Source organism: Polynucleobacter sp. AM-25C3, assembly GCF_018882335.1.
Lineage (GTDB): Bacteria > Pseudomonadota > Gammaproteobacteria > Burkholderiales > Burkholderiaceae > Polynucleobacter.
This window is the reverse complement of record NZ_JACVOS010000002.1, coordinates 1-115,343: the sequence shown is the minus strand read 5'-3', so window position 1 is coordinate 115,343 and position 115,343 is coordinate 1. Positions and strand designations below refer to the sequence as shown.

The 115,343-nt window shown below is 46.8% G+C and carries 112 protein-coding genes, 4 tRNA genes and 1 pseudogene (1 of these 117 running past the window's edge); 31 read left to right on the top strand and 86 right to left on the bottom strand.

The genetic code is table 11. The annotated features are described in order from the left end of the window. From ppc to ICN12_RS01740, 3 genes are all read right to left on the bottom strand, one after another. Window positions 1–2,334: the 5' portion of a phosphoenolpyruvate carboxylase gene (gene ppc / locus ICN12_RS01750; protein ID WP_255537637.1), read on the bottom strand. The gene continues 453 nt to the left of window position 1, outside the view; only the first 2,334 of its 2,787 coding nucleotides appear in the window; the start codon lies at window positions 2,332–2,334; the stop codon falls past the left edge of the window. Between the two features lie 137 nt (window positions 2,335–2,471). Beyond that, window positions 2,472–2,548: transfer RNA gene (locus ICN12_RS01745), tRNA-Arg, on the bottom strand. Window positions 2,549–2,587: 39 nt separating this feature from the next. Beyond that, window positions 2,588–2,664: transfer RNA gene (locus ICN12_RS01740), tRNA-Pro, on the bottom strand. Between the two features lie 60 nt (window positions 2,665–2,724). Between ICN12_RS01740 and ICN12_RS01735 the strand changes: the two genes are divergently transcribed. Further along, complete coding sequence (locus ICN12_RS01735; RefSeq protein ID WP_216270359.1) at window positions 2,725–3,090, top strand: hypothetical protein; 366 nt, start codon at window positions 2,725–2,727, stop codon at window positions 3,088–3,090. A gap of 89 nt (window positions 3,091–3,179) precedes the next feature. Continuing rightward, window positions 3,180–5,261 (top strand): TonB-dependent receptor, encoded by a 2,082-nt coding sequence (locus tag ICN12_RS01730; RefSeq protein ID WP_216270358.1) that lies wholly within the window; start codon window positions 3,180–3,182, stop codon window positions 5,259–5,261. An 8-nt stretch (window positions 5,262–5,269) separates the two neighbouring features. On the opposite strand, the gene ICN12_RS01725 is transcribed toward ICN12_RS01730, so the two are convergent. The 5 genes from ICN12_RS01725 to ICN12_RS01705 all read right to left on the bottom strand — a co-directional run bounded on the left by ICN12_RS01725 (window position 5,270) and on the right by ICN12_RS01705 (window position 8,986). Further along, window positions 5,270–5,797, bottom strand: a complete 528-nt coding sequence (locus tag ICN12_RS01725) for a chromate transporter (protein WP_216270357.1) — start codon at window positions 5,795–5,797, stop codon at window positions 5,270–5,272. Further along, window positions 5,794–6,366 (bottom strand): chromate transporter, encoded by a 573-nt coding sequence (locus ICN12_RS01720; RefSeq protein WP_216270356.1) that lies wholly within the window; start codon window positions 6,364–6,366, stop codon window positions 5,794–5,796. Before ICN12_RS01720 ends, ICN12_RS01725 begins: the two co-directional genes overlap by 4 nt. Beyond that, a complete protein-coding gene (locus ICN12_RS01715) occupies window positions 6,363–7,190 on the bottom strand; it encodes a CYTH domain-containing protein (RefSeq protein ID WP_216270355.1) in 828 nt (275 codons plus the stop codon). The genes ICN12_RS01720 and ICN12_RS01715 overlap by 4 nt, the downstream gene beginning before the upstream one ends. Before the next feature lie 48 nt (window positions 7,191–7,238). Then, window positions 7,239–8,144 carry a polyphosphate kinase 2 gene (ppk2, locus tag ICN12_RS01710; RefSeq protein WP_216270354.1) on the bottom strand — a complete coding sequence of 302 codons (906 nt, stop codon included), beginning with the start codon at window positions 8,142–8,144 and terminating at the stop codon, window positions 7,239–7,241. Window positions 8,145–8,209: 65 nt separating this feature from the next. Beyond that, window positions 8,210–8,986 carry a lysophospholipid acyltransferase family protein gene (locus tag ICN12_RS01705; protein WP_216270353.1) on the bottom strand — a complete coding sequence of 259 codons (777 nt, stop codon included), beginning with the start codon at window positions 8,984–8,986 and terminating at the stop codon, window positions 8,210–8,212. An 85-nt stretch (window positions 8,987–9,071) separates the two neighbouring features. Between ICN12_RS01705 and ICN12_RS01700 the strand changes: the two genes are divergently transcribed. Genes ICN12_RS01700 through ICN12_RS01685 form a run of 4 tightly spaced genes read left to right on the top strand, consistent with a single transcriptional unit; the run spans window position 9,072 to window position 12,300 of the window. Continuing rightward, window positions 9,072–9,881 carry a UDP-2,3-diacylglucosamine diphosphatase gene (locus ICN12_RS01700; RefSeq protein ID WP_518518914.1) on the top strand — a complete coding sequence of 270 codons (810 nt, stop codon included), beginning with the start codon at window positions 9,072–9,074 and terminating at the stop codon, window positions 9,879–9,881. After that, a complete protein-coding gene (locus tag ICN12_RS01695; protein WP_216270352.1) occupies window positions 9,878–10,906 on the top strand; it encodes a glycosyltransferase family 4 protein in 1,029 nt (342 codons plus the stop codon). Before ICN12_RS01700 ends, ICN12_RS01695 begins: the two co-directional genes overlap by 4 nt. A 9-nt stretch (window positions 10,907–10,915) precedes the next feature. Next, window positions 10,916–11,320 carry a diacylglycerol kinase gene (locus ICN12_RS01690; protein ID WP_216270351.1) on the top strand — a complete coding sequence of 135 codons (405 nt, stop codon included), beginning with the start codon at window positions 10,916–10,918 and terminating at the stop codon, window positions 11,318–11,320. A gap of 41 nt (window positions 11,321–11,361) precedes the next feature. Beyond that, entirely contained in the window at window positions 11,362–12,300 is a 939-nt protein-coding gene (locus tag ICN12_RS01685; protein WP_216862113.1) for a GNAT family N-acetyltransferase, read from the top strand. Between the two features lie 3 nt (window positions 12,301–12,303). Here ICN12_RS01685 and ppx read toward each other — a convergent pair whose 3' ends face one another. The 3 genes from ppx to ICN12_RS01675 all read right to left on the bottom strand — a co-directional run bounded on the left by ppx (window position 12,304) and on the right by ICN12_RS01675 (window position 14,966). Beyond that, window positions 12,304–13,866, bottom strand: a complete 1,563-nt coding sequence (gene ppx / locus ICN12_RS01680) for an exopolyphosphatase (RefSeq protein ID WP_255537636.1) — start codon at window positions 13,864–13,866, stop codon at window positions 12,304–12,306. A 110-nt stretch (window positions 13,867–13,976) separates the two neighbouring features. Beyond that, on the bottom strand, window positions 13,977–14,189 hold the full coding sequence (locus ICN12_RS10950; RefSeq protein ID WP_370624922.1) for a GDCCVxC domain-containing (seleno)protein: 213 nt from the start codon (window positions 14,187–14,189) through the stop codon (window positions 13,977–13,979). 60 nt (window positions 14,190–14,249) lie between these two features. Continuing rightward, window positions 14,250–14,966 (bottom strand): MgtC/SapB family protein, encoded by a 717-nt coding sequence (locus ICN12_RS01675; protein WP_216270350.1) that lies wholly within the window; start codon window positions 14,964–14,966, stop codon window positions 14,250–14,252. Window positions 14,967–15,133: 167 nt separating this feature from the next. Between ICN12_RS01675 and ICN12_RS01670 the strand changes: the two genes are divergently transcribed. Then, window positions 15,134–17,080, top strand: coding sequence for a PhoX family protein (locus ICN12_RS01670; protein WP_216270349.1), 1,947 nt, complete (start codon window positions 15,134–15,136; stop codon window positions 17,078–17,080). A 26-nt stretch (window positions 17,081–17,106) separates the two neighbouring features. On the opposite strand, the gene ICN12_RS01665 is transcribed toward ICN12_RS01670, so the two are convergent. The 3 genes from ICN12_RS01665 to ICN12_RS01655 form a co-directional block, all read right to left on the bottom strand. Further along, window positions 17,107–18,588 carry a DUF2252 domain-containing protein gene (locus ICN12_RS01665; RefSeq protein ID WP_216270348.1) on the bottom strand — a complete coding sequence of 494 codons (1,482 nt, stop codon included), beginning with the start codon at window positions 18,586–18,588 and terminating at the stop codon, window positions 17,107–17,109. A 72-nt stretch (window positions 18,589–18,660) separates the two neighbouring features. Next, window positions 18,661–19,155, bottom strand: coding sequence for an arsenate reductase ArsC (locus tag ICN12_RS01660; protein ID WP_216270347.1), 495 nt, complete (start codon window positions 19,153–19,155; stop codon window positions 18,661–18,663). Between the two features lie 12 nt (window positions 19,156–19,167). Next, window positions 19,168–19,353, bottom strand: a complete 186-nt coding sequence (locus tag ICN12_RS01655) for a hypothetical protein (protein WP_216270346.1) — start codon at window positions 19,351–19,353, stop codon at window positions 19,168–19,170. 169 nt (window positions 19,354–19,522) lie between these two features. On the opposite strand from ICN12_RS01655, the gene ICN12_RS01650 reads away from it, so the two are divergent. From ICN12_RS01650 to ICN12_RS01625, 6 genes are all read left to right on the top strand, one after another. After that, entirely contained in the window at window positions 19,523–20,362 is an 840-nt protein-coding gene (locus ICN12_RS01650) for a hypothetical protein (RefSeq protein ID WP_216270345.1), read from the top strand. Between the two features lie 251 nt (window positions 20,363–20,613). Continuing rightward, window positions 20,614–21,138 (top strand): hypothetical protein, encoded by a 525-nt coding sequence (locus ICN12_RS01645; protein WP_216270344.1) that lies wholly within the window; start codon window positions 20,614–20,616, stop codon window positions 21,136–21,138. Between the two features lie 20 nt (window positions 21,139–21,158). Further along, entirely contained in the window at window positions 21,159–21,341 is a 183-nt protein-coding gene (locus ICN12_RS01640) for a hypothetical protein (protein WP_216270343.1), read from the top strand. A 203-nt stretch (window positions 21,342–21,544) separates the two neighbouring features. Then, window positions 21,545–22,555, top strand: a complete 1,011-nt coding sequence (locus ICN12_RS01635; protein ID WP_370624916.1) for a CorA family divalent cation transporter — start codon at window positions 21,545–21,547, stop codon at window positions 22,553–22,555. A gap of 55 nt (window positions 22,556–22,610) precedes the next feature. Next, a complete protein-coding gene (locus tag ICN12_RS01630) occupies window positions 22,611–23,087 on the top strand; it encodes an MgtC/SapB family protein (RefSeq protein ID WP_216270342.1) in 477 nt (158 codons plus the stop codon). Window positions 23,088–23,175: 88 nt separating this feature from the next. Next, window positions 23,176–23,418 (top strand): hypothetical protein, encoded by a 243-nt coding sequence (locus ICN12_RS01625; RefSeq protein WP_216270341.1) that lies wholly within the window; start codon window positions 23,176–23,178, stop codon window positions 23,416–23,418. 15 nt (window positions 23,419–23,433) lie between these two features. On the opposite strand, the gene phoR is transcribed toward ICN12_RS01625, so the two are convergent. From phoR to ICN12_RS01570, 11 genes are all read right to left on the bottom strand, one after another. Then, window positions 23,434–24,732, bottom strand: coding sequence for a phosphate regulon sensor histidine kinase PhoR (phoR, locus tag ICN12_RS01620; protein WP_216270340.1), 1,299 nt, complete (start codon window positions 24,730–24,732; stop codon window positions 23,434–23,436). Between the two features lie 61 nt (window positions 24,733–24,793). Then, complete coding sequence (phoB, locus tag ICN12_RS01615; protein ID WP_216270449.1) at window positions 24,794–25,507, bottom strand: phosphate regulon transcriptional regulator PhoB; 714 nt, start codon at window positions 25,505–25,507, stop codon at window positions 24,794–24,796. A gap of 23 nt (window positions 25,508–25,530) precedes the next feature. Next, a complete protein-coding gene (gene phoU / locus ICN12_RS01610) occupies window positions 25,531–26,238 on the bottom strand; it encodes a phosphate signaling complex protein PhoU (protein ID WP_216270339.1) in 708 nt (235 codons plus the stop codon). A gap of 12 nt (window positions 26,239–26,250) precedes the next feature. Then, window positions 26,251–27,036, bottom strand: a complete 786-nt coding sequence (pstB, locus tag ICN12_RS01605; RefSeq protein ID WP_216270448.1) for a phosphate ABC transporter ATP-binding protein PstB — start codon at window positions 27,034–27,036, stop codon at window positions 26,251–26,253. A 62-nt stretch (window positions 27,037–27,098) separates the two neighbouring features. Then, window positions 27,099–27,965, bottom strand: coding sequence for a phosphate ABC transporter permease PstA (gene pstA / locus ICN12_RS01600; protein ID WP_216270338.1), 867 nt, complete (start codon window positions 27,963–27,965; stop codon window positions 27,099–27,101). After that, the gene (pstC, locus tag ICN12_RS01595; RefSeq protein WP_370624921.1) at window positions 27,962–28,948 is read right to left on the bottom strand and encodes a phosphate ABC transporter permease subunit PstC; all 987 of its coding nucleotides are present in this window, start codon (window positions 28,946–28,948) and stop codon (window positions 27,962–27,964) included. Before pstC ends, pstA begins: the two co-directional genes overlap by 4 nt. Before the next feature lie 88 nt (window positions 28,949–29,036). After that, complete coding sequence (gene pstS / locus ICN12_RS01590; RefSeq protein ID WP_216270336.1) at window positions 29,037–30,059, bottom strand: phosphate ABC transporter substrate-binding protein PstS; 1,023 nt, start codon at window positions 30,057–30,059, stop codon at window positions 29,037–29,039. 115 nt (window positions 30,060–30,174) lie between these two features. Then, window positions 30,175–31,518: a phosphoglucosamine mutase gene (gene glmM, locus ICN12_RS01585; RefSeq protein WP_216270335.1), complete on the bottom strand. Its 1,344-nt coding sequence runs from the start codon at window positions 31,516–31,518 to the stop codon at window positions 30,175–30,177. A gap of 40 nt (window positions 31,519–31,558) precedes the next feature. Further along, entirely contained in the window at window positions 31,559–32,425 is an 867-nt protein-coding gene (folP, locus tag ICN12_RS01580; protein ID WP_216270334.1) for a dihydropteroate synthase, read from the bottom strand. Between the two features lie 24 nt (window positions 32,426–32,449). Next, the gene (ftsH, locus tag ICN12_RS01575; RefSeq protein ID WP_216270333.1) at window positions 32,450–34,327 is read right to left on the bottom strand and encodes an ATP-dependent zinc metalloprotease FtsH; all 1,878 of its coding nucleotides are present in this window, start codon (window positions 34,325–34,327) and stop codon (window positions 32,450–32,452) included. A gap of 127 nt (window positions 34,328–34,454) precedes the next feature. After that, window positions 34,455–35,129 carry an RlmE family RNA methyltransferase gene (locus ICN12_RS01570; protein WP_216270332.1) on the bottom strand — a complete coding sequence of 225 codons (675 nt, stop codon included), beginning with the start codon at window positions 35,127–35,129 and terminating at the stop codon, window positions 34,455–34,457. Window positions 35,130–35,267: 138 nt separating this feature from the next. Between ICN12_RS01570 and ICN12_RS01565 the strand changes: the two genes are divergently transcribed. Beyond that, window positions 35,268–35,894 carry a YhbY family RNA-binding protein gene (locus ICN12_RS01565; protein ID WP_216270331.1) on the top strand — a complete coding sequence of 209 codons (627 nt, stop codon included), beginning with the start codon at window positions 35,268–35,270 and terminating at the stop codon, window positions 35,892–35,894. A gap of 61 nt (window positions 35,895–35,955) precedes the next feature. On the opposite strand, the gene ICN12_RS01560 is transcribed toward ICN12_RS01565, so the two are convergent. The 7 genes from ICN12_RS01560 to gloB all read right to left on the bottom strand — a co-directional run bounded on the left by ICN12_RS01560 (window position 35,956) and on the right by gloB (window position 45,804). Then, entirely contained in the window at window positions 35,956–36,450 is a 495-nt protein-coding gene (locus tag ICN12_RS01560) for a DUF4149 domain-containing protein (protein WP_216270330.1), read from the bottom strand. 19 nt (window positions 36,451–36,469) lie between these two features. Then, the gene (gene greA / locus ICN12_RS01555; protein WP_216270329.1) at window positions 36,470–36,946 is read right to left on the bottom strand and encodes a transcription elongation factor GreA; all 477 of its coding nucleotides are present in this window, start codon (window positions 36,944–36,946) and stop codon (window positions 36,470–36,472) included. A 19-nt stretch (window positions 36,947–36,965) separates the two neighbouring features. Beyond that, window positions 36,966–40,229, bottom strand: a complete 3,264-nt coding sequence (gene carB / locus ICN12_RS01550) for a carbamoyl-phosphate synthase large subunit (protein ID WP_216270328.1) — start codon at window positions 40,227–40,229, stop codon at window positions 36,966–36,968. After that, a complete protein-coding gene (gene carA / locus ICN12_RS01545) occupies window positions 40,229–41,422 on the bottom strand; it encodes a glutamine-hydrolyzing carbamoyl-phosphate synthase small subunit (RefSeq protein ID WP_216270447.1) in 1,194 nt (397 codons plus the stop codon). The genes carB and carA overlap by 1 nt, the downstream gene beginning before the upstream one ends. A gap of 244 nt (window positions 41,423–41,666) precedes the next feature. Further along, a complete protein-coding gene (locus ICN12_RS01540; RefSeq protein ID WP_216270327.1) occupies window positions 41,667–43,550 on the bottom strand; it encodes a propionate--CoA ligase in 1,884 nt (627 codons plus the stop codon). Between the two features lie 35 nt (window positions 43,551–43,585). Then, window positions 43,586–44,995: a transglycosylase SLT domain-containing protein gene (locus tag ICN12_RS01535; protein ID WP_216270326.1), complete on the bottom strand. Its 1,410-nt coding sequence runs from the start codon at window positions 44,993–44,995 to the stop codon at window positions 43,586–43,588. Beyond that, complete coding sequence (gloB, locus tag ICN12_RS01530) at window positions 44,995–45,804, bottom strand: hydroxyacylglutathione hydrolase (RefSeq protein WP_216270325.1); 810 nt, start codon at window positions 45,802–45,804, stop codon at window positions 44,995–44,997. The genes ICN12_RS01535 and gloB overlap by 1 nt, the downstream gene beginning before the upstream one ends. A 36-nt stretch (window positions 45,805–45,840) precedes the next feature. Here gloB and ICN12_RS01525 point away from each other — a divergent pair, with 36 nt between their 5' ends. The 5 genes from ICN12_RS01525 (at window position 45,841) to dnaQ (ending at window position 52,318) form a co-directional block, all read left to right on the top strand. Beyond that, window positions 45,841–46,626, top strand: coding sequence for a class I SAM-dependent methyltransferase (locus tag ICN12_RS01525; RefSeq protein WP_255537635.1), 786 nt, complete (start codon window positions 45,841–45,843; stop codon window positions 46,624–46,626). Between the two features lie 4 nt (window positions 46,627–46,630). Then, window positions 46,631–47,086, top strand: coding sequence for a ribonuclease HI (gene rnhA / locus ICN12_RS01520; RefSeq protein WP_216270323.1), 456 nt, complete (start codon window positions 46,631–46,633; stop codon window positions 47,084–47,086). 116 nt (window positions 47,087–47,202) lie between these two features. Beyond that, window positions 47,203–48,513, top strand: a complete 1,311-nt coding sequence (locus ICN12_RS01515) for an efflux RND transporter periplasmic adaptor subunit (protein WP_216270322.1) — start codon at window positions 47,203–47,205, stop codon at window positions 48,511–48,513. After that, window positions 48,510–51,608 carry an efflux RND transporter permease subunit gene (locus ICN12_RS01510; RefSeq protein ID WP_216270321.1) on the top strand — a complete coding sequence of 1,033 codons (3,099 nt, stop codon included), beginning with the start codon at window positions 48,510–48,512 and terminating at the stop codon, window positions 51,606–51,608. Before ICN12_RS01515 ends, ICN12_RS01510 begins: the two co-directional genes overlap by 4 nt. Beyond that, window positions 51,608–52,318 carry a DNA polymerase III subunit epsilon gene (dnaQ, locus tag ICN12_RS01505; RefSeq protein ID WP_216270320.1) on the top strand — a complete coding sequence of 237 codons (711 nt, stop codon included), beginning with the start codon at window positions 51,608–51,610 and terminating at the stop codon, window positions 52,316–52,318. The genes ICN12_RS01510 and dnaQ overlap by 1 nt, the downstream gene beginning before the upstream one ends. A 13-nt stretch (window positions 52,319–52,331) precedes the next feature. Here the strand turns inward: dnaQ and ICN12_RS01500 are convergent, their stop codons facing one another. Together ICN12_RS01500 and ICN12_RS01495 are read right to left on the bottom strand one after the other, a co-directional pair. Further along, the gene (locus ICN12_RS01500) at window positions 52,332–52,991 is read right to left on the bottom strand and encodes a SprT family zinc-dependent metalloprotease (protein WP_215334803.1); all 660 of its coding nucleotides are present in this window, start codon (window positions 52,989–52,991) and stop codon (window positions 52,332–52,334) included. Window positions 52,992–53,044: 53 nt separating this feature from the next. Beyond that, on the bottom strand, window positions 53,045–54,166 hold the full coding sequence (locus ICN12_RS01495) for an NADH:flavin oxidoreductase/NADH oxidase (protein ID WP_216270319.1): 1,122 nt from the start codon (window positions 54,164–54,166) through the stop codon (window positions 53,045–53,047). Between the two features lie 152 nt (window positions 54,167–54,318). Between ICN12_RS01495 and ICN12_RS01490 the strand changes: the two genes are divergently transcribed. After that, complete coding sequence (locus ICN12_RS01490) at window positions 54,319–55,839, top strand: CoA-acylating methylmalonate-semialdehyde dehydrogenase (RefSeq protein WP_216270318.1); 1,521 nt, start codon at window positions 54,319–54,321, stop codon at window positions 55,837–55,839. Window positions 55,840–55,931: 92 nt separating this feature from the next. On the opposite strand, the gene ICN12_RS01485 is transcribed toward ICN12_RS01490, so the two are convergent. The 27 genes from ICN12_RS01485 to ICN12_RS01355 form a co-directional block, all read right to left on the bottom strand. Then, entirely contained in the window at window positions 55,932–56,597 is a 666-nt protein-coding gene (locus tag ICN12_RS01485) for an amino acid ABC transporter permease (protein WP_216270317.1), read from the bottom strand. Then, window positions 56,597–57,328, bottom strand: coding sequence for an amino acid ABC transporter ATP-binding protein (locus ICN12_RS01480; protein ID WP_216270316.1), 732 nt, complete (start codon window positions 57,326–57,328; stop codon window positions 56,597–56,599). Before ICN12_RS01480 ends, ICN12_RS01485 begins: the two co-directional genes overlap by 1 nt. 34 nt (window positions 57,329–57,362) lie before the next feature. Beyond that, on the bottom strand, window positions 57,363–58,016 hold the full coding sequence (locus ICN12_RS01475) for an amino acid ABC transporter permease (RefSeq protein ID WP_216270315.1): 654 nt from the start codon (window positions 58,014–58,016) through the stop codon (window positions 57,363–57,365). A 47-nt stretch (window positions 58,017–58,063) separates the two neighbouring features. Beyond that, window positions 58,064–58,816 (bottom strand): transporter substrate-binding domain-containing protein, encoded by a 753-nt coding sequence (locus ICN12_RS01470; RefSeq protein WP_216270314.1) that lies wholly within the window; start codon window positions 58,814–58,816, stop codon window positions 58,064–58,066. Window positions 58,817–58,897: 81 nt separating this feature from the next. After that, the gene (locus ICN12_RS01465) at window positions 58,898–59,425 is read right to left on the bottom strand and encodes a DUF1178 family protein (protein WP_216270313.1); all 528 of its coding nucleotides are present in this window, start codon (window positions 59,423–59,425) and stop codon (window positions 58,898–58,900) included. Between the two features lie 61 nt (window positions 59,426–59,486). Continuing rightward, complete coding sequence (locus ICN12_RS01460; RefSeq protein ID WP_216270312.1) at window positions 59,487–60,089, bottom strand: NUDIX domain-containing protein; 603 nt, start codon at window positions 60,087–60,089, stop codon at window positions 59,487–59,489. A gap of 106 nt (window positions 60,090–60,195) precedes the next feature. Further along, window positions 60,196–61,701, bottom strand: coding sequence for an NADH-quinone oxidoreductase subunit NuoN (gene nuoN, locus ICN12_RS01455; protein ID WP_216270311.1), 1,506 nt, complete (start codon window positions 61,699–61,701; stop codon window positions 60,196–60,198). Between the two features lie 10 nt (window positions 61,702–61,711). After that, window positions 61,712–63,178 (bottom strand): NADH-quinone oxidoreductase subunit M, encoded by a 1,467-nt coding sequence (locus ICN12_RS01450; RefSeq protein ID WP_216270310.1) that lies wholly within the window; start codon window positions 63,176–63,178, stop codon window positions 61,712–61,714. 24 nt (window positions 63,179–63,202) lie between these two features. Next, window positions 63,203–65,260, bottom strand: a complete 2,058-nt coding sequence (gene nuoL / locus ICN12_RS01445; protein WP_216270309.1) for an NADH-quinone oxidoreductase subunit L — start codon at window positions 65,258–65,260, stop codon at window positions 63,203–63,205. A gap of 2 nt (window positions 65,261–65,262) precedes the next feature. Further along, on the bottom strand, window positions 65,263–65,571 hold the full coding sequence (nuoK, locus tag ICN12_RS01440; protein WP_015420930.1) for an NADH-quinone oxidoreductase subunit NuoK: 309 nt from the start codon (window positions 65,569–65,571) through the stop codon (window positions 65,263–65,265). Next, on the bottom strand, window positions 65,568–66,215 hold the full coding sequence (locus ICN12_RS01435; RefSeq protein ID WP_216229362.1) for an NADH-quinone oxidoreductase subunit J: 648 nt from the start codon (window positions 66,213–66,215) through the stop codon (window positions 65,568–65,570). Before ICN12_RS01435 ends, nuoK begins: the two co-directional genes overlap by 4 nt. A gap of 21 nt (window positions 66,216–66,236) precedes the next feature. Next, window positions 66,237–66,728: an NADH-quinone oxidoreductase subunit NuoI gene (nuoI, locus tag ICN12_RS01430; protein ID WP_088527794.1), complete on the bottom strand. Its 492-nt coding sequence runs from the start codon at window positions 66,726–66,728 to the stop codon at window positions 66,237–66,239. 11 nt (window positions 66,729–66,739) lie between these two features. Beyond that, window positions 66,740–67,813 carry an NADH-quinone oxidoreductase subunit NuoH gene (nuoH, locus tag ICN12_RS01425; RefSeq protein ID WP_216270308.1) on the bottom strand — a complete coding sequence of 358 codons (1,074 nt, stop codon included), beginning with the start codon at window positions 67,811–67,813 and terminating at the stop codon, window positions 66,740–66,742. Between the two features lie 8 nt (window positions 67,814–67,821). Continuing rightward, window positions 67,822–70,137, bottom strand: a complete 2,316-nt coding sequence (gene nuoG, locus ICN12_RS01420) for an NADH-quinone oxidoreductase subunit NuoG (RefSeq protein ID WP_216270306.1) — start codon at window positions 70,135–70,137, stop codon at window positions 67,822–67,824. Between the two features lie 31 nt (window positions 70,138–70,168). Next, window positions 70,169–71,467: an NADH-quinone oxidoreductase subunit NuoF gene (nuoF, locus tag ICN12_RS01415; protein WP_216270304.1), complete on the bottom strand. Its 1,299-nt coding sequence runs from the start codon at window positions 71,465–71,467 to the stop codon at window positions 70,169–70,171. Then, window positions 71,464–71,970 (bottom strand): NADH-quinone oxidoreductase subunit NuoE, encoded by a 507-nt coding sequence (gene nuoE / locus ICN12_RS01410; RefSeq protein ID WP_216270302.1) that lies wholly within the window; start codon window positions 71,968–71,970, stop codon window positions 71,464–71,466. The genes nuoF and nuoE overlap by 4 nt, the downstream gene beginning before the upstream one ends. A 23-nt stretch (window positions 71,971–71,993) precedes the next feature. Continuing rightward, the gene (locus ICN12_RS01405; RefSeq protein ID WP_216270300.1) at window positions 71,994–73,247 is read right to left on the bottom strand and encodes an NADH-quinone oxidoreductase subunit D; all 1,254 of its coding nucleotides are present in this window, start codon (window positions 73,245–73,247) and stop codon (window positions 71,994–71,996) included. Window positions 73,248–73,250: 3 nt separating this feature from the next. Continuing rightward, complete coding sequence (locus tag ICN12_RS01400) at window positions 73,251–73,850, bottom strand: NADH-quinone oxidoreductase subunit C (RefSeq protein ID WP_216270298.1); 600 nt, start codon at window positions 73,848–73,850, stop codon at window positions 73,251–73,253. A 3-nt stretch (window positions 73,851–73,853) separates the two neighbouring features. Further along, window positions 73,854–74,336: a NuoB/complex I 20 kDa subunit family protein gene (locus ICN12_RS01395; RefSeq protein WP_011902891.1), complete on the bottom strand. Its 483-nt coding sequence runs from the start codon at window positions 74,334–74,336 to the stop codon at window positions 73,854–73,856. 5 nt (window positions 74,337–74,341) lie between these two features. Continuing rightward, window positions 74,342–74,701 (bottom strand): NADH-quinone oxidoreductase subunit A, encoded by a 360-nt coding sequence (locus tag ICN12_RS01390; protein ID WP_011902892.1) that lies wholly within the window; start codon window positions 74,699–74,701, stop codon window positions 74,342–74,344. A gap of 109 nt (window positions 74,702–74,810) precedes the next feature. Continuing rightward, window positions 74,811–74,895: transfer RNA gene (locus ICN12_RS01385), tRNA-Leu, on the bottom strand. An 85-nt stretch (window positions 74,896–74,980) separates the two neighbouring features. Continuing rightward, window positions 74,981–75,328: a preprotein translocase subunit SecG gene (gene secG / locus ICN12_RS01380; RefSeq protein WP_216270296.1), complete on the bottom strand. Its 348-nt coding sequence runs from the start codon at window positions 75,326–75,328 to the stop codon at window positions 74,981–74,983. 23 nt (window positions 75,329–75,351) lie between these two features. Next, window positions 75,352–76,110 carry a triose-phosphate isomerase gene (gene tpiA, locus ICN12_RS01375; protein WP_216270294.1) on the bottom strand — a complete coding sequence of 253 codons (759 nt, stop codon included), beginning with the start codon at window positions 76,108–76,110 and terminating at the stop codon, window positions 75,352–75,354. Between the two features lie 17 nt (window positions 76,111–76,127). Continuing rightward, window positions 76,128–77,126, bottom strand: coding sequence for an NAD(P)H-quinone oxidoreductase (locus tag ICN12_RS01370; RefSeq protein WP_216270292.1), 999 nt, complete (start codon window positions 77,124–77,126; stop codon window positions 76,128–76,130). A gap of 25 nt (window positions 77,127–77,151) precedes the next feature. Beyond that, a complete protein-coding gene (gene pnp / locus ICN12_RS01365; protein WP_216270290.1) occupies window positions 77,152–79,329 on the bottom strand; it encodes a polyribonucleotide nucleotidyltransferase in 2,178 nt (725 codons plus the stop codon). Between the two features lie 271 nt (window positions 79,330–79,600). Then, window positions 79,601–79,870 carry a 30S ribosomal protein S15 gene (rpsO, locus tag ICN12_RS01360; RefSeq protein WP_015420915.1) on the bottom strand — a complete coding sequence of 90 codons (270 nt, stop codon included), beginning with the start codon at window positions 79,868–79,870 and terminating at the stop codon, window positions 79,601–79,603. A 227-nt stretch (window positions 79,871–80,097) separates the two neighbouring features. After that, window positions 80,098–81,303 carry a patatin-like phospholipase family protein gene (locus ICN12_RS01355; RefSeq protein WP_216270289.1) on the bottom strand — a complete coding sequence of 402 codons (1,206 nt, stop codon included), beginning with the start codon at window positions 81,301–81,303 and terminating at the stop codon, window positions 80,098–80,100. Between the two features lie 85 nt (window positions 81,304–81,388). Between ICN12_RS01355 and ICN12_RS01350 the strand changes: the two genes are divergently transcribed. Next, window positions 81,389–81,982, top strand: a complete 594-nt coding sequence (locus ICN12_RS01350) for a lipid-binding SYLF domain-containing protein (RefSeq protein ID WP_216270287.1) — start codon at window positions 81,389–81,391, stop codon at window positions 81,980–81,982. Window positions 81,983–82,015: 33 nt separating this feature from the next. Here the strand turns inward: ICN12_RS01350 and ICN12_RS01345 are convergent, their stop codons facing one another. The 6 genes from ICN12_RS01345 to ICN12_RS01320 form a co-directional block, all read right to left on the bottom strand. Next, window positions 82,016–83,563, bottom strand: a complete 1,548-nt coding sequence (locus ICN12_RS01345) for a 2-isopropylmalate synthase (RefSeq protein ID WP_216270285.1) — start codon at window positions 83,561–83,563, stop codon at window positions 82,016–82,018. A 226-nt stretch (window positions 83,564–83,789) separates the two neighbouring features. Next, a complete protein-coding gene (gene pssA, locus ICN12_RS01340; protein WP_216270283.1) occupies window positions 83,790–84,653 on the bottom strand; it encodes a CDP-diacylglycerol--serine O-phosphatidyltransferase in 864 nt (287 codons plus the stop codon). 27 nt (window positions 84,654–84,680) lie between these two features. Next, on the bottom strand, window positions 84,681–85,328 hold the full coding sequence (locus ICN12_RS01335; protein WP_216270282.1) for a phosphatidylserine decarboxylase: 648 nt from the start codon (window positions 85,326–85,328) through the stop codon (window positions 84,681–84,683). Between the two features lie 54 nt (window positions 85,329–85,382). Then, entirely contained in the window at window positions 85,383–86,399 is a 1,017-nt protein-coding gene (gene ilvC / locus ICN12_RS01330; protein ID WP_216252452.1) for a ketol-acid reductoisomerase, read from the bottom strand. Window positions 86,400–86,450: 51 nt separating this feature from the next. Beyond that, complete coding sequence (ilvN, locus tag ICN12_RS01325; protein WP_015420909.1) at window positions 86,451–86,942, bottom strand: acetolactate synthase small subunit; 492 nt, start codon at window positions 86,940–86,942, stop codon at window positions 86,451–86,453. Beyond that, a complete protein-coding gene (locus ICN12_RS01320; RefSeq protein ID WP_216270280.1) occupies window positions 86,942–88,729 on the bottom strand; it encodes an acetolactate synthase 3 catalytic subunit in 1,788 nt (595 codons plus the stop codon). Before ICN12_RS01320 ends, ilvN begins: the two co-directional genes overlap by 1 nt. A gap of 193 nt (window positions 88,730–88,922) precedes the next feature. Between ICN12_RS01320 and ICN12_RS01315 the strand changes: the two genes are divergently transcribed. The 4 genes from ICN12_RS01315 to ICN12_RS01300 are packed head-to-tail and all read left to right on the top strand — an operon-like array spanning window position 88,923 to window position 91,164. Beyond that, window positions 88,923–89,492, top strand: coding sequence for an RNA polymerase sigma factor (locus tag ICN12_RS01315; protein ID WP_216270278.1), 570 nt, complete (start codon window positions 88,923–88,925; stop codon window positions 89,490–89,492). Further along, the gene (locus ICN12_RS01310) at window positions 89,489–89,953 is read left to right on the top strand and encodes a DUF3619 family protein (protein ID WP_216270277.1); all 465 of its coding nucleotides are present in this window, start codon (window positions 89,489–89,491) and stop codon (window positions 89,951–89,953) included. The genes ICN12_RS01315 and ICN12_RS01310 overlap by 4 nt, the downstream gene beginning before the upstream one ends. 25 nt (window positions 89,954–89,978) lie before the next feature. After that, complete coding sequence (locus ICN12_RS01305) at window positions 89,979–90,611, top strand: DUF3106 domain-containing protein (protein WP_216270275.1); 633 nt, start codon at window positions 89,979–89,981, stop codon at window positions 90,609–90,611. A 13-nt stretch (window positions 90,612–90,624) separates the two neighbouring features. Beyond that, window positions 90,625–91,164, top strand: coding sequence for an RDD family protein (locus tag ICN12_RS01300; RefSeq protein WP_370624915.1), 540 nt, complete (start codon window positions 90,625–90,627; stop codon window positions 91,162–91,164). Between the two features lie 30 nt (window positions 91,165–91,194). Here the strand turns inward: ICN12_RS01300 and ICN12_RS01295 are convergent, their stop codons facing one another. The 7 genes from ICN12_RS01295 to ICN12_RS01265 all read right to left on the bottom strand — a co-directional run bounded on the left by ICN12_RS01295 (window position 91,195) and on the right by ICN12_RS01265 (window position 98,200). Next, on the bottom strand, window positions 91,195–93,669 hold the full coding sequence (locus ICN12_RS01295; RefSeq protein WP_370624914.1) for an ABC transporter permease: 2,475 nt from the start codon (window positions 93,667–93,669) through the stop codon (window positions 91,195–91,197). 5 nt (window positions 93,670–93,674) lie between these two features. Further along, window positions 93,675–94,460: an SDR family oxidoreductase gene (locus tag ICN12_RS01290; protein WP_216270273.1), complete on the bottom strand. Its 786-nt coding sequence runs from the start codon at window positions 94,458–94,460 to the stop codon at window positions 93,675–93,677. A gap of 50 nt (window positions 94,461–94,510) precedes the next feature. Beyond that, entirely contained in the window at window positions 94,511–95,152 is a 642-nt protein-coding gene (locus ICN12_RS01285) for a PqiC family protein (protein ID WP_216270272.1), read from the bottom strand. Between the two features lie 11 nt (window positions 95,153–95,163). Continuing rightward, window positions 95,164–96,081, bottom strand: coding sequence for an MlaD family protein (locus tag ICN12_RS01280; RefSeq protein ID WP_216270271.1), 918 nt, complete (start codon window positions 96,079–96,081; stop codon window positions 95,164–95,166). Beyond that, window positions 96,078–96,863: an ABC transporter ATP-binding protein gene (locus tag ICN12_RS01275; protein ID WP_216270270.1), complete on the bottom strand. Its 786-nt coding sequence runs from the start codon at window positions 96,861–96,863 to the stop codon at window positions 96,078–96,080. The genes ICN12_RS01280 and ICN12_RS01275 overlap by 4 nt, the downstream gene beginning before the upstream one ends. Continuing rightward, complete coding sequence (locus ICN12_RS01270; RefSeq protein ID WP_216270268.1) at window positions 96,863–98,035, bottom strand: MlaE family ABC transporter permease; 1,173 nt, start codon at window positions 98,033–98,035, stop codon at window positions 96,863–96,865. The genes ICN12_RS01275 and ICN12_RS01270 overlap by 1 nt, the downstream gene beginning before the upstream one ends. Window positions 98,036–98,123: 88 nt before the next feature. After that, window positions 98,124–98,200, bottom strand: a tRNA-Arg gene (locus ICN12_RS01265). An 18-nt stretch (window positions 98,201–98,218) separates the two neighbouring features. Here ICN12_RS01265 and greB point away from each other — a divergent pair. Next, complete coding sequence (greB, locus tag ICN12_RS01260; protein WP_216270266.1) at window positions 98,219–98,719, top strand: transcription elongation factor GreB; 501 nt, start codon at window positions 98,219–98,221, stop codon at window positions 98,717–98,719. 16 nt (window positions 98,720–98,735) lie between these two features. Here the strand turns inward: greB and ICN12_RS01255 are convergent, their stop codons facing one another. Genes ICN12_RS01255 through ICN12_RS01240 form a run of 4 tightly spaced genes read right to left on the bottom strand, consistent with a single transcriptional unit; the run spans window position 98,736 to window position 102,958 of the window. Further along, window positions 98,736–101,081: a RelA/SpoT family protein gene (locus tag ICN12_RS01255; protein WP_370624913.1), complete on the bottom strand. Its 2,346-nt coding sequence runs from the start codon at window positions 101,079–101,081 to the stop codon at window positions 98,736–98,738. Between the two features lie 15 nt (window positions 101,082–101,096). Then, window positions 101,097–101,300 carry a DNA-directed RNA polymerase subunit omega gene (gene rpoZ / locus ICN12_RS01250; protein ID WP_011902918.1) on the bottom strand — a complete coding sequence of 68 codons (204 nt, stop codon included), beginning with the start codon at window positions 101,298–101,300 and terminating at the stop codon, window positions 101,097–101,099. Between the two features lie 45 nt (window positions 101,301–101,345). After that, window positions 101,346–101,996: a guanylate kinase gene (gene gmk, locus ICN12_RS01245; RefSeq protein WP_216270265.1), complete on the bottom strand. Its 651-nt coding sequence runs from the start codon at window positions 101,994–101,996 to the stop codon at window positions 101,346–101,348. A gap of 20 nt (window positions 101,997–102,016) precedes the next feature. Continuing rightward, a complete protein-coding gene (locus tag ICN12_RS01240) occupies window positions 102,017–102,958 on the bottom strand; it encodes a YicC/YloC family endoribonuclease (protein ID WP_216270263.1) in 942 nt (313 codons plus the stop codon). Between the two features lie 65 nt (window positions 102,959–103,023). Between ICN12_RS01240 and rph the strand changes: the two genes are divergently transcribed. From rph to hemW, 3 genes are read left to right on the top strand one after another with little or no spacing between them, the layout of a single operon-like run. Then, window positions 103,024–103,755: a ribonuclease PH gene (rph, locus tag ICN12_RS01235; RefSeq protein WP_216270261.1), complete on the top strand. Its 732-nt coding sequence runs from the start codon at window positions 103,024–103,026 to the stop codon at window positions 103,753–103,755. A gap of 18 nt (window positions 103,756–103,773) precedes the next feature. Continuing rightward, window positions 103,774–104,364, top strand: coding sequence for an RdgB/HAM1 family non-canonical purine NTP pyrophosphatase (gene rdgB / locus ICN12_RS01230; RefSeq protein WP_216270259.1), 591 nt, complete (start codon window positions 103,774–103,776; stop codon window positions 104,362–104,364). Further along, complete coding sequence (gene hemW / locus ICN12_RS01225; protein ID WP_370624920.1) at window positions 104,357–105,547, top strand: radical SAM family heme chaperone HemW; 1,191 nt, start codon at window positions 104,357–104,359, stop codon at window positions 105,545–105,547. The genes rdgB and hemW overlap by 8 nt, the downstream gene beginning before the upstream one ends. 28 nt (window positions 105,548–105,575) lie before the next feature. Here the strand turns inward: hemW and ICN12_RS01220 are convergent, their stop codons facing one another. Both ICN12_RS01220 and ICN12_RS01215 read right to left on the bottom strand, forming a co-directional pair. Then, entirely contained in the window at window positions 105,576–106,376 is an 801-nt protein-coding gene (locus tag ICN12_RS01220; protein WP_216270256.1) for an enoyl-CoA hydratase/isomerase family protein, read from the bottom strand. 73 nt (window positions 106,377–106,449) lie between these two features. Then, on the bottom strand, window positions 106,450–107,448 hold the full coding sequence (locus ICN12_RS01215; protein ID WP_216270254.1) for a Bug family tripartite tricarboxylate transporter substrate binding protein: 999 nt from the start codon (window positions 107,446–107,448) through the stop codon (window positions 106,450–106,452). Window positions 107,449–107,528: 80 nt separating this feature from the next. Here ICN12_RS01215 and ICN12_RS01210 point away from each other — a divergent pair, with 80 nt between their 5' ends. Beyond that, a complete protein-coding gene (locus tag ICN12_RS01210) occupies window positions 107,529–108,743 on the top strand; it encodes a CaiB/BaiF CoA transferase family protein (protein WP_370624919.1) in 1,215 nt (404 codons plus the stop codon). Window positions 108,744–108,822: 79 nt separating this feature from the next. On the opposite strand, the gene ICN12_RS01205 is transcribed toward ICN12_RS01210, so the two are convergent. The 5 genes from ICN12_RS01205 to ICN12_RS01185 all read right to left on the bottom strand — a co-directional run bounded on the left by ICN12_RS01205 (window position 108,823) and on the right by ICN12_RS01185 (window position 114,045). Continuing rightward, window positions 108,823–110,925 carry an alkyl/aryl-sulfatase gene (locus ICN12_RS01205; protein WP_216270251.1) on the bottom strand — a complete coding sequence of 701 codons (2,103 nt, stop codon included), beginning with the start codon at window positions 110,923–110,925 and terminating at the stop codon, window positions 108,823–108,825. Between the two features lie 98 nt (window positions 110,926–111,023). Further along, complete coding sequence (locus ICN12_RS01200; RefSeq protein WP_216270249.1) at window positions 111,024–112,463, bottom strand: sensor histidine kinase; 1,440 nt, start codon at window positions 112,461–112,463, stop codon at window positions 111,024–111,026. 48 nt (window positions 112,464–112,511) lie between these two features. Then, window positions 112,512–113,174, bottom strand: a complete 663-nt coding sequence (locus tag ICN12_RS01195) for a cytochrome b/b6 domain-containing protein (protein WP_216270247.1) — start codon at window positions 113,172–113,174, stop codon at window positions 112,512–112,514. A gap of 8 nt (window positions 113,175–113,182) precedes the next feature. Then, entirely contained in the window at window positions 113,183–113,644 is a 462-nt protein-coding gene (locus ICN12_RS01190; RefSeq protein ID WP_255537634.1) for a diheme cytochrome c, read from the bottom strand. A 17-nt stretch (window positions 113,645–113,661) separates the two neighbouring features. Further along, window positions 113,662–114,045, bottom strand: coding sequence for a DUF1924 domain-containing protein (locus ICN12_RS01185; protein ID WP_255537633.1), 384 nt, complete (start codon window positions 114,043–114,045; stop codon window positions 113,662–113,664). A gap of 241 nt (window positions 114,046–114,286) precedes the next feature. Between ICN12_RS01185 and ICN12_RS01180 the strand changes: the two genes are divergently transcribed. After that, window positions 114,287–114,868 carry a hypothetical protein gene (locus ICN12_RS01180; RefSeq protein WP_216270245.1) on the top strand — a complete coding sequence of 194 codons (582 nt, stop codon included), beginning with the start codon at window positions 114,287–114,289 and terminating at the stop codon, window positions 114,866–114,868. A gap of 68 nt (window positions 114,869–114,936) precedes the next feature. On the opposite strand, the pseudogene ICN12_RS01175 reads toward ICN12_RS01180, so the two are convergent. Beyond that, window positions 114,937–115,343: pseudogene (locus ICN12_RS01175) on the bottom strand (hypothetical protein); the annotation flags it as partial.

Here is a 115,343-nt window from a genome sequence, read left to right as displayed (position 1 = left end):
AGAACCAAAGCCAAACCAACCCGGAAGTGTTAGGCGGCACTGACCCCAGCTAAATCCCCATGGAATCGCTCTTAAGTCTTCGATTTTCTGGCTGGCTTTGCGACTTGCGGGACGAGAGCCAATATTGAGTTTTGCTATCTCCCGAATAGGTGTCGCATCAAAGAAATATTCTGCAAATCCCGGGGTCTCATATACAAGACCACGATAAGCATCCATGCTGGCTTGAGAAATTTGCGCGGCAGCATCCAAAAAAGCTTTGCTGGCTTGTTTGGTTGGCTTTAATAAAGTGGCTTCTAGTGTAGCGGCTACTAGGGTCTCTAGATTGCGTCTGCCAATCTCAGGGTTGGCGTACTTTGACCCAATCACTTCGCCCTGCTCGGTTAAACGAATTTGTCCGCGTACCGTGCCTGGAGGCTGTGCCAGGATTGCCTCATAACTTGGACCACCCCCACGACCTACTGTGCCACCCCTACCGTGAAATAACCGGAGTTTCACCCCATGCTTTTGCTCTAAAGGCTCAAACACCTGAACCAAGGCAAGCTCCGCGCAATATAACTCCCAATTGCTAGTAACAATACCGCCATCCTTATTGGAGTCGGAGTAGCCCAACATAATGTCTTGCTCAGCGCCAGATCGTTTTACTAAACCCAGAATCCCTGGCAATGCATAAAAATCTTGCATGATTGGCGCGGCATTGCGTAAATCATCAATCGTCTCGAATAATGGAACAACAATTAAGTCGGCCGAGGACTTCTTGCCTAAAGTTTCATGCATTAAGCCCACTTCTTTTTGAAGCAGTAGAACTTCTAACAAATCACTGACAGTTTCGGTGTGACTGATGATGTAATGGCGGATGACATCTTTACCAAAGAGCTCTCGCATTTTTTTAGCCATTTCAAAAATGGCGATTTCGGAAAGGGCAAAATCAGAGTATTGATGCCCCACAACCCGAAGAGGTCTTGGATCTTTTAATAGAGATAACAAGAGCGCACGCTTTTGCTCTTCAGAAAGACTCGAATAATCTTTTTGAATCGATGCTATACCTAGCAACTCAGCCAAAACAGCTTCATGCATATCAGAACTTTGGCGCAAATCCACAGTAGCTAAATGAAAGCCAAATACCTCCACCGCTCTGATCAAGCCACGTAGCCGGCGATCTGCTAGCGCCTTAGCACCTTGAGAAATGAGTGAAGCTTCAATTGTCTTGAGATCAGATAAAAATTCTTGCGCGCTGATATAGGGATTTTGTGGGGCAACCGCATGTCGCGCTGCATCTGTACCAGTAAGCGCCTTTAAAGTAGCTGCCAATCTTGAATACATGCCAGTAAGCGCCCTTCGATAGGGTTCATCCTGGCGATGTTCATTAGTATCGGGCGAGCTAGCTGCAAGCGCTTGCATCTTCTTCGGAAATGTTAGGAGCAATGCGGATACCGATAGATCTCTACCTAAGTAATGCACTTCAGTTAAGTAGTGGCGCAGCACCATTTCTGCCTGTCTTGAAACAGCATACTTAAGCGTCTTAGCGCTGACATTGGGGTTGCCGTCGCGATCACCGCCAATCCACTGACCCATCTTTAGGAAACTGGCTACAGCATTTCCAGAAAGAGAATCCTCCAATTGCGCGTAAATCTTGGGAATCTCTCTCAAAAAAGTAGTCTCGTAATACGTCAGCGCATTCTCAATCTCATCAGCAACCGTGAGCTTAGTAAAGCGTAATAAACGGGTATGCCAGAGTTGAAGTACACGTGCACGAATTTGCTCTTCATTGGCCTTTAGCTCTTTATTGAGCAAAGCATCTTTTTGCGGGTTATTTGCTTTAGAAGATTCTTTAATCTGATCGCGGGCAGTTAATAAATTAGCAATATCACGTTCGGCCTCCAAAATACTAGTTCTTTGCACTTCAGTTGGATGCGCGGTGAGCACTGGCGAGATCAAGCTTTCTTCCAATGTCTTAGAGATCATCTTGCTTGTCACGCCAGCAGCATGAAGCTTTTTCATGGCCATCGGAATGCTGCCATCTTGATAACTGCCAATGCGCTCATAAGCTACGCGGCGGCGAATGTGATGTCTATCCTCGGCTAAATTGGCCAAATGACTGAAGTAAGTAAAAGCACGAAGCACTTTTACGGCGATTTCACTACTAAGCCCCTTAAGCAGTTTGCTCAGTTCGTGATTGGCCTTCTGATTTGCATCACGATGAAAGGCCACTGATAATTTCCTGATCTGCTCTACCAATGCATAGACAGAATCGCCCTCTTGCTCGCGAACGATGTCGCCCAAAATCTTTCCTAAGAGGCGAATGTCATCAATTAACGGTAGTTCAGTATTTTTCAAAAAAGCTCCAATGATCAATATCAAGATACTAGGTAGCACTATAGCAAGCTCACTCTTACGCAAGACAAGGTCGACCATAATCGAGTCAACTGAGCGCAATAGAACAGCTAAGGTTTATATAAAGTAATATGAAATTTTGGTCTGCCCAGCACGATTCGAACGTGCGACCTACGCCTTAGAAGGGCGTTGCTCTATCCAGCTGAGCTATAGGCAGTGAGTACTGGGACTGAAATACTTAAAACAAATGAGAAAGTGGTCGGAGTACAAGGATTCGAACCTTGGACCCCCTGCTCCCAAAGCAGGTGCGCTACCAGGCTGCGCTACACTCCGACGGAATCGATATTCTACACTGAGATGGCCTACAAGGGCAAATACTGTAGTATTTGGGGCATGGAAGCCTTATTTTTAAGCAAATTTAGAAAGCAATTTACGGGTGCTATTGCCCTTGGCTTTCTGCTGGTCAGCTTATTAGGTACCCATTGGATCGGCTTTGCTCACGGCATTGCCCACTCAGGAATTCACTCTCCATCCATTGAACTTAGTTGCGCGGATCAGGCGCCTACTCTTGGGCACAGCTCCGCAGGTTGCCACTTATTAGATGCGCTTACGCTTGCTGGCTTCATTGCCTCAACTCCCAATCATTTCATTGGCATCAACTTTTTTCGTGAAGTGCAATTGGTATCAGCCGATGCTTCACTGACCCGAATTCATATTGGGCTATACCAATCAAGAGCCCCACCTAGCTTCATTCTATAAATCGCTCCACCTGTCAAACTGAACTGTTTGGCTATTTGATTTATTGCGCCACTCAAGCAGTGGCATGCATCAGGAATGAAGGAAATGCCATGTATCAAATCAATCAGCCATTGGCTAAGCAAAAGCTAATCTACGTCCTGGTTTCAGGATTAATTAGTACTACCACCTTTGCGCAATCTCAACCCTCTCTCGAAATCACTTCAACTGGATCGCAAGAGGCAACTCAAAGCATTTTGACTCCAACCAAGATTTTGCAGGGTGATGAACTCCTCAATAAGTTAGGCACAACACTCGGTGCAACACTTGCTAATGAGTTGGGCGTATCAGCCACCGGCTATGGTGCCGGCTCATCTCGGCCAGTTATTCGGGGCCTTGAGGGTTCTCGTGTACAAATTTTGCAGAATGGTTTATCTGTTGGTGACGTATCCAATATCTCGCAAGACCATGCTGTTGGCAACAATATGCAAAACACGCATCAAGTAGAAATTCTTCGTGGTGCAGCTGCCCTTCTCTATGGCTCAGGCTCAAGTGGTGGACTCGTTAACGTGGTCAACGATCGCATCTTGACGAACTTACCTGATAGACCAACAGGAGCACTCAATACCAGTTATGAGACCGTTAACAATGGCAGAGCTGGAGCAGTTGAAGTGGACGGGGCATTTGGTTCGGTAGCAGTCCACGTGGATACTGCTATCAATAACGCTAATGACTACCGAATTCCAGGCTATGCCAATCAAGGCGGGCCAAATCAAGAGTGGGCAATCAATCCAGGTGAACCATTAAGCGTTCCATATTCAGGAAAACTTCCGAATTCATTTAGCAATCAGAATAATTTAGGTGTTGGTGTTTCTTATGTTGGGCAGAACGGCTATACCGGCGTTTCTGTAGAGCGTTTAAATAATAACTACGGCATTCCAACACCTGAAGGTGGGTCAATTAATCAGTCGCAGAATCGCTATGACCTGCAGCACCAAACACGTGATCCATTTTCGGGCTTTTCATCATTCAAATTTAGCGCAGCCAATTCCAATTACAACCATACCGAATTTAATAACGCTGGTGAAGCAGCATCTTTGTGGAAGAACATTGCCAATGAAGCGCGCTTTGAACTTGCCCATAACCCCTTGGCTGGCTGGAAAGGCACCTTTGGAGCACAAGTATCAGCTGCATCACTGAACGCCACTGAAGTAGGCACCGGTAGCTACGCCATCGTTCCGCCAACCAAGACCAACTCCAATGCCTTGTTCTGGATTGAGGAAGGCAAATGGAATTCTCTGCAAGGTAATTTAGGTCTGCGTTATAACAACGTTGCGCAAAAACCAAATTTAGGAACCGAGCTGGTACCCGAACCTGTAAATACTGGTGGTGATACGCCCGCCATTACCTTACAAAACCGCAACTTTAATTTAATGTCCTATTCAGCCGGTGGTTTATGGAACTTTATGCAAGGGCATGGTGCTGGTCTTGCCTATACAGTTTCACAGCGTGCGCCTAGTGCACAAGAACTCTATTCCTATGGTGCGCATGAATCTACTGCCACATTTGATATTGGCAACCCCAATCTCGATAAAGAGACTTCTCATAACCTTGAATTTAATATACAGAAAACGAGTGGCTTGATGAGAGCTAAAGCAAGTGTGTATGCCAATCGATTCAACAACTACATCTATGGTTACTACACTGGGCAATCCGTTCCCAATGCTGGTGACTTCTCGGTAGTGGTAGCACAACAAGCAGCGGCAACGATTAAAGGCGTGGAAGGTGAATTAACTTATAACTGGCGAGAACATGGCCTTGGCGGACGTGTGTTTGGCGATGCCTCGCAAGGCACTTTTGATGCGGGCGGCAATCTCCCTTTGCAACCCGCTCCACGTTTGGGTGCAGAAATTGCGCATCAACAGAATGGCTGGCTTACCAACGCCACTTATATCTACAGCTACCAGCAAAACCGATTAGCCAATTGGGAAATTGGACCTGCACCGAGTTACAACTTATTAAATGCTGGAATCTCTTACACAGAGAAAATTAAGGATGTGAACTGGACTGTGTATATGAACCTCAAGAATTTACTCAATGAGCAAATTCGGTATGCCACTACACCAATGGCTGTAAGACTCTTTGCACCACAACCCGGTAGAAGCTTGATGGTAGGCTTAAGAGGTACGTTCTAAACCCTGGGCTATTTCAGATAAGTCATGAGCAGTGCGCCAAATCCTCCAGAGCCCAAAATAACCCATACTGGGTTAATTTTGGTTCTGAGGATGAGGTAAAGGCTTACTAAAGCAAGTGTCGCAGTAATTCCATCTACGATGGATGCCTTACCAACGGCATAAACTCCCGAAGCCATTAGGCCAATCGAAATGGGTTCTAAGGCATTTTGAATTGCACGTCGCCAAGGGCTCTCACCAAACCGATTCCATAACCTGCCGATGTAAAAGCACAGAATGCTAGATGGCAAAAAGAAAGAAAACAAAACTATCCCGGCGCCCAGAAGGCCAGCTACTTGGTAGCCAATCACCAAGACCATCAACATATTGGGTCCTGGTGCTAACTGACCAAAACTATAGATATGAACAAATTGGGTGTGATCTATCCCAAACTGATGGGATAGCAGTGACTGCATTTCTGGTAAGACTGCAGTGCCTCCCCCTACCGCCAAAAGCGATAGTAAAGAAAAACTTAGGGCTAGATTGATTAAAAGACTCATGCGCCCTTACCTGGTCGATAAAGATAGATAGCCATAGGCGCCATGATGAGGAGAACCAGCGGTAAAGATAATTTAGCAACGCTCATCAGCAAGAAGGTGGCAATAATAATGAGGAGCGATTTGAGATGACGCCAATTGGCCTCACCAATTCGATAAGTAATCGCAGCTAGCAAGCCACTTGCTGCAGCTGCAATGCCCATCAAAATCAAATTAGCTAGAGGATGGTCAGAGGCGCCAGCGTAGAGCACCCCCATACCCAGTACGAATAACCCACCCGGCAAAATTAAACCAAGTGTGGCGGTAATAGCACCTAAGACGCCACGCAAATGATCCCCAGCTAAGACAGCCATATTGACTGAATTGAGCCCTGGCATGGTTTGGCTAATGGCTAAATAAGCCATGAATTCATCCGGAGAAAGCCACTTGCGCTTTTCTACCAAAAGAATGCGCTCGTAGGCAATAATTCCACCACCAAAGCTGATGGCGCCAATCATCAGAAACTGAACGAATATATCCCCAAGCTTTGAAGCTTCAGTAGTCGATGCCGGATGATTCACATCTAGACTCACTCTGGCTTTCCATAAATCAAGGCCGTTTTAGTGCTGCCAATTTCCAGCCAGTCAGCCAACTCAATTTGAAGCTTTTTAAAGAATTTATCAGCACGCTTATGCGCTTTTGCCTGAGCGCGATTTTCATCGTTGACACGATAAGAAAATGCCAACTCTCCAACAATAGGCTCTCCTACGCTCTTCATCCAAATGGCGATGTCGCAATGCGCTTGCACTCCATCACCAAATACCAAATTACCAATTGGCAAGCAGGCCTCTAAAATTTTATTGGTACTTCCCCCAACAATCCGAAGTGGTAATTTTTTATTAATTGGCAAATGGACTAGGCCAGGAAAGAATTTAGTAGCACTACCCAATGTTCTATCAAATAAATCATCCAAAGGCACGGCATCCAAAATAGCATTGTTTGAATAGATTGATCGCTTTGTCCCTACAACATCACCTCGCAATATTTCCTCTTTTAAGCGCAGTCGTGACTTCAGTTTTTTATTGGGGCTAGGGTCGAAATTAGAGGACTCGACTAGATCATGAGCTCGGCATTTGAGAGTGACCTCACACCAATCATCTACCCAAACATTTTGACGGGATTCGCGAACTCGCAAAATAATATTATTGCGACGAAAGTCTTCACCCGGCGTGTCGTAAAAGTAAATATTGCGAAGGCCAGTAGTCGCATTATCAAGATGGAAAAAATCAACTTTGCTCTTTTTGCAGAACTGCAGAATTTGGTCGCTCAATTCCGTGATTTTGCGACGTCGGTCCAAGCCATTAGGCTTGATCAGGAGTTTGAACTCCCGGTTAGTGATCGATTCGTGTAGCTTCATGTGTTAACCCCTTAATATGATTAAGAGATTAACACTTTCTGCAAATGCCTAGTAGACCTCGGGTACGTACATTTCCCGGGGTACTGGACCACGCAAATAATCTGGATTATGGACGCGGGCCGGCAAGGTAATTTCTGGGTGGTTGATTTCTTTATACGGAATTTGATCAAGAAAGTGCGTAATGCAATTTAAGCGTGCTTTTTTCTTATCATTGGCAGCCACAACCCACCAAGGGGCCTCAGGAATGTTCGTGCGCTCCAGCATGGTCTCTTTTGCTTTGGTGTAAGCCTCCCAATGACGACGCGCATCTAAGTCCATTGGGCTCAACTTCCATTGCTTTAGTGGATCATGAATACGCATCATGAAGCGGTTGTACTGCTCATCATCGGAAATAGAGAACCAGTACTTAATCAGAATAATTCCTGAATTGATCATCATGCGCTCGAGGTCTGGCACTGTTCGCAGAAACTCTTCGTACTCCGCATCGGTACAAAAACCCATCACCCTCTCGACACCGGCGCGGTTGTACCAACTTCGATCAAACAAGACAATCTCACCTCCAGCCGGTAGCTGGGAGATATATCTTTGAAAATACCATTGGGTCTTCTCTCGCTCACTTGGGGCCGTTAAGGCAACTACCTTACATACGCGGGGATTAAGCCGTTGGGTTATACGTTTAATTGCACCACCCTTACCTGCGGAGTCTCGACCTTCAAACAGAACGGCAACCTTGAGCTTGTTCTCGACGACCCAATCTTGCAGCTTAACCAACTCTCCCTGCAAGCGGAAAAGCTCTTTGAAATAGACTTGGCGAGGGATAACGGATCCACTCCCGCCGTCCTGAGATAGACGATCATCATCGAGCTCCATTTCGAGCTCTTCGTCCATGCTATCTAAGATTTCTTCTTGAGCGCGCTTGTACCACTCAGCCATCTCTTTATGTTTTGACGTCATTTCTTCCTCTGGTGCGTTACTAACTTTGTATCCCAAGGATATGACACTTTTATTACAAATGCTGTTTAAAGGGTTTTAGCGATGGATTCCTGGCAGTAATTTGCCAACTGCTTACGATCAACAGGCGCCTGATCACGGCTGGAATATGAGGGTAAAACAGTAATTTGAGCCACTAAAGATCGATTCTTGATGATGCTGGACATCGACTCTAATAAACCCATGTCCCCAATAAAGGCCGCGGACAAACTCCTCACCCCCGTCGTTTTTGAGAGATATTGAACGGCGAGCGGAAAAACGGGAGCTTGGGCTTCGATGGCCGATTCAAAGAGATTGGGTTTAAACGGTAAAACAGCATCGCCGATAGTGGAGGTTCCCTCCGGAAATATGCAGATGGATTCTGTTTTCAATACCTCTGCCATCTGACCTACGACTTGCCTTGCATGCCGCGAGCTGTCTCTGCGGATAAATACGGTGCCCAGTTGCTTGGCCATCCAGCCAAATATGGGCCACCCCTCCACCTCAGATTTCGCAACAAAACGGACAGGCCTAAATGCATTGATCACGTGAATATCGATCCACGAGATATGGTTTGAGGCGATCAAGTGCGGCGTATTTTCAAGTAAGGCAGCACCCTGTACCACCAGCTCAATATGAAATATTTTCAGAAGGCGTTTAGACCACTCCTGTATTTTTTCGTCTTTGCTTCTGCGATTAAGGAAGGGAAAGATAAAAGAAAGTGTACAGACGCCACAAAGCACATGAACCCAGATTTGGGTCCATATCCAAAGACGCACTGGTTTTGGCGTCTCGATTGACTGAGAGTTTGGAGAAAGGTTTTTCATAAACAAGCATCAATATAAATCAAGTCATCAAATTGACTTAAAAGCGTCACATGGCTTACATATTGATTGGGCTTAATGCTTACTCATGATGCATTACAGAGCTATCTGGATTTCAGATGTACACCTAGGAACATCAGGGTGTCAGGCAAACTACCTCCTCGATTTCTTGAAACACAATGAGGCTGATCAGTTTTATTTGGTTGGCGACATTATCGATGGCTGGCGACTGAAACAATCTTTTTATTGGCCTCAAGCCCACAATGACGTAGTTCAAAAATTATTACGTAAGGCACGTAAAGGTGCCGAGGTCATTTATATTCCCGGCAATCATGACGAAGCCGCCCGACAGTATTTTGGCATGTCCTTTGGTGATATTAAGGTTCAAGAAGAGGTTATCCACACCACTCTAGATGGTCGCAAGCTTTGGGTTACCCATGGCGATCTATTTGATGGTGTGATGCAATACGCCAAATGGCTAGCGTACGTTGGTGACACTCTGTACTCCTTCATCTTATATATCAACCGCTATTTCAATATGTTGCGGGTCAGGATGGGCCTGCAGTATTGGTCTCTTTCTCAATACCTCAAACATCAAGTTAAAAATGCAGTGAGTTACATCGCTGACTTTGAACACATTATGGCCAGGGAAGCACGCTTGCGTGATTGCGATGGTGTCGTGTGTGGCCATATTCATAAAGCCGAGATCCGCGAAATCGATGGTCTGCTCTATTGCAATGATGGTGATTGGGTTGAAAGCCTATCTGCCTTAGTTGAGACAGTTGAAGGCGAACTCAAAATTATTTACTGGACCAAGATCCAAGGTGATCCAGCGCAAGCTCCTGCAATTACCCTCCAACCCGCTGTTGAAGCACTTATTAAAGAGGCTACCGTATGAAAATTATGATCATCACTGATGCATGGGATCCACAAGTGAACGGCGTTGTGAGAACGCTAAAGCAAACGCGTGCCGAACTGATTGCCATGGGCCATGAAGTGGAAATGATTACTCCCAATGGCTTTAGATCCATTCCATGCCCTACTTATCCTGATATTGCCCTCTCTTTATTTCCTGGCAAAGAAGTAGCCCGCAAAATAAAAGCATTCGCACCGGATGCGATGCATATCGCTACAGAAGGTCCATTAGGTTTATCGGCCCGTTCTTATGCAGTCAAAAACAACCTCCCCCTCTCTACGGCTTATCACACACGCTTTCCTGAGTACGTCAAAGCACGTACCGGCACTCCACTTGCCATTACTTATGCTTTTATTCGCTGGTTCCATGGGCCATCCATGGCGGTAATGGCGCCAACCATTGTGGTTAAAGATGATTTAGAAGAGTACGGTCTTAATAATGTGGTGTTGTGGTCTAGAGGTGTAGATCTTGATATCTTCAAAATGCAAGATTCAAAAACGCTCAATACTGCGCATCCGATCTTCCTCTATGTGGGTCGAGTAGCGGTTGAAAAGAACATCAACGCCTTTTTAGAAATTGATCTACCAGGATCTAAATGGGTTGTAGGCGATGGTCCCGCCATGGCAAGCATCAAAGAAAAATATCCTGACATTAATTATCTTGGCGTTCTTCAACAACAGGAGTTAGCCAAGGTGTATGCCGCAGCTGATGTGTTTGTCTTCCCAAGCAAAACAGATACCTTTGGTCTGGTTCTATTAGAAGCTATGGCATGCGGTACACCTGTTGCTGCTTATCCCGTTACAGGACCAATTGACGTCCTAGGTAATTCACCTGCAGGTGCCATGAACGAGGACTTGCGGGAAGCCTGTCTACAAGCGCTTAAGATTCCTCGAGAGGTTGCAAGAGCGCATGCTGAAAAGTTCTCCTGGAGAGCCGCCTCAGAGCAATTTGCCAATCACCTCAAGCCTGTTCCATCAACTGAAGTTCATGTTACCGCCCTCGCTTAAGGCCGCATTTTGACCACTCCGTACAACATCAATCAAAACCCCCATAAAGGCAATCGGGGACTCACCAGAGCTTGGCATGCAGCCAAGAACTCGTGGTGTGGGATTGTGTATGCATTCGAAGAAGAAAGCGCCTTTAGACAAGAGCTCACCCTGCTGACCGTACTGACGCCGGTAGCATTTTTTCTTCCCATCGCCCCCATAGAAAAATGCGCCCTAATTGCCTCCTTGATCATGGTTTTGGTTGTTGAATTGCTCAATTCAAGTGTGGAGGCGGCGATTGATCGCATCTCCTTTGATCACCATGACCTGTCAAAACGAGCAAAAGACTTTGGTTCTGCTGCTGTAATGCTATCCCTACTCATAGCAGCACTACTTTGGATCACTATATGTACACCACTTGTCATGAATTGGTAATACAGCACTTCTACCATTAGAGAATCTCATTAAGGAAAACTATGTCGGATATTCCAAACCCACTAGGTGCATTTGATATCTTCAATTCTCGCTTTGAAAGTAAGCCAAAGAAAGCCAAGAAGAGCAAAACAGAAGCCATTAAAAAATTATTCTCCAAGAAAATAGCCAAGAAGCTTTTTGGTAAGAAGTTTGCCACTCGGGCTCGTGCTGAACCGGATATTCAAGAGGCTATAGTTCTTGAAAAGAAAATTGCTAAGCCAAAACGCCCTGCCTTCCAAATTACTTGGGCCAGCAACGCCAGCGAGATTAAGGAAGCTCAGCGCCTACGCTACAAGGTATTTGCGGAAGAAATGGGCGCCAATCTGCCTAAGAATGCAGAAAACCTAGATATTGATGATTTTGATGCCTATTGCGATCATTTACTGATTCGTGACCAAGAATCCCTCAAGGTAGTTGGCACATACCGCGTGCTGCCTCCACATAAGGCTTTAGAAATTGGTCGTTTGTATTCTGATTCCGAATTTGATTTATCACGCTTGAACCATTTGCGCCCAAAAATGGTGGAGCTTGGCAGATCCTGTGTTCACGCAGACTACCGCTCTGGCGCAGTCATCATGGCCTTATGGAGTGGTCTTGCTCAATACATGCAAAAGCACAATTATGAAATCATGCTCGGTTGCGCCAGCATTCCAATGGCCGATGGCGGTCACTTCGCTGCAAGCCTCTACAACTCACTTAGCAATGATCAAATGGCGCCGGTAGAGAATCATGCCTTCCCACGTCTGCCCTTGCCTCTAGATCGCCTCAACGGCGGCTTACAAGTGGAGCCACCGCCATTGATCAAGGGCTACCTGAAGTTAGGTGCGAAGATTTGTAGCGCTCCAGCCTGGGATCCAGACTTTAATACCGCTGATGTGCTCACTATGTTGCGTTTGTCAGAAATCAATCCACGCTACGCTAAGCACTTCTTAGGCTTGTAGGATTTACTTTAAGCTAATGCTGTAAGGACGGCCGATACGCTCCCACTCGGCCGCTTCTTTTTGTAAGCTAAATTCTGTGAGGGGATGTTCTTTAGCCCACTCTCTTGAAAGACTCACTAAATAAGAGCCATCATGCTCTGAGACTTTCACCTTAGGCAGATTACCATCACTTCGGCCACGGCAAAGTACTTGGGCCAGACGTAAACAGAACAACATACGCCAATCGGCGAAGCTAGCGTTATTAGCCAGCTTACCTAATTTTCCAGCATGACCAATCAATAAAGCAGCTAATCTGGCCTGATCATTCTTAGAGAACCCTGGCATATCGGCATTACCTGCAATATAGGCTGAATGCTTGTGATATCCATTATGTGAGATTGATAAACCAATTTCATGCAAATTAGCAGACCATTGCAGCAAGGCAATATTGTCTGCCCTGCTCTCGGAATCCGGCTTAGGTAGTTGAGCCAAGAATTCAGCAGCTAAATTACCAACGCGCTTAGCCTGCTCTCGATCTACAGCATAGCGTTGCATAAATTGCTCGACCGTCACAAAACGCATATCGTCATGCTGAGAGCGCCCCAATAGATCATATAGAACGCCGATGCGTAAGGCAGCATCAGTCACCTCCATACTCTCAATACCAAGCTCATCAAACACGGCAATCATGATCGCAAGTCCACCAGGCCAGACTGAGCGTCGATCATCTTTTAGACCATTCAACTCTACCTGACTGATGTGCTCATAATTCAGCAGATGCCTCTTCATGGCTCTTAGGCCATCGCGAGTGATCAAACCGCTAGAGCCATTGACTCGCCCCATAGTGAGGCTATCCACCTGGCCATTAAAGTTGTTTTCTGCAATGAGTTCAGCCAAGGCGCGAGCAGTTCCGGAAGAACCAATCACCTGCTTCCAGCCGGACTTCAAATACGCCCCAGAAATCACTTGGATCTCACGGCGCGCAGCTAGCTCAGCTTCTTTAAAGGCATGAGAATCAATATTCCCTTTAGGGAAGAAACGCAAACTATGAGAAACGCAACCAATGTACAGACTCTCCATCAGCTTAGGCTCATAGCCCCTGCCGATAATGAGCTCAGTGGAGCCTCCGCCAATATCCACCACCAAGCGATTGCCCTGGACTGCCGGGACCTCATGGGCGGCGCCAATATAAATTAAGCGAGCCTCTTCAACGCCTGCAATGATTTCAATGGGGAAACCTAAGGCCTCCTCAGCATCACGAATAAAGTTGGAGGCATTTTTTGCGACCCGAAGGGTATTGGTAGCAACCGCACGAACTTTAGATGGGTCAAAACCTCGGATCCGCTCACCAAAGCGGCGTATCGCGGTAATGCCACGCTGATAGGCGTCATTACCTAGTAATTTGTTGTCTGTTAAGCCTGCTGCAAGCCGAACAGATTCCCTTAAGGTATCAATAGGACGGAGCTGAGTACCAGAGGGCGTATGAACAACTTGAGCTACCAACATCCGAAAACTATTCGAGCCCAAGTCGACAGCGGCGACTAAGTCAGATGCATTTTTTCCAGAGACGTCTTTATATAAAGCCAAGATGGTTCCAATAGGGCTGCGCTTAAATGAATATGTCTATTTTATGAAATTATCATGACACATTCGTGAAAAGAACAGCTAGTCTACTAGCTAACCCTATCGAGACTGGTCTAGGCGGCCAAATTTTGCTCTGAGCTGGAGCAATCAAGACTGCCAAAACTACAGAAGATGCAGCAGTCACCTGACTTTGGCTTCAAAATAGTGCTGCACGATGGGCAGCGGTATAAGTGCTGAGAAGATCCCTGGGGAATCTCTAGAATTTCATGACCCTGACAGTTGGGGCAAGTAATGACGGAATGCTGGTTTTTAGAAATGGTATTCACAGCCAAATATTGAACTGTAAATATTTCAAAATGAAGACAGTAACAATAGATTCGATAGCACTAATCCGTTGTACTGGGGCTCCAGAATGCTTGATTGACAAAGTCCATAGCCGCCAATTGGGCAATCAAAACATCCATTTCTTCCCCCTCAACAGCAGATGCCGTCAATACCGCCTGAATCTCCACATCATCCGCCCCGAACTGATGAACCTCAACATCTTGAGTTTGATATCCAGCCCGCTCTAAAGTGTCAATGAACTGCTTTAAGGCGATTTTTTGAGAATGCTTTGGAGTGATGATGTAAATAGAATTAGTCACCTCGACGGAGCCCGTATCCAAGGGTTGTTTATTAATTAAACTCACCACGGGTCGCAAGAGCGTATTGGCTGCGAGAACAAATAAGGTTGCGAGCAAGGCCTCTAAAATCAGATCTGCACCAGCGCACACCCCAACTGCAGCCGAACCCCAAAGCGTCGCTGCAGTATTGATACCGCGAATATTCCCCTCTTCGCGCATGATGACACCAGCGCCCAAAAAGCCAATACCAGAAACTACATAAGCCATCACATGGACAGCGCCTTCATGCCCAACCAATCGATTGGCTGCATCTACGAAAATGGCTGCGCCAACTGCAACCAAAATATTGGTGCGCAGTCCCGCAGTTCTTTGACGATACTGGCGCTCAAGCCCTATCAGGCCACCGAGAATAAAAGCCGTGCAAAGACTAATGGCAGTATCTGCCAAAGAGATGAAATTGATGTTGTTTAAAGACTCCATCTAGTGATCATACTCAATTCAACTTGGATCTGAATCTAGATCAAGCCCAATCGGAGCAATAATCAAACTGTCATATTCCGGCTAGACAATAAATTCTTAACCAAACATTGGCTCCACGCTTATTTGCCGCAGCCAATACAAGCCTAATAAAGAAAAACATATCCGCTATGTCAAATCCAACTGCACTCAAGCGTCGCTCATTTATCAAAATGGCTGTTGGCACCCCCATGCTCCCCATAGGATCTGCCGGTTTTGCCGCCATCTTTAATAGCTCCCCATTAATTGCTGCCGAATCTGCTTCCAATTTTAAGTTTGCAGAATTTATCGCCATGGAGGCGCCTTCACTAGCCAATCCAGAAGCAATGGCTACCACTTCAGTGGGATCGATGCTTGAAATCACCCTGCAGAATGGAAATAAAAAAACATACAAGCTTGCTTATGAGCCATTCTTTATCACTGGAGATCTGGTACCAGATGGTAAAAACGGAAAAATATTGGCTGGAGGATATGTCGATATTCACAATAGGCCGATTATGGATAACTCCGTACCAGGCAAAGAAAGACAATTCTTTTCTGATTGTCCAGATGGCATGTCTTTATTGAAGCTTGAAAAAGCAAACGTTAAAGGGGTGCGAGGCAATACGGTATTTGCAGTGGTTCAATTTGAATATACGAATACCAATCAGGGCAAGGAAAAAATGTACGGGGTACTGCCCTCTCAAATTGCCGTCTTAACACTCAACCAGGATCCGGCCAGCGGCAAACTCACCTTAGTCAAATACACCCCTGTAGATACTTCTAGCGCTCAAGGCTTATGGATCACCTGTGGTGCCAGCCTATCACCATGGAATACGCATTTATCTAGTGAGGAGTATGAGCCAGACGCACCCTTTGCGCATGAGAATAAACGCTTTAAAGCCTTTAGTAAGAATCTCTATGGCAATGAAACTAGTGCAAATCCATACAACTATGGCCACCTGCCTGAAGTAACCGTAAACCCTGATGGAACAGGCACTCTTGTAAAACACTATTGTCTTGGTCGGATTTCACATGAGCTAGTCGAAGTGATGCCCGATAGAAGAACTGTTCTGATGGGTGATGATTATACGAATAGCGGCCTATTTCTGTTCATTGCGGATAAAGAGTCTGACCTGTCTTCTGGAACGCTGTATGTAGCCAAACTCGGTCAGGGATTTTCCATTGATCCAAAAGATGAAGGTGCAAAATTATCTTGGATCAAGCTCGGTCACGCCACTAGTGATGAAATCAAAAAACTAGCGCTGACTTTAAAACCATCGGACATCATGACCGTTTTAAAGGCTGATCCTAATGACGACACATTCACCAAAATTTACTACGACGGTATAGCAAATTGGGTAAAGCTCAAACCCGGAATGGAAAAGGCAGCAGCATTTTTAGAAACCCATCGCTATGCCTATTTAATGGGTGGCAGTATGGGCTTTAGCAAGATGGAAGGAACTTGCGCCAATCTCAAAGATAAAGTGGCGTACTTTGCCCTGCAAAACATCCAAGATTCAATGATCAAAGGGGGTAAGGGCTGGAATTCGCAGAGCATGATTGAACTCGAAAAGCCTTTAATCGCAGGCGCCGTCATGATAAGTAAGCTTGAGGGCAATCAACACGATCAATCAGGAAGCCCCATCAAGAGTCATTGGGTTCCTAGTCAACTATCAGCACTGCTCATTGGTCGAGATATTGAGCAAGACGAACTCGGGAACTTGGCCGACCCCAATACCATCTCCAATCCAGATAACCTCAAGTTTTCTGAAAAACTCAGGACCCTCTTTATTGGCGAAGACAGCAGCACCCATGTGAATAATTTTATTTGGGCCTATAACGTAGACACCAAGAAACTCAGCAGAATTGCTTCTATGCCATCTGGCGCAGAAGCAACTGGCTTAAGTGTGGTTGATAATCTCAATGGCTGGACTTACATCACCGCCAACTTTCAACATCCGGGTGATTGGCTAGGAAAATTACATGCAAAAGTCATGCCGATATTGAATCCCTTAATTCAAAAGAATTACAAGGATCGATTTGGTGCTGCGGTAGGCTACATCACTGCAAAGCCTACCGGCATCAAAATTACTTAAACCCACTGACTCTATCCCGGCAGGATTTATTTGAGGGTTTTCTTCTTGGCAACCTTAATCTGCCGATTCTTCACGGCCTGACAAAATACTTCATAGTCAGCCTGATTCTGCTTTGCATAAGACTGTGCAAAACTGTACATCGCCTCATCAAACTCGCGAGTCTGACCACAATAACCTGAAATCATGGCTGCATCGCCGGAGCGGGCATGCCCGAGCGCAAGCGCCCAGCCAAACAGCTTGGCGTAGTCTGGAAAATTCTTTAAAGAAACGCCGCCAGGGCCTACATCAATACCACCCTTCATATCTCGCAACTGGCGCAGATAAAAACCCTGGATATGATTCTGCCTATGCTCAATCTCCCCACTATTTAAAAAGATATCGGGAGCCCCTTGAAGTAAGTGCTGTCCAGCAACCACGCGATGCCCCATATTAGAATATATCGATCGCCCTAGATAAGGGCTGAGGACCGATTCTTGAGCCTCTTTGTACTGAAGAAATAATGGATCATGTTGGCCATCGCCAACAAAATATAAGACCATGCAATTGGTTCCAACGCTGCCAACACCCACAACCTTTCGGGCGAAATCCTGCAATGTATAGCGGTCAAATAGCACTTGGCGGTCTGCCAATAGAGTGCTGCTGTAATTTTGCAAGGCCTTTTTAACCAAGCCAGCTAGCGGCACTCCATGAGTAGTTTTATCAAAATGCTCTATCAGCGGAGGTCTATTAATAATCTTGCGATTTTTACCAACCAATGTAGTCAATTTTTCCAGGACTTGAATATTAGTCTGGCCTTTAGTCTCTTTTAAATAGGCATCTAACTTTTTTTGATGGGCGCTATTAAAGTGCTTACGAATATCTTTCTCACCAATAAATTGCTGAGCAAGATCTAGATAAGGCATCTGCGCATACTGAGCCATACGCTTTCGATACTCAAAACTAATACGATGCACTAATTTTTTGCTAAGGGCTGGGGAACCGCCCAGCGTTTCGCAGGCAATGACGGCACTAGCAACCAAGCGCTTCATATCCCACTCCCAGCTTCCAGGCAGCGTTTCATCAAAATCATTAATACCAAAAACTAAGCGATGCTCAGCCGTTCCAAATAAACCAAAGTTAGAGACATGCATATCACCACAAAGCTGAACAATGATGTCGGTGCTTGGTTGATTGGCCAAATCCTGAGCCATGATGGCCGCACCACCTCGATAAAACGCAAATGGGGATTGCAACATACGCTCATGGCGAATGGGGATGAGATATGCAATCCGCGACTCAGCCTGCTTGTCAAGAATCTCAATGGGGCCAAGCCGATGCTTTGGTGGGGTATAGACAGCTTGATCAGCAAAGCTAACAATCTTGCGTAAAGCCCTACCATCTTTCAAGCGCCTCGCAATGCTTAAACGCTTACCATTGTGCAACTCAACGGGCGTAAGAATAGAAAATTGATCTAGGGATTTTGGCTTAGACTTTGCGCCTGTCCGACGGCTTCTTTGAGTGGCTGACATGCCTGCTCCAATGTGAAAGATGCGCACATTATTACAGGACTCGCAGAAATCACAAAATGGCTACTGACCAGACTAACTTCGATGGTGAATGCTTTGTAAGTGCTCCCCGAGCTCCAGGTGATCTAATTGAGCAATAGGAAGGTCCATTAGCAATTCAATCCGGTTGCGTAAGCCCATCTCCACCTGCTTAAATGCATGCAAGATCGCCTCCTCATCACCCTCAACAGCAGCAGGATCCGGAAAACCCCAATGGGCAGTTGAAGGGTGTCCCGGCCAATAAGGGCAATCTTCCCCGGCTGCCGAGTCACATAAAGTAATGATGAAATCCATCTTGGGCGCACCCTCACGACCAAACTGATCCCAACTTTTACTTTTAAGGAGATCCAAGGGGTAACCCATCGTTTTAATTAACTCTATCGCGATGGGGTGAACCTTGCCAGTAGGTTTTGCTCCAGCTGAATAACCAATAAATCGGCCATGACTTAGGGTGGTAGCTAGCGCCTCCGCAAGAATAGATCTCGCAGAATTTCCACTACAAATAAACAAAATATTATGGGGATTACTCATTGCCGCTCAAGGTTAAATAATTTCATCCAATTGTAAGGCGAATTTATTGTCAACAACAAAGGGGGTTGCTGCAGCTCGCAAAGAAAATGGTTTATGTGCGATTGCTTGCTCATTCCTATCAACTTGACCTAAATTGAGTCTGGGTTCAGGTTGACGGAAAATCTGAGCTAAATTGCTTTTCATTTCAAGGGTCATCATTCTTAATCCCTTTCATAACAGTATCAGTGGAGATGCCCAAATACTAGAGATCTAATATTTCAGTTTGATTAAAGTAATGTGACAAACAATCTACTAGGTATCGACTACTCTAATCTGTCATATTGATAGGGTAAGTTCTTGTCTTTACATAAGATAAGTCGCTCTAGTAATGCGCTTGATCGCCCTGCTTCTCCTTCTGATCCCCATTATTGGTCATGCGTTTGAGCCCCTCAACACGGATGATGCGGGAACCGTTCCCAAAGACAGAAATCAAATAGAGCAGTATTACTTCACAACCGCATCCCATGGCGGGGGGACAGCAGATACTGTAGACATCATCACCCCAGGTGAAGAATATTTTGGTGCCGGGAGCGCCAAAGCATTTCCATTCACCTACACCAGAGGGATTACAGAAAATCTAGAGGCTTCCTTGGGGGCCACTTATTTTGCAATCCCACGAGGCAATTACTCACCCTTATCCAATAAAGTCATCGCCTTTAAATGGCGATTTGCTGAAGATGATCAGGGAAAATGGGCGCTAGCAATCAAGCCCAGCCTGACATTGCCCGGCTCGCAGCAGCAACAAGCTCATGGGCTAGATCTTGCGCTACCAAACTATGGTTTAAATCTGATTGGCTCTCGGTACTGGGATGAAGTGGAGTTGCATCTGAATGCGTCCTATATGAAGTCCCCCTACAATACCAATTATCCGGTTGGGATGAGTTCCGTTGCGAACCGCACCAATATCCTATTCTTTTCAGCAGCACCAGTTTGGACGGTGGTTAAGGGCGTGAGACTAGCCCTAGATGCGGGCATCACGACCAATCCACCTAGTAGCGAGCAATATCTAACAAGTTATGCCTTATTGGCGGGCATCTTCTCAGTAGCGGATGATTTAGATATTGGTCTATCGTACATGCGCAGTGCGGCTAATATGGGCATTGTTATCTCCAATTCTGGCGTGAGTTCCTCACGTTCTGAAATTGGATTTACCTGGAGGTTTCAGTGATACTCAAATACAAAATACCCTACACATTTAGCTTTACTCTGATTGTCCTGACCTTCATGCTCTTTGGGAATGTACGGGCAGAGCCATTTAAGTTCATCGCATTAGGCGATATGCCCTACTCTCAACCAGCAGACTTTGTGAGATTTGAGCGGCTCATCCAGACTATTAATTCTAAAAAACCAGCATTCTCAATATTTGTAGGGGATACGAAATCGGGTAGCTCTCCATGCAGCAATGAGCATAGCCAGAAAATGACGGCCTACTTTAACTCATTTAAATCCCCTCTGATTTACAGTATTGGTGATAACGAATGGACTGACTGTCACCGCATTTTGGCAGGGGGATACAACCCGCTGGAGCGACTAGACTATATCCGTGCCACTCAATTTAATTCTGCTAATAGCTTTGGAAAGGCGAAGTTAAAACTGCAACGCCAAGCAGATGTGATGCCAAGTTTCAGTACATACGTAGAAAATTCTCTATGGACTAGAGGCAACTTCTTGTTTGTGAATGTACATATCCCAGGGTCTAACAATAATCTTGGACGAGATGAAGAATCCAATCAAGAGTACGCCTTACGCAACCAAGCCAACTTAGCATGGATCAATCACGCCTTTGATCTGGCAGCAGAAAAAAATATGCGGGAATCATTTTTGCATTCCAAGCAGATCTTTTTTACTCGGCTGAAACAGCCAATGGCACCAATAGTGGCTATCGTGAGACCGTCTCCACCTTTCGAGATCGGTCTGAAAACCTACCGATCCCTATTCTCTTAATACACGGCGATAGTCATCGATTGAAAATAGATCAGCCCCTACTCAGCAGCAAGAACAAGCCGCTAGAAAACGTATATAGACTAGAGGTGATGGGTGCTGACCAAGTACAAGCGGTCGAGGTGCAAGTGAATTCACAAGAATCTAGCCCTTTCAGCTTTCGCCCACTCTTGATACCTTTAAATGTATTAGGCATCGAAAAGTAAGCCACAAGGCTTTAATGATTGATTTTTTCATCTCAGCAGATTCTTTCATGGTTTTGGAGTGGCTTTTAAGAGGAATGCTCCCTGGTTCCAAAATCCATAATAGATAAACAATGAGTCAGTAGGATGCCAGACTCTATTTATAGGGTGACTGCCTTACAATCTTTATTACTCATGCCATATCACAATAAAACCAACCTTCCGCCGTGACTCAAAACCTAAGCCACCCCTTCCCAATTAATGGCGTTGTATTTGCTTGGGCCATGACCTCCTCCGGCAAGAGTCATGAAATCCCTTTGTTTGAAATTGCGGATTCATTAAACAATCCCGACATATCGGTCTGGCTCCATCTCAACTTATCCAACTCTCAAGTTCAACGTTGGCTTAAAAAAACCGACTTAATACCGGAGCGTGTTGTAGAGATGATTGATGAAGGCGTTACTCGCAGTCGACTAGAGCGAATTGAAAAGCTCGATGACTGCCTATTGATGGTGATGAATGACTTTCATCAAGAGTTTGGTCAGAAGGATGGCGACTCAAGTCTGGGTACCTTATGGGCAATCCTCACGCCTCGACTCATGATTTCCCTGAGAAATAACCCGCTGAGAACAACAGATAGATTGCGCTCAGATTTAAAAAATGGTCTATTGAACCCCTGTTCGGCCATTGAGCTATTTCATGAACTGATTGATTTTCGCGCCGAGTATCTGCGGACACTCCTAATGCGCCTATCCGAAACGATGGATGACCTTGAGGAAACTTTGCTGAAGGGCAAGGAATTGCCTGAACATGAATACCTGGGGCGCATACGGATGCAATGTAGCCGCCTACGCCGCCAGTTCTCGCCTGAACTGATCGCACTTAGTCGCCTACAAAAGCGTCTGCCGTATTGGTTTTCGGATGACGATAAGTATCGACTGAATGATGACTTAGACCTTCTCTCCTACTTAGTGCAGGAGATTTCTAACTCATATGATCGAGCCAAGGTATTACAAGATGAGCAATCGGCACACGTTGCTGAATTTAATGCACGTAATTTGCAAGTCTTGTCGGTGATGACGGTAATCTTCTTGCCGATGACCCTGCTAACCGGCATCATGGGTATGAATATGGAAGACCTACCAGGACTCAAGGAATCTTTCTACATTGTGATGGCCTTAATGGCCACTGCTGGTGTTGCCGTATACATTGCACTTAAAGTTAGAAAAATTATTTAACACATACGTTTAACATGGATGCTTTCACGATAACTACATTTGCATAAGAGGATTTATGGGATATTGGGATCTGTATGGAGAAATGGCCCTCCGCCTTTTTTTAGCGCTTTTAGCTGGAACCATTTTGGGCTTAAATCGCTGGATGCATCATAAATCCGCAGGACTACGCACCCACTCCCTCGTGGCTATCGGTTCAGCCACGGCAGTACTGTCCATCGGACACCTTGGATCAACCGATGTTCAAGCCCTGAGTCGCGTATTGCAGGGGCTCATCACGGGTTTAGGGTTTTTGGGTGCCGGTGTAATTATTCGGGAACGCAGCTCACAAAGGGTCCACGGCCTGACCACATCAGCGAGCATCTGGTCTTGCGCCTTAATTGCAGCCGCATTTGGGGCTGGTGAGCTCATCCTAGGCGGTCTAGCGCTGGCTGCGATCATTATTACCCTCCTTATAGGGGGGCCGCTAGAGCAGCTGATTAGAAAGCTTACTGGGATTAAGCGTGAATCAGAGATTTCCCCGGATCCAGACTAAAAACGGCATTTAAAGGCAAAAAAATCAGTTTTGTCATATTACTTTGCTAGCATCTGTTCGTTCTTATTACTTTTATCTGGAAAAAACCATGAGCGATTACAAATATGAAGATGCTGTAAAACAACTTCAAGAGTCTGGCGCTATTGGCTTACAAGACTTTAAAAATCTGTCTTACGATGATCTGAATGAACTTCTTGAGGAAATCAAGGTATGGTGCCTCTATGCCAGCGGTAAGCTAGATAAGCTCCCGAAAGAATCTAAGAAGAAGAAAGAGAGAAAAGATAAAAAAGACAAGAAGGATAAGAAGGATAAGAAAGACAAGGAGGACTAAGTCAGTTCAGCCTTCTTAAGCAACAACACGCTCTTTAGGGAAGCGCAAAGTAAATGTGCTCCCCTTGCCGGGTGTACTCTCAATAATTAACTGGGCTTGATGACGATTGGCAATATGTTTAACAATTGCCAAGCCCAGCCCCGTACCTCCAGTATCCCTAGATCGACTTCTATCTACACGATAAAAGCGCTCAGTTAATCGAGAGAGATGCTCTGAAGCAATTCCGGGGCCAGTATCAGTCACAGAAAACTCACCCTCCCCGCGCTCATTAACACGCCAATTAGTACTAATTGAAGCAATATCTGGAGAGTATCGAATTGCATTGGAAACTAGATTTCCAAATGCAGACAGAATCTCGCGCTCTTCCCCCATTAAATTACTTGGGCTGGAGACCTCAAAATTAAATGCATGATGTCCTTGTGAGAGCACTTCCGCATCATTCTTGAGAAGGGCCATTAAGGTTGGGATGCTAATAGCCTGCATCGGAGCTGGCAAGGTATTGGCTTCTAGGTTGGCGAGAGTTAACAAGTCCTCAACCAAACTCTTCATGCGTTGAGCCTGAGACATCATCATCTCAAAATATTGATTTTGCTGGGCCTTATCCAAATCCAGTGATTGCATGGTTTCTAAAAAACCCATCAACACCGTAATTGGCGTTCTCATCTCATGAGAAACATTGGCCACGAAATCTCGTCGCATAGCATCGGCTTTTTGCAAATCGGTGACATCCTGAATGAGCAAGAGGTGGCGCATATCGCCGAACGGAAAAGCTTGCAACATCAAACTGAGATTTGCAGCAGGCCCCATTCTTTCCAGCAGTAAAGACTCATCAAATTGACGTCTGTAAAGGTATTGAACGAATTCTGGGCGACGAATAAGGAAGTTGATTCTTTGCATTACATCGCGCTTGAAATTTAAACCAAAGAATTGCTCAGCAATAGCGTTACACCATTCAATGTGGTCTTGGTCATCGAGCATCACAATGCCATTAGGAGAGGCCTGAAAAGCCTCTATAAAGCGACTGTGTTGCTTTTCAATAGACCGCATTTGCTGCTTCAGATTTCGAACTAAGCGCTGCAGGCGGAAAAATATCTCTTCCCAGTAACCACTAGGCAATGGCATGGATTCAACAGAATCAGCAACCGTAAACTTACGTAAGCGGGCTAAATTAATGTACGAATAAATTAAAGGTATTGATAGCACGCAAATTCCAGCGCCAATTGCTGAAATAGGACCTAGTTGGGCTAATGCAATATAGCCTGCAAGAAACGCCAAGAAAATGAGTAAGGCAAATCGGGTGATAACAGATAACATACGACAATCTTAGAGCATCTGGATGGCGGCGGACAAAACCGCCCTGAGAAGCGCCTCTTATTTAGGTCTGAGTTGGGATCTTGGTAATTCGATAACCGCTTCCACGTACCGTCTCGATATAACGATCCGAATCTGTGGGAGCCAAAGCCGCCCTTAACCTCTTGATATGAACATCCACCGTACGTTCTTCAATATAGACCTCATTACCCCATACCTTATCCAGCAGATTTGCTCTGGAGTGGACTCTTTCAGGGTTGGCCATCAAAAACTGAAGTAATCGATATTCGGTGGGTCCCAATGACACTGTTTGCGGGTCCATATTAGGCCAAATAGCCGTCACTCGATGCGATAGAGGGTCTAGCCTTAGCGGTCCAACAGACAGTGGTCCCGTATCTTCAACTGGAGTTTGGCGGCGCAAGAGTGCCTTGACACGAGCAACCAACTCTTTCGGCGAGAAAGGCTTGGTGACATAGTCATCCGCACCCGAATCTAGGCCCAGCACCTTATCGGACTCTTCGCTTTTAGCGGTGAGCATCAGAATTGGCAAAGATCTTGTGCGCTCGTTTGCCCGCAACTCTCTAGCAAACTGAACGCCAGACTTGCCCGGCAACATCCAATCCAAAATCAACAAACTGGGCAGTTCGTCGCGCATCATATTTAATGCAATGTCAGTTTGCATTGCCTTCTTAACATCATACCCAGCATGAGTTAAGTTAATCGCAATCAGTTCGGCGATAGAAGGCTCATCTTCAACAATCAATATGCGGTGAGTCATCATGAAATCCGTATTGATATTACTTATTCTTTATTCGCCTCGCGCACCAAATCCTCGTGCGGGATATGACGCACATCAGAGCCTTTAGCGATATAGATTACGAACTCGGCAATATTCTTTGCATGATCGCCAATACGTTCGATCGCCTTAGCAATAGTCAACATGTCCAAGCCAGTAGAGATCATATGTGGATCTTCCATCATGTAAGAAATCAACTTGCGTACAAAGCCTCTAAATTCCTCATCGATCTGACGATCTTCCTGAACTACTTCCGCAGCCGCAACCGTATCCAAGCGGGCAAAGGCATCTAAGCTACGGCGCAATAATGAAATCGCCATTTGTCCAGATAAGCGAATTTCAGCAACGTTAATGTTGTAAGTCGCACCAGCCTCGATAAGACGTTTGGTTCTCTTAGCAACACGCTCGGCCTCATCGCCAGCACGCTCCAAATTGGTAATCGCTTTAGACACTGCCATCACCAAGCGCAAGTCTCGCGCTGTAGGTTGGCGACGTGCAATCAATTCAGTACAAGCTAAATCAATCTGAATTTCAAGATCGTTAACGATTTTCTCATTGGCAATAACCACATTGCAAGTTTCAACGTCCATTTGCGTAAATGCGCGCATCGCCGTTGAAATCTGTGACTCAACAAGACCGCCCATTTCTAGCAATCGACTAGAGAGGGAATTTAAATCTGCATCAAATTGTGATGAAAGGTGTTTATCTGGCATTTATATCTCCAATTAACCGAAACGGCCGGTAATGTAATCTTCTGTTTCTTTACGCTTAGGCTTGATGAAGATTTCATCAGTCTTACCGTACTCGATGAGACTTCCAAGGTACATATAAGCAGTGTAATCGGAGACGCGAGCTGCCTGCTGCATATTATGAGTCACGATGGCAATCGTGTATTCATGCTTGAGCTCATTAATCAACTCTTCAATCTTACCTGTGGAGATTGGATCTAGGGCTGAAGTTGGCTCATCTAGCAAAATAACTGATGGCTTTACCGCTACGCCTCGGGCAATACATAAACGCTGCTGCTGACCGCCAGACAGAGATAAACCACTCTGGTTAAGCTTGTCTTTCGCCTCATTCCAAAGTGCCGCTTTATTCAAAGCCCACTCAACGCGCTCATCCATTTCAGAGCGAGAAAGTCTTTCATAGAGACGTACGCCAAAGGCAATATTCTCATAAATAGACATTGGAAATGGTGTTGGCTTCTGAAAAACCATGCCGATTCTTGAACGCAGGAGATTCAAATCTTGACCTGGGGCCAAGATATTTTGACCGTAGAAGTTAATCTCACCTTCTGCACGCTGACCAGGATAGAGGTCATACATTCGATTCAAGGCTCTGAGCAAAGTGGATTTACCGCAACCAGATGGTCCGATAAATGCAGTTACTTTGCCCTCTTCGATATCTAAATTGATATCTTGGAGACCCTGAAAAGATCCGTAAAAGAAATTGAGATTGCGTACTTCAAGCGCATTCTTAGCCGGGGCTTGTGTTTGTTGGTTTGTATTCATATTTGTTCCCACTCCTTGACTATCAATCTGATTTAAGTCAAACATTGTTTTCATATCGCTCATCATCCTTGGACCTTCTCGCGGAATACCACTCGAGCCAAAATATTTAAGCCCAATACAGCAATCGTAATTAATAGCGCTCCACCCCAAGCCAAATCGACCCAGTTGTCATACGGACTCATGGCGAACTGAAAAATTACCACTGGCAAGTTGGCCATGGGTGCATTCATATTGGTGGAGAAGAACTGGTTATTGAGTGCGGTAAACAACAACGGTGCAGTTTCGCCACTAACGCGAGCTAAGGACAGCAAGATACCTGTCATCACTCCAGATTGGGCTGCTCTCAAAGTAATCATGAAGGCTACTTTCCACTTGGGCGTACCTAAAGCATAGGCTGCCTCACGCAAGCTACCAGGAACTAAGCGCAACATATTTTCGGTGGTACGCACAACCACTGGAACAGCAATCAATGCCAGTGCAATCGTACCCGCCCAACCAGAGAAATGTCGAACTTGTGCAACTACTAGAGCGTAAACGAACAAACCAATCACGATAGAAGGTGCTGAAAGCATGATATCGGTAACAAAGCGAGTGACTGAAGCTATGCGACTACGATCTCCATATTCAGAGAGGTACAAGCCTGCCAGCACTCCAACAGGAGTGCTAATTAAAGTACAGCAACCCACTAACATCAAACTACCTACGATCGCATTAGCAAGGCCGCCACCCTCAGAGCCAGGCGCTGGAGTGCTTTGAGTAAATATGGATAGATCGAGCGAAGAAAATCCTTTGAAAAACAATACAGCCAAAATCCAAAACAGAAAAATCATACCTAAAACCATGGCAGACATGGATAAGGTTAAGCCAATCTTATTTGCGCGCTTCCGCTTAGAAAACAGTGCTGGATCGATATTAGAAACGTTATTCATGTTTTTAGTCCTTGCTTCTTCTCCATGTTGTTCAGCATCCACTTAGCACATGCCAACACAATAAAGGTAATGATGAACAGGGCTAATCCTAGGGCATATAAAGAAGATAAATGGTTGCCCGCTTCAGCCTCACCAAACTCATTTGCCAAAGTAGAGGCAATTGAAGTTCCTGGGGCAAATAAAGATGGGGACAAGCGGTGAGCATTACCAATCACGAAGGTCACAGCCATCGTCTCACCAAGTGCCCTACCCAAACCAAGCATCACGCCACCAATAACACCAGCCTTCGTGTACGGAAGTACTACGTTATTAACTACTTCCCAAGTGGTGCAACCAATACCGTATGCAGACTCTTTGAGTACCGGAGGAACGATTTCAAATACGTCGCGCATGACTGAAGCAATAAACGGCAAAATCATCATCGCTAAGATGAGGCCGGCACATAAAACACCAATACCATTAAATGCTCCTGAAAACAAAATACCCAGCCCAGGAATTTGTCCAAGGGTTCCCGCAAGCGCTGGTTGAACATACTCGGCAAATAGAGGCGCAAAAATAAACAAGCCAAACATACCGTAAATAATCGATGGTACAGCGGCCAGCAACTCTACTGCAGTACCTAAAGGCCTACGTAGCGCACTTGGACATAACTCGGTCAAAAAAACAGCAATCCCGAAACTCAATGGAACCGCAATCAGCAATGCAATGATTGAAGTGACGACGGTGCCATAAATGGCAATCAGGCCACCAAACTCCCCATTCACAATATCCCACTCTTGGGTAAAAAAGAAGGCAGGGCCAAAGGTGTGCAGCGCTGGCCACGCATTGAAAAGTAAAGAGGCAATAATACCGAGCAATGCGATCAATACTGACAGCGCAAAAAATTGGGTAATACCATGAAAGAGGAAATCTTGAATACGCTGATATTTAGCGATTCGAAGAGCCTGCGGCGTCGGCATTGAAGCGGACTGGGTTATATCCATCATATATTGAGCTTATTTAAATATTGAAACAGCCCCACTTGAGTGAGGCTGTTTATTAGTTTTGATTGACTACTATCAATCTCTAAACTTATTTAGTAACTACTTTAGAAAATACATTCTTACGGATAAATTCTGTTGTTGCATCAGGCATTGGAACGTAATCTAACTCTTCAGCCATTTTCTTGCCATCCTTGAATGCAAAGTCAAAGAACTTGATCACTTCAGCAGCATTTGCTTTGTTTTCTGGGTTCTTGTAGAGAAGAATGAAAGAAGCGCCAGTGATTGGCCAAGACTTTGCACCAGCAGCATCAGTAATGAAAGCACCCATACCAGGAATCTTCGCCCAATCAGTACCCAGTGCAGCAGCTGCAAAAGTAGTATCGTCAGGAGCAACAAAATTACCAGCTTTATTTTTCAGTGAAATATAAGTTAACTTATTTTTCTTAGCGTAAGCGTACTCAACATAACCGATAGAATTCTTTACGCGAGATACGTTTGCAGCAACACCTTCGTTACCTTTACCGCCAACAGATGAGGCAGCAGGCCATTTAACGGCAGCACCGGCACCAACAGCATCTTTCCAGAGTGTGCTGGTCTTAGTTAGGTAATCAGTAAAGATCGCAGTTGTACCTGAACCATCGGCACGGTGAACAACAGTAATCGAACCAGAAGGAATCTTCACACCTGGGTTCATGATGGCGATACGCTTATCACCCCAGTCAGAAATCACGCCTTGGAAAATATCAGCCAATGTTGGGCCGTCTAATTTGATATCGCCTGGCTTAACACCATCAACGTTAATCACTGGAACAACACCGCCAATAATGGCTGGGAATTGAACCATGCCATCTTTTTCTAAGTCATCAAACTTCACTGGATTGTCGGTTGCACCGAAATCAACAGTCTTTGCTTTGATTTGCTTAATACCGCCAGAAGAACCGATGGATTGGTAATTTAAGTTAGAGCCAGTCTTTGCTTTGAAAGCTTCAGCCCATTTTGTATAAACAGGGTATGGAAATGAGGCGCCAGCGCCGGTCATATCCGCTGCGAAAGCAACTGGGGCAAATGAAATCGCGCTAATAACGAGCGCTTTTTTCAAGAATGAGTTCATGTGGATCGTTCCTCAGATAAATAACGCAATATTGCGATAGCTGAACGATACGTTTTGAGTATGACCCTTTTATGACACTAATTGAGCTTGAAAATAATCCAACAAAATCAATGATTTAGCTTATTGGCACTAGATCTGCAATAGACTTGGCTGAGCTCATGGCTACTGCGCTATCTTGAGCCTCAACCATTACCCGCAGGAGGGGTTCCGTACCTGAGGCACGAATCAGCACCCTGCCCGTTCCCTGAAGATCAGTCTCAACTTGGCTAATCTTCGATTTGAGCTTGGCATCTGACTTCCAGTCGTATCCAGCTTTGAACTTCACATTCAAAAGCACCTGAGGGAAGATTTTTACGAAATCGAGGAGCTGAGCCAAACTTTGCTTGTTTTTACTCATGGCCGCCAAAACCTGCAGCGCAGCAATGGTGCCATCACCTGTGGAATGCTGATCTAGGCAAAGCAAATGCCCAGAACCTTCGCCGCCAATGATCCACCCCCTCTCTTTCAAGAGCTCTAAGACGTAACGATCGCCCACATTGGCCCGCTCAAATCCAATACCCAAACCTTTGATGGCATTTTCTACTGCCAGATTAGTCATGAGAGTACCGACAACCCCTCCCAATGCTTGGCCGCGGTCAATGCGATCTTTAACTAGAACGTATAAGAGCTCATCTCCATTAAAGAGTCGACCAGTAGCATCTACCATTTGTAGGCGATCGGCATCACCATCTAATGCAATACCAAGATCAGCGCCAACTTCTTTTACTTTAGTAATTAATGCCTCAGGCGCTGTAGCACCGCAGCCATCGTTAATGTTGCGACCGTCGGGCTGAACTCCAATCGAAATCACTTCTGCACCTAGCTCATGAAATACATGGGGGGCAATATGGTAGGCAGCACCATTGGCGCAATCAACTACCAACTTCAAACCCTTGAGATTGAGATCACCAGGAAAAGTCGATTTGCAGAACTCAATATAACGTCCAGCAGCATCATCGATGCGAAATGCCTTCCCTATATCTTTTGAGCTAACGCAACCCATGGGTTTTGCGAGCTCGGCTTCTATCGCCAACTCAAACTCATCCGTTAACTTGCCGCCTTCTGCAGAGAAGAATTTAATCCCATTGTCTTGATACGCATTGTGCGAGGCAGAAATCACCACACCTGCTGATAAACGCAAGGCTTTGGTAAGGTAAGCAACGCCTGGGGTAGGCATAGGTCCACACAACATGACATCGACACCAGCAGCAGCAAAACCAGCCTCTAGAGCGGCTTCCAATAAATAACCAGAAACGCGCGTATCTTTACCAATCAAAATCTTGCAGCGCTCACCCGGTTCTGCATTCTGACTCAGTACTATGCCTGCCGCATAGCCAAGGCGAGTAATGAACTCCGGAACAATCGGAAATTGCCCTACTTCACCGCGGATACCATCAGTACCAAAGTATTGTTTTTTCATGGATTTCATTATAAAACTTGTGGGCATTGAGCCAGCTGAGTCACCCCTGAATCGCTTCCCAGAGCTTCAGAGAATCAACCGTCTCCTGCACATCGTGAACCCGAATAATGCGGGCACCCCGATCTGCAGCCAGAATAGCGGCAGCCACACTGGGCGCTACCCGCTCATTGGTATCTCGCCCAGTTAGCTTACCCAGCATCGATTTACGAGAAATCCCTGCCAAAACCGGATAACCCAATTGGGAGAATTGATCAAAATCAGCCAACATCTTGAGGTTGTGCTCCAGACTTTTGCCAAAGCCAAATCCTGGGTCGATAGCAATTCTATTGTTAGCAACGCCTTTATCTTCTAACAAGCTAGCTCGCTCTTGAAGAAAAGCCTTTACCTCTGCGATGACATCTTGATACTCAGGATCAAATTGCATGGTTTGCGGATCACGTTGCATATGCATTAATACAATGCCACATTGCTTATCTTTGTCTAGATCACTTTCAAGGATGGCGCCTACTGCACCCTCTTGTCGTAGTGCCCAGATATCGTTGACGCAATCAACGCCTGCTCGCAGAGCTTGACACATGGTCTCCGCTTTATAGGTATCAATCGATAGCGCAACTCCACAATCTTTCAATGCATCAATGACTGGCAAAACACGATCTAACTCTTCTTGCAAAGAAACCGGCTCAGCACCGGGTCGAGTCGACTCGCCGCCGATGTCAATGATGTCTGCGCCATTAACAATCATCCGCTTTGCTTGAGCAATCGCATCGCTAGGCGTTCTGAACTCTCCACCATCTGAGAATGAATCTGGTGTGGCATTTAGGATGCCCATCACCAGTGGGCGCTGACGTTTACTAAAATCAAAAAGAAAACGCCCGCAACGCCATGTTGCGGGCGGAGTTCGCTTCATCACCTAGCTAAGACTAGCGGCTGATTAAGCGGTTGCTGGAGCAGCGCCCGCAGCAGGACCTGGCGTACCAGCTGAGTTACCAAACTGGGTTGCTGATGGCGGCTTAGGAGCGCGTGGTGGACGACCTTCCATAATGTCGGTAATCTGCTCAGCATCAATGGTTTCCAGCTCAAGCAATGCAGCAACCATGGCTTCAACCTTGTCACGATTTTGCTCAAGAATGGATCTTGCCAAAGCATATTGACTATCCACTAATGCCCGAATTTCTGCATCGACTTTTTGCTGTGTCAGCTCAGAAACCGTCTTCGTGCTGTTACGCCCAAAGATACTTTCTGATTCAGTATCCACATAGACCATCGTACCCAAGCTATCACTCATGCCGTAACGAGTCACCATATCACGCGCCATTTTAGTAGCACGCTCAAAGTCATTGGATGCGCCAGTACTCATGGAATGCAAGAACACCTCTTCAGCAGCACGACCGCCAAACAAAATGGCCAACTCTTCCAACATGCGATCTTTATATAAGTTCACACGATCAAACTCAGGCAACTGCCAAGTCACACCCAAAGCCATGCCGCGCGGCATGATGGTGACCTTATGCACTGGATCAGCCTTAGGCAATACCTTAGCTACTACCGCATGACCTGACTCGTGATACGCCGTATTACGACGCTCTTCTTCACGCATCACAGCAGACTTGCGCTCAGGACCCATATAGATCTTGTCTTTTGCATCTTCAAAGTCTTTCATATCGACGGCGCGTTTATTGCGACGCGCTGCAAACAAGGCAGACTCATTTACTAGATTTGCTAAATCAGCGCCGGAGAAACCAGGAGTACCGCGAGCTAATACAGCCGCATCCACATCTGGATCAATCGGAACTTTACGCATGTGCACTTGCAAGATTTGCTCGCGACCACGAATGTCAGGCAAGCCTACATGCACCTGGCGATCAAAACGACCAGGACGCAATAAGGCCTTATCCAATACATCAGAGCGGTTGGTTGCAGCAACGACAATCACACCGCTATTGCTTTCAAAGCCATCCATCTCAACCAGCATTTGGTTCAGGGTTTGCTCACGCTCATCATTACCACCGCCCATACCGGCACCACGGTGACGACCGACCGCATCAATCTCATCAATGAAGATGATGCAAGGAGAGTTTTTCTTCGCGTTCTCAAACATATCGCGCACGCGAGATGCACCAACACCAACAAACATCTCGACGAAGTCTGAACCAGAGATTGAGAAAAATGGAACTTTTGCTTCGCCTGCAATCGCACGCGCCAGCAAGGTTTTACCAGTACCCGGAGGGCCAACCAGCAAAACACCGTGCGGGATACGACCACCAAGCTTTTGGAACTTTTGCGGATCTTTGAGGAACTCAACAATCTCAAAAACTTCTTCTTTGGCTTCATCGCAACCAGCAACATCAGCAAAGGTCACAGTATTGCTATTTTCATCAATCAAGCGCGCTTTAGATTTGCCGAAAGAGAATGCTCCACCCTTTCCGCCGCCTTGCATCTGGCGCATCATGAAAAACCAAAAACCAATAATCAATAAAGTAGGTCCGAGGTAATACAAAGCCGAAACCAACATGTTTGGCTCATCGTCTGCTTTACCAGTTACCTGTACTCCGAATTTCATGAGATCGCCAACCATCCAAATATCTCCTGGGGAGATGATGGAATATTTGTTGCCGTCATTCGGCGTCACCTGTAGCGTGCGACCTTGCACATCCACTCGTTTCACTTTGCCAGCTTTGGCATCGTCCATGAATTGAGAATACGTGACTTGGGTTTGATCTTTAGGCTTGTCAAACTGTTTAAAAACAGTAAAGAGCACTAGACCCACAATGAGCCACACACCAACTTTTTGCAACATATTGCTATTCAAAAGGAGACCTTTGCCGGATTAATCCGGGAGTTAAAGCGGATTGCTATACCTAAGTATTTGATTCTACTACCAGGCTTTTTCAAGGGCTGGGAGCAACTTTATTTAATAAACCCCTATTTTCAGTGGGTTATTTAGTAGGTTTGAGGTCACGACCCAGTAAAAAGATTTCCGAGGACTTGGCTCTAGAAGCCTTTGGCTTTCTGGAGGCAACTGTTTTAAAGACCTTTTTAAAGGATTCCACAATCTGGCTATAGCCACTGCCATTGAAGCACTTGATCAACAAGGCCCCCTCTGGTTTGAGGTGCTGTACCGAGAAATCCAAGGCAATTTCAGCCAAAAAGGCCATACGAGCGGCATCAGCCACGCCTACGCCAGAGAGATTAGGCGCCATATCTGACAGGACTAGATCTACTTTACCGCCTGCATCCGCCGGCAAAAGAGCTTCAAGTGCCTTCAAACCATCATCCTCACGGAAATCACCCTGAATAAAGGAAACGTCCGCAATGTCTTCCATGGGCAGGATATCAATCGCAATAATGATTCCATCCGGCTTGCCAGATTCGATATTGGGATTATTTTTGCCAAGTTCAGTCAGGCGATTACGGGCGTACTGAGACCAGCTCCCAGGAGCGCTCCCGAGATCCACAATAGTCATACCCGCTTTGATGAGTCTGTCTTGCTCGTCTATCTCGCTGAGCTTATAGACGGCTCGTGCACGATAACCCTCTTTTTGGGCCATCTTCACATACGGATCATTTAGGTGATCTTGCAACCAACTTTTATTAAATTTATTCTTTGCCACAACTTACCCACTTTCGGCGTCCATTTTCCTTGTTTACGCCCTGTAAGGCAAAGGGAATCGACTTAAAACGTCTTGATTAGAGCTTATATATGGGCGATAGCCCCGTTTTACAAGTCCTAATGCTCTATCATCGAGCCCATGACTGCACTTACTATTACCCCCGCACAACGCAAATCCCTTAAAACCGATGCCCATGACCTCAGTCCAGTCGTCATGATTGGAGGCGATGGCCTGACCCCTGCGGTCATTAAAGAGGCGAAGTTAGCTATTTCTCACCACGGCTTGATTAAAGTTCGCGTCTTTGGCGACGAGCGTGAAGCGCGCATCGCTATCTATGAAGAGCTCTGCGACAAGCTTGGCGCAGCGCCAGTTCAGCACATCGGTAAATTACTGGTGCTTTGGAAGCCAATTGACATCGTTGATGAGGCCTTATCCAATTTAGGTAGATCTAGCAAGCAAACCAAAAAATCCTTGCAAGCTCCACGCACGAAGCGTCAGCCAAATCGTGTGGTGGCAAAAACAGGTGTTCGCACTAGCACTTCCGAGAGATCTGATAGGCGCTCCGCTTCCAACAAGTCGCCATTTGAAAGAGCGGCTGCTGTGAAAAGCGCCACTCCTAAGAAACGCGTTCTGCGCGCTGATGCCGCTGAATCCAAGATTGGTTGGTCATCACCAGGCTATCGCAAAGCAGTTGCAGCTCCTGCCCCGATCAAGAAACGCAAAGCACGCATGAGCAGCACCAAGAAAAAATCATTGGGCTCTTAAGCCGTTCGGAAGTATTTAGGGTACTGCGCATTAATACTGAACGCCGCTAGTCGGCGTTTTTTTATTGCTGATGATTTTTGCTCAGTCGCCAAACTAAAAATATCCCCAAGAAACTTTGCAGCATAAACAGAATGCTAGAGACACCATGCAATCTAGAAAATAAGGTTGCAGAGGGAGAAAGCATGACCGGCATACCTTGAGCTAAAGCGTTATCTCTTAAGGAGTTCATCCATGGGATGAAGATAAATGCAGCGGCGATTGAACAAATCAGCATTGCCAATAGTAGCCAGCGTATCAACCTAAATGGGTTTAGGCCACGAGCAACTAAAAGATTGGCAAGCGCCATCAAGCCGATACAGACAATCAAGCTGAGGTAGGCTTCTATTCTAAAGATAGTACCGGCAACCATTCCAGCTGCCTGGCGATCAGTCATGGTGCTAAAGATGGCTGGAGCAACCAGATAACCTACCGTGAGTAAGCTGCCTACCCATAAGCCTGCAATCAAAATGAAAAGCCTTTGGGCACCCAGATAATTAGGAGCATCCAAAGGCTTCATCTCTGATTACTTGAGAATATTAGATGTAACGAACCGCAAGAATTTCGACTTCGCGATTACCACCAGGCGCCTGAACCGCAACTACATCACCCTCTTCTTTACCAATCAAGGCACGTGCAATTGGTGAACTAATGGAAATCTTATTGAACTCAATATCCGCTTCGTCGTCACCCACGATTTGGTAAGTGAGCTTGGTGCCATCTTCAAGATCCTCGAGATCAACAGTTGCACCAAACACGATGCGTCCGTTTACATCGAGGCTAGCTGGGTCAATGATCTGTGCAGCAGAAAGCTTGCCTTCCAACTCCTGAATACGACCTTCAATAAAGCCTTGCTTTTCTTTAGCAGCATCGTACTCAGCGTTCTCAGAAAGATCGCCTTGGGCACGTGCTTCTGAGATCGCAATAATCACGGATGGACGCTCAACATGCTTAAGACGATGCAGCTCTTCTTTGAGAAGTTCTGCGCCATGCTTAGTAATTGGAATTGTGCTCATGCTTCTAACCTAACTTAAATTAATTGAGAGTCTTATGCAGATTCTGTAAAGAATACACTTCAAGAGACTCTTTGTTGCCATTTTGCGAAGTCATCAAACCATCCATTACTGCACGCGCCGCACTAATCGTGGTGTAGTAAGTCACGTTATTAGCTTGTGCGCTAGTACGAATGGAGCGTGAATCCGCAATCGCAGTACGGGTCTCGTCAACAGTAGTAAATACGAGTGAGATCTCACCATTCTTGATCAAGTCAACAATGTGTGGGCGACCGTCCTTCACTTTGTTCACTACGCGTACTGGTAAACCAGCCGCTTCAATAGCCGCAGCAGTGCCTTTAGTGGCCACCATGGGGAAACCCAACTGATGCAAAAGCTTAGCTACTTCAACCGCTTTAGGCTTATCGCTATCTTTCACCGTCAGCACCACCGTTCCACTCTTAGGCAACTTAATACCAGCGCCTAACTGAGATTTAAATAGTGCTTCACCGAAAGTTTTGCCAACACCCATCACTTCACCCGTTGAACGCATCTCTGGTCCAAGAATCGGATCAATACCTGGGAACTTGTTAAATGGGAATACGGCTTCTTTAACCGAGAAGTAAGCAGGTTTGACTTCGTTCTTGATGCCCTGCTGCTCTAGGGTCTGGCCAACCATACAGCGAGCAGCAATCTTGGCTAATTGCAAACCAGTCGCCTTCGATACAAATGGCACAGTACGAGAAGCACGTGGGTTTACTTCGAGAACGTAGATGACGTCTTTGCCATCGACATTCTGAATCGCAAACTGCACGTTCATCAAGCCAATCACGTTCAAACCTTTAGCCATGGCTGCAGTTTGACGTTTGATTTCTGCAATCGTCTCATCAGACAAAGAATATGGTGGCAATGAACAAGCTGAATCACCCGAGTGAACTCCGGCTTGCTCAATATGCTCCATCACACCGCCGATGAATACCTGCTGACCATCACTAATACAGTCGACGTCACACTCAATCGCATCATTTAAGAAACGATCTAGTAAGACTGGTGAGTCATGAGAAACCTTAACCGCCTCGCGCATATAGCGCTCGAGATCGCGACCATCATGAACGATTTCCATTGCACGACCACCCAATACATAGGAAGGACGAACTACCAATGGATAACCAATTTCTTCTGCAAGCTTGAGCGCCTCATCTTCCGCACGTGCGGTACGGTTAGGCGGCTGACGCAAGTTCAACTCATGCAATAACTTCTGAAAGCGCTCGCGATCTTCCGCAGCATCGATCATGTCAGGCGAGGTCCCAATAATCGGCACACCATTGGCCTCGAGATCCAATGCCAACTTCAAAGGAGTCTGACCGCCGTACTGCACGATCACGCCTTTCGGCTTTTCGATCGCGACGATCTCCAGCACATCTTCTAGCGTTAATGGCTCAAAATACAAACGATCAGATGTGTCGTAATCAGTAGAAACGGTTTCTGGATTGCAATTGACCATGATGGTTTCGTAACCATCTTCGCGCATTGCTAAAGCAGCATGGACGCAGCAGTAGTCAAACTCAATACCTTGACCAATGCGGTTCGGTCCGCCACCTAAAACCATGATCTTGTCTTTAGTGCTTGGCTGAGATTCACACTCGCCATGCTCTGCTTCATAAGTGGAATACAAATAGGCCGTGTTCGTTGAGAACTCGGCTGCGCAGGTATCAACCCGCTTGTAGACAGGCACTACTTTGAGGCGGTGACGCGCTGCGCGAACTGAGGAAGCATCCACTCCCAGCAACTTAGCTAAGCGACGATCAGAGAAACCTTTTTGTTTAATGAAGCGCAACTCAGCAGCAGACAAGCTATCAATCTTGCGTTGCTTGAGTTCAGTCTCCATGGTGACGAGTTCTTCGATCTGCTCCAAGAACCAAGGATCGACTTTAGTCTCGTTGTAAATCTCATCTAAGCCCATACCCATACGGAAAGCATCAGCCAAATACCAGATACGGTCTGGGCCTGGCTCACCAATCTCTTGAATGATATCATCTAGGTCTGTAGAAACTTCATCCAGACCATCAACACCAACCTCTAAACCACGAAGTGCTTTTTGGAAAGACTCTTGGAAAGTACGTCCAATGGCCATTACCTCACCTACGGATTTCATCTGCGTTGTCAGACGAGAATCCGCTTGCGGGAATTTCTCAAACGCGAAACGAGGAATCTTCGTAACCACGTAATCGATTGAAGGCTCAAAGGATGCTGGCGTTGCGCCACCAGTGATGTCGTTCTTCAACTCATCCAAGGTGTAGCCTACCGCAAGCTTTGCTGCAATCTTCGCAATAGGGAAGCCCGTCGCTTTTGAAGCCAGGGCAGATGAACGAGAAACGCGTGGGTTCATCTCAATGACAATCATGCGACCATCAACTGGATTGATGGAGAACTGTACATTTGAACCACCAGTATCAACACCAATCTCACGCAATACCGCAATCGATGCGTTTCTTAGAATTTGATACTCTTTATCCGTCAATGTTTGTGCAGGAGCAACGGTGATCGAATCTCCAGTATGAACACCCATGGGATCTAAGTTTTCGATTGAGCAAACGATGATGCAGTTATCGGCGCGGTCACGCACCACTTCCATCTCGAACTCTTTCCAACCCAAGAGAGACTCCTCAATCAAGAGTTCACGAGTTGGCGACAAATCCAAACCGCGCTTGCAAATCTCTTCAAACTCTTCACGGTTGTAAGCAATACCACCACCGGATCCACCCATGGTGAATGAAGGACGAATCACTACCGGGAAACCTGGGCTACCAGTCTCCTGCTGAATGCGTTGCTGTACTTCATGCGCTTCGTCCATCGAGTGTGCAATCCCAGACTTCGCAGAGCCCAGACCAATTTTGGTCATCGCATCTTTAAACTTCAGACGGTCTTCTGCTTTATCAATCGCCTCTGGTGATGCGCCGATCAATTCGCAACCGTATTTTTCGAGAACACCATGACGATGCAAATCGAGTGCACAGTTCAAGGCAGTTTGACCGCCCATCGTTGGCAAAATCGCATCTGGTTTTTCTGTGGCAATAATGCGCTCCACTACCTCCCAGGTAATTGGCTCGATGTATGTCACATCCGCCATTTCTGGGTCAGTCATGATGGTCGCAGGATTGCTGTTTACCAGAATGACTTTGTAACCTTCGTCACGCAAGGCTTTACAAGCTTGTGCACCGGAATAGTCAAACTCACAGGCCTGACCAATCACAATTGGGCCAGCACCAATAATGAGGATGCTCTTAATGTCGCTACGCTTAGGCATTATTTGCCTCCCTTATTACCAACAGCGGCAGCATTCATTAGCTCCACAAAACGATCAAATAAATAGGCAATGTCATGAGGACCCGGTGAGGCCTCAGGGTGACCTTGAAAACACAAGGCCGGCTTGTCTTTCCAGGCAAGTCCTTGCAACGATCCATCAAATAAAGAAACGTGCGTCACGCGAATATTGTCGGGCAAGGTATTTGCGTCAACAGCAAAGCCATGGTTCTGCGAAGTAATAGCTACGCGCCCAGTATCCAAATCTTTTACAGGATGGTTTGCACCATGGTGACCGAACTTCATCTTCAAAGTTTTAGCGCCAGCGGCCAAGCCCATGATTTGGTGACCCAAGCAAATACCGAAAGTCGGAACACCCTTCTCAATAATTTCTTTTGCAGCGGCAATTGCGTAATCACAAGGACCGGGATCTCCAGGGCCATTCGAGAAGAACACGCCATCGGGGTTCATCGCCAATACTTCAGCTGCGCTCGTTTGTGCCGGCACAACCGTGAGTTCACAGCCACGCTCGGTGAGCATGCGCAAGATATTGCGCTTCACACCAAAGTCATAAGCAACGACTTTTTTGATTGGCTTGCTGGTATCCAAAGTTTTATATGCTGGCTTGCCATCAGGGCCATGCAAATCCCACTCGGCTTCACGCCATTGATATGAGGCTTTAGTTGTAACGACTTTGGCCAGGTCTAAACCAGCCATGCCAGGGAAGGCTTTAGCCAATTCCAGAGCTTTCTTGCCAAGGGTCTCTACGTCATCACCCATCTTGCCAGCAACAATCGCGCCAGATTGGGCACCTTTGTCACGCAGGATACGAGTGAGCTTACGGGTATCAATCCCAGAAATACCAACCACGCCGGCTTTCGTGAGATAGCTATCGAGAGTCTCTTCGGAGCGGAAATTCGATACACGCCTTGAGAGGTCTTTTACGACCAAACCAGCAGCATGAATCTGATCTGATTCGGCATCTTGACCGTTTACCCCAACGTTACCGATGTGGGGATAGGTCAAGGTCACGATTTGGCGTGAGTAACTAGGATCAGTAATGATCTCTTGATAACCAGTCAGTGCAGTATTGAAGACCACTTCGCCGGTAGTTTCGCCAGGGGCGCCAATGCTAAGACCGGGAAATAATGTGCCGTCGGCTAAAGCCAACACGGCGGGAGGAAAAGAAGGAAGCAAGGGTGACAAACCATCTCCAGTCCCTGCTCCATCCGACGCTCAACACCCCAAAAAGACCAACCCAGGACTGTTTGTGCGGGAGGTGAGTGTCTTTAAGCGCTAGGGTAATTTATTAAGTTTTGAACCTAGTAATCATACCATTTTTGCGTATAAACCCTTGGATTCCCAGCCAATTGGGCTTAGAAGGTAATAAGCCCCTCAGTCTTAATACTGAGGGGCTTATTTTTACTAATACTGAGCTAGCTTAAGACTTCGCGCTTTGCTCGATGATGGTCTTAATTTGAGCCAAAACAGTTTGATCTTCCATGGTGCTAATGTCACCAGGATCGCGCCCTTCAGCAACGGCTTGAAGTGCACGGCGAACGATCTTGCCAGAACGGGTCTTAGGCAAGGCAGTGACCACATAAACGCGACCTGGACGAGCAATCGCGCCCAATGTAGTGTCCACGGTCTTCATGCACTCTGCTTCCAAAGTAGCTGTATTCGAAGAATCCTTTGGAATCACGAAAGCAATAGCCGCTTGGCCTTTGAGCTTGTCCTCAATACCCACCACCGCTACTTCGGAGATGTTTGGATGACTAGAGATACTTTCCTCGATCTCGCGAGTGCCTAAACGGTGACCGGCAACGTTAATCACGTCATCGGTGCGACCCAAGATGAAGAAGTAACCATCTTCGTCCTTAATGCCCCAGTCAAAGGTGGAGTAAATCATCTTGCCGGGAATAGTCTCCCAATAGGTGCTGACGAAACGCTTGTCATCACCCCAAACAGTTTGCATACAACCTGGAGGCAAAGGACCTTCAATCGCAATCACACCTTTTTGATCTGGGCCCAATTCTTCCGAAGTCGCATCATCTAACAACTTCATGTTGTAGCCAAAGGAAGGAACGCCAGGTGAGCCAAACTTATGCGGCATCACTTCTACACCACGCTGAATCGCGAGCATTGGCCAGCCTGTTTCGGTTTGCCAGTAGTTATCCACGATCGGTTTCTTAATCGCATCATGAATCCATGTCGCTGTCGGCTCATCTAATGGCTCTCCCGCCAAGAACAAGGCACGCAAGCTAGAGAGATCGTATTTGGTTAAGAAGGCCGGGTCTTGTTTCTTAAGAACGCGAACTGCAGTTGGAGCAGAGAACATGACTGACACTTTGTACTTCTCTACCAACTCCCACCAAATGCCGGCATCAGGACGCAGTGGTGTACCTTCATACATGATGGTGGCCATGCCGTTAAGCAATGGTGCATAAATAATGTAGCTGTGACCTACCACCCAACCGATGTCTGAGGTACAGAACATCGTTTCACCAGGATTACCGCAGAAGATGTGCTTCATCGTTGAAGCCAGCGCAACTGCATAACCACCGGTATCACGCTGCACACCCTTCGGCTTGCCAGTAGTACCTGAGGTGTAAAGGATGTAAGAGGTATGAGTGGCATCAACCCACTCAATCGGAACTAAATCATTGAGGTGTTTTTGACGCTCAGCAGCGTAATCCAAATCACGGCCAGCAACGGTAGTGAACTCAGTCAAACCGCGATTGACGATCAATACTTTTTCAGGCTTGTAACTAGCCAGAGTAATTGCTTCATCTAGCAATGGCTTGTAAGGAACCGCTTTACCGCCACGAGCGCCCGCTTCTGCAGTCACAATCATTTTTGGTTTTGCATCATCAATACGAGATGCCAAGCTGTGTGAAGCGAAGCCACCAAACACAACTGAGTGAATGGCACCGATACGCGCACAAGCCAACATTGCAAAGCAAGCCTCAGCAATCATCGGCATGTAGATCAATACGCGATCGCCCTTTTGAACACCATTAGCCTTGTAGATTGCAGCCATACGATTGACTTCTTCGTAGAGCTCTTTGAATGTGTAGGCTTTTTCTAAATTGGTTTCCGTTGAAACAGCAACAAGGGCAATTTGATCAGGACGATCCTTGAGATGACGATCGACCGCGTTGTAACAAAGATTAGTTAGACCACCTTCAAACCATTTAGCAAACGGAGGGTTTGCATAATCTAGAACCTTATTAAAAGGCTTTTCCCAATGAATAAGTTTTGCCTGCTCTCCCCAGAAACCATCTGGATCTTTAATGGAGCGTTCGTGTTCTGATTTATAGGACATGGTCAACCTAAATAAGTAAATTAAAGTGTCTGGGCTTATTGAATCTTGCTAGCACCTTTGCTATTTGAAACCTTGGCAGTCGGGCTAGATGCTTTCGCATTAACATTTTTCGCAGATTTTGCAAGCTCTGTCGATGCGGATTTATGCTGAGATGCAGCATTATTTGCAGAAGAATTACCCTTAGTCACCCCTTTTTTTGATTTCACAACGGGGCATTTAGCCCCTTTTGCACATTTTTTAGGCGCCGGAGGTGCAGGCTTATCCAAACTGAGATTGGCATTTTCAGCCATCGCTAGCGAGATATCCCCGGGACGGCGGCTGGTTTTTGGTACTAGCACAGTAGACCCAGAACGAATGCGCATTCCTTTTGGAATACCATTGATTTCCCGCAAGGTGTCAGCATCAACGCCAAGCGTCTTGGCGCACTGATCAACAGACTCAGTTTTGGTTACTTGGACAGCCGCCCAAGAGGAAAGAGGTTTGTTGTACTTCTTGAGATTTGCCTGGAAGATTTCTGCGTGACCAAATGGCAGCAAAATCTGCTGGTTAGCGTTACTCAGGATAACTGGCTTGTTAAAGGATGGGTTCAGGCTATGAAACTCATCCTCAGGAATTTCACTCAACTGAATCACCAAGGCCACATCAATATCGGACCCTACGTCTACCGCCACAAAGTAGGGGTGATTCTCCAGCTCAGGCAACACAATGCCGTAGGCCTGGGGATCTAAAACAATCTGCCGATATGCCATGAGCTTAGGCACATAGTTTCGAGTCTCATTGGGCATTTTGAGACTTAAATAATCCGTTGGCAGTCCTGCGGCAAGATTTCGCTTCTGTGCTTTGGAGACATTACCCGCGCCCCAGTTGTATGCAGCTAAAGCAAGATCCCAGCTACCGAATTGTTTATGCAGACGCTGCAAATAATCCAGCGCTGCATCAGTGGATTGCAGTACATCCCTGCGCTCATCCCTGAAAACGTTTTGCGTTAAGCGAAAATCTTTTCCGGTCGCCGGCATAAATTGCCATAAGCCCATGGCCTTTGCACTAGATTTGGCGTGCGTCACGAATGCGCTTTCGACAAACGGAAGCAAAGCGATCTCCGTTGGCATATTGCGCGTATTCACTTCTTGTACGATATAAAACAGGTAGCGAGATGAGCGAGCCATCGAACGATTGACGTAATCTGGGCGAGCACTCAGCCAACGTACCTGCTCGATTTCGAGCGGCGTATTCATCGGCTCCATCTCAAAGCCATCCCGAATTCGGATCCACAGGTTGCTCGATGGAGTATATAAATCGCTTACAGATTGATTCTGTAAATTCACCCGCTTTGCTTTAACAGCACGCGGATCTTTACGAGTCGGAGTATCGGAAGACCAGTCCCCAGTGCTCGCGCATCCAGAGAGCGCGGCAATCAGCAATATCGCCGCATAGCGCCACAACATCAGAATCGATCCTTCCAAGCCCGAATCACTGCCAAGACATGAGCCGGCGTTGGCAGTAATTTTTCACCTGACACTTCCATTGCTGCATCCATCACAGCCTTCTGATCGCAGCGCATAAAAGGGTTGACTTGCAATTCTTGTCCAATAGTCGTTGGCAAGGTAGGTAGATGTTGATCACGCAAGGCTTTAGCAGTTTGTGCCCAAGTAATGAGATTCGCATTATTAGGCTCAACCGCCAAAGCAAACCGGATATTTGATAAGGTGTATTCATGGGTGCAATACACCAGCGTATTTTTTGGCAAGGCAATGAACTTGTCCAAGGACTGGCTCATCTGCGTTGGGGTACCTTCAAATAAGCGGCCGCAACCAGAAGCAAACAAGGTATCACCACAGAACAACATGGGCTCCACTACATTGGCTTGCATGTTCGCAAAGTAAGCGATGTGGCTTAAGGTATGTCCCGGGACTTCGTACACCTCAAGGCTAATACGGGGCGCAGACACTTCAATCTTGTCACCCTCCAGCATGGCATTAGTGCGGCCCGGGATATCGATCGTGGCAGGCCCATAAACGGGGATGCCTGAGCCATGAGCCTGCAATAAAGCAAGGATGCCGCCAGTATGGTCGGCGTGATGATGAGTAACTAAAATACCCGTCAAAGTCAGCTTTTTTTGTTCGAGATACTGCAATACGGGGGTAGCATCACCCGGATCCACGATCAAGGCAGATTGACCATCATGAATACACCAGATGTAATTGTCATCAAATGCCGGTATCGGCCAAACCTGCAATAAAGTATTCTTCACCATATACCGATGATACCAACCCCACCCTCCCCATCCCAGATGCCCGCACCACCATGGAGTTCATGGGAAAAGTGGCTCCAGTCCCCTCCAGGGCGCTATGTCCTTGCTTGGGAGCAAAAATGCTTCAATCAAATCGTGGCCGATGTCTTTGGTTTTTATGCTGTGCAAATTGGTTTGCCACAAATCAATACCTTGGCAGAAAACCGCATGCCATTGCATGCCCTATTAATTCATTCCAATGACCGTCAAAAGGATGCCCAGAGATTTAACTGGCACCAAATTGAAGGCAATTCAAATGAACTACCCTTTGCCTCGGAAACGATTGATTTATTGGTGCTGCCACATGTCTTGGAATTTGCGGCCGACCCCCATCAAATTTTGCGAGAAGCTGAGCGCGTTCTTCGTCCTGAGGGTCGCTTGATTATTTCGGGTTTTAACCCAGCTAGCCTTTGGGGTATGCGCCAATATCTCAGTAGATTGATTGGCAGTCCGTATTTGCCGAGAGATGGGCAATTTATTGGTCTTCTCAGAATTAAAGACTGGCTACAGCTTCTGAACTTTTCTCTGGATCGCGGGCACTTTGGTTGCTACAAACTCCCACTTAGCGGAGAGTCGGGCATGGCCAGAATGGATTTCATGGAGCCTGCAGGCAATCGCTGGTGGCCTATTTTTGGGGCTGTTTTCTTGGTTTCGGCCATTAAACGTCAACAAGGTATTCGCCTCATAGGGCAGGTTCAGGGCCTGCGTATCCCGGCCATTACCCAATTAAGTCCAGCGGCTGAAAGCCGACAGAATTTGGCAAACAGCCAAGACCAAGTAAATTAACGCCATGCCTCACACTAAAACACTCCCCCATATCGTCATTTATACCGATGGCGCCTGCAAAGGCAATCCCGGTCCTGGCGGCTGGGGCGCCGTCCTTCGCTCGGGCGGTCATGAAAAGCATTTGCATGGGGGTGCCAAGCACACCACCAATAACCGGATGGAGATCAGCGCGGTTATACATGCGCTGCGAGCCCTCAAACAAACCAGCTCTGTAGAGCTCTGGACTGACTCGCAGTATGTTCAAAAAGGGGTAACTGAGTGGCTGGAGGGCTGGAAAAAAAGAGGCTGGAAGACTGCCAGCAAGGATCCCGTCAAAAATGCCGATTTATGGCAAGAATTAGACGCCTTAATCCCAGACCACAAGATCTCTTGGCATTGGGTGCGCGGGCACAACGGCCATCCCGGAAATGAGCTTGCTGACCTCCTGGCAAACAAGGGTGTCGAGGAATTTCTGCCCTAAGCCTGAGGGATGCCTTCAAGCCCGTATTTAGCGGTCTTATGAGAGAATGAACGCATTCAAAGCTGGTACAGAATTCACCGCTAAACCCATATAAAACCAAGAAAAACGCCGAGACCGTGTCAAAAATTGAATCTGCACTCGATAAAGCAGTCGCCAAGTTACCCTTACTTAAAAATTCGGTAAAGACTCGCTTATGCGCTCTATGGCGAAAAGCTTCTCCATATTTAGATAGGCTCAAGAAATTAGACTACCCCACTGCTAAAGCATTCACCATCAAATACAAGTGGCGGATTTTGTTGGTGCTGGTCGTTTTGTACGCCGGATCCAAAGCAGTTGAATACTTCTTCCCTGCTAGCAGTAAAGCAGGTGGTCCACAAACCATCACCAGTGTCCTTGTGGAGAAGAAAGATATTCCTTTAATTATTGAGGCTACTGGCACGATCATCTCCAGCAGTATTGTGGATATCAGGCCAATGACTACCAATACGGTCAAAACCATCCACATCAAAGATGGGCAAGAAGTCAAAGAAGGTGAACTCCTGTTTACCCTTGATGATCGCAACGATCGCGCTAACTACGAAAAATTAAAAGCCTTGGCAGATGATGCCCAGAAACAATACTTACGCGCCAAAGAATTGGTCGCCAAGAACTTTATTTCTAAAGCAGGTCTAGAAACCTCCTTAGCCAATGCCAAATCGGCACAAGCGGCGGCTCGTTCAGCAGAGGTTCAGCTCTCCTACGACTCCATCCGCTCCCCTATTGCAGGTCGAGCTGGCATCATCAACGTCTTCCCAGGATCACTGGTGCAAGCCAGCAACGTAGTCACTACTGCCACCAGCTCTACAGCAACTTCTAGCGTTGGATCGATGGTGACTATTACCCAGTTAAATCCCATCAATGTTCAGTTTGTTGTACCTGAGAAAGACATCCCTTTATTGATGGAAGGTAAGCAGGCAGACTCACCGCTCAAGGTAAAGGTGAGCGTTGGCAATGACGCCAAAGCGGTTTATGAAGGCGAAGTGCTTGTCATTGATAACCAGGTGGATCCCAGCATTGCAGCAGTGCGTGTGCGCGCTCAAATACCAAATGAGAAGATGGCCTTGTTACCTGGTCAATTTGCCCGAGTCTCATTAAATGCAAATACCCTTAAAGATGCTATTGCAGTACCATCGGAAGCAATCGTTATCAGCCCTAAAGGGCGCCTGATCTATGTTGTAGATAAGGATGACAAGGTGCAAGCAAAACCCATCAAAGTGATCTATGAGTATCAGGGCACTTCCGTAATAAGCGACATTGAATCCGGCTCTCGCGTTGTTGTTGAGGGTAAGCAAAACTTGCGGCCTGGCGGCAAGATCCGGGAAGCAAAGCAACAAACTTCTGCGTCCGCTCCAGCTAAAGCAGCGGCTCCGGCCCCCGAGAAAAAATGACGCTTTCTGAGCTATGTATTAGACGGCCCGTCATGACGGTACTGCTGTCCATTGCAACAGTAGTTGCCGGCACTGTTGCTTATTTTAAGATTCCCGTTGCTGCACTTCCCAGCTTTAATACGCCAATTATTTCTGTCAGCGCCAGCTTGCCTGGAGCTGCCCCAGAAAACATGGCGTCTTCTGTGGCACTTCCACTAGAAAAAGAATTCTCCACGATTGATGGCATTAAGGTTATTAGCTCGACCAACACCCTAGGCTCGACTAACATCACCCTAGAGTTCACAAATGATCGGGATATTGATAAGGCAGCTGTTGATGTTCAAGCCGCCCTCTTGCGTGCCCAGAGACGACTCCCAATTGAAATGACGGTACCGCCGTCCTACCGCAAGATTAATCCTGCAGATACAGCAGTACTCGTGATTCGCATGAGTTCACCGTCCATGAGTCTGTCTGAGATTAATGCGTATGCAGAAAACTTATTGGCACCCTCACTATCGACCATCACTGGTGTATCGCAAGTCTTGGTATATGGCGCTAAACGCTATGCTGTTCGCGTCAGCGTGCGCCCAGATGCTTTGGGAAATCGCAATATCACCATGGAAGAGTTGGCGCTCGCAATTAATAAGGCCAATACGAATAGTCCGGTAGGTACCTTGGATGGGCCACGCCAACTCATCACGATTTACGCCAACCCTCAGCTAGTCAAAGCAGATGAGTTTGGCAACCTGGTCATTGCCCAACGTAATGGCCTACCCGTCTATCTCAGAGATGTAGCGGATGTGCAAGAAAGCTTTGAGGATGTAAAGACTTTTGCTACTGCAGGTGGTGAACGCTCAATCGCGATTGGCATCATGCGCCAGCCTAATGCCAATACCGTTGATGTTGTAGCAGCAGTTAAAAAATTACTCCCAACATTTAAAGAGCAAATGCCAGCATCGATTCAGCTGACATTAATCAATGACCGATCCCTATCGATCGTTGAGGCGATTCATGATGTTAATTTAACGTTAGCTCTCACCATCCTTTTGGTAGTCTTAGTTATCTTCTTGTTTCTCAAGCGCCTTTCCGCAACACTCATCCCCTCAGTGAGTTTGCCCATCTCACTGATTGGCGCCTTCTTCTTGCTCTACTTTTTAGGCTACAGCTTAGATAACATCTCCCTCTTGGGAATTACCCTTGCCGTCGGCCTGGTGGTGGACGATGCTATCGTGGTGCTTGAAAACATCATGCGCTACATCGAGCAAGGCATGGACCCCCTCAAAGCTTCCCTCAAAGGCAGCAAAGAGGTTGGCTTCACGATTATCTCCATTTCGATCTCTTTGGTTGCGGTGTTCATTCCCCTCTTCTTTATGGCGGGCCCAATTGGCCTTCTCTTTAGAGAGTTTGCAGTGGTAGTGTCACTCTCTATTTTGGTATCAGCAGTTGTCTCGCTTACCGTGGTGCCATTGCTATGTAGCCGCTTTTTGCCCAAGCCTGGCGATCATCCAAAAGAATATGCCATCACGAAAAAGTTCGATCGCGTATTTGATTACACTCTAAAAACCTATATTCATTACTTGGATCTGGCATTGGCCAATCGCAAGAAAGTGTTGTGGGGTGCCGTTGCTTCCTTCTTCGTCACGATTGCTCTTTTTGCCTACAGCCCAAAAGGCTTTTTTCCAGAAGAGGATATTGGTCAAATCACGGCAACCACCGAGGCTGCAGAAGATACTTCCTTTAAGTCTATGCTCGAACTTCAAGATCGAGCAGCGGAGATCGTCAATAACGATCCCAATGTAGCCACTTCGATCTCCATTTTGGGTGGCGGTCAAAGCGCCGGAAGAAATACGGGTCGCTTCTTCATCATTCTCAAACCTAAGGGCGACCGCGAAAAAATGGCTAAGGTCATTGAGGGCTTGCGAATTAAGTTCAAAGAGATCCCAGGGCTACAGGTATACATGCGACCCGTTCAAAATTTACAACTCGGTGGCCGCAGTAGTAAGAGTCGCTATCAATTTACTTTGCAGAGCGTTGGCTTTGAAGGTGTGAATGAGTGGGCTGAAAAGTTAACTCAAAAAATGCGTGCTGATCCGATCTTCCGCGATGTGACCAGCGACTCTCAGCTCAAGGGCCTGAATGTCAAAATCGAGATTAATCGCGAACAAGCTGCTAGTGCCGGCGTCACGATTGCTGACATACGTAACGCCCTCTACAACTCCTTTGGCGAGCGCCAGGTATCCACCATCTACACACCGGTTAATACCTATTACGTCATTCTAGAAACCGCTGAAAATGACCGTCAGTTTGAAACGGATTTAAATAAAGTCTATGTCCGAGGTCGCGCTACGGATAAATTAATACCCCTATCGAGTCTGGCAAGCTTTGTGCGCACGATTGGCCCTACTGCAGTAAACCATCAAGGGCAAATTCCGGCGGTAACGATTTCATTTAACTTGGCTCCAGATATTTTCTTGGGGAATGCCACTAAAGCCATTGATGGCTTTGTAAAAGAAGTAGGTTTGCCTCCGTCAATTATTACCAGCTATGGTGGTGATGCTGCCGTGTTTAAAGACAATCAGTCAGGGCAAATTATTTTGATCTTGGCAGCCTTAGGCGTCATTTATATTTTGCTGGGAGTGCTCTATGAGAGCTATATCCACCCCCTCACTATTTTGGCCGGCCTTCCTTCTGCTGCGATTGGCGCAATCTTATCCTTACGGATCTTCGGCTTTGAATTAACCATTGTTGCGTCAATTGGCATCCTATTACTCATTGGTATCGTCAAAAAGAATGCAATTTTGATGATCGACTTTGCTTTGGATGCGCAACGCAAACAAGGCCTGTCACCAGAGAAGGCTATCCGCGAGGCTTGTATCTTGCGCTTCCGCCCCATCATGATGACAACCATCGCAGCGCTTATGGGCGCCTTACCGATCGCCTTTGGTTTGGGCGCTGGCGCTGAGCTGCGCCAACCATTAGGCATTAGCGTAGCAGGCGGTTTAATCTTCTCGCAATTTGTGACCCTCATCATTACTCCTGTGATCTACCTGTATTTAGATAAATATGCAGGTACTGGTCCCATGGAAATCCCCCCATCCGTATTGGAAGGCACCTAATGCGTCAAGTTATTCTCGATACCGAAACCACTGGTCTTAATCCTGCTACGGGCGATCGTATTATTGAAATCGGTTGCGTTGAAATGGTGGGGCGCCGCCTCACTGATCGCACCTTTCATTACTACATTAATCCTGAGCGAGATATTGATGCGGGGGCTTTTGCAGTTCACGGCCTCTCTCGTGAATTTTTGTCAGACAAACCCGTCTTTGCCAATATCGTTGAAGAGTTGATTGAATTCGTTGACGGTGCTGAGGTGGTGATTCATAACGCAGCGTTTGACTTGGGCTTCTTGGATAACGAGTTTACTTTACTAAAGCGCCCCGCTTTTAGGGGTCTTGCTTCAAAAATTACCGACACCCTCTTAGATGCGCGTCAAATGTTCCCGGGCAAGCGCAATTCTCTTGATGCACTCTGCGAACGATTTGCAATCAGCAATCAGCATCGTACCTTGCACGGCGCTTTACTCGATGCCCAGTTATTAGCTGAAGTTTATGTAGCTATGACGCGCGGGCAAGAAGACTTATCAATAGATCTGATTGACTACACAGTTGGCACTGATGCTTCTGGGCAAATGAAAGCCTTGCCAACGAATCTCAAGCTCGTGACAGCAAGCGATGAAGACTGCCAGTTACATGAAAAGATTTTGGCTGAGATTGCTAAGGCCAGCAAAAAGGACCCCGTATGGAGTCCTTCTAGTGTTACCGGTTAAGCAGGATTAATCCTTAGCTAATGGCGCGGCGGATCTCATCTGCCTTAGGCTTGGAACCTGTAACAGATTCAGTATCGTGCTCGGTTGTATTTTCAATTGTTTCAATTACCGCTTCTTGCATCCGAATATTGTCCTTGGGACAAATGGGTGCGCCGTAAGTAGCCCACTTTTTCAGTAATGTGACCTCATATCCACACTGAGCACACTTTGCTTTATTACGACTGGCATTGCTCGGTCTTGGCGGTGGAAAAACAATCGCTTGATGGGGGTAAGGACCAAGCTCTTGGCTAATCATCATTAAACGCACCATCAACTCTTCGGTGGCATGTGCCATTCTGGCGGGTCCCTCTAAACCAACAGTCTGAGCAATCCCCTTAAAGTCTTCACCGTGACCACTAAAGCAATCATCTACTGCATGACAAAGCTCATGCACCAAGGTATCTAGCAATTGAACTGGGTCATCCAACTTGGGAGATATAAAGATCTCATTGACACCACCGCCGGAGCGCTCACGTGGCCAACATTGCCCTAGCGTCGTTCTGGGACTGCTGGAGGCTGGAAAGCCACAAGATACTCTCACTGGTGGAATGGCATAACCTGCTTTGGAAAACACGGGCTCTAAATGTCTTACGGCGTCTTCTAACCAAGATTCTCTTACGGAGTGTTGCTTCATCAATTACTCATTTATGTTTTTAGTTCGGAGGCTTAATACTGGGTAAGACTCTATTATCGCTGCCCTACTTTGACATCACCAAAAATGGTTTGGGCCTCACGTGGTAAACAGCGCCAGTAGCGCTCATTGGATGGAACGGTTCCACCTAAAGCTGCAGCCGCTTCCCAAGCCCACCGTGGCTTATATAAAAATGCACGGGCCAAGGCAATTAAATCAGCGTCACCAGCCTGCAAAATATCTTCCGCTTGCTGGGGTTCGGTAATTAAACCAACTGTCATCGTCGGAATGCCAGACCGATCTTTTACGATCTTGGCAAATGGCACCTGATAGTTTGGCCCAATTGCAATTTTTTGCAGCGGAGAAATCCCGCCAGACGAAATATGCACAAAATCACATCCGAGTGGCTTCAGACGCGATGCAAAGTCCGCCGTCTCTTCAGGAGTCCAGCCGCCCTCAATCCAATCACTCGCAGAAATGCGAATGCCCAATGCCCCTTGATACGCTTCGCGTACTGCTGCAAACAGCTCCAATGGAAAACGAATACGGTTTTCATAAGAGCCGCCATATTCATCAGTACGCTGATTGGCTATCGGCGATAAAAATTGATGCAATAGATATCCATGAGCGCCATGCAATTCGACCCCATCAATACCAATCCGATCAGCACGTTGGGCTGCGGCTACGAATGCTGCAATTAAGTCTTTTAACTCAGCCTTAGACAGCTCATGCGGCAATCGCTCACCGTCTAATTGCGGAATTGCTGAAGGAGCAATCATCTCCCAGCCACCTTGCTCAGCTGCTAGTAATTGACCGCCATTCCAAGGGGTCGCACTAGACGCTTTACGACCTGCATGGGCCAGCTGAATAAACACCGGTGTAGCCGGTGCCAGCTTGCGTGCTCTAGTGAGCTTATCCTTTAAAGCAGATTCAGTGCGGTCATCCCATAATCCAAGGCAGGCAGGCGTAATGCGCCCTTCTGGCGTTACGCCAGTAGCCTCAATAATGAAAAGTCCAGCCCCGCTATTCAGAAGATTGCCCCAGTGCATCAGATGCCAATCCTGGGCTTCGCCATTGACCGCCGAGTACTGACACATGGGCGCCACCACAATGCGATTAGAGAGGGCTAAGGGGCCCTTGGGAGAGCTTAGCGTGAAGCTGGAGAATAAAAGACTCATAGAAGACCCTTTGGGGTGCTAAAAAGCATAAAAGTAGTGAAAGCTATAAAATAGAAAGAGTAGGATAAACGAGACCATAAAGTTGCGGGGGTAATGCCCCGGACAATTTTTATTACACCTAAAACTAGTAAAAAAATATTAAGCTAAATACTATGAACGCACCACAAGCCTTTGTATCAAAAGAAGATGTTGGCCACTTTGTTGGCGGTAAAGTTGTCAATCCTAAGGATGGTCGCTTTGCCGATGTGTTTAACCCCTCTACAGGAGCGCTTGCAAGACGTGTCGCCTTAGCCAGCCGCAAAGAGGTTGATGACGCGGTAGCAGTAGCCCAAACTGCATTTCAGTCCTGGAGTCAGACTCCTCCCCTGCGCCGTGCGCGCATCATGTTTAAGTATCTTGAACTCCTGAACGCTAATCGCGATGAATTGGCCGCCATGATTACCGCTGAGCACGGCAAGGTGTTTACCGATGCCCAGGGCGAAGTCACCCGCGGTATTGATATTGTTGAATTTGCTACTGGCATTCCAGAACTTCTCAAAGGTGACTACACCGAGCAAGTGTCTACCGATATTGATAACTGGGTGATGCGCCAACCTTTAGGCGTTGTTGCTGGCGTCACACCATTTAACTTCCCAGTCATGGTGCCAATGTGGATGTTCCCAATGGCTATTGCTTGCGGCAACACCTTCATTCTCAAGCCAAGTCCAACCGATCCATCGGCATCCCTGTTTATGGCCAAGCTTTTAAAAGAAGCAGGCTTGCCTGATGGCGTATTTAACGTCGTTCAAGGCGATAAAGAAGCGGTGGATGCCTTAATTGAGAACCCAGATGTCAAAGCTGTGAGCTTTGTGGGATCTACCCCGATTGCAAACTACATTTATGAGCGTTGTGCTCACTTTGGTAAGCGCTCCCAAGCATTAGGTGGCGCTAAGAACCACATGGTCATCATGCCTGATGCTGATATCGATAAAACAATTGATGCTTTGATTGGCGCAGCTTACGGCTCAGCTGGTGAGCGTTGCATGGCAATCTCTGTTGCCGTGCTGGTTGGTGATGTTGCAGAAAAAATCATGCCAAAGCTGATTGAGCGCACTAAGACTCTCAAGGTGAAAAACGGTATGGAACTCGATGCTGAAATGGGTCCTATTGTCACTAAAGCGGCTCTAGAGCGTATTACTGGCTATATTGAGAGTGGCGTAGCCTCTGGTGCCAAGTTATTAGTAGACGGTCGCGGCTTAAAGGTAGCAGGCCATGAAGATGGCTTCTTTATTGGTGGCACCCTCTTTGACGGCGTTACCCCTGATATGAAGATCTACCTAGAGGAAATCTTTGGCCCAGTACTGTCTTGCTTACGCGTGGCAAACTTTACCGACGCCCTCAATTTGGTCAATGCTTGTGAGTTTGGTAATGGCGTTGCTTGCTTTACTAGCGACGGTAACATTGCCCGTGAATTTGCGCGCCGTGTTCAAGTTGGCATGGTCGGTATTAACGTACCTATTCCAGTACCAATGGCTTGGCATGGTTTTGGCGGTTGGAAGAAATCCCTCTTTGGCGATATGCATGCCTATGGCAAAGAAGGCGTGCGCTTCTATACCAAGCAAAAGAGTGTGATGCAGCGCTGGCCTGAAAGCATTGCTAAAGGTGCAGAGTTTGTAATGCCGACTTCGAAGTAATTAGTAGTAAGCAGAAGAAATCTGCAAATAAAAATAGCGGCCTACGGGTCGCTATTTTTTTATTCTTAAGCAATAAAACTGAAAGTTGTCTCTTAAGCAGGAATGACGTAACGCCTTTCGATTGCACGGGCAAATAGCACAATCACTGACACCAAAGCCAGATAAACCAGGGCAGCTAATAAATAAGCCTTGAAGAACTGGAAGTTCGTAGCGGCCAACTCTTGTACGCGTGCAAAGAACTCGGTGTACTGAATCAAGAAGGCAACAGAGCTATCTTTGAGATTGGCAATAACCTGATTGGTAAGCGCTGGAATCGAAAGCCGAATCACCTGAGGCAAGGTAATGAGTTGAAAAATCTGCAAAGGATTAAACCCTTGCGCACTAGCTGCCTCAAGTTGACTCTTATCCAAACCATTAAATGCGGTTTTCAAATACGCTGCGTTATACGCAGCCACATTAAATGTAAAGCCAATGAAGGCAACCGTGAATGGAGAAAGTCGCACACCCCACTGAGGCAAGCCGTAATACATCAAGAACAATAAAACAATTAAGGGCATTCCAATAAAGAAGGAAATATAAGAATTGATGCCGCTGCGAACGTACTTATTTTTGCTAAGCGTGAGATAAAACACCACAATTCCTAGTAGCAACCCGGAAACACTAATCAAGCCAGCCAATTGCAGAGTGTTGACTAGCCCTGCCAAAATCATGGGCATCTGCTCTGTGAGATCCCGAATAAAGGATGGCCATCCGCCCATCAGGCTTTTACCTCAGAACCAAAGAAGGCTTTAATCTCTGGATCAGTATGCTTGCTCAGCACATCAATGCGATCATCAGCACGAATCACGCCGCGGTCCAAGAACATCACGGTATCAGCAATATTACGAGCCAAGTTTAGATCATGCGTGACGCAGATCATCGTAATGCCTTCACTGTGCAAGCGATTGATCAGATCCGCTACATCCCTAGACATGACTGGATCAAGTGCTGAGGTTGGCTCATCCAGAACTAGGACTGCTGGATCCATGGCCAGTGCACGAGCAATAGCGACCCGCTGCTTCTGCCCTCCAGAAAGCTGCGAGGGATACTTATCCTGATGGGGCGTCATCTCAAAATGGGATAACTCAAACAAGGCTTTTTCTTTAGCCTCCGCTTTACCCATCTTGTGTAGCTTGCGCAAGCCCAATGAGACGTTATCCAATACAGTGAGATGACTATACAAAGCAAACTGCTGAAACACAAAACCAATTTGCTTACGCAACTCCCTCACATCCACATTGGGGCCTAATACTTCTTTACCCCTAAAAACAATCGATCCAGAGGTGGGCTCAACTAGGCGATTGAGGCAGCGTAATAAAGTGGACTTGCCTGAGCCAGATGCGCCCATCAATACGCGGACATCACCCTCCTTCAGGTCAAGATTAATGTTAGACAAAACAGTCTGTCCATCAAACTCTTTAACCAAATCTCTCACTTGAATTAATGCCACGTACCAACCTCTTTGGATAATGAAATATTGATACTCATGCTGGACTCATTCCTGGAATTTGGTAGCGTTTACTTAACAATTGAACCCCAATCAAGCAAACCCGGTAAATCACAAAGTAAAGGATGCCAACTGCCAAATACACTTCTATTCCACGCAGGGTAGTTGAGGTCAGCGTCATGGCCTGCTTGGTGATTTCTGGAATACCCACGGTATAAGCAAATGGCGAGTATTTGAGTACTGAGGTGAACTCATTGACCATACCGGGAACCGAGAACCGCAACATTTGTGGCAGCTCGATAAATCGCAGTACCTGGACGCGAGTCATGCCCATGGCTTGGGCGGCAATCACTTCCGCTGGATCAACTGAGTTAAATGCACCCCGAAATACCTCCGCCAAATAAGCCGAGGCAACCAGACCCAAACTAAGCGCCATTGCCATTAAGGGTGGAACCTTGAACCCAATACCCGGCAAACCAAAATACACCATGAATAGCAACACAAGGACCGGCACCCCTCTAAACACATAGGTGTAGCAGTCAATTATAGGAATAAGCCAAGGGATATCAAGGCGACGCAGGCTTGCTAAGAACAAGCCCACCACTAGGCCAGTTAGTGAGCAAACCAGTGTTACTAGAACCGTATAAGAAATGCCCTGAGCTAACTGGGCAAGAATATCCAGAAAATTCACAGGGCAGGCTTTCGACTACTGTTTACGAATGCGATAACTTGATGAACTTACTTCATCCACTTATCAAGAATGGCTTTAATTTTTTCTGGGCCAAGCTCATTGAGGTATTTATCAAAGTCATCGCGCAACTTAGAGCCCTTAGCAAAAGCAAAGCCTAGCTTGTCGAAACCTTTGAATACATAACTACTCTGAATCGGTAATTTCAATTTATTTTCATAATTCAGAAATACTGGCTCTTCAATAAATGCCAAGTCTAAATTACCATTCTGTAGATCAGTGATCACTTCGGCATACGAAGGATAGAGCTTCACCTTGCTCAATGAGTAGTACCCTTTTGGCTCCAACTCATTCTTAATCAGGTCATCGTAAGCCATACCACGCGGGTAGCCAATCGAGTACTTTTTAAGTTGGTTCAAATCGGTAATTTGAATATTTTTATTTTTCATGCTGACAAGGTGCCAAGCGTTGTCATAGTACGGCTGAGAAAAATCCATCACCTCTTTACGCTTATCAGTAATTGAAATTCCTGAGAAAGCAACATCAGCCTGACCACTAGATACTGCGCCCAACATGCCGGCCCAATCATACGGCGTCACTTTAAGCGTGCAGCCACGGGATTGGCAGTAGCCTTGGAAAATATCCATATCTACACCAACGATCTGCCCTTTGTCATCGAACAACATTGGTGGAGATGCGGGTGAAACGGCAACTTTAATTTCTTTTGAATCTGGGGATTTGGAGCAAGCCACAATGGTGAGCGCTAGAACAGCGGCAAACAATGCCAGAAAAAAGCGTTTCATGGGTAATTCTCCTATCCTAATGAATGGTAATACCCAGACTCTGGGCGCCCACCAAGTATAGGGGAATTAGGGGAAAGCTGGCTACTGCAGGGTGTTTTTGAAGGCGGGCATCATGGGCATCGCCATGACCTCAATTCCCTCTTCGCGCAAAGCCTCAGCTTCGTCTAAAGTGGTTTGACCACGAATACTCCGCTCAGGAGATTCTTTATAGTGAATTTTGCGAGCCTCTTCAGCAAAGGAGTTCCCGACATCCTCGGATCGCCCCATTAACTCACGCATACCCTTTAAAAAGGCAGCTTGCACCTGAGCCTCCAGTTGAGAATGGTCACCACCAGTCAGAGCAACAACATCGCCGCTGATCGAGCCAGTAACACCACTGTTGTCGGTGCTTGCAGTATGGGTAACGGTAAGCTCTGTCGATGTAGATAGCTCTTTATTGGAGCCCGATTTAGCAATATGTGGAGCCGATGGCATACGGGTAATCTCAGTGCTATCGCAAATGGGGCACGCAAGCATTCCCTTGTCTTGCTGAGCAAGGCAATCCTCTTCAGAGGCAAACCACCCTTCAAAGCGATGATCTAGTGGGCAAGCGAGGTTGTAAACTTTCATAAGACCTATATAGGGGCAAAACTACTAAATTCAATAGCCCTATTTTAATAGGTTTATTGAATTAGCCTGTGATGGGCACAGGACTCACTAAGCCACGGCGATATCGATCCAGCCAATAGGCCGCAATCGTCGTCTTAACATCGGTAATCTCGCCCTGCTCTACCCATTCCAAAAGCTGCTCTAAAGGGGCGGCAAAGACATCCAAAAACTCTTCCTCATCCAAGTGGCTTTTCCCGGAGACCAAGCCCTCAGCCAAGTAGATATCAATAAATTCTGTCGAATAAGAGATCACTGGATGAATACGGCGAATGAAACTCCACTTACTTGCGGAGTAGCCAGTCTCCTCAGCCAGCTCACGCTGCGCGCATACCAGGTGATCCTCTTTAGGATCTAACTTCCCCGCCGGAATCTCGAGACAGGCCTTTGCAATTGGGTAGCGATATTGGCGCTCCATGAGTACCCTGCCATCATCTAAGATAGCCAAAATAGCGACTGCGCCTGGATGGGTAAGATATTCCCGAACTGCTTGATTGCCATCGGGCAGGCTAACTTGATCCCGCTTCATATTCAGAAAGATGCCGCCATAGATGTCTTCACCAGACAAGCGCTCTTCCATTAAGTGGGCATCGCCAGTTGGTAGGTCTGCAAACGATTTTTCAGTCATTACGCTTCTTTCGTATATTGAATAGCCATCTTACAAAACTCGGATGACAGAAATGAAAAAGGCTCCTATTCGGAGCCCTTCATCACCACCATGATCATTTGATTCCCTAGGAACCCAATAAAGTACGACGCATCGCATCAAGGCACACTGCCATCAAGCCTGCAGGGAAGATTCCCAATGCCAATACAAAAACAGCATTCAGACTCAAGAGACCGCGGGCAAATCCAGATCCTGAAATCTCAACAGCATGCTCTGCCTTAGGCTCATCAAAGTACATGACCTTAACGACTCTAAGGTAGTAGAACGCGCCAATTAATGAAGCAATTACAGCAATAATAGCCAAGAATGTATGTTCGCCATCAACCAAGGCTTCGAGTACCCCTAGCTTAGCCGCAAAGCCTACTGTTGGCGGAATACCTGCCAAAGAGAACATCATCACTAAGCCAATAAAAGCAAACCATGGATGGCGTTTATTTAAACCCTTGAGATCATCAATGGTTTCGCAATCATGGCCTTTACGGGACAACATCATCAAGAGGCCGAAGCTTCCTAATGTAGTCAACACATAAGTGATGGCGTAGAACATCGAAGCACTAAAGGCATGATCATCAAATACCGACAACATGCCCAGCAATACAAAGCCCATTTGTGCAATCGCTGAGTAAGCCAACATCCGCTTCACATTGGTTTGAGCAATCGCAGTCACGTTACCAACAACTAAAGATAAGACTGCCAACAAGACCAACATCGGCTGCCAGTCACCCATTAAAGGCAATAAGGTGTTCACCAATAAACGGAATAACAATGCGAAGGCAGCCAACTTCGGCGCCGCTGCAATCATTAAGGTGACAGCCGTTGGTGCGCCCTGGTACACATCTGGAACCCACATATGAAACGGCACAACGCCCAACTTAAATGCCAGACCAGAAACAATAAATACCAAGCCAAACGCCATGACTAAATGGTTCACGCGAGGGTCAGCAACTGTTCTGAAGATTTCAATTAAATCAAGTGAGCCAGTAACGCCATACAACATCGACATGCCGTAGAGCAAGAAACCAGACGCTAAGGCGCCAAGAATGAAGTACTTAATACCCGCTTCAACACTCTTCTCGCTGTTATGGCGCATCGCTACTAAAGCATAAGTAGGCAAAGCCATCAACTCAAGACCCAGGTAGAGAGTGAGAAGATTTGCACCAGAGATCAATACGCACTGTCCCAACAAGGCAAGCAAAGCCAAGACAATAAAGTCTGGGCGGAACAAAGCACGATCAGTGAGATATTGCTTTGAATACACCAAACTCACCAACACCGCACCACATGAGCACGCCTTTAGCAGATTTGAAATTGGATCAGACTGAAATAAGCCATTCATGGCCACAACAGAAACATCCCCCATGCGGCCCACAAATGCAAGAATCAAATAAGCTAACAAAATGATGGAGAAGAAATAAACAAAGCCAACACCACGTGGCGTATGGAAAATATCCTGCTCTACTCCAGGCGTGGATGGCTGACGCTCAGGAACATAAACGCTTGCCACCAACAAGAAGCAGGTAGCTACGAGTAAAACGAGTTCCGGCAGGACGGCGTATAGGTCAAATGCTTGCATTAGCTTTTACTCAGAGTTTGCTGACAGCAACATGCTGCAACAGATTAATCACGGCAGGATGGATGATGTCGGTAAAAGGCTTTGGATATACGCCCATGCCGATAACGCAGATGGACAGGACCGCCATCATGAAATACTCACGCGCATTGAGATCTTTTAATTCCTCAACATGCTGATTGGTGATGGCGCCGAAAAACACGCGCTTGACCATCCACAAAGAATAAGCAGCACCCAGGATTAAAGCGGTAGATGCCAAGATACCGATCACAAAATCGTAATCGACGGCTGCCAAAATCACCATGAACTCGCCCACGAAACCAGAGGTAGCAGGCAAACCACAGTTCGCCATAGCCATTAATACCGCAAAGGCTGTAAAGGCCGGCATACGATGAACAACGCCACCGTAATCAGCAATTTGACGGGTATGCATGCGGTCGTACAGCACGCCAATAGACAGGAACATTGCGCCAGCCACGAAACCGTGAGAAATCATCTGCACAATGCCGCCCTCAATACCCAATGGGCTAAAGAGGAAGAAACCAAGGGTCACAAAACCCATATGAGCTACTGATGAGTAAGCTACGAGCTTCTTCATGTCTTTCTGAACTAAAGCTACTGCGCCAACGTAGATCACGGCAACTAAAGATAAGAAGATCACAAATGGACCGAGATATTGGCTTGCATCCGGAGCGATCGGCAATGAGAAACGCAAGAAGCCATAGGCACCAAGCTTCAGCATGATCGCTGCCAACACCACCGAGCCGCCAGTTGGCGCCTCAACGTGAACATCTGGCAACCATGTATGCAAAGGCCACATTGGAACCTTCACTGCAAAAGCCATGAAGAATGCAAAGAACAGGAGAATTTGCTCAACGATGTCGAGACGAGCGTTATGCCAAGCCAAGATATCGAAAGTATTGGTTACGTTATATAAATACAGCATGGCAATCAAAGTCAGCAATGAGCCAAGCAAGGTGTACAGGAAAAACTTGAATGCGGCATAGATGCGGTTATGACCGCCCCACACACCGATGATGATGTACATCGGAATTAAGGTTGCCTCGAAGAACACATAGAACAACAAAGCATCTAGCGCGGCGAATACGCCAATCATTAACCCAGAAAGGATTAAGAAAGAAGCCATGTACTGCGAGACCTTCTTATCAATCACTTCCCATGCAGCAATCACCACAATAATATTGACGAATGCAGTCAGAACGATGAACCAAACCGAGATACCATCGATTCCTAAGTGGTAGTTAATGTCGTAACGTGGAATCCAGCTCAACTTTTCTACAAACTGCATGCCAGGATTGGCGATATCAAAGTTGATTACCAATGGCAGAGTTGCAATAAAGCCAAGCACAGAACCTACGAGAGCTAACCAGCGAACACCGGCAGTCGGCTTCTCCGAACCGTAGAACAGAATAATGATGCCGAAGAAAATCGGGATCCAGATGGCGTAAGAAAGAATCATGATGGCTACTTAAGTAACAAAGGCCTAGCGAACAAAAGGCAGGTAAGCGTACAAAACCCAAGCCAACAATACCGCCAAGCCCGCAATCATTGCAAAGGCATAGTGATAGAGATAACCGGATTGCAAATGGCGAATGACTGCGGAGAAGCGCCCTACTGCATGCGCACTACCGTTAACCAAAAAGCCGTCAATAACCTGTTGATCGCCGCGATGCCATAAGACACCACCGATCCACAGCAAACCTTTAGCAAAAACCGCTTGATTCAAATCATCGAGATAATATTTGTTATCCAAGAGTTTCTTGATTGGTGCAAATGCTTGCGCAACTACGCCAGGCAACTTCGGTGCCCAGAGGTAACCAATCGCAGCAGTCAGTACGCCCAGCACAACCAAAAGTAATACCGGCGATGTTAAGGAATGCATTGCCATGGCAATCGGGCCATGGAACTCTTCAGCTAGTTCCTTCATAGCCGGGTGCTTGCCGATATCCACAAAGATGGAGTCGCCGAAATACGTACCAAATAACAAAGGGGTAATTGTGTAGTAACCGATGATGACCGAAGGAATTGCCAACAAAATCAATGGCAAGGTCACAACAAATGGTGACTCATGTGGCTTTTGACCAGGCGCTAAACCATGGTGCGCATGATCATCGCCCTGCTCTGCATGATCATGATGATCGTGTGCGTGGGCATCTGCATGACCCCAGCGAGCTTTACCGTGGAATACATAGAAGTACAGACGGAAGGAATACAAAGCCGTTACAAAGACGCTGGCCATTACAGCAAAGTAAGCAAAACCAGAACCGGGGATATGGCTAGCCGCTACCGCTTCAATGATGGAATCTTTTGAATAGAAGCCGGAGAAGAACGGGGTGCCGATCAGTGCTAGGTTGCCCAACAACATCATGAGGCAAGTAATTGGCATGTACTTCCAGAGACCGCCCATCTTGCGCATATCTTGCTCATGATGCATACCCAAGATCACACTACCTGCCGCAAGGAACAAGAGTGCTTTGAAGAATGCGTGTGTCATGAGATGGAAGATGGCTACTGGATAGGCAGATACCCCCAAGGCAACCGTCATATAACCCAACTGAGACAGTGTTGAATATGCAACTACCCGCTTGATATCGGTCTGAACGATTCCCAAGAAACCCATAAAGAGCGCGGTAATAGAACCAATCACCAAGATAAAGCTCAAGGCCACATCAGACAATTCAAACAGAGGTGACATACGTGACACCATGAAGATACCGGCAGTCACCATCGTTGCCGCGTGAATCAATGCAGAAATTGGGGTTGGGCCTTCCATGGAGTCTGGCAACCAAACGTGCAATGGAAACTGGGCTGATTTACCCATGGCGCCAATAAAGAGACAGATACAGGCAACGGTTACTAAATTCCAGCTGGTGCCTGGCAAGGTTTGCGCAGCCAATGCAGTGTTTTGGGCAAAGATCACGTCGTAGTTCATGGAGCCGGTACTAGCTAATAGCAAGCCGATGCCAAGAATGAAGCCAAAGTCACCAACACGGTTAACTAAGAAGGCCTTCATGTTTGCAAACACCGCTGACTGACGCTCATAGTAGAAGCCAATTAACAGATATGAAACCACACCCACTGCTTCCCAACCGAAGAAGAGTTGCAAAAGGTTATTACTCATTACCAACATCAACATAGCGAAGGTAAAGAGTGAGATGTATGAGAAGAAGCGGTTATAGCCCTCTTCACCCTGCATATAGCCAATGGTGTAGATGTGAACCATCAAGGAAACAAAGGTCACCACACACATCATGGTCGCTGTCAGCGGGTCAATTAAGAAACCGATATCTAGATTAAGTTCACCCAACTGCATCCAGCGATACACAGTGCCGTTGAAATAGAAGCCATCCATGACTTGCACGAGTACGAAGCAAGACAAGACGAAGGCGATCATCACACCCAGGATGGTAACGAACTGGCAAGCACCGTTACCGATGCGATTGCCGCCTAATTTAGTGCCAAAGAATCCGGCAATGGCTGAGCCAAATAATGGCGCCAGCGGAATTGCGCAGAGAACGGGAAGAGTTAAGGTCAATTGCATGACTAGCCTTTTAGGTGGTCAAGGTCTTCAGCATTAATGGTGTCCACCTTACGGAAGAGCACAACCAAAATTGCCAGACCGATCGCTGCCTCAGCAGCAGCCACAGTCAAAATAAAGAATACGAATACTTGACCAGCCATATCGCCCAAGTAATGGGAGAAGGCTACAAAGTTCATGTTCACCGAGAGGAGCATGAGTTCAATTGCCATTAAGAGCACGATGATGTTCTTGCGATTCAAGAAAATACCAATCACGCTGGTCGCAAACAAGATTGCGCCAAGCACTAAGTAGTGAGCGAGAGTAATAGTCATTTCTTCTCCCCGCGTGTATCTTGCTTTGCGGCCATATCAGAACCCATCTTGACGATGCGCATGCGATCGGCAGAATTCACATTCACTTGCTCATGAATATTTTGGGATTTGGAGTCTTTACGATTACGCAGAGTTAATGCAACGGCAGCAATGATGGCCACCAAAAGAATGACGCCAGCAACCTCAAAGGCATAAACATAGTCAACGAAAATGAGCATACCCAAGGCTTGGGTATTGCTCGTTGCCATCTCTTCCAGCATTGGTTGCACAGGTGCACTAGTACCAATAAAGCTACGAATCAATACGATGGACAACTCTAATACGATTACCGCACCCATCAAGAAGGCTACGGGTAGGAATTTCTTGAAATCACGACGTAAGTGCTCAAGATCTAGATCGAGCATCATCACCACGAATAAGAAGAGAACCATTACCGCGCCAACATAAACGAGGATCAAAGCCAGACTTAGAAACTCAGCCTTCAGAAGCATCCACAAGCCAGAGGCGCAGAAGAAAGCCAGAACCAAGAACAATGCCGCATGAACCGGATTGCGTGCAGTAATCACGCGCAATGCGGAAAGCACTAATAGACCGGCAAAGGCGTAGAAGAAAGCTGCAAAGAGTGTAGAGGTATCGAATGTCATATGTCGTTGTGCTCGATTCGATTAACGATAAGGCGCATCAGCTGCGCGGTTAGCGGCGATATCTTTTTCATACTTATCGCCTACTGCCAAAAGCATTTCTTTAGTGAAGTACAAATCACCGCGCTTATCACCGAAATACTCAAAAATATTGGTTTCAACAATAGCGTCTACTGGGCAAGCCTCCTCACAGAAGCCGCAGAAAATACACTTCGTTAAATCAATGTCATAACGGCTTGTGCGACGGGTACCATCATCGCGCTCAGCTGTTTCAATGGTGATTGCATACGCTGGGCAAACAGCCTCGCATAATTTGCAACCAATACAACGCTCTTCCCCGTTTTCATAGCGGCGCAAAGCATGCAAACCGCGGAAGCGAACAGATTGAGGGGTTCTCTCTTCAGGGTACTGAATAGTGATCTTTGGCTTAAAGAGATAGCGACCGGTAATCGACATACCGACCAAAATATCTTTGAGCATCAAGCTATCGAGGAATTGGGAAATTTTCTTAAACATGATTGATCAACTTATTTCCAAATATTCAATGGGGATACAACCCATGCGCCAACGACAACTACCCAGAATACAGAGATAGGAATAAAGATCTTCCAACCCAAACGCATGATTTGGTCATAGCGATAGCGCGGCAATGTGGCACGCAACCAGATAACGCAAGACAAGAGGAAGAAGGTTTTTGCAAACAACCAGAAGAAACCAGGGATATCGCGGAGGATTGGCAAATCAACGATAGGCAACCAGCCACCCAAGAACATTGTTGCCGCTAAAGCAGCGATCAAGATCATGTTGGCGTATTCAGCCAAGAAGAACATGGCAAACGCCATACCGGAGTACTCAACCATGTGGCCCGCAACAATCTCGGATTCACCTTCAACCACGTCAAATGGATGGCGGTTAGTTTCGGCAACGCCGGAGATGAAGTAAATCACGAACATTGGCAGCAATGGCAACCAGTTCCAAGAAAGGAAGTTCAAGCCGATGCTGGCAAAGTAGCCCTGCTCTTGTGAAGCAACAATCGTGCTCAAGTTCAAAGAGCCTGAAGTCAACAACACGGTAACCAATGCAAAGCCCATAGCGATCTCATAAGAAATCATTTGAGCTGAAGCACGCATAGCGCCAAGGAATGGATACTTGGAGTTTGATGACCAACCCGCCAAAATCACGCCGTAAACGCCAATAGAAGAAATTGCCATCACGTAGAGCAATCCGGCATTGACATCAGCCAAGACCATTTTGGCCTGGAATGGAATCACAGCCCAAGCGGCAAAAGCCGGCATGATCACCATGACTGGTGCAATGAAATAAAGCACTTTGCTAGCTTGAGTCGGAGAAATGATCTCCTTCATCAATAACTTCAACGCATCAGCGATAGGTTGCAGCAAGCCCAAAGGGCCAACACGGTTTGGTCCGAGGCGGATATGCATCCAACCGATCAGCTTACGCTCCCAGAGGGTCATGTAAGCAACGGCGCCGAACATGGGCAATACGATGATCACGATACGCACCAAAGCCCAAACAAGTGGCCATAGTGAGCCAAAGATAGCCTCACCTTGGGTGGTAATGAGGTTCAAGAAATTATCCATCTCGTCCCTTACGCCTTGCTAACAGTTACAGGACCGGACATCGATCCCAATTGAGCACTAGCTGCTGTACCTGCAGAAATTCTGACGGCACCACTAGCCAAATTCGCTTCCAATGTTGCTGGCAAATCTACTGACTGACCATCTTGGGTCACTCGCACAGCATCACCCTCTTTCAAGCCCAGCTCATTAAAGAGTGCTTGACCCAATCCAACTTGATTGCCACGCTTCGCATCGCGCGTTAACTGCAATGCTGATGAGCGACGCACAATTTGGTCGCCAGAATAAATACCAACATCTGACAAACGCTCTAAGCCAGTTAGCGGAGCCAAATTACCATTAGCCAATCCAGCGGCAGTAGATTGATTGCTTAGCTTCGTGCAGTAATTTTCACCAAGTGCTTCGCCCAATACTTCCTCAGGCATATTGAACAAGAATCCATCTAGATTCAATAGCCCGCCAAGTACGCGCAGCACTTTCCATGCTGGACGTGAATCACCTAATGGCTTCACAGCGGGCTGAATAGTTTGAGCACGGCCTTCAACGTTTACAAAAGTAGATACTGTTTCCGTAAATGTAGAGATCGGCAGAATGACATCCGCTACTTCCAAGATGTCTGCGCTCTTATAGGCGCTCAGTGCAATCACTGTACTTGCCTTAGCCAATGCAGCACGAGACTGAATAGGATTTGGTAGATCTGCATCTGGCTCGATATTCATCAAGAGCACAGCACGACGATCACCAGAAAGCACTGAATTAACACCAACACCATTGGCATTCACCAAGCTAGCACCAACCGCGTTGCCGCCAACTGGCAAGAAACCTAAAGTGGCGCCTGTTTGTTGTGCAATGAACTGAGCCAGTACATGCAAATCAGATGCATGAGGATGGGCAATTGCAGCCGAACCTAGTAGTAATGATGTTGTCGAACCAGATAACAAGCTATCAGCAATCTTTTGAGCAGTAGCAGAAACTGGCAAATTAAATGTACCTGCAGGAGCAGAAACAGACTTCGCTTTAGCAACTGCCAATGCAACTTCACTCAAAGCATTCATCCATGCACTTGGAGCGGCTGCGATACCGACGCTCGGAATCAGCCAATCATCGCCACCAGCATCAATGCGAAGAACTTGTAAGCCACGCTTAGCACTGGCACGCAAACGGACAGCGATCAGTGGTTGATCTTTACGCAAGAAGCTTCCAATTACCAGAACCCGATCTAACTCACTCACTTTAGTAAGTGTCATACCCAACCATGGAGCGGTGGCTGAACCGTTCACATCAGTTTGACGCAGACGGGTTTCAACTTGATTGGAGCCTAGGCCACGAACAAGTTTTTGAAGTAGATGCAATTCTTCAGCGCTAGAGATTGGATGGGCTAATGCACCAATTGCCTCTGGGCCACTTTCAGATGAAATGGTTTTGAGTGAACGAGCCACGTAATCCATTGCGGATTCCCAATCGGTCTCAAGCCACTGACCGCCCTGCTTCACCATTGGAGTTGTAATGCGATCAGCGCTATTCAAACCTTCGTATGCAAAACGATCACGGTCGCTAATCCAGCACTCATTAACTGCATCATTTTCCAAAGCGACTACACGCATTACTTTGTTTGCTTTGGTTTGAATGGTGGTATTGGCACCCAGACTGTCATGCGGACTTACTGAACGCTTACGACCCAATTCCCAAGTACGCGCAGCATAGCGGAATGGCTTACTAGTCAACGCGCCAACTGGGCACAAATCAATCATGTTTCCAGATAGCTCTGAATCAATGGTTTGGCCTGCAAATGTAGTGATTTCAGAATGCTCACCGCGATTGACCATACCCAATTCCATTACGCCGGCAACTTCTTGACCAAAGCGAACGCAACGGGTGCAGTGAATACAGCGAGTCATCTCCTGCATGGAGATTAGTGGGCCTACATTCTTATGAAATACAACACGCTTCTCTTCTTCGTAGCGTGAATTCGATTTGCCGTAACCAACCGCTAAATCTTGTAACTGGCACTCACCACCTTGGTCGCAAATTGGGCAATCTAAAGGATGGTTGATGAGGAGGAACTCCATCACTGAGCGCTGTGCTTCAACCGCCCTAGCAGAATGCGTAAATACCTTCATGCCCTGCGTTACTGGAGTTGCGCAAGCTGGCAATGGTTTAGGCGCCTTCTCTACTTCTACCAAACACATACGGCAGTTAGCAGCGATAGATAATTTCTTGTGATAGCAGAAGTGCGGAATATAAGTGCCGAGCTTGTTCGCGGCGTGCATCACCATCGAACCTTGCGGAACTTCTACTGCCTTACCATCTAATTCGATTTCAACCATGCTCACTTTAAGATGTCCCGTGCTCAATGTCTTATAAAGGTTTCGCAGAATCTAAGCAGCGCTTATGTTCAACGTGATACGCAAACTCGTCCATGTAATGCTTCAACATGCCACGAACTGGCATTGCAGCCGCATCACCCAAGGCACAAATCGTGCGACCCTGAATATTTGCCGCTACATCGTTCAATAAATCTAAATCTTCTGGACGCCCTTCACCATGTTCAATACGGTGAACAATGCGCCACAACCAGCCAGTCCCCTCACGACATGGGGTGCACTGACCACATGACTCTTCGTGATAGAAATAAGACAGGCGCTCTAAGGCACGCACCATACAACGTGTTTCATTCATGACGATGACTGCGCCAGATCCCAACATGGAACCTGCTTTGGCAATGCTGTCGTAATCCATTGTGAGCGTCATCATCTCGGCACCAGGAATTACCGGTGAAGAAGATCCACCAGGAATCACGGCTTTCAATGGAATACCATCGCGCATGCCACCAGCGAGCTTCAGTAGCTCAGCAAACGGTGTGCCCAATGGAATCTCATAGTTACCTGGATAGGTCACATCACCAGAGATAGAGAAAATCTTCGTACCGCCGTTGTTTGGCTTGCCCAATTCTAAATACGCTGGGCCACCGATTGCCATAATGAATGGCACAGCAGCAAATGTTTCAGTGTTATTAATCGTAGTTGGCTTGCCATACAAACCAAAACTTGCTGGAAATGGCGGCTTAAAGCGAGGCTGACCCTTCTTGCCTTCAAGCGACTCCAAGAGAGCTGTTTCTTCACCACAAATGTAAGCACCCCAACCTGGAGCAGCATGCAATTGGAAGTTGAAATCGCTTCCCATGATCTTGTCGCCAAGATATCCTGCAGCGCGCGCCTCTTCAAGCGCTTCTTCAAAGCGCTCATAGACTTCAAAAATTTCGCCGTGGATGTAGTTGTAACCCGTGGTGATGCCCATAGTGTAGGCACCAATAATCATCCCCTCAATCAAAGAATGCGGGTTGTAACGCATGATGTCGCGGTCTTTAAATGTACCCGGCTCACCTTCGTCACTATTGCAAACCAAATACTTTTGGCCCGGGAATTGACGGGGCATAAAGCTCCACTTCAATCCCGTTGGGAAGCCTGCGCCTCCGCGACCACGTAATGAAGATGCTTTTAATTCAGCAATGATGGCATCTGGTGCAACTTTGTCGTTGATGATGCGACGTAGCTGTTGATAACCGCCACGGCTCTCGTAATCTTTTAAACGCCAGTTCTCGCCATTCAATCCAGCGAGGATCAAAGGCTTAACGTGTCTATCGTGCAAGCTGGTCATGCTGCTTTCCCTTCTGCACGGAGCTCATCTAACAGAGCATCAATCTTTTCTTTACTCATAAAGCTGCACATACGCTTGTTATTCACCAGCATTACTGGAGAGTCCCCGCACGCACCCATGCACTCACCCTCTTTCAAGGTAAACGTGCCGCAAGGGGTTGTCTCGTTGTAGCCAATGCCCAATGTGTCTTTTAAATACGTTGCTGCAGTTTCACCATGGGTTAACTGGCAAGGCAAGTTTGTGCAGATTACCAACTTGTACTTACCAATCGGCTTGGTGTCATACATATTGTAGAAAGTAGCCACTTCATCAACAGCAATCGTTGGCATTCCTAAAATTTGCGCGACTGTTTCAATCACCTCTGGTGAAACCCAGCCCACTTCAGTTTGGGCGGCAATCAAAGAAGCCATCACAGCAGACTGCTTTTGCTCTGGGGGATATTTCGCGACATTGCGCGCAATGTCTGCGAGCGTTTTGTCAGATAGTTGAAGGGTTGTTGTCATGAATTAATCCTTGGCGCGCTGTATTAGCGGTCAATCTCCCCGAACACGATATCTTGGGTACCAATAATGGTTACAGCATCAGCCAGCATGTGGCCGCGTGACATCTCATCCATTGCGGAAAGATGAACAAATCCTGGTGCACGAATCTTCATGCGATATGGCTTATTAGCGCCATCGGAAATGAGGTAAATACCGAACTCACCTTTTGGATGCTCAACAGCAGAGTAAGCCTCACCATCAGGAACATGCATACCTTCGGTAAAGAGTTTGAAGTGATGAATCAACTCTTCCATATTGGTCTTCATATCTACACGCTTCGGTGGAGATACTTTATGGTTGTCGCTCATCACAGGGCCATCATTTGCTTTGAGCCAAGCGACGCACTGTTTGATGATGCGATTGGATTGACGCATCTCTTCCATGCGCACTAAATAACGATCATAAGAATCGCCATTCACACCAACTGGAATATCAAAGTCGAGTTTGTCGTAAGTTTCGTAAGGTTGCTTTTTACGCAAGTCCCACTCGATACCAGAGCCGCGCAGCATTGGACCAGTAAAGCCGAGCTGCAAAGCACGCTCAGGTGTCACAACACCAATTCCAACTAAACGTTGCTTCCAAATACGGTTGTCCGTTAAGAGATTGCAATACTCGTCTACGTTAGCGTCAAAGCCATTAGCGAACTGATCAATAAAATCGAGTAATGTACCGCTACGGTTTTCATTCAAACGCTTGATTGCAGAAGTACTGCGAATCTTCGATTTAGAGTACTGGGCCATCTGTGTTGGCAGATCACGATAGACACCACCTGGACGGTAGTAAGCCGCATGCATACGAGCGCCAGAAACCGCTTCGTACATATCAAAAATATCTTCACGATCGCGGAAGGCATACAAGAACACGGCCATGGCACCAACGTCCAGACCATGACAGCCAATCCACAAGAGGTGATTGAGTAAACGAGTTAATTCGTCAAACATCACGCGAATGTATTGCGCACGCAAAGGCACGTCTACTTGTAGCAATTTTTCAATCGCCATCACGTAAGCATGCTCGTTTGACATCATCGACACGTAGTCCAAACGATCCATATACGGAACGTTCTGAATCCAAGTACGTGTCTCTGCCAATTTTTCAGTGGCACGATGCAATAAACCAATGTGCGGATCAGCGCGCTGGATGACCTCTCCATCTAACTCCAGCACTAGACGCAATACGCCGTGTGCTGCAGGATGCTGAGGACCAAAATTGAGGGTGTAGTTTTTAATTTGTGCCATGACTTAAACCGGACCTCCGTACTGCTCTTCGCGCACGATACGTGGCGTAATTTCACGCGCTTCGATCGTGACAGGCTGATACACCACACGCTTTAACTCTGGGTCGTAACGCATTTCTACGTTGCCAGAGATTGGGAAATCTTTTCTAAATGGATGACCGATGAAACCGTAGTCAGTCAAGATACGGCGCAAGTCTTCGTGGCCATCAAACAAGATGCCGTAGAGGTCAAACGCTTCACGCTCAAACCAATTAGCCGCAGCCCACACTGGTGTGAGTGAAGCCACTACCGGATAAGAATCTTCTGGAGCAAAAACGCGTACACGCAAACGCCAGTTATGCGCCAAAGACAAGAGGTGCGTTACGGCGGCAAAGCGTTGGCCAGCCCAAGCACCATCTCGGAAATCCTGATAATCGACGCCGCACAAATCAATCAATTGCTCGAAGGCCAAAGAAGGCTCGTCACGCAAAAGCATGGCGGATTCAAAATAAGTGTCTGCATTAAGCACTACAGTGACTTCGCCCAAGGCAATCTCAATAGATTGCGCACGCTTACCTAAAACTTTTTCTAGATTGGCGGCGAGTTGAACTAAACGATCTGCCATGGTTTAAGCCTTCCGCGCAATCGTGCTGGTACGAGCGATCTTGGATTGCAACTGAATAATTCCATAGATCAACGCTTCTGCGGTTGGAGGACAGCCAGGAACATAAATATCAACTGGCACAATGCGGTCGCAACCGCGAACTACTGAATATGAATTATGGTAATAACCACCACCATTGGCACAAGAACCCATCGAGATCACCCAGCGTGGCTCAGGCATTTGGTCATAAACCTTACGGAGAGCCGGGGCCATCTTGTTACAAAGCGTGCCGGCAACAATCATGAGGTCTGATTGACGTGGCGATGGGCGGAAAACCACGCCAAATCGGTCCAAGTCATAACGGGATGCGCCTGCATGCATCATTTCCACGGCGCAGCAAGCAAGACCGAATGTCATTGGCCATAAAGAACCATTACGAGTCCAGTTAATTAACTGATCCGCAGTAGTGGTAACAAATCCTTCTTTGAGAACGCCTTCTAATGCCATATCTATCACTCCCAGTCGAGAGCGCCCTTTTTCCAGATATATACGAAGCCCACGATAAATTCCAATAGGAAAATCACCATAGAGGCGTAGCCGAACCAGCCGATATCACGTAAAGCTACACCCCATGGAAACAGGAATGCAGTTTCTAAGTCAAATAAGATAAACAGGATGGCAATGAGGTAGTAACGCACGTCGAACTTCATACGCGCATCTTCGAAAGCTTCAAAACCGCACTCATATGGCGACAGTTTTTCAGCGTCTGGCTTCGAAGGAGCCAAGATTTTTCCGAGGAACATGGGAACTAAACCAACCCCAATACCTACGAGGATGAAAAGCAGAACAGGAAAGTAATTAGCGAGATTCAAAATGGCCCTGAGTCGTTCGTCTGGTAAGTCCTAAGAAGCTACAAATTATCAATTATTCCGATACATAAAACTTTGATTTACAGCATAAACCCCTACAAATTTTACAATTTGGTGCCGACGGCGAGACTCGAACTCGCACAGCCTAAGCCACTACCCCCTCAAGATAGCGTGTCTACCAATTTCACCACGTCGGCATCTTGTAAAACTTGTCAATTCTACTGCATTGCACCACTCTGCCACCCCAAAAATAGGGGTAGGAAGCGCTTAAAACCTACTTTTTTACTTTGGAACAGCCGGCTTAGTAGGATCTTGAACGGGAGCAATAGGTGCGGCGGCAGGCGCCACAACAGGAGCAACGGTTCCAGACAAAATACCAGGGCTCACTTCTTTTTTATTGCCGATCCAAGTAATCCCCAAAGTGCAAACAAAGAAGATGGCCGCAAAGATGGCAGTTGTGTGGGAGAGGAAGTTGGCAGAGCCGCTAGCGCCAAAAAGGCTACCAGAAGATCCAGAGCCAAAAGCAGCGCCCATATCGGCACCCTTACCCTGCTGAAGCAATACGAGCAAGATCACAGCCAAAGCTGAAATCACCTGCAAAACGATCAATAAAGTCTTAAACCATTCCATGGCTTATCTCCCAATAAAAAATTCTAGGCCTGACAAATCACTAAGAAATCCTGTGGGCTCAATGAAGCACCCCCAATCAATCCGCCATCAATATCTGGCATTGCAAATAGTTCAACGGCATTGTCAGGTTTAACGCTGCCGCCATACAAGATTCCCACATGGGAAGCTACATCTTCATCAAATTCAGCCAGCTGCAAACGGATAGCGCGATGCATATCCTGAGCCACCTGAGCGCTAGCAACCTTGCCTGTACCAATAGCCCAAATGGGCTCGTAAGCAATTAAGCAGTCGGCCAGACGATCTTGCAGTATCGCCACCTGCTTAGAAATCTGGCCTCTGACAACCTCTACTTCACGACCAGAGTTACGCTCATCCGCAGACTCACCAACACAAATGACGGGGATCATACCGTTATCGAGAACCTGAAGGGCTTTCTCGGCAACCTGCTCATCAACCTCCTGATGGTATTGGCGACGCTCTGAATGCCCAACAATAACGTAAGTACAAGCCAATTCCTTGAGCATGGAAGCAGCGACCTCACCGGTATACGCACCCGAAGCAAAGGCGGAGACATCCTGAGCGCCCAGGCTTAAAAAAGCCAAGGAACAGTCATGAATTAATTCGCCACACTGCGCCAAATAAGGAGTTGGAACGCACACTGCATACTTGCGACCTGCCGGCATACCTTGCTCCATACCCCGACAAACGGTCTTGACCCAGTCTGCATTACTTGCAAGACTGCCGTTCATTTTCCAATTGCCGATAACAGTGAGTGGACGCATGAAATCTAGATCAATACTTAAACAGTTAAAACAATCTTGCCAACGTGCTCGGAAGACTCCATCAAGCGATGGGCATCAGCCGCTTGATCTAAGGTAAATGTTTTGTAAATCACAGGCTTTAACTTACCCGCATCTAGCAAAGGCCAGATGCGTGCATGTAGTTGTTGTGTGATCTGCTTTTTAAATGACACTGGACGTGGACGTAAGGTTGATCCGGTAATCGTTAAACGACGACGCAAAATCTGACCCGTATTTACTTCAGCCTTAGAGCCACCCATAATCGCAATGATCACAATGCGACCATCATCAGCCAAGCAATCAATTTCTTTTTGAACGTAGGCACCAGTAACCATGTCGAGTACAACGTTGACACCCTTACCGTCGGTCGCTTTCTTGACCTCTTCTACAAAGTCTTGCGTCTTGTAATTGATCGCCAAGTCAGCACCTAAAGCTACGCAAGCAGCGCACTTCTCATCGGTACCGGCAGTAACAAACACTTTATGGCCCAAAGCTTTAGCGATCAAAATCGCAGTCACACCAATGCCGCTAGAGCCGCCCTGCACTAACAAGGTTTCACCTTCAGATAACTCGCCACGCATGAAGACATTGCTCCAGACGGTGTAGAAAGTTTCAGGCAATGCAGCCGCTTCTTGATCGGTAAAACCTGTTGGGTAAGGCAAGCATTGCGCAATCGGGGCGGTACACAACTCTGCGTAACCACCACCTTGCACAAGCGCACAAACTTTATCGCCTACCTTAAGTCCAAAGAGATTATCAGCGTGACTTAAATCACCACCCACAATCTCGCCAGCCACTTCGAGACCGGGAATATCAGATGCGCCCGCAGGAACTGGGTAATGGCCTTTGCGTTGCAATACATCTGGGCGATTAATGCCCGCGGCAATTACTTTAATCAAAATCTCACCCGTACCAGCAGCCGGAGCTACTGGATCAGGACGAGTGGCGGGCACCAACATTTCTGGTGCACCAAACTCTTTGATTTCCATTACGCGCATATGAACTCCTGCTCGCTGACTTTACTTAAGCAGTTTCGTCAGATGCTGGAGCAGCTTCAGCAGGAGCATCAGCAACTGCAGATGCACCAGCCAAAGGAGCAATCGTGCCACCCTCATCAGCCATCGCAGCCTTGAGGGATAAACGCAAACGACCACGCTCATCAGCAGCTAGCAATTTCACGCGAACCACTTGGCCTTCTGCCAAATAGTCTTTAACTTCTTTTACGCGCTCATTGGAGATTTCAGAGATATGCAAGAGACCATCTTTACCCGGAAGAATGTTTACCAAAGCACCAAACTCGAGCAACTTCACAACCGGACCTTCGTAGATCTTGCCTACTTCAGCTTCAGCAGTAATGCCTTCGATACGCGCTTTCGCTTCAGCCATGCCTTCAGCAGAAGTAGAAGCAATAGTTACAGTACCATCATCTTTAATGTCGATGCTGCAACCAGTTTCCTTGGTCAAGGCTTGAATTGTTGCGCCGCCCTTACCAATTACTTCACGAATCTTGTCTGGATGAATCTTGAAAGAAACCATACGTGGAGCATGTGCAGACAATTCAGTACGAACTGAACCCATCGCTTCTTGCATCTTGCTCAAAATGTGCAAACGACCTTCTTTAGCTTGAGCTAAAGCAACTTGCATAATTTCTTTAGTAATACCTTGAACCTTAATGTCCATTTGCAAAGCAGTAATACCATTAGCAGTACCGGCTACTTTGAAGTCCATATCGCCCAAGTGATCTTCATCACCCAAGATATCGGTCAACACAGCAAAACGATTGCCATCCAAAATCAAGCCCATTGCTACACCAGCAACGTGCGCTTTCACTGGAACACCAGCGTCCATCATTGCTAAACAGCCACCGCAAACGGAAGCCATGGATGAAGAACCATTGGACTCAGTGATTTCTGAAACAACACGAATACTGTATGCAAAATCTTCTGCACTTGGCAATACTGGAATCAATGCGCGCTTTGCCAAACGGCCGTGACCAATTTCACGACGCTTAGGGCTACCTACGCGACCAGTTTCACCCGTAGCGAACGGAGGCATGTTGTAGTGGAACATAAAGCGATCACGGTACTCGCCTTCGAGCGCGTCGATGATCTGCTCATCACGGGCTGTACCTAGAGTGGCTACTACGAGAGCCTGTGTTTCACCACGAGTAAACAATGCTGAACCATGTGTGCGTGGTAATACGCCATTACGAATTTCAATCGGACGAACAGTGCGTGTATCACGACCATCAATACGTGGCTCGCCATTCAAAATCTGGCTACGAACAATCTTCGCTTCGATTTCAAACAAGATGTCGTTAACGGCAACCGCATCAACATCACCCTCTTCAGCTAGCTTAGCTAATACTGTTTTAGTAGTCTCTTTAAGTTTGTCTGAACGAGCACCTTTTTGGCGAATCTGATAAGCCTCACGCAATGGCGCTTCAGCCAATGCAGTTACTTTAGCAATGAATGGCTCATCTTTAGGAGCTGCAGTCCAATCCCATTCTGGCTTACCAGCTTCAGTTACTAATTCGTTAATTGCGTTGATCGCAGTTTGCATTTGGTCATGACCATACACAACCGCACCCAACATGATTTCTTCAGACAACTGATTAGCTTCTGACTCAACCATCAATACAGCAGCTTGTGTACCAGCTACGATTAAATCCATCTCGCTAGTAGCTTGCTCTGTACGAGTTGGGTTCAAGAGGTATTGGCCATTAGCGTAACCAACGCGCGCTGCGCCAACCGGACCAGCAAATGGAATGCCTGAAACAGCCAAGGCTGCAGAAGCAGCGATCAATGCGGGAATATCAGAAGGAACATCAGGGTTGATAGACAACACATGAATCACTACCTGAACTTCGTTCAAGAAGCCTTCTGGGAATAATGGACGTAGTGGACGATCGATCAAACGGGAGATCAATGTCTCACCTTCGGATGGACGACCTTCACGACGGAAGAAGCCACCAGGAATTTTTCCTGCAGCGTATGTTTTTTCGAGGTAATCAACAGTCAGCGGGAAGAAAGACTGGCCAGGCTTAGCTGACTTAGAAGCAACTACTGTTCCCATCACTACGGTGTCATCGATGTTCACGATGACGGCACCGCCGGCTTGACGAGCGATCTCGCCTGTTTCCATCGTTACTTGATGGTTGCCCCATTGAAACGTTTTTACTGCTTTGTTAAATATAGACATTCTGATCTTCTCCAAATTGTTCACGTAAAAGCCACATGGATTTCACGCTTGTCGTGGGATAAAGCAGTGTCACGACAACACTGGAGCGTTTGAAGATTACAAGGGATGCCATTCCAGGGAGACACTAAGTTCGCAAACTCAGAAACTCATTGGAATGACACGATCCCCTACACAAATAATCTTGAAGCGCCCAAAAAACATGCCATCTGCTTAAGACTGATTCTGTTACGAAACAACCCTAAGATAGATGGCATTGCAATACCAATAAGAATTACTTACGGAGACCTAATTTCTCGATCAATGCGCGGTAGCGACCCAAATCCTTGCCCTTGAGGTAATCCAAGAGACGGCGACGGCGTGAGACCATCTTCAACAAACCACGACGGCTGTGATGATCTTTAGCATTAGCTTTGAAATGGGGGGTTAATTCATTGATGCGGGCTGTTAACAATGAAACTTGAACTTCAGGACTGCCCGTATCGTTTGCGCTGCGCGCGTTTTCTTTGACGATTTCCGCCGTTTTAATATCAGCAACTGCCATTTTCATACTCCTTACTTGCGAACACCTGAGCTTTCACCCAATTCGTGTCGTGCATTTATTAATCAAATAAAACAAAAAAGCTTTAAAAATCAAAGCCCTCGAATTGTAGCAGATCCCCCCTTAAATGCCCCACCCTAGGGCTAGGCACCCTAAGCAGGCCTCAATCAGAAAAATGAATATAAGTTATTGATTTAATTGATAATTATCATGAAAGTGAGTAAAAATGCCTATTTTTTAGGCAATTCCTCATCAAATCCACGTTTGTAGCCCGGAGGGTACTTTTGCCACTCTTTGCCGCTAAGACCCTGTTTATAGCCATAATCAAAAAGAGCCTGCATGTAAGCCGTATCAAACTCGGTTTGATGCGGGAATTTGAAGTCTGATCCAATATAGGCCAGATTAAAGCTCACGCCGTCAACCTGGGTAGTGTGATAAATCCGGTACAGATCGCCAACACCCTGAGTCTGAATCAAACTAGAGATTGCTCTTTGAATAATGCTGAGCGTGCCCCGCTCCGTCTCACGCCATTCTGGATCCAAGCGTGCGTTTCGAATAATGTAGGCATTGCGCTGTTTTTGGAGCTTCAGCTTTAGGTCTTGAGAACGTTGAGACAATGCACTGGGATATAAAAACACCTGGGTGATCGCCCCGCCATCCACGTGCATCTCTTGGAAGCTTTGACCAGCCACCTCAAAATCAAACATCACCGGAGAAAAAGCCCCAGGAATAGAAGCAGAGGCCAGCATGATTTTTCTAAAAAGATCGAGGGCTTCAGGCGTACCAATGCTGGCAATCTTCCCCATATTCCAGACCACAGGAACTCCGGCATCTAAATTGGTGGTGCCAATGAGCAGCCAGCGGTTTTTAGTGGTGTACTCATAGGCCACCTTCTTCAAGAAAGCGTCATCAACAAATTGAGAAATCAATTGATAGAGTGGTGTGGTGTCCGATAGCCCATCCCCTAGAATCCCGGAAATTAAACCCCGTTCTATAAAGATATCTTGTGGGCCAAGCTGGGTATAAACGTGGCGAAGAGCGGGATCGTACTCTTTCCCCATAAATGCAAAAGGTGCAATCAAAGCGCCCGTACTAATACCGGTAACCAAATTAAATTGCGGGCGATCGCCCCGCTCGGACCAACCAATGAGCAGTCCCGCACCATAAGCCCCATCGTCACCACCGCCAGATAGAGATAGGTAATTTGCAGATGTATTTAATGTCTTTTCACTTCTAACCTTAAATCCAGCCTGGATATCCGCCGCCATTTGATCTATGCTAGATTGACTAGCAACCATATACCTCACGCCTGATAAACCAGCGATTTGGGCTTGCCCCATCTGCTGAGATGGCACTGCTGCTTTGCGTTGCAGGCTACTGCACCCCGCCAATGAGAGCATGAGGCAAATAAAGATCAAATGAATGAATGGGCGCATGGTAATTAGCCAAAGGGATATTAGAGTTTGATTGGAGTATAAAGATGGAATTCATTCATTGCGGAAATAAAGCAAAGGAAAATTGATGCAAGCCAAACTCATTCACGTACTAGCCTATAGTCTATTAGCCTTATCTCCTGCCTTGAGCTTCGCGCAATTTTCAAATCCATTTGGCGCTGAAAAAACGATTGTTCAGCAACGTCAAGATATTCTAAAGAAGAGTGATGACACTCTGAAGGCGCTCTATCAAGCCCAACCCAAAGCAAAAGAAGTCATTGAAAAATCAACTGGCTATGCAACCTTTAGTAATTTTGGCATGAAGATTTTGATTGCTGGCGGTGGCACTGGCAGTGGCGTCGTAATTCAAAAAGATAGGGCTAAACCCATTTATATGAATATGGCTGAAGTACAAGCTGGACTTGGGATTGGAATTAAATCATTCCAAAATATTTTTGTATTTCAAACACAATCCGCCCTGAATGACTTTGTAAACTCTGGCTGGACTTTTGGCGGTCAAGTTACTGCTGCTGCCAAATACGAAACTAATGGAACTGCCTATCAAGACGCCACCTTAGTGGCGCCTGGCGTTTTGATGTATCAACTGACAGACTCAGGCCTTGCCGCGGAAATCACCGGCAAGGGCACCAAGTACTACAAAAACACAGACCTCAATAAATAAAGGGATGGTGATGCAGATCTCGCCGAGAAATTCTTAAGGCGTCATCTGCGCATTGAGCTTAGCTTGGCTAGGATCATGCAATTTATTGAGTGCAGATAAGTAGGCTTTCGCTGATGCAGCAATGATGTCTGGATCAGTTCCAACGCCATTGACGATGCGCCCACCCTTAGCAAGTCGCACGGTAACCTCACCTTGAGACTGCGTACCAGAAGTAATGGCGTTTACTGAATAGAGCAACTGCTCTGCCCCACTCTTCACAATCTCTTCAATCGCATTCAAGCTAGCGTCAACCGGGCCATTGCCTTCAGCCTCAGAGCTAGCCTCTTTATCGCCAACTCGGAAGGTGACTTTAGATTTTGGTCGCTCACCTGTTTCAGAATGCTGACTCAAAGAAATGAATTTATAAAACTCGCCTGCCTCAGCCGCAGCAGAATCGGACATGATGGCAATAATATCTTCATCAAAGATTTCTGATTTTTGATCAGCCAAAGATTTAAAGCGCACAAAGGCTTCATTCAAATCTGCCTCTGCTTCAATCGCAATACCCAACTCTTGCAAACGTTGCTTGAAGGCATTGCGTCCTGATAATTTACCCAAGACAATCTTGTTAGTCGCCCAACCTACATCTTCTGCACGCATGATTTCATAGGTGTCACGGTTCTTCAAGATGCCATCCTGATGAATACCTGAGGTGTGAGCAAAAGCATTGGCGCCAACCACTGCTTTATTGGGTTGAACTACAAAACCCGTGATCTGAGAAACCAACTTCGAGGCTGGAACAATTTGGCTTGCATCAATACCACACACCATATCGAAGTAATCTTTGCGAGTACGTAAAGCCATGACAATTTCTTCTAAGGCAGTATTCCCAGCGCGCTCACCCAAACCATTGATCGTGCATTCGATTTGACGCGCTCCACCAATCTTGACACCTGCCAAGGAATTGGCCACCGCCATCCCCAAGTCATTGTGACAATGCACAGACCATACCGCTTTATCGGAGTTAGGTACACGAGTACGCAAAGTTTTAATGAAATCTCCATACAACTCTGGCGTGGCATAGCCTACAGTATCTGGGATATTAATAGTGGTGGCGCCTTCATTAATGACGCCTTCTACCACTCTGCATAAGAAATCCATTTCTGAGCGATAGCCATCTTCAGCTGAGAACTCGACATCCTCAGCCAAGTTTCTAGCAAAACGAATGGAGCGCTTGGCTTGCTCCAATACCTCTTCAGGTGACATGCGCAACTTCACTGCCATATGCAATGGACTAGTAGCCAAGAAAGCATGAATGCGTTTTGCATTGGCGGCCTTCAAAGCATCAGCAGCGCGGGTAATATCTTTATCATTAGCGCGAGCAAGTGAGCAAACAATCGAATCCTTCACGGCAGCAGCAACAGCAGAGATTGCCTGGAAATCCCCTTCGGAGCTGGCAGCAAATCCGGCCTCGATCACATCCACCTTAAGGCGCTCTAATTGGCGGGCAATCCGAACCTTTTCGTCTTTAGTCATTGAGGCACCAGGCGATTGTTCGCCATCACGTAAGGTGGTATCAAAAATGATTACTTTGTCGCTCATCACTACTCTCCGGTTCAATATCGAATTTCTTAATCTTAAAAACAAAAACCCCAGCAATTAGCTGGGGCTGGTATGTGGCGGCTAATGAATTACTTTAATCTCATTAACTCAGGCCTTACCTGCCCCAAGCTGTAGGCTTAGTGCTAGAAGCAGTTTCCCGCTAGGCAAGCTGGATAAGGGTGAGAAATTCATCAACATGGATTAAATATAACCTAAATATTCCAAATTAGCTAAAACGTCGGCCACTGAGATGCTCCCACGCCCAAATGACATAACCTGAAATGGAATACACCACAAAGAGACCGAATAGGGTTAAAGGCGGGTTAGAGGAGATCAAAACAAAGGTCAGAATCATTAAGACCATTACACCAAAGGGGACGCGGTAGCGCACATCTAAGGCCTTGCCACTATAGAAACGGGCATTCGAAACCATGGTCAAGCCAGCATAAACAGCCAGGAAGAAAGTGATCCAAGGAATCGCGCTATCACGTACTGGGATCTTATTGTCATCAGCCAGCCAAATGAAACCCGCCATCAAAGAGCCCGCAGCTGGGCTTGGCAAGCCTTGGAAAAACTTCTTATCGACAACGCCCGTGTTCACATTAAAACGCGCTAGACGCAAAGCAGCGCCCGCGCAATAAGTAAAGGCAGCCAACCAACCCCACTTACCTAAATCTTTTAGAGCCCACTCATAAGCAACCAATGCTGGAGCCACACCAAATGACACCATATCCGCAAGAGAGTCATACTGCTCACCAAAGGCGCTTTGGGTATTGGTCATACGGGCAACGCGACCATCCATACCATCTAAAACCAAGGACGCAAAGATGGCAATAGCAGCCATCTCAAACTGGTGGTTCATGGCATTGACGATGGCAAAGAAACCACAGAACAAAGCGGCTGTAGTAAATGCATTGGGGAGCAGGTAAATACCTTTACTGCGTTGACGCGGCTTATCCGCATGCAGCTCTTCCACTTCGAAATCAATTTCATCACCAAGATCTTCGGACCACTCAGCCTGCGAACGCTCAATGCGTTTTGGGGCGAGGCGACTACGGTCTATACGGCCACGACGACGAAATGTGCTCAAAGAATATTCCCTGTTAAAGCGACTTAATTAATCTAAGCCGGGTATGCGTGCTAATGCGGTGTTCGTAGCAAAAACTTTATCACCAACACTGACCAAAGGCTCTGCTGTTAATGGCAAATATACATCCACACGGGAGCCAAAGCGAATAAAGCCATAACGCTCGCCTGCTTTAAGCCTATCACCCACATGGATATAGCAAAGAATGCGACGTGCAATTAAGCCCGCCACTTGAACCAGGGTCACGATTTGGCCATTAGCATCTATGACAACGGCGTTACGCTCATTCTCAGTAGAAGCTTTATCTAAATCGGCGTTTACAAACTTGCCAGGGAAATACTGAATTTCTTTTACCGTACCGTTGACCGCACTTCGGTTGGAGTGAACGTTAAATACATTCATAAAAACACTAATCTTCAAAGCTTCACGACCTGCGTAAGGGTCATTCGCTACTTCAACCACAACGATACGACCATCAGCTGGGGATAAAACCAGATCACGACCTAACGCAGCAATACGCTGTGGATCACGGAAAAACTGCAAAACAAAGATAAAGATAATCCACAGTGGCCATGACCATACAATGCCACCGAGATAGTGGACTAGCAAAGTTACAGCCCCCACTAATGCCAAATACGGCCAGCCTTCTTTCGCAATAATGGGGTGTGGATACATCATCTTTGTTCTGAGCCTTTTTAGTTACTACTATTCGTTTCTAATGTACTTTTTTGCTTAGTTCTTAGTCTGGTCAACTAACTTGTTCTTCGCAATCCAAGGCATCATGGCGCGCAACTTCGCACCAACTACTTCGATGTCATGCTCAGCGTTCAAGCGACGACGTGAAATCAAAGTAGGCGCACCTGCTTTGTTTTCCAAGATGAAACTCTTAGCGTACTCACCAGTCTGAATGTCTTTTAAGCACTGACGCATTGCGTTCTTAGTATCTTCAGTCACAACACGTGGACCAGTCACATACTCACCATACTCCGCATTGTTAGAGATGGAGTAGTTCATGTTAGCGATACCGCCTTCGTAGATCAAGTCAACAATCAACTTGAGCTCATGCAAGCACTCAAAGTAAGCCATCTCAGGAGCATAACCAGCTTCAACCAAAGTTTCAAAACCAGCTTTGATCAACTCTACTGCGCCACCACAAAGAACAGCCTGCTCACCGAACAAGTCAGTTTCAGTTTCTTCGCGGAAGTTAGTTTCGATGATGCCAGCACGACCACCGCCGTTAGCAGTTGCGTATGACAAAGCAACATCACGTGCTGAACCCGATTTATCTTGATACACAGCGATCAAATGCGGAACACCGCCACCTTGAGCGTATGTGCCACGAACTGTGTGGCCAGGCGCCTTTGGAGCAATCATGATCACGTCTAAGTCAGCGCGTGGCTGAACTTGACCGTAGTGAACATTAAAGCCGTGAGCAAATGCCAATGCAGCGCCCTGCTTAATATTGCCGTGAACTTCTTTGTTGTATACGTCAGCGATTTGCTCATCAGGCAAAAGCATCATCACTACGTCTGCATCTTTAACAGCTTCGCCAACTTCTTTAACTGTCAAGCCAGCATTTGCAGCCTTGCTCCAGGAAGCGCCATCTTTACGCAGACCAACAGTCACGTTACAGCCTGAATCTTTTAGATTCAATGCGTGTGCGTGGCCCTGTGAACCGTAACCAATGATGGTAACTTTTTTGCCTTTAATGAGGGACAAATCAGCGTCTTTATCGTAAAAAACTTTCATGCTCTTTCCTTGTATTGAAAATGTAGTTAATTCAGTAATCAGTTAAAAAAATTAAACCTTGAGGATGCGTTCGCCGCGCCCAATACCAGAACCACCCGAGCGGACAGTTTCCAGAATCGATGCACGATCAATCGAATCAATAAAGGCATCTAATTTGGCACCATCACCAGTTAATTCAATGGTGTAACTCTTATCAGTCACATCGATGATGCGACCACGGAAGATATCCGTTGTTCGTTTCAGCTCTTCGCGTTCTTTACCTACTGCGCGCACTTTAATCATCATGAGCTCGCGCTCAATATGAGGGCCTTCAGTGAGATCAAATACTTTCACCACTTCAACCAAACGATTTAAGTGTTTAGTAATTTGTTCAATCACATCCTCAGAGCCAATCGTGACAATCGTCATACGGGAAAGCGATGGATCCTCAGTAGGCGCAACGCTCAAGGTTTCAATGTTGTAGCCACGTGCAGAGAACAAACCTACAACGCGGGACAATGCACCTGGTTCGTTCTCAATGAGTACAGAAATAATATGTCGCATTAGAGATCCTCGCTACCCAAAAGCATTTCAGTAATACCCTTACCTGCTTGAACCATTGGCCAAACGTTTTCTTCTGGGTCTGTCTGGAAATCCATAAACACAGTGCGATCTTTCAAACGAATCGCTTCTTTGAGGGCGCCTTCAACATCCGATTTCTTCTCAATACGCATACCAACGTGGCCAAAGGCCTCTGCCAACTTCACAAAGTCCGGCAAAGAGTCCATATAAGAACTGGAATAACGCTTGTTATAAGTCAGCTCTTGCCACTGACGAACCATACCAAGGTAACGGTTGTTCAGAGACACGATCTTCACAGGCGTGTTGTATTGCTTACAAGTGGATAGCTCCTGAATACACATCTGAATCGAGCCTTCGCCAGTAATAGCAAATACATCTTGGTCCGGGAAAGCTTTCTTGATACCCATGGCGTATGGCAAGCCAACGCCCATAGTGCCAAGACCGCCGGAGTTAATCCAGCGACGTGGTTTATCAAACTTATAGAACTGAGCTGCCCACATCTGATGTTGACCAACGTCAGATGTAATAAATGCATCACCACCAGTCAGCTCCCACAACTTTTGAACTACATACTGTGGTTTGACAATTTGGGATGCCTCGTCGTACTTCAAGCAATCTTTTTTACGCCACTCGTTAATCTGCTCCCACCATGCCGCTAACTTAGCGTCATTCTTACGTGGGCCGCCAGCTTTGAGCTGTGCAGTCATCTCTTGCAATACTTCCTTGAGATTGCCAACGATGGGAACATCTACCTTCACCCGCTTAGAAATCACGGATGGGTCGATATCAATATGAATAATCTTACGTGGGTGACTTGCAAAGTGTGCAGTGTTGCCAATCACGCGGTCATCAAAACGCGCACCGATGGCAATCAACACATCGCTGTGTTGCATCGCCATATTGGCTTCATATGTACCATGCATACCTAACATGCCCAAGAACTGAGGGCTAGTGCCAGGGAAGCCGCCAAGACCCATTAAGGTATTGGTTACCGGGTAACCCAATAAATCAGCAAACTCTTTTAATTCTGGAGCGGCATCAGCCAAAATCACACCACCACCGGTGTAGATGTATGGGCGCTCTGCTTCTTGCAATAAAGAAACCGCTTTACGAATTTGTCCACTATGACCCTTCACTACGGGGTTATAGGAACGCATCTCTAGCGTTTCTGGATATACAAACGGCGCCTTAGCTGCTGATACATCCTTAGGGATATCAATCAACACTGGGCCTGGACGACCTGTTTGCGCAATATGGAAAGCCTTCTTAATCACTAAAGGAAGGTCTCTTACGTCTTTAACTAAGAAGTTGTGCTTTACCACTGGGCGAGTAATACCAACGGTATCCGCTTCTTGGAAAGCATCTTCACCAATCGCATACGTTGGCACGTTACCGCTAATGATCACCATCGGGATCGAATCGGTATAGGCGGTAGCAATTCCGGTAACCGCATTGGTTACACCAGGGCCTGAAGTAACTAGCGCAACACCAACCTTACCGGTTGCGCGTGCATAGCCATCGGCCGCATGAACTGCTGCTTGCTCATGGCGAACAAGAATATGTTCAAACTTGTCCTGCTTAAAAATTTCATCATAGATAAAGAGAACAGAACCCCCTGGGTAACCCCAAACGTATTCAACACCCTCTTTGTGCAAAGCTCGCACGAGCATTTCCGCACCAATGATTTCTGGTGGAGCTTCTACGGAATTTGGATTTGATGTGTCTTGATTAGCTTTAGAAGCTAAAAATTCGGCGCTGCTTGTATTCATTTTCTTTCGTCCTTTGCAATTTTTGGCAAAAAATTGTTTGGTCTGTTCTGTCTCCTGCTTATGGCCTGAGTTCGAACGGCGCTGCTACCGGAAAAAACCACTTCTTGAATGAGATTCTAGGTAGTAAGCCCTATATTCTATAGCAATCCCCTAAAATCAACCAATTCCATCTGATTCAGGTCTAATCTACTGAATGGCTTCACCCCAAGAACTTTCTGATTTTCTAAGCAGTGTCGAGCAGCGCGCTTTCAAGCAAGCGGTTTACGCTGTGCGAGATGACGATGCTGCCCTCGATATTGTTCAGGACGCCATGATCAAGTTGACCGAAAAATATGGTGACCGCCCTGCAGCCGAGTTACCCCTGGTTTTCACCAGAATTCTGCAAAACCGCATTCACGACTGGTTTAGGCGCCAAAAGGTCCGCAATACCTGGGTGACTCTCTTCTCCAACATGGGCAAGAAATCGGATGAAAACGATGATTTTGACCCTCTGGAGTCACTTTCAGCCCCAGATGACAGTGAAATTCACCAAGATGGGGCACATCAACTAGAGCGAAGTCAGCTTTTACAGGCTTTAGAGTCAGAAATATCAAAATTGCCCGCCCGTCAACGAGAAGCCTTCCTGATGCGTTATTGGGATGAGCTGAGCATTACTGAAACGGCCCTTGCAATGAGTTGTAGCGAAGGAAGTGTCAAAACCCACTGCTCAAGAGCCACTCAGGCTCTAGCTAAAGCATTGAAATTAAAAGGAATTACGCTGTGAACCGCAATGAAGATCTCTTAAACCCAACAGAAGTTGACCAATTTGGTCTAGCTACTGCCGCCCTGCTCCGCCACGGATCCCAATCCCTGCCAGCAGGCATCAAAGATCGTCTGTACGCAGCGCGCATGAAAGCAATTTCGGTCAAAAAACCAGAAAAAGTCCGTATTCAGCAACATGTACTGGCGAGCACCACTGGAAGTTGGTCATCTGGATCCCGCTCATTTTGGGACAACGTCGGTTGGCTTGCCCCACTTGTGGTTCTCGTGTTTGGCTTAATTGGTATTGCCCAATGGCAACAGGATTCCCGTATCAACGATATCGCTGAATTAGATGTAGCCCTCTTGACCGATGATGTCCCGCCAGATGCTTACGCTGATAGTGGCTTTATGGGCTTCCTAAAAAATGGCCCCCTTGCCGATTCAGAGCAAGATAGCTTGGATTCATCCAAATCACCCTCCTAAAGCCAACACCGAGCCTCATTAGCGCATGCTAAAAAACTTACGTTCTTTTTGTGCAGTGCTCGCGATTAGTTCAGCGCTAGCGCTGACAGTTGGCGTACTGGGTTTTTCTGCAAATGCCTTAGCCCAAACTTCCGCAGGTGCTCATGGAAAAACCACTGGGGTTCCTGAGAAAAAACCCGACGGTACATGGGAAGGTCTTAAGCCTGGGCAACAGCAAATCCTGGCCCCGCTCGAAAGCGATTGGGACTACATGCTCCCGGACAGCCGCAAGAAATGGATCCAAGTTGCTAATCTCTACCCAAAGATGAGCGAAGTAGACCAGCAGCGCCTACAGTCACGCATGACGAGCTGGTCCAAGCTCTCCCAAAAAGACCGCCGCATAGCGCGCGAGAACTACTTAAGCAGCCTCAAGTTTCCAGCCGAGAAAAAAGCAGAGGCCTGGAGTGCCTATCAAAAACTGAGTGATGAGCAAAAGAAGAAATTAGCTCAGGCAGAGGTCAATAAGAAAAAACCGACGGCTGTCAGTGCGCCCACATTACAGCAGCACCCGATCACACAAAAATCCAACTTGGCCCCAACTCTTCCGGCAAGTAGCACACCTGCTCCAGAAGCTGCAGCACCAAGCACAAGCTCAGATAGCAGCACAAGCAATCCCTAAGAATCCCTAAGCCGTGATTACGCCTGCTGAATTAAACGCCTTACCCGCTCCGCAATTTTGGAGGCGCGTATCTTGCACGCTCTACGAGCAGCTAGTTCTCTTAGGCGTGATCGCACTCACCTTCCTGGTTCCCAATTTAGGTTTGGGCATTCTGTTTGGCGTCTCGCTACCAAGTTGGCTCACCTTTCTCTATCTCTATACGGTCCTGGGCGTTTACTTTGTTTGGTACTGGACTAAGTCAGGGCAAACATTAGCAATGCAGACATGGCGTGTGCGCATAATTGGGCCTGGCGGCTACAACTTAACACGTCGTCAAGCGATTTGGCGTTATGTCTTTGGATCTCTGTGGATTGTGCCGTGCGTTCTTCTGCAATGGCTCTTTGAATTACAGAGGTGGCAAATTATTGAAATGCTGTTTACTGTTGCCTTATTTCTGTGGCCAATCACGATTTACTTGAATCGCGTCAAACCTTTGCTACGCCAAAGCCTGCCAGATCGTTTTAGTGGAACACGTTTAGTAGAGTTGCCAAAGAACCTCGTCACACTCTCGTAAGCTTCACTTGAGAATACGTAGACTCAAACTCTAAATCTCGCGCAAGCATTCCATCGCAGTAGTTGTTTGAATTCTTCTCTGAAAGCGATAGCCCGCAAGAAGACAAGCAGTCACCCCAAAGACGATACCCATCACCAGAGATTGTGTGAACGCATGGAACTCAATCTCCAATACAAAGCGGCCTAGCGACCATGCGGCTATTCCCGCTGCTAGACCAGCCAAGGCGCCTGCAAGCACCCCAATGACTACTAGCTCCGCAATGGCGATCTGAGCTAGTAGATTGCGTGAGGCCCCTACCGCCTTGAGTAATGCCGCACTTCTAAAACGCTCATCTTGGGTGGCTGCAATTGCAGCCACGAGCACCAGAATCGCTGCCACGATGGTGAATGCAAATAACAATCCCAGCACAGAAGACAGTCGATCCAATACATCTTGTATTTGCCGTAAGGAAGTCGCCACATCCACGATAGTGAGATTGGGATAAGACTGCGCCAGCCGATAATCGAGCCCCTCAATCGCCGTACTCTGATAGTAGGAAGTAATCCATGATTGCGGCATCTCAGCCAACATCGCAGGTGGCATGATGACGAAGAAGTTCACCTTCATCGAACTCCAGTCTAATTTACGCAATGAAGTAATAGGCGCAGTGACTTTTTCTCCGGCAAGCTCAAACGTCATTTGATCACCAAGCTGGAGTTTCAATGTTTTCGCAATGCCTACTTCTAATGAAACTTGTGGCGCACTGCCTTCGATCCATTTACCTGCAGTAATGCGGTTACCCTCAGGCAATTGATCGGTATAGGAGAGATTAAATTCTCGATCTACTAAACGGCGCGCATTCTCATCAATGTAATCATTGGGTCCGATGGGTTTTCCGTTGACCTCAATGAGGCGAGCCCTCACCATTGGACTAAAATGAGGATTTGCCACTCCTGCTTCGGCAAGTGACTTGGTGATATCCGACTTTTGATCTTCTTGAATATTAATCATGAAGCGATTGGGCGCATCTACTGGAATATTTCCCTGCCAGGTAGTCAATAGATCCTGACGTAGTAACAGAATCATGAGTAAGGCCATCAAGGCGATGCCTAATGCTGTAATTTGCATCACCGCAAATCCAGCGCGTCGCGATTGAGCGGTCAAAGCAAAACGGAGTGCAAAGTTTTGATTGCCCCACCAGCTAAATAAAGTATTTACTGCCCGGAGCGCTAGCCAAGAGACTGTGGCAAATGTAGCAACTGCTACAGAAAAACTCAAGCTAACCCAAGAAGCCAATTTCCAATCGCGCGCAGCAATAACAATCAAAGCAAGACATGTCACTAAACCAGCAATAGCCACCCAAACTGATTTGATGCTGATTGTGCCAAGCTCTTTACGAACCAAGCGGATTGGTGAGATAGTTACCAAGCTTAATAGTGGCGGTCCAGCAAAGCCAATCAACAAGATCGAGGAGAACAGGATGCTCCAGACCACAGGCCAGATGGAAATCGGCGGAAGGCCTGCCATCACTAAATTACCTAAGAGGCGCATCAAAAGCTCTTGAACTAGATAACCAGCGCTCGCCCCCATCAAACTTGCTAGCAGGCTTAGGCCGGCTAATATCTTTAATTGACTCTTGAGTATGGTGGCTTGACTGGCTCCCAAGCATTTCATGACGGCGCACACATCAGCCTGCTTGATGACGTAGCGACGTGCCGATAAGGCAATGGCAACAGCTGCAACCATCGCCGTGAGCAAAGCGACTAAAGACAAGAAACGCTCCGCCCTCTCTAGAGTTTTACGCATCACGGGCTGGGCATTTTCTAGAGTCTCAATACGAATACCCCGTAGACCCTCAGACTCAATCCAATTGCTTGCCCACGCCTCGTAAGCGTTGATTGCAGAATCCTCTCCAGCCAACAGCAATCGATATGTCACTCGACTACCAAGCCCAATTAGCCCAGTTGATGGCAAATCATCCAAGGACATCATGACGCGCGGTGCAAAGTTCATAAATCCAGCGCCTCGATCTAGTTCTCGCTCGAGCACACCTGAAACAACAAACTGCTGATCCCCTAAAGATATCCGATCGCCCAGCTTGGCATTCAGGCTTGCTAGCATTGCAGGATCGACCCACACAGATCCCGTGACAGGAGTTGCAGATAATGCGGGAGAAACTTGTAGTTGACCGCGCAAAGGATAGGCAGTGCTGACCGCCTTAAGAGAAGACAGCTTACTTTGAGCGCCCACGGTTGCCATACTGGGAAAGACGATTGTCTGCGCCACCTGTAGGCGACGCTCTTGCGCTTCTTGAATAAAGCGCTCAGGCAAGGGTTGGTCTGCAACGAGCAATAAATCCGCTGCCAATAATTGCCGAGCATCAAACTGAAATGCCCGCTGCATACGGTCGGCTAAAAAGCTAACACTCGATAAGGCCGCCACTGAAAGTGTGAGTGCAACAAATAGCCACACCAACTCACTAGATCGAAAATCTCGGCGAATACCTCTAAAGAAACTAGCTAGCACTGAGATTAAATCGCCTGTATCTGACCACCATCAACGCGTATCACTGAGCCAGTGATAAATGAGGCATTTTGACTAGCTAGGAATGTTGCTGTATCGCCATACTCCTGAGGGTCGCCATAACGCCCCATCGGAATCTGGTTTTGACTTGCTTTAACCACAGAGTCATAGCTCACATTTTCACGTTGAGCACGGGCCTCATCCAGCTGCCGCAAGCGGTCGGTTGCTACACGTCCAGGCATGATCACGTTGACAGTAATCCCCTCAGCCGCAACTTCCGCCGATAAAGTTTTAGACCACGCTAGCAATGCCGCACGTAAGGTATTGGAGATAGCAAGATTTTTAATAGGGGCAATAGCGCCAGAGGTGGTACTCGTGATGATGCGACCCCACTTGCGTTGACGCATTCCCGGCAAAACCCGATCGGTAATGCTGATCAGCGATAAGACCATATCGTTAAAACTTTTTTGCCAGAGAGCTGGGTCTTGGCCCGTCGCTAGCGTTGGTGGAGGCCCACCCGTATTGTTAATCAAGATATCAATCGGACCGAGCTCTTGCTCCACTTTGGTAACCAACGCATCAATTACAGAGCTATCTGACAAGTCCCAGCTTAAAGCCAATGCTTTTCCACCGGCAGCTTCAATCAACTCAACCGATTTTTTAAGACCTTCAGCATTACGACCAGTTACTGCCACTTTGACACCTTCACGCGCCAAGGAAACCGCCATTGCCTGCCCTAAACCACGGCTCGATGCCATCACCAAGGCAACTTTGCCTTTGAGTCCTAAATCCATGTCTTCTCCATCTTTTTTATATGTATTGCTGCTTGCTGCCACCTAAATCACTACTGCCCTAGGGGTGGCGGCAAATTACCGGCGTATTTATAAAGCGCTACTTCATATTCCATCAGAATTTGCGCCAAAGCCTCTTGCTGGCCCAAAGCCAAGGCTTGAGGCGTATTGTCCTTTAGTGGGACTCTCTTGGTATAGCGGTTTTTACCAATCACGGGATTGCGCTTTTGGGGGTCGGTAGCCGTCAAGAAAAACTCTACTGACACCACAGCCTCAGGACGAACGCGGTAGTCGCCATAAAACTCCTCTACAGAAGTTTGCAAGATGTAATATGGAAAGAAGCCGTTCCCCTGCCCTACTGTCATTGAAAAGATTTGGGCGCTGTTCATCCACTGACGAGTGGCATTACTGACCATCTCATTTGGTAGTGCAGAGTAAACGTTGTAGAAATCTTTTTCATAGCGTTGATCGCCTAAACGGTAGATCAAAGACTTGCCATCAAATGGAGGGGTTGTAGTTACAGGGCCCATCTTGAGCCAAAGATCTGTTCTCGGCTTATAAGGTGTTCCCGATCTCTCTGGCGCCACCATCCAGCTAGAGGTCTCTAATGCTGGTCTTTTTGGCAATGAGCAGGCACTCAATGCAAGAGCAATCAATGCAACCGCAGCAAGCTTTGTGAAACGGGGGTTATTCATAGTCTGGATTCTCATTTTTGAGCTCCATTCATTGGAGGTGTAATACGTGCAGGTGGTTCACCCCAGATCAAAGTAGATGGGGATTGACTAGCCACACGAGTAAATTCATTGAGTTGCTCGCTGGCCTGACGTAGGTTCTCTAGAGTGGCCGTGGTGTCACCTTGAACGCTAGTCACAGTTTGACGTAAAGAAACCATGGCTGCCACTAATTCACGCATCAAGATATTGAGCTGATCTTTATCGGTTACCTTAGCAATGCGGTCCAGCAATACATTGAGGTCTTTAACCGAGTTAATCAGACCTGAGTTATCTTTGCCATCACCCGCCATCAACTTATTGAGGTTACCTAAAAGAGCGTCAAATTTCTTTTGAGTGCCATCTACATCCATTCCATTTAGTGCTCCAATCAGCTTCTGGATTCCAGAAATAATTTCATCAGCCTGATTAGGCAGCGATGGAATAACCGGATAATCCGACTCCCACGTATAAGGCAAGGGTGGATACGCGGCTGCAGGGCTGCTAGTAAAGTCAAACTCTACATAATTAACCCCGGTAATGCCCATGGATCTAATCCGTGCTCGCATCCCATTCTTTATCAACCCCGTCAACTCGTCCTCGTCGGCACCCTCGCCAAAAATTTTCATCCTCACAACGACGTACTCCTTACGACTAAGCAATGGGGTCTTTTTTTCATATACATCCCCTGTCAATCCGATATAACTCACTTGACCGATCTTAACCCCGCGAAATCGTACGGCCGCCCCCGTATCCAAACCAGTTACTGATTGCTTGACATAGGTTTCAATAAAAAATGATTTTTTAAACAGCTGCCCTGAGCCAAATATTAAGATGATGGCAAGCAATGCACCGATTGCCGCCAAGACAAAAATGCCTAAGCGGAAATAATTGGGATTAGAGTTATTACTCATGCTGCGTCCTTGCTCATAATGCGATTAAAGAATTGATGGACTCTAGGATCTTTGCTGGTGTCTCTTAACACTTTAGGGTCGCCCTCGGCAATAATGCCCTTAGCGCTCTTGTCCAACATAATGACTTTATCGGCGATGGAATAAATACTTGCCAACTCATGCGAAACAATTACAAAAGTAAAACCTAAGTTTTTCGAGAGATCCAAAATCGTACTATCAAGATCGGCCGAAGTAATGGGATCGAGACCAGCTGAAGGCTCATCCAAAAATAAGATCTTCGGATCCAAAGCCATTGCCCTTGCAATCGCAGCTCGCTTTTGCATACCGCCACTGATTTCGCTAGGCATATAGGATTCATATGGAAGTAATCCCACCAAATCCAATTTGCAACGCGCCAATAATTCCATTTGCGGCCTTGTGAGCTGGGTGTACTCCTCCATAAAGAGGGTCACGTTATCCAGCAAATTCATGGAGCCAAATAAGGCGCCTTGCTGATACATCACCCCAAAGCTCGTCATAATTTTTTGACGCTCAGCACCTTGCGCGGTAGTGATGTTTTGACCTTCGATCAGGACATCTCCAGCGAGCGGTTGATATAGGCCGAATAAATTCTTTAAGAGGCTCGATTTACCACAACCTGACCCGCCCAGGATGACAAAGATCTCGCCATTGCTTACAGAAAAGTTAAGATTTTGCAAAAGCACATTTGTGCCATAGCCCACATTGAGGTTTTGCACATCAATTGCAGCGGTGTTTGTAGTTGTGTTGGCAGTCAATCCCATCAGAAACCTGTCCTGTAAGAAATGTAAGCGAAGATGCCGTCAACTAGCACGATCATCACAATGCTGCTCACCACTGCCCGCGTAGCTGAGATGCCAACAGCCGCTGCGCCAGTTCCTGTTTGCATGCCACGCAGGCAACCCATCGCCGATACCACCACGCCAAATAAAGTGGCCTTTACAAGCCCAGAAAGAACATCTTCAACATCAACAGCAGCTAGCATGCCGTTGTAGAAATTAATAAAGGGAATGCCATAAATTTGCATTGTCAACATAGATGAAAAGATGCTGACGACATCCGCAAATAAAGTAAGTATCGGCGCGACCAAAATTCCTGCCAATACTCGCGGCACCACCAAGAATCGAATCGGGCTCAAGCCACCGGTTACCAGCGCATCAACTTCGCTATTCACAGTCATGGTACCGATCTCGGCAGCAAAGGCGGCAGAGGAGCGGCCGGCAAGCAAGATGGCTGTAATCAACGGCCCCATCTCGCGCACGATACCTAATGCAGCCAAGGGGCCTACAAATGAAACGGCGCCAAACTGCTCCATGCCAATTGCAGCCTGAAAGGACAAAATTACGCCAATTAAAAATGCGACTAGACCCACAATTGGTAAAGCAGCAATTCCTGCCTCAACGGCAGCATTAACAAAATCACCCCAACGTACCTGCCTAATATTGCGAATAGACCACGCGAGGTCGGAGGCGAGGTGTCCAGTAAAAGTAATAAGTCCACGAGCATCATCCAACAAATTTTGTGCGGCCATCCCGGTGATGACAACAAAATTGGTCTTTTGCTTTGGAGCAGGTACTGGAAATAAATTAGAGATCGGATCAAACTCACGCAAGAGCGGTTGGTATTTAGGATCCAAGCCTTCAATATTAAATTGCCCGCCTGCCTTTTGTTGCACCTCTTCAACATCAATGAGGAAAGCAAATGCAGAGCCATCTAAAGAGCTAACCTTGGAGGCATCGAATGCCAAAGTCTGCCCTTTGCCACCACCCAGCTCCAACCAAGCGGTTTGCTTTTGACGAATATCGCTCCACACCCCAGCCAATGAATAGACATTCACAGCGCCACTAAGCGAGACCTCAGCATGGGTTTGATCCCTTTGGGACCAAACTGCTACTGGGGCTGTCAAAGTCGAGAAATTGGGGTCTGAAATGCTCATAGGCAAACTATAAGGGATTCGAATGAAAGTACTGTGAAACACCCAAAAAGAAAAAGGGCCTAGTTTTTTAACTAGGCCCTGTATAAGCTGGTGCGGCTGGCAGGAATTGAACCCACGACCCCTTGGTTCGTAGCCAAGTACTCTATCCAACTGAGCTACAGCCGCAACAGCCATAATTATGCCATGGAAGAGAAGAACTACATCACACCCGCAGGTCATGAACGCATCAAAAGCGAGCTTTTACAGCTCCTGAACCTTGATCGGCCTGAGGTTGTCAAGATTGTTCACTGGGCCGCCTCCAATGGCGACCGCTCAGAAAACGGGGATTACATCTATGGAAAAAAGCGTCTTCGAGAGATTGATCGGCGGATTCGCTTCCTCAATAAACGCCTAGAATTTGCCGTTATTGTCGATAACCTAGCCCGAAAACCGGGTGAAGCGGACGCTGAACAGGTCTTTTTTGGTGCTACCGTGACCTATGAAAGTCTAGAGGGTGCAGATTCGGGCAAAAAGACTTCTATCACCATCGTAGGGGTCGATGAAGTCGATTTAGAGTGCGGTCATGTCAGCTGGGTATCACCGATTGCCAAGGCATTGATAAAAGCCCGTCTGGGCGATTGCGTCAAAATTCAGACGCCTACAGGCCCTACCGAGATTGAAATTCTAGACGTGCAGTATCGGTAACGCGGGTTGCGCTTGTTTAGCTGACTCGTACTCGGGTCACACGCATCACATCGTGATTTGTGCGCAAGCTGCGCATCACCTTGGAAAGATGTAAGCGATCTGACACCTGAATCGTAAAGCGAATTGTCACTGAATCTTCTTTATAGCGGTCATTCATGGATACATTCATGATGTTGGAGTCAGCAGCAGTAACGCTGCTGGCCACTCTTGCTAACACCCCTTTGCCTTGACGCGTATCAATTGCGAGATCCACCTCAAATTCCCGATTCACTTCTTTGCCCCACTCGACCTCAACCCACTTATCACTGTCCCTGGATAACATTCTGAGGGCCACTGGGCAGTCATTGGTGTGGACCTGCAAGCCTTCACCCTTGCCAAGGTAACCAATGATGTTGTCACCCGGAATCGGATGGCAGCAAGTTTGAAAGCTAATCGAATTGCCTTCGCGACCATCTACCAAAATAGCCTGACGCTGATGATGGTGGGAGATAGTTTCTTGCTGAGGAGAAACCCAGTCACCTGCACCTAAACGCATCTGCTCTGTACCGCCTTCATCATCAATCAAAATATTTAGGCGAATGGCTAACTCTTGAGCAGAGCGGCGCCCCAGCGCGATATTGACGCAACCCTCTTCACGGGTTTTATCACCAGTCCAATGCAGGAGTTTTTCCCAAATCTCCGGGGAGAGTAATCCAGCATCTACCCCTTGTTGACGCAAAGCATTAGCCAAAAGACGTTCGCCCAATTGCAAAGACTCAGCATAGTGCTTCGTCTTGAGTGAATGACGAATGGAGGCACGGGCTTTACCTGTTCTCACAAATGCCAACCAACCTGGGTTAGGTTGAGAATTAGCCGATGTCACCACCTCGATGATGTCACCGTTCTTTAGTTCGCTGCGCAGGGGAAGCTGCATGCCATTAATTTTGACCGCCACACAGGTATTACCTACATCACTATGAATGGAGTAGGCAAAGTCTAAGGCGGTGGCGCCCCGCGGCAAAGCTCTAATCTGCCCCTTGGGCGTAAAGACATAAACCGCATCCGGGAATAAATCAATTTTGACGTGCTCTAAGAATTCTTGTGAATCGCCACTACTGTCTTGAATATCGATCAAAGACTGTAGCCACTGATGTGCGCGATTTTGCACCTCGCTCATATCAGGCGAGCCATCTTTGTAGGCCCAGTGCGCCGCGACACCTGCCTCGGCTACAGCGTGCATATCACCCGTACGAATCTGAAACTCAACTGGCACACCAGACGGCCCTAAAAGCGTGGTGTGCAAGGACTGGTAGCCATTGAGCTTAGGAATCGCAATGTAGTCCTTAAATTTACCTGGCATCGGCTTATACAAAGAATGTAATAAGCCTAAGGCGCGATAGCACTCATCAATAGAGTGGACGGTTACCCTAAAAGCATATACGTCGAGCACCTGAGAAAAACTCAAATGCTTGCTGCGCATCTTATTGTAAATACTAAAGAGGGTTTTTTCACGGCCCCGCAGATCTACCTCGAGGTTGGCTTTTGCAAACGACATGCGAGTATTCTGCAAAATCTTCTCAACCATCTCCTTGCGATTGCCCCGCGCCCGCTTCACTGCACCCTCAATCACTCTGAAGCGCATCGGCATCGAGAAACGGAAACTCAAATCCTGCAAGTCACGATAGATGATGTTCAAACCAAGACGATGCGCAATCGGGGCGTAAATCTCAATCGTTTCAGCGGCAACTCTGCGACGCTTCTCCATGGGAACGGCATCTAAGGTGCGCATATTGTGCGTACGGTCAGCCAGCTTGACGAGGATGACGCGAACATCACGCGCCATCGCCATAAACATTTTGCGGAAGCTCTCGGCCTGTGCCTCAGCATGACTTTGGAACTCTAACTTATCGAGTTTAGTTAAGCCCTCCACCAGCTCAGCCACCTTGCTACCAAACTTTTCTACTAGGTCTGCTTGCGTACAACCCGTATCTTCAATCACATCATGCAATAAGGCGGCCATGATCGATGGCGCATCCAGTCGCCAGGTAGCGCAAAGTTCTGCAACCGCGACAGGATGAGTGATGTAAGGTTCGCCACTATGGCGGTACTGGCCTAAGTGCGATGCGTCGGAGAACTGAAATGCTTTTTTAATTAAGGCAATCTCTTCCGGCTTTAAGTACGTCAGCTTAGAAATGAGTCCCTCGATCGAGACAACTTGATGCTTTAGAGGAAGGTTGGGCGCAGATGTTGGCCCAAATAAATGTCGACTAGATTGCGCCAGCAGAGTGGCGATGATCGAAGATTTATTGCTTTTGCTGGCCTCTTTAGGCGAGGCCTGACCTTTGGATGTCGAAGTGTTGGGGTCGCCTAAGGGGAGCTCCACGACGGAACCCCTGAATTACAAAGGTACTTTGGTCAACATGTCACGGTCAGTTACACCAGCAGCAACTTCACGCAACGCAACAACAGTTGCTTTATCTCTGGACTCAACACGTGGGGAGTGACCTTGAACTAATTGACGTGCACGATAAGTCGCGGCCAATACCAGTTCAAAACGATTGGGGATGGTTTTTAGACAATCTTCTACAGTAATACGGGCCATGCTGAACTCACTTAAATTTAGCTTCAATGCCTATAGGATAACTGATTAGACCCCAAGGCGTAGTAAAAGCGCAGGATTGCGAGCCATAATCGGGCCTGAGCGCAGGCGGCTAGCTGCAACCACCTGGCGTAAATCAATCAATGCCTGCTCAAAATCATCATTGATCACAATGAAATCTGCCTCATGGGCATGTTGGAGCTCTAAATGCGCTGCTGCCAATCTTCTCTGAATGGTGGCTTCATCGTCCTGCCCTCGTTTGCGCAAGCGCTCCTCTAGGGCCTCAAATGAAGGCGGGAAGATAAAGATCCACTGCACTTCTGGAATGATTTGACGAATCTGTTGTGCGCCCTGCCAGTCAATCTCCAACATGACATCGCGCCCAGTTTTCATCTGGGTTTCGATCCAGGCTTTTGAGGTACCGTAAAAATTACCATGCACTTCAGCGTGCTCTAAAAAATTACCTTGGTCACGCTCTGCAATAAATTCCGCTCTTTTGATAAAGCGATAGTCCTTGCCATCCACTTCACCCGGCCTTGGCGCGCGCGTTGTAGTGGAAAGAGAAAGCTTGAGGGCTGCATCTTCTTGCAACAAGGCATTGACTAAGGATGATTTACCAGCGCCCGATGGAGCAACGATCATCAACATACTACCTTGATAGGCAGGAGAAAGATTGGGTTTAAGTTTAGGGCTGGCCATAATGATTATCTAAATATCAATTACTCTAAATTCTGTACTTGCTCACGCATCTGCTCAATCAAGAGCTTGAGCTCTAAGGCTGCTTGTGTACATTCTTCTGAAACCGATTTAGAGCTCAAGGTATTGGCTTCGCGATTGAGTTCCTGCATTAAGAAATCCAAACGCTTGCCCACCGGCCCCTTGCCTGCCAGCGCGGTATCGACTACTTGAAGATGGGTCTTGAGCCGGGCGAACTCTTCAGCAACGTCGATACGAACAGCATAGAGAACTACTTCTTGGCGAATGCGCTCCATCAGCTCTGTGCCAGACCCACTGTTACCTTTGCCCTGCTCTTGAGCAGCCAATGCCTCAGCCAGACGCTCTGTGAGTTTCTCTTGATACTGAGCAACATAGACTGGCACCTTGGGTTCAATCACCTTAACAATCTCCCGCATCTTGCTAGTGATATTGGTGAGTACTGTGACCAAGGCTTTACCTTCTGCATGGCGACTATCCATGAGGGCAGCTAAGGCCGCACGGCCCGCTTCGACAGTAGCAGCAATCCAGCCATCTTCTTCACCTCTGGGCTCAGACACAATGCCGGGCCAACGCAAAATATCGGCAATACAGAGTGCTTCAGCATGGGGAAACGCGACTTGAGCATGCTCTTGCAGGGTATATAAGGCATCTAAGCGATCTTTATTCAGAGCGCCTAAAGCATGGGGGTTTGCCTTGGCCGCACCAGCGGCACCAGCATTGACCCGCCAAGCAGCCCGAAACTCGACCTTGCCCCGGGAGAGGCTTTGGGTAGCCATTTCTCGTAAGGCAGGCTCAGCCCCGCGACACTCGTCCGGAAGACGAAAGCCCAAATCCAGAAAGCGGCTATTTACAGCCCGACATTCCACTTGCAGATCAGCAACTACACCAGCCCCCAGGGAGACTTGGCGAGAAGCGCTGCCATAACCAGTCATGCTCGATATCATAGGGACATTGTAGATTCATTGTGAATTCCACCCAACCCTTTATGACCAATTCAGGATCAAACCAGATGAGTAGCTCTAATTGCAACCGCCCTAGTGGCCGCACCCCAACCCAGTTACGCCCTGTTAGCATCAGCCGCGCCTTTACCAAGCATGCAGAAGGCTCAGTCCTGATTGCCTTTGGCGATACTAAGGTGCTCTGCACTGCCAGCGTTTTGGAAAAGGTGCCTCCCCACAAAAAAGGCTCAGGGGAAGGCTGGGTTACTGCGGAATACGGCATGCTCCCCCGCTCTACTCATACCCGCAGTGATCGCGAAGCTGCTCGCGGCAAACAATCCGGTCGCACACAAGAAATTCAGCGCTTGATCGGTCGTGCAATGCGCAGCGTCTTTGACCTGAAAGTATTGGGCGAAAGAACAATCCACTTAGATTGTGATGTCTTGCAAGCAGATGGGGGAACTAGAACTGCATCCATTACTGGCGCCTATGTTGCAGCACGTGATGCGATTAACACTCTTCTTGAAAGCGGCGCACTCAAAGCAGACCCCATCATCGATAGCGTTGCTGCTATTTCAGTTGGCATCTATCAAGGTGTCCCAGTGCTCGACTTAGATTACCCGGAAGACTCTTCTTGCGATACCGATATGAATGTCGTCATGACGGGCAAAGGCGGCATGATTGAAGTACAAGGCACCGCTGAAGGCGCCGCTTTCTCCCGCGCTGAATTAAATGCATTGATAGATCTTGCTGAAGAAGGTATTCGTGATTTAACCCAATTACAAAAAGAAGCGTTTAAATAAAAAGATAAAAGGTAGATTGTGCAAAAGCTCGTTCTCGCCTCCAACAATGCGGGCAAGGTTCGCGAATTTCAGGAACTTTTGGCGCCTTTTCATTTTCAGGTGATCCCTCAAGGTGAATTAGGCATTCCATCCACGGAAGAGCCGCATCACACTTTTGTTGAGAACGCCCTTGCCAAGGCGCGTCATGCCAGCGCCGTGAGTGGCCTACCCGCACTTGCCGATGACTCTGGAATTTGTGCTCATGCATTAGGTGGTGCACCAGGCGTCTACTCAGCTCGTTATGCAGGTGTCGATGGAGATAGTGCTGCTAACAATCAAAAACTGATTACAGCACTCCAAGGTAAGACCGATCGTGGAGCGCATTATGTTTGCGCACTGGTGATGGTCAATAGCGCGAATGATCCAGAACCTCTGATTGTGCAAACCCGTTGGTATGGCCAGATCATGGATGAGGCTAAAGGTTCTCACGGCTTTGGTTATGACCCCCATTTCTTTTTACCTGAGCTAGGCAACACCGCCGCTGAATTAGAGCCTTCTGAGAAAAACCTCATCAGCCATCGCGGTCAAGCCTTGCGTGAACTCATCGCACAACTCCAAAACCGTGCTTAATACCCTCAATCCTATTTTGGCGACTGCGCCAAAATTGAGCGCGCTTCCCCCACTATCTTTGTACATCCACTTTCCGTGGTGCGAAAAGAAGTGTCCTTACTGCGACTTTAATTCGCATCAGATCAAAGAAGGTAATCAAGCATTTGATGAGGCGCGTTATATCAAGGCACTCATTGCTGATCTAGAAACAGAATTGCCCCGCGTTTGGGGTCGCCAAGTACACAGCATCTTTATTGGTGGTGGTACACCTAGCTTGCTATCAGCTAATGGGATGAATGAATTGGTCTCTGCCATTCGGGCACGCGTGAACTTAGAGCCTGATTGCGAGATCACCATGGAGGCGAATCCTGGCTCAGTCGAGACAGAAAAATTGGCTGGCTTTGCTAAAGCAGGAATCAATCGGGTCTCTTTAGGTATTCAGAGTTTTCAAGATGAGCAACTCAAAGCCTTGGGGAGAATTCATAACGGTGATGAAGCAAAGCGCGCGATTGAGATTGCCCTGCAACACTTTAAATCTGTCAATCTTGATTTAATGTTCGGATTACCAAATCAAACTTTAGAAGCTGCAAAGGCCGATATTGAAACTGCCCTCTCTTTCAAGACGCCGCACCTCTCTTTCTATAACTTAACGTTAGAGCCCAACACCTACTTTGCCAACTTTCCTCCCAAGCTGCCAAACGAAGATGAAATTGATGCGATCTTTGAGCAAAACTTAGCACTTCTAGAGGCAGCGGGTTATCGGCGCTATGAAGTTTCTGCGTATGCCAAGAAAGGTCAAGAGTGCAAACACAATCTCAATTACTGGCGCTTTGGTGATTACATCGGCATTGGAGCAGGCGCTCATGGAAAGATTTCCTTTCCAGACAAAATTACTCGCCAAGTGAGAGAGCGCCATCCAGAAACCTATATGCAGGCAATGGAAAACAAAGGTAATGCCTTGATAGAAGCCAGAGAGATTCCCGCCAAGGATCTTCCTTTTGAATTCATGCTCAATGCCTTGCGCCTGACTGATGGCGTAGATACCGTTACTTTTAGTGAGCGCACCGGCTTACCACTGAACGTCGTGTCAAAGGGATTGGATGAGGCGAGTAAGAAAGGTTTGCTAGATCCAAACCCCAACAAACTCAAAGCAACCGAACAGGGTTTGCGCTATCTCAATAATTTACAAGAGATGTTTTTGTAAGCTCTAGGAATTTTCTAAGAGACTTGGATTACTTTCCAGTCCAAATGGGTGGCTTCCCATCCAAGAAGGCAGTAACCCCACTCTTAAAATCATTACTGCCATAGCATTCCCGAATTAAGTCATTGCAATCCGGTAAGTTATTTTTTATGATTCTTGCTAAGGTTTGTTTGGTAGATTTCTGTGTGATAGGTGCAAGCTTCATTAATCTTTCCGCCAACCCATTTGCTTCACTCTCAAGAGATTCCGCAGGATAAGTAGCCAAGAGATAGCCTTGTTTAAGTAGATCAGGTGCAGTTACAAGCTCGGCCAATAACAGCATCCGCTTAACAATAGTGACACCTAGATGCGTCACGAGCCAAGCCACATTACTAGCGGACAAACAATTTCCTAATGTTTTAGCAATGGGTACTCCAAAGCGGGCATCGGGTGTGGAGATTCGAAAATCGCAGCAACTGGCAATCGCAAGGCCTCCGCCGACGGCCATACCATCAATCACTGCAATGGTTGGAATGGGTAACATCGCCAATGGGGCGAGATAGCGATCAATTCCCTCTTCATAACGAATCCCATCATCGCCATTCTGAAAGCCCGCAAACTGAGCGATGTCACTTCCCGACACAAAGGACTTGCCACCAGCGCCACGCAAGATAGCAACACGTGCTGCAGAACTGCTAGTCAAATCTTCACAAATGGTTTTGAGGCTTTGATACATCCCCACCGTCATCGCATTGCGAGCGGCAACATGGTCAAAGGTAATATAGGCAATGCCATTGCGAAGTTCTAAGCGGACTTCAGCAAGTTGCTCTGGATTGAGATTATCTGTTGTCATGAAATAAAAAACCCTCCCTCATTCAAGAGAGAGGGTTGCTAAATACTATAACTGAATAAGCTGATTCTAGAAATTATTCAGACTTGATATTCAAGCTCTTTACCAAGCGTTGATACTTTGCTAACTCGCCTGCCAAGAAAAGACTGAAGGCTGCTGGCGTTGCTGGGCCTTCTGGCTGCAAGCCTTGAGCATCCAATGTTTTCTTAATCTCTGGATCGTTAGTCGCTGCCTTGACTGCTTGATCGATCCTATTGACTACAGTAGGATCCATGCCTTTTGGACCCATGACAGAATACCAATTGGTGACATCAAAGCCAACAATGCCCACTTCATTGAATGTAGGCACGTTAGGAAGCAGTGACAAACGCTTCGGAGTGGAGATTGCTAAAGCCTTTAGGTTGCCCTGACGAATCTGCTGTAGGTTTGGTGGCAAGGTATCAAAGTTCATTGTGATTTGACCGCCCAATAAATCCACAATCGCCTGACCGCTTCCCTTATAAGGAACGTGATTCATTTCTACACCAGCAATCTTAGAGAACAAGGCCCCTGCTAAATGCTGTGTACTGCCAATACCAGATGAACCATAAGTCATCTGCCCCGGGTTCTGCTTAGCTAAGGAAATCAATTGCGCTACTGAGTTAACTGGAAGCGAGGATTTAACAACTAACACGTTAGGCACATAACCCAAATAAGTAATGGGGGTGAAGTCTGTTGCTGGGTTGTAAGGTACGTTCTTTAATACAAATGGAGAAATCGCATTGGAGTTGGAATGCCCCATGAGTAAGGTGCATCCGTCCGGATTAGATTTGGCAACTAGGTCTGCGCCAATAGTGCCTGCAGCGCCAGACTTATTTTCAATAATGACGCTTTGACCCAAGATTTCACTCATCTTTGGAGCAATTGCGCGTGCAACGATATCAGTGCCACCGCCAGGAGCAAAACCCACAATCAAGCGAATCGGTTTAGTTGGAAAGGCTTGTTGCGCACTTGCAGCGAATGGCAGAGCACTACAAATACCCAAAGCCAAAAAAGCAAATCTACGCAAAATCCGCTTAGGGGATTGATTGATCATACGGTCTCCATTATTTGTTTTATATTTATGGCTATCAATTAGCATTGCAATCTAAACATATAAAAACAATTGAGACAATGATGAAAACACCTATCGGCAAGCCTTTACCACTGGCTGGCGTCAGAGTTCTTGACGTGAGTCAAGTAATGGCTGGACCCTACTGCTGCATGCTCTTAGCTGACCTAGGTGCTGATGTCATCAAAATCGAGCCTCCTGGCACCGGAGATCAAACTCGTGGGGCAATGGGATTCAAGATGAAGGGTTCAGATAGCATGGGCTTTCTGAACATGAATCGCAACAAGCGTAGCGTGACCCTCAATCTCAAAACTGCAGCTGGCAAAAAAGTCTTCTTTGAGCTTGTTAAAACCGCAGATATCTTAGTTGAAAACTATCGTCCTGGCGTCATGAAAAAATTGGGTATTGATTACCCATCACTCAAAGATATCAACCCAGGCTTGGTCTACGCCAGTATCTCGGGGTTTGGTCAAACGGGCCCCTGGGCAGATCGCCCTGGATTTGATTTGATGGCACAAGCGATGTCAGGCGTCATGAGCGTAACAGGCTATCCAGATGGTCCTCCAGTCAAAGCCGGTGTTCCGGTAGCGGATATTGGTTGCGCCCTCTTTGCTGTCTATGGAATTTTGTCGGCTTACATTGGTAAGACCAAATCAGGTGAAGGTCAATTTATTGACGCCTCTCTATTCGATTCCGCATTGGCATTCTCGATTTGGGATACGGCGCAGTACTGGGGCACTGGAGTCGAACCCTACAAGCTGGGTACCGCTAATCACATGAGCGCCCCCTATCAGGCCATGAAAGCCTCTGATGGCTACTTTGTGATGGGTGCCACCAATCAAAAACTCTGGAAATTACTCTGTGAAAAAATTGGCCGCCCCGAGTTATTCGAAGACCCTCTTTTTAGGACCAATCCATTGCGCCTAGCCAATCGATTAATTCTGGCATCTGAATTAGAAAAAACTTTCGCCACTAAAACCAGCAAAGAATGGGTTGATCATCTTCTGGCAGCTGGCATTCCGGCGGGACCAATTAATACCTACCCCCAAGCATTTGATAGTGAACATGGACAGCATCGGAAGATGCGCATGGAAATTGATCACCCGATTGAAGGCAAAGTTCCGAATATTGGCTTTGCCGTCAAGATGATGGGCACGCCCCAGCAGGTCTCCCGTCACCCGCCTTTGCTAGGGGAGCATACCAATGAGGTACTCAACGAGCTAGGCATTTCTGGTGATCACTTGAAGGCTCTTACCGATGGTGGCGCTTTCGCAGTCTGAGTTACTGACTTGTTTCAGGAAAAACAAATGGGCTCCTTGGAGCCCATTTTTCTAATACCTACTTACTATTTAATTTTCTTTAAGCGCCATCGGAATTGGCGATTGGGGGAGCTTCAAACGGATCTTTGTTTGGTGTAGAAGTTGGAGCTTTTTTAGCTTTAGTGCCGGGCATCAACTCAAAGTCTGGAGTAAAGGTCGTTAAGGTACCACGCAGCTGCTCGAACGCTTTACGATCACCCTCAAACTTGGCTTTTCCTTCGGCCTGTAGTTTTTCAAAGGTAGTTTGACCACCCATGACTTTTTCTAAGTCACTGCGATTCAAGGTAATCGTTAGGCTTGGATTTTTATCCTGGTAGCCCTTGATATTGGTCAGCGCAGAGTTACTCATCTCGACCACAAACTTTTCACCATTATCCGGAGTGATGAGATTAATCCTGAACTTCATGCCAGCCGCTTTTTTACTATCCATGCTGATAGCCAAGGCGTTAAGCCAAAGCTCTGTAGTCATTGCCTTAATCATGTCAGGGCCGTTAGTCTTTGGTGATGCTCCAGAAGGCATGCCGTGACGCAACTCGTATGCAGCACCCAAGAAGCTATTGCGCACACTTGGGCTTTCTTTTTGATAGCCAATTTGTTCAAAAATGTCCGCTAGCAAATCTTTAGCTGCCGTGTTGTTTGGCTCCGCATAAACCAATTTATTCACAATCTCCATTGCTTCACGATATTTACCCTGTTTATAGAGCTGCCTACCCTTAGCCATGATTTTTCCTGAGCCACCCATCATCTCCACATACAGCGGCGCAGAATCTTTTGGTGATAAAGGAATCAAGGTCGCAGGATTAGCATCCCAGTAACCCAAGTAACGATTAATGACCGCGCGACTGTTGTGCTCCTCTGAGCCATGGTAGCTATGCGCTGCCCACTGGGACTTCAAGCTCTCCGGTTGTTTGTAGACGTTATGCACTTCATTGATGGTCACGCCATTGTTCGCCAAATGGAGAACTTCGTTATTCAAGTGGGCATAACTGTCACGCTGCGTGCGCATAACTTCTTGCACGCGATCATTACCCCAACGCGGCCAAGAATGCGAAGCAAACATCACTTGCGCTTCATTACCATAACGGTACAAAGCGTTGTTAATATTCTTAGACCATGCCAGTGCGTCACGCACTAATGCACCGCGTAAGGTATAAATATTGTGAATGGTGCCAGTAATATTTTCTGCAGCCCAGAATGCTTTCATCTGCGGGAAATAAGTGTTCATCTCCGCTGGAGCTTCTGTACCAGGCGTATTTTGGAACTCCATCTCTACGCCATCAACCGTCATCTTTTCAAATGGCTCATTAATCAGAATAGTTGGCTCAATTAAACCGAGGTTTCCTGCTGCAGTATTTTTACCAATCGACTGGTCAACGTGACCAAATGGGCTACGCGGCAACAAAACGCCATACTGGAAATACAAACGGCGTGTCATGGCATTACCGGCGTATACATTCTCTGCCACCGCGTGATCCATAAAGCCAGCTGGGGCAATAATTTTGACCTTGCCACTCTTCACATCTGCCTCATCCACTACCCCGCGAACACCGCCAAAGTGGTCAGCATGTGAATGGGAGTACACCACCGCGACTACTGGGCGCTTGCCCAACTTCTCATTCACCAACTCTAAAGCTGCTCTAGCAGTCTCTTTTGAAGTTAATGGGTCAAAGACAATCCATCCTGTATTGGTTTTAACAAAGCTAATGTTCGATAAGTCAAAACCACGAACTTGATAGATCTTTCCTGGAACAACCTCATAGAGGCCATAACCCATATTCAAGATGGCTTGACGCTGTAAAGAGGGATGAACGCTGTCAAAGTCCTTGCCTTGCAGTAGAAATTCATAACTACCCATATCCCAAGCAACGTTACCCGCGTCAGCCATAATCGTTTTATAGGCAGGCGCCGCAATAAATCCTTTTTGAGACTCTTCAAAGTCGCGCTTGTCTTCAAAGGGCAAGGTTTTACGCAAACCGCTTTGGAGTTCCACCGTAAATATAGAGGGGGCTTTGCCCTTGGGGTCAAAGTGCTTGCCTTGCATTGCACCAGCATCTACCACTACCCCGCCCCCGCCTGCAGCAAGAACTGGGTTAGCAGCAATCAAAGTAATGGATAGAGCGATCAGCGAGAGTTTGGTTTTCATAAAAAGCCTATGCATTGAATATAAATAGGACAACAAGTACTCTACGAATGTAAAGAGATGACTTGTTTTGGGCAATTAGCCCTTAGGCTAATAGTCGATTAGTGGGCTGAAGGCAAAAAGATAACGAATTGCGCGCCGCCACCACTCGCATCCTCATAACGAATATACCCGCCATGACGAGAGATGATGTGTTGACAGAGCCATAAACCCAAACCCATACCCGACTTTTTATTGCTGCCGGCGAGTAATTCAAATAGATGAGATTGAGCCTCAGCAGGAATACCTAGGCCATTGTCGATGACGAGTATTTCAACCCCCTCAGCGACATCATAGCTTTCTATTTTCAAAGTTTTGGGATTGGCAAGAGAATCGGTCAGCGCTTGAGTAGCGTTGTTAATTAAATTCAGGATGACCTGCTGAATTTCTGCTCGATTAACATCAATTAATGTACTGGATGAGAGTCTGAGAACAACCTGGATATTTTTTGACTGAATTTCAGGCTTAGTGATTTTGAGAACAGATTCAATTAAGACCCCAACTTCAACTTGCTCTGCGCCCATCTTTCCATCTGAAAAGATAGATCTGAGTGAGCGAATGATATTGGCCGCTCTTTGGTTATCAGACAGTAGTGCCGCTAAGATCTCTTGGTTCTGCTCAGCGCTTAGACTTCCTTCCGCAAGCTTCTTTTGCAAAAATTGAATATTTAAAAACGAAGCGCCCAATGGCTGGTTTAGTTCATGGGCAATGGAGGCAGATAAGGCTCCGGTAGCAGCTGTTTTATTAGCCTTTAACAACCCAGCTATCAAACTCTCCCGCTCTGATAGGAGATTCTTAATTTCAATATTTTCGCTCTTCGATTTAGCGTTTGCCAGGGCAACCTTTTCTGCCCAATAGCCGCCTAGCGCAATGTAAGAGAGCGTATTGATTACCAACTGAGCAATCGTCAGCAGAATCAACAACCGTGGAATTTGCTCCACCTTATTAATGGTGAAGCCAATTGAGGCTAAAACCCCCAGACGACCTAATGCTAAGAATAGTTCGGCTGCAGTTGCATACTGCAAATACATTAACTGCTGGGATGGCTCTGAACTTCTTTTATGCCTTAGCATCATAATTTGCCACGAGAAGAATATGACGGCTATTGCACACATAAATGCCGTGCGAATCTCATAATTTCCATAAACACGAAGAAATTCAAAGACCGGCACAAAGACAATCGCCGAGAGTGCGAAGCCATATTGCAAGCGCTTACTAATTGGGTCGATCAGAGATTTGCAAAACAACAACTGAAAAACAGCAGCGATGTAAAACAAGGAATTCGCTATTGTGAAATTAAAGTCAGGCTTTTCCAAGCTTTGAATCACCAGAATGCCACCACCGAAGATCAGCAAAGCGATGACATTCACCATCAATGAAGCCATCCAGTATCGATTGGGCCTCAGCTCACTTTGAGAGCGGTGATAGTGATAAATGCCCAATAGCAAACCCAGCTGAATCGTAGCCAGGATAAAAAAATAGAGGGCAATCAGTAGCTTCATAGGAGCTATCGTACAACGATCATCGCCTAGCTAGTCTACTGACCCCGCTTACTGGGTCAAGCTAGGTAAAGCGCCCGTTAAGACTAAGTAGAAAAAATAGAGTGATGTAATCAATATTAGGCCGCCCAGCAGATACTGCGGATAACGAATACCCTGCTCCGGCATGCCCTGTTTTTTTCCATCTACCATGGACTTCACTAGATTTTGCTTTTCCATCAGGCTCATCACTATTGCTGCAAGAATATGCAGAATGACAACTCCCAATGCCAAGCTAGCGACTGATTCATGAATCTCACCTGCAAAGTCGCCTAGAAGTTCCTTAACAGAGAGATAGCCAGAGACGCCAATCACAAGAATCAAGAGCATGAGTGCAACCATGACTAATCCACCAGCTGGGTTATGTCCAACATCGTGATGGGGGTGACCGCGCAGCATCGCCATAAAATGACCTAAAACAGCTTTAGGGCCTTTGAGGAACTGGGTAAAGCGAGCATAGCGTGTTCCGATCACACCCCACACTAAACGAATCAATATCAGCAGACAGGAAGTGTAGCCAAACGCATAATGAATCATCTGCAGTCGCTCACTCTCTGAAGTAAGCCAAGCCCCCGCAAAACAAATCACCAGTAGCCAATGAAACACGCGCACTGGCATATCCCACACCATAATTGCTTGCTTCAATTTGCCGGTAGCTCCAACTGTATCGTTCATGGGTGTATTCATTTTGCTGGGATCTTGATGTTGCTCTCACTAAAGTTACCCTTGGCTGCATCTGTGTGACAGGCGCTGCAATTGGCTGGACTCTTGATGCCCGCTCGTTTCCAAACATCCGACCTCACCTCATCATGCTTACGAATAAACCAAGAAGTTTTAGTAATGCGATTTTCGGGGGCAGTCTCCATGTATTTTTGACGAGTAGTAGCATTCTTGACCAGCCAATTGGTAATCTCCGCTCGCGTCTTAGGATCAACACTTGCATCCGTTCCGAAATGCTTTGCGAGACCAGACATGACGTTTTGCCAACTTTTTTCACTCAATAGTGCGGGCGGATAGGCCATATGGCAACTTGCGCATTCGGCATCGTAGGAGGCCGGGGCATCGGAAGGCATTGCCATTTTTCCAGCATATGCAGTTGAGCTTGCCAAAATTAAAGTGGCTGCAATAAATATAGTTTTTTTCATTTTCATTTTCATGGGGTTCATTTCACAGTCATTAGCCATGAGAGGACATCTGCTTTTTCTTGAGCAGTGCATTCTCTACCAAGCACATCATTGCAGTTACGCTTAAACCATTTCTCTGCCTTAGCTTCATCTGTAAAGCGTGCAGAATTGGCGCTCGGCGCCAAAGGCTTGATCACCTTGCCAGTAACAATATGTTTAGTGTCGTGATTGGGGGGATTTTCATGGCAAGAGGCACAACTCCACTCCTTGCCGTGTTTAGCATTAAAAAACTGCTCGCCTCTAATAGGGGATGCCTTACCAGACGCAGCCTCATATGACTTGAGCAAATCAGATGGCGTGGCTGCACTTGCAGACAATGTCGCCACCATTAAAAGTGATGCGCTTATCAATCTCAGAAACATAAATAACCCTCTTTTTTATATGTTTCTCTAAGTATGACCCATTAATATGACATATTAGACCTATAGATAAGCAGAATAGTCAGGTATTGAAGGGGCATTATGTTTATCCACCTTCAAAACTCGTTCTGATTAGTGGCATGAGTAATACAATCGCCATAAATGCTAAAACAAGCGCATTTATCAATTACCGCATGCCCGTTTTAAGGTGATGCATTTTAATTTATTAAGGATTAATACCATTATGAAAAAACTTTTAATTATTGTTCTACTTGCTGCTATTGCAGCCGGTGCCTACTTCTTGCTCAACAAACCAAAAGAACCTATTGCTGGCGTAGCTGCTCAAGAAGCCGCCCTCATTTATGACGGCGAAGTAATCAAGATTGATGCTGCAACTCGTACCGTTACCCTCAAAAACAAAGATGGTGAATCTACTATCGTTGCCGGCCCTGAAGTGAAGAACTTTGCTGAAATCAAAGTTGGCGATCGTTTTGACGTTGTCTACGAATTAGCTGTAGCCATTGAATTGGTTAAAGTAAAAAACCCAGGCACAACTAGCGAGCAAGTTACTACAAGCACTACAACTGCCCCACAAGGCGATAAGCCAGGCATGATCACCACCAACACCATTACTGCAACTGCTAACGTTGAAGCTATTGACGCTGCTAAAAATACAGTATCCTTAAAAGGTCCCCAAGGAAATATCTTCAAAGTCAAAGTTCAGAATCCTGACTTGATGAAAGATATTGCTGTAAATGACCAAGTTAAAGTGGTTTACACAGAAGCGATTGCTGCTGTAGTGAGCGCGCCAGCTGCTAAGAAGTAATCTAGCAACGCCCTTCTAGCACCTAGAAAGACAAAATCCCAGCAAGAAATTGCTGGGATTTTTTAATTTTAAGATTCAATTTGGGCTGCCAGCTTTTTAACTTGCATCTCCATTCCCGTAAAAATAGACTCAGCTACATCCATTGGAAATGGCCCTGTAATGCTCGACCTTACTTGATTTATGACAAACCCAGTCATCTCAATAACTTCGGCAATTAATTGCCGTGCTACATCAGCACGAAGACCTGCCTGCTGAGACTGAGCTAGCCAGTATCTATAGTGAATTTTATCTAGCAGATAGTGATAAGGGCCTCGCCTCGCCTCGCCCCGCAAAATCCACTCATCAGAATGGTAATACCCCCGCCCCTTAACCTGAGTTAAAAGTAGAATTTCTAAGTTGTTTGATTTAAAGGAAATTCTATGAAAACCTCCCGCTTTACCGATAGCCAAATCATGGCCATCCTCAAACAAGCCGA

Excerpts from the sequence above, each read along its gene's own strand:
- ICN12_RS01735 (WP_216270359.1), top strand. The coding sequence starts at position 2,725 with ATGGAAGCCTTATTTTTAAGCAAATTTAGAAAGCAATTTACGGGTGCT.
- ICN12_RS01730 (WP_216270358.1), top strand. The coding sequence starts at position 3,180 with ATGTATCAAATCAATCAGCCATTGGCTAAGCAAAAGCTAATCTACGTC.
- ICN12_RS01725 (WP_216270357.1), bottom strand. The coding sequence starts at position 5,797 with ATGAGTCTTTTAATCAATCTAGCCCTAAGTTTTTCTTTACTATCGCTT.
- ICN12_RS01715 (WP_216270355.1), bottom strand. The coding sequence starts at position 7,190 with ATGAAGCTACACGAATCGATCACTAACCGGGAGTTCAAACTCCTGATC.
- ppk2 (WP_216270354.1), bottom strand. The coding sequence starts at position 8,144 with ATGACGTCAAAACATAAAGAGATGGCTGAGTGGTACAAGCGCGCTCAA.
- ICN12_RS01705 (WP_216270353.1), bottom strand. The coding sequence starts at position 8,986 with ATGAAAAACCTTTCTCCAAACTCTCAGTCAATCGAGACGCCAAAACCA.
- ICN12_RS01700 (WP_518518914.1), top strand. The coding sequence starts at position 9,072 with ATGATGCATTACAGAGCTATCTGGATTTCAGATGTACACCTAGGAACA.
- ICN12_RS01695 (WP_216270352.1), top strand. The coding sequence starts at position 9,878 with ATGAAAATTATGATCATCACTGATGCATGGGATCCACAAGTGAACGGC.
- ICN12_RS01685 (WP_216862113.1), top strand. The coding sequence starts at position 11,362 with ATGTCGGATATTCCAAACCCACTAGGTGCATTTGATATCTTCAATTCT.
- ICN12_RS01675 (WP_216270350.1), bottom strand. The coding sequence starts at position 14,966 with ATGGAGTCTTTAAACAACATCAATTTCATCTCTTTGGCAGATACTGCC.
- ICN12_RS01670 (WP_216270349.1), top strand. The coding sequence starts at position 15,134 with ATGTCAAATCCAACTGCACTCAAGCGTCGCTCATTTATCAAAATGGCT.
- ICN12_RS01665 (WP_216270348.1), bottom strand. The coding sequence starts at position 18,588 with ATGTCAGCCACTCAAAGAAGCCGTCGGACAGGCGCAAAGTCTAAGCCA.
- ICN12_RS01660 (WP_216270347.1), bottom strand. The coding sequence starts at position 19,155 with ATGAGTAATCCCCATAATATTTTGTTTATTTGTAGTGGAAATTCTGCG.
- ICN12_RS01655 (WP_216270346.1), bottom strand. The coding sequence starts at position 19,353 with ATGATGACCCTTGAAATGAAAAGCAATTTAGCTCAGATTTTCCGTCAA.
- ICN12_RS01650 (WP_216270345.1), top strand. The coding sequence starts at position 19,523 with ATGCGCTTGATCGCCCTGCTTCTCCTTCTGATCCCCATTATTGGTCAT.
- ICN12_RS01645 (WP_216270344.1), top strand. The coding sequence starts at position 20,614 with ATGACGGCCTACTTTAACTCATTTAAATCCCCTCTGATTTACAGTATT.
- ICN12_RS01630 (WP_216270342.1), top strand. The coding sequence starts at position 22,611 with ATGGGATATTGGGATCTGTATGGAGAAATGGCCCTCCGCCTTTTTTTA.
- ICN12_RS01625 (WP_216270341.1), top strand. The coding sequence starts at position 23,176 with ATGAGCGATTACAAATATGAAGATGCTGTAAAACAACTTCAAGAGTCT.
- phoR (WP_216270340.1), bottom strand. The coding sequence starts at position 24,732 with ATGTTATCTGTTATCACCCGATTTGCCTTACTCATTTTCTTGGCGTTT.
- phoB (WP_216270449.1), bottom strand. The coding sequence starts at position 25,507 with ATGACTCACCGCATATTGATTGTTGAAGATGAGCCTTCTATCGCCGAA.
- phoU (WP_216270339.1), bottom strand. The coding sequence starts at position 26,238 with ATGCCAGATAAACACCTTTCATCACAATTTGATGCAGATTTAAATTCC.
- pstB (WP_216270448.1), bottom strand. The coding sequence starts at position 27,036 with ATGAATACAAACCAACAAACACAAGCCCCGGCTAAGAATGCGCTTGAA.
- pstA (WP_216270338.1), bottom strand. The coding sequence starts at position 27,965 with ATGAATAACGTTTCTAATATCGATCCAGCACTGTTTTCTAAGCGGAAG.
- pstC (WP_370624921.1), bottom strand. The coding sequence starts at position 28,948 with ATGGATATAACCCAGTCCGCTTCAATGCCGACGCCGCAGGCTCTTCGA.
- pstS (WP_216270336.1), bottom strand. The coding sequence starts at position 30,059 with ATGAACTCATTCTTGAAAAAAGCGCTCGTTATTAGCGCGATTTCATTT.
- glmM (WP_216270335.1), bottom strand. The coding sequence starts at position 31,518 with ATGAAAAAACAATACTTTGGTACTGATGGTATCCGCGGTGAAGTAGGG.
- folP (WP_216270334.1), bottom strand. The coding sequence starts at position 32,425 with ATGAAGCGAACTCCGCCCGCAACATGGCGTTGCGGGCGTTTTCTTTTT.
- ICN12_RS01565 (WP_216270331.1), top strand. The coding sequence starts at position 35,268 with ATGACTGCACTTACTATTACCCCCGCACAACGCAAATCCCTTAAAACC.
- ICN12_RS01560 (WP_216270330.1), bottom strand. The coding sequence starts at position 36,450 with ATGAAGCCTTTGGATGCTCCTAATTATCTGGGTGCCCAAAGGCTTTTC.
- greA (WP_216270329.1), bottom strand. The coding sequence starts at position 36,946 with ATGAGCACAATTCCAATTACTAAGCATGGCGCAGAACTTCTCAAAGAA.
- carB (WP_216270328.1), bottom strand. The coding sequence starts at position 40,229 with ATGCCTAAGCGTAGCGACATTAAGAGCATCCTCATTATTGGTGCTGGC.
- ICN12_RS01540 (WP_216270327.1), bottom strand. The coding sequence starts at position 43,550 with ATGTCCTATAAATCAGAACACGAACGCTCCATTAAAGATCCAGATGGT.
- ICN12_RS01535 (WP_216270326.1), bottom strand. The coding sequence starts at position 44,995 with ATGTTGTGGCGCTATGCGGCGATATTGCTGATTGCCGCGCTCTCTGGA.
- gloB (WP_216270325.1), bottom strand. The coding sequence starts at position 45,804 with ATGGTGAAGAATACTTTATTGCAGGTTTGGCCGATACCGGCATTTGAT.
- ICN12_RS01525 (WP_255537635.1), top strand. The coding sequence starts at position 45,841 with ATGCCCGCACCACCATGGAGTTCATGGGAAAAGTGGCTCCAGTCCCCT.
- rnhA (WP_216270323.1), top strand. The coding sequence starts at position 46,631 with ATGCCTCACACTAAAACACTCCCCCATATCGTCATTTATACCGATGGC.
- ICN12_RS01510 (WP_216270321.1), top strand. The coding sequence starts at position 48,510 with ATGACGCTTTCTGAGCTATGTATTAGACGGCCCGTCATGACGGTACTG.
- dnaQ (WP_216270320.1), top strand. The coding sequence starts at position 51,608 with ATGCGTCAAGTTATTCTCGATACCGAAACCACTGGTCTTAATCCTGCT.
- ICN12_RS01500 (WP_215334803.1), bottom strand. The coding sequence starts at position 52,991 with ATGAAGCAACACTCCGTAAGAGAATCTTGGTTAGAAGACGCCGTAAGA.
- ICN12_RS01495 (WP_216270319.1), bottom strand. The coding sequence starts at position 54,166 with ATGAGTCTTTTATTCTCCAGCTTCACGCTAAGCTCTCCCAAGGGCCCC.
- ICN12_RS01490 (WP_216270318.1), top strand. The coding sequence starts at position 54,319 with ATGAACGCACCACAAGCCTTTGTATCAAAAGAAGATGTTGGCCACTTT.
- ICN12_RS01485 (WP_216270317.1), bottom strand. The coding sequence starts at position 56,597 with ATGGGCGGATGGCCATCCTTTATTCGGGATCTCACAGAGCAGATGCCC.
- ICN12_RS01470 (WP_216270314.1), bottom strand. The coding sequence starts at position 58,816 with ATGAAACGCTTTTTTCTGGCATTGTTTGCCGCTGTTCTAGCGCTCACC.
- ICN12_RS01465 (WP_216270313.1), bottom strand. The coding sequence starts at position 59,425 with ATGAAAGTTTACAACCTCGCTTGCCCACTAGATCATCGCTTTGAAGGG.
- ICN12_RS01460 (WP_216270312.1), bottom strand. The coding sequence starts at position 60,089 with ATGACTGAAAAATCGTTTGCAGACCTACCAACTGGCGATGCCCACTTA.
- nuoN (WP_216270311.1), bottom strand. The coding sequence starts at position 61,701 with ATGCAAGCATTTGACCTATACGCCGTCCTGCCGGAACTCGTTTTACTC.
- ICN12_RS01450 (WP_216270310.1), bottom strand. The coding sequence starts at position 63,178 with ATGATTCTTTCTTACGCCATCTGGATCCCGATTTTCTTCGGCATCATT.
- nuoL (WP_216270309.1), bottom strand. The coding sequence starts at position 65,260 with ATGCAATTGACCTTAACTCTTCCCGTTCTCTGCGCAATTCCGCTGGCG.
- nuoK (WP_015420930.1), bottom strand. The coding sequence starts at position 65,571 with ATGACTATTACTCTCGCTCACTACTTAGTGCTTGGCGCAATCTTGTTT.
- ICN12_RS01435 (WP_216229362.1), bottom strand. The coding sequence starts at position 66,215 with ATGACATTCGATACCTCTACACTCTTTGCAGCTTTCTTCTACGCCTTT.
- nuoI (WP_088527794.1), bottom strand. The coding sequence starts at position 66,728 with ATGTTTAAGAAAATTTCCCAATTCCTCGATAGCTTGATGCTCAAAGAT.
- nuoH (WP_216270308.1), bottom strand. The coding sequence starts at position 67,813 with ATGGATAATTTCTTGAACCTCATTACCACCCAAGGTGAGGCTATCTTT.
- nuoG (WP_216270306.1), bottom strand. The coding sequence starts at position 70,137 with ATGGTTGAAATCGAATTAGATGGTAAGGCAGTAGAAGTTCCGCAAGGT.
- nuoF (WP_216270304.1), bottom strand. The coding sequence starts at position 71,467 with ATGACCAGCTTGCACGATAGACACGTTAAGCCTTTGATCCTCGCTGGA.
- nuoE (WP_216270302.1), bottom strand. The coding sequence starts at position 71,970 with ATGACAACAACCCTTCAACTATCTGACAAAACGCTCGCAGACATTGCG.
- ICN12_RS01405 (WP_216270300.1), bottom strand. The coding sequence starts at position 73,247 with ATGGCACAAATTAAAAACTACACCCTCAATTTTGGTCCTCAGCATCCT.
- ICN12_RS01400 (WP_216270298.1), bottom strand. The coding sequence starts at position 73,850 with ATGGCAGATCGTTTAGTTCAACTCGCCGCCAATCTAGAAAAAGTTTTA.
- ICN12_RS01395 (WP_011902891.1), bottom strand. The coding sequence starts at position 74,336 with ATGGCATTAGAAGGCGTTCTCAAAGAAGGATTTGTTACCACTACTGCG.
- secG (WP_216270296.1), bottom strand. The coding sequence starts at position 75,328 with ATGGAATGGTTTAAGACTTTATTGATCGTTTTGCAGGTGATTTCAGCT.
- tpiA (WP_216270294.1), bottom strand. The coding sequence starts at position 76,110 with ATGCGTCCACTCACTGTTATCGGCAATTGGAAAATGAACGGCAGTCTT.
- ICN12_RS01370 (WP_216270292.1), bottom strand. The coding sequence starts at position 77,126 with ATGCGCGTAATGGAAATCAAAGAGTTTGGTGCACCAGAAATGTTGGTG.
- pnp (WP_216270290.1), bottom strand. The coding sequence starts at position 79,329 with ATGTCTATATTTAACAAAGCAGTAAAAACGTTTCAATGGGGCAACCAT.
- rpsO (WP_015420915.1), bottom strand. The coding sequence starts at position 79,870 with ATGGCAGTTGCTGATATTAAAACGGCGGAAATCGTCAAAGAAAACGCG.
- ICN12_RS01355 (WP_216270289.1), bottom strand. The coding sequence starts at position 81,303 with ATGCGCCCATTCATTCATTTGATCTTTATTTGCCTCATGCTCTCATTG.
- ICN12_RS01350 (WP_216270287.1), top strand. The coding sequence starts at position 81,389 with ATGCAAGCCAAACTCATTCACGTACTAGCCTATAGTCTATTAGCCTTA.
- ICN12_RS01345 (WP_216270285.1), bottom strand. The coding sequence starts at position 83,563 with ATGAGCGACAAAGTAATCATTTTTGATACCACCTTACGTGATGGCGAA.
- ICN12_RS01335 (WP_216270282.1), bottom strand. The coding sequence starts at position 85,328 with ATGATGTATCCACACCCCATTATTGCGAAAGAAGGCTGGCCGTATTTG.
- ilvC (WP_216252452.1), bottom strand. The coding sequence starts at position 86,399 with ATGAAAGTTTTTTACGATAAAGACGCTGATTTGTCCCTCATTAAAGGC.
- ilvN (WP_015420909.1), bottom strand. The coding sequence starts at position 86,942 with ATGCGACATATTATTTCTGTACTCATTGAGAACGAACCAGGTGCATTG.
- ICN12_RS01320 (WP_216270280.1), bottom strand. The coding sequence starts at position 88,729 with ATGAATACAAGCAGCGCCGAATTTTTAGCTTCTAAAGCTAATCAAGAC.
- ICN12_RS01315 (WP_216270278.1), top strand. The coding sequence starts at position 88,923 with ATGGCTTCACCCCAAGAACTTTCTGATTTTCTAAGCAGTGTCGAGCAG.
- ICN12_RS01305 (WP_216270275.1), top strand. The coding sequence starts at position 89,979 with ATGCTAAAAAACTTACGTTCTTTTTGTGCAGTGCTCGCGATTAGTTCA.
- ICN12_RS01290 (WP_216270273.1), bottom strand. The coding sequence starts at position 94,460 with ATGGATTTAGGACTCAAAGGCAAAGTTGCCTTGGTGATGGCATCGAGC.
- ICN12_RS01285 (WP_216270272.1), bottom strand. The coding sequence starts at position 95,152 with ATGAATAACCCCCGTTTCACAAAGCTTGCTGCGGTTGCATTGATTGCT.
- ICN12_RS01280 (WP_216270271.1), bottom strand. The coding sequence starts at position 96,081 with ATGAGTAATAACTCTAATCCCAATTATTTCCGCTTAGGCATTTTTGTC.
- ICN12_RS01275 (WP_216270270.1), bottom strand. The coding sequence starts at position 96,863 with ATGGGATTGACTGCCAACACAACTACAAACACCGCTGCAATTGATGTG.
- ICN12_RS01270 (WP_216270268.1), bottom strand. The coding sequence starts at position 98,035 with ATGAGCATTTCAGACCCCAATTTCTCGACTTTGACAGCCCCAGTAGCA.
- greB (WP_216270266.1), top strand. The coding sequence starts at position 98,219 with ATGGAAGAGAAGAACTACATCACACCCGCAGGTCATGAACGCATCAAA.
- rpoZ (WP_011902918.1), bottom strand. The coding sequence starts at position 101,300 with ATGGCCCGTATTACTGTAGAAGATTGTCTAAAAACCATCCCCAATCGT.
- gmk (WP_216270265.1), bottom strand. The coding sequence starts at position 101,996 with ATGGCCAGCCCTAAACTTAAACCCAATCTTTCTCCTGCCTATCAAGGT.
- ICN12_RS01240 (WP_216270263.1), bottom strand. The coding sequence starts at position 102,958 with ATGATATCGAGCATGACTGGTTATGGCAGCGCTTCTCGCCAAGTCTCC.
- rph (WP_216270261.1), top strand. The coding sequence starts at position 103,024 with ATGAGTAGCTCTAATTGCAACCGCCCTAGTGGCCGCACCCCAACCCAG.
- ICN12_RS01220 (WP_216270256.1), bottom strand. The coding sequence starts at position 106,376 with ATGACAACAGATAATCTCAATCCAGAGCAACTTGCTGAAGTCCGCTTA.
- ICN12_RS01215 (WP_216270254.1), bottom strand. The coding sequence starts at position 107,448 with ATGATCAATCAATCCCCTAAGCGGATTTTGCGTAGATTTGCTTTTTTG.
- ICN12_RS01210 (WP_370624919.1), top strand. The coding sequence starts at position 107,529 with ATGAAAACACCTATCGGCAAGCCTTTACCACTGGCTGGCGTCAGAGTT.
- ICN12_RS01205 (WP_216270251.1), bottom strand. The coding sequence starts at position 110,925 with ATGAAAACCAAACTCTCGCTGATCGCTCTATCCATTACTTTGATTGCT.
- ICN12_RS01200 (WP_216270249.1), bottom strand. The coding sequence starts at position 112,463 with ATGAAGCTACTGATTGCCCTCTATTTTTTTATCCTGGCTACGATTCAG.
- ICN12_RS01195 (WP_216270247.1), bottom strand. The coding sequence starts at position 113,174 with ATGAACGATACAGTTGGAGCTACCGGCAAATTGAAGCAAGCAATTATG.
- ICN12_RS01190 (WP_255537634.1), bottom strand. The coding sequence starts at position 113,644 with ATGAAAAAAACTATATTTATTGCAGCCACTTTAATTTTGGCAAGCTCA.
- ICN12_RS01185 (WP_255537633.1), bottom strand. The coding sequence starts at position 114,045 with ATGTTTCTGAGATTGATAAGCGCATCACTTTTAATGGTGGCGACATTG.
- ICN12_RS01180 (WP_216270245.1), top strand. The coding sequence starts at position 114,287 with ATGAAAAAACTTTTAATTATTGTTCTACTTGCTGCTATTGCAGCCGGT.